We start from the raw sequence: 115343 nt of genomic DNA, 5'->3' as shown, positions 1-115343 counted from the left end.
TGGTGCCGACATTTGGCTGCGACTGTGCGGCCTGCCAACGAGCACGCTTACAGGCGCAATATCGTCGACGCCCTTGTAGCGGGGTGGTCAAATTCAACAATGCGGTGACGCTGCTGGACGCAGGGATCCCGCATCTGATGGACGACTGGCCAGCGGGCAGCTTCCAGCAGTTTCTGTTGACCCACTATCATATGGATCACGTGCAGGGGCTGTTTCCGCTGCGCTGGGGCGTGGGGGCGACTATCCCGGTGTACGGACCGCCGGATGAACAGGGTTGCGACGATCTGTTTAAGCATCCCGGTATCCTCGATTTTAGCCATACCGTCGCGCCATTCGTAGTGTTTGACCTGCAAGGATTGCAGGTCACGCCGCTACCGCTCAACCATTCAAAGCTGACGTTTGGTTATCTGCTGGAGACCGCACATAGCCGCGTGGCGTGGCTCTCCGATACCGCCGGACTTCCCGACAAGACGCTGAAGTTTCTCCACAATAACCAACCCCAAGTGATTATCATCGACTGCAGCCATGCCCCGCGCGCCGAGCCACCGCGCAATCACTGTGATTTAAATACCGTTATCGCGTTGAACGACGTTATCCGCTGTCCACGGGTGATCCTGACGCATATCAGCCATCAGTTCGACCTGTGGATGATGGAAAACCAGCTTCCCGCAGGGTTTGAGGCAGGATATGACGGAATGGAGATTATGCTGGAGTAAGGAAATTTGCCGGATGCGATGAAAACATCTTATCCGGCCGACAAGACGACAGCCAGGCGACTTTTCCATAAGCATAGAGAGATTGCAATGCATACATGCACTGTGCTCAAGTGCATGCATTGACATAAAATGGCGAGATGTTGAGCTGACAGCGAAATCCCTTACAGGGGATAAAATATTCTTACATTTAGATAGTTACAGTTAACGATCGTAATCTTCTTCCATTCTGCGTTCTTCGTCTTCTAACTGACGCCGTTCTTGATCAAGCTGGCGCTGACGGTCATCCAGTTGGCGACGTCGATCTTCAAACTGGCGGCGGCGATTGTCATATTGCCTGCGCCGGTCGTCACTCATCTGGCGCTGCCAGCTTTCATCACGGGAATCATCATAATCCCGCCCGTTGTCCGGTTTGTATGCGTCGTTTATCGCCTCCTGAATATTACCAATGGCGTCATCGATAATATCCGCCTGCGCCGATACGGTGGTCAGCATCAGCAAACTAAAAAGAAGGAATGTCGCGGAGCGTTGCATAAAACCAGCCTCATCAAGAAACTCGCCCCAAGGTAACCAAAGCGTATTTGCGCGGGTAGCGGAGGAATCTCAATTACGCGAATGCCGCAGCGCCTGCGCCAGCTCTCCCCGGGTAAAAGGCTTACGCAATAGTGCCACATCCGGCAGCGCCGGGTTATGCGCCGGGCGTAAATCCTGACCGCTCATCAGCAGGATGGACAACTGCGGATAATGTGCCTGGGCATGGTTAACCACATCCACGCCGCTTAAACCACCTGGCAGCATTAAGTCGCTGATAAAAATATCAATCTCGGATGAAGCCGCCAGCATATGCATCGCCTGTTCGCCGTTGGCGGCCTCTAACGTCAGGTAGCCCAGCAGGTGTAATTGCTCGCACAACGTCTGGCGTACATCGTCCTCATCCTCGAGCACCAACACCAGTTTTTCATCGTTGGTCGTTGTGTGTTGCGCTACCGCTTCCACTTGAGCCTGCACCGGAACAACGGCGCGAGGCAGTTGCAGCCGGACAGTCGTTCCCTGCCCGGGGGCGCTTTCAATCTCCACCCGGCCACCGGACTGGCGCACAAAACCGTAAACCATCGACAGCCCCAGCCCACTGCCGCTGCCGGTCTGTTTGGTGGTGAAAAAGGGCTCGAAGACCTGCGCTTTCACTGCCTGCGACATCCCACTTCCCTGGTCGGCTACCTCCAGCATCACCATGTCCTGCTTACGCCCATCGCTGCGCGTAACCCGTTGATTCCAGGTACGGATTTTTATCGTGCCCGCCTGCCCGTCCATGGCGTCACGGGCGTTCATCACCAGATTGATAATGGCGTTTTCCAGTTGGCTGACGTCAATCCACGCGGGCCAGGCAGGCGACTGGGCTTCAATCTCCAACGTCAACGTGGCCGGAAGAGAGTGGCGCATCAGTTCGCCCAGGTTTTCCAGCAGCGTTTTCAGCTCCACCGCATGAGGGTGCAATGACTGTTTGCGCGAAAAGGCCAGCAGCCGTTGGGTAAGCAGCGCCCCGCGCTCGGCGGCTTTTAGCGCCCGATTGACCCGTGGCGCATCGGGCGACTCCGGATTCACCAAATCCAGACTGCCAATAATCACTGCCAGCAGGTTATTGAAATCATGCGCTAATCCACCCGTCAGTTGCCCCACCGCCTTCAGCTTTTGGCTGTGCAACAGCGCTTCTTCCAGCCCCTGACGCTCGGTGCGATCGATTTCCATCTGGCTGGTTTTTTCTTTTAGCAGTCGGGTGGTGTGCTCCAGCGATGCCGTATTGCGGGCAAAGACGCTAAAGGCGCGGGCCAGCTCGCCCAGCTCATCGCGCCGCTGCAGGGCCGGGACACTGACGTCTGATTCACCGTGCGCCAGCCGGGTCATCGCCCGCGAAATGGCCGTTAGGTTGGAGCCGAGATTACGGTAGATATACCACCCGGCAAAACCGGTGATCACCACCGCCAGCAGCGCAAACACTAAAATAAACAACGCGCCGGATTGCAGTTCCTGATGGCTTTGCGCCACCCGCTGCTCAGAGATCAGCGCCACCTGCGAGGCATACTGGTTGATATCGCTGTTGAGGATCGCCACCAACGCTTTGATGTGGAACATATACCAATTGATGGCCAAATCGCTTTGCTCCAGCGCGGAAGAGAGCGGCTCCAGCTTATGCAGCTCCTGGTTGAAGTCGTTGAGGATACCGCTAATCAGCGGATTGGCATGAAGCAAGGGAAGAGCGGGCATCACCGCATCCAGTTGTTTCACCACTGAACGCGGCGTGGGCGTGTCGATGGCGGCAACAATTAAGCGGTCCATCTGCCCCAGCAGCACATCGTCCTGCGCGCCGGTGAGCTTTTGCAGATGACGTAAATAGCTTTGATTCTGATACAGTGAACTGAGCAGCGCGTTACGTTCCAGGTGCCGCCGCTGACCGCGCTGCAACATCCCTTCCACGCTGCTTTGTAGTTCATTACTGCGCTGGATAATTCGCTCGACCAGCCCCGGCTCCTGCTGCGCCAGCGGTGCGGTAGCCAGTTGTTCCAGCGACTGCTTCAGCGCCCTTTGCGTCTCCTGCAGCCGCTCCGCTTCGCCTTTGTATTCCAGCGCCCCGACTACCTGCGACAGCCGCACCGCCGCTGTCGCCACGTTCGCCGTATCCCGTGCCAGGTTCATGCTGCCGGTCATGTCGTCAACGGTTTGCTGCTGCACCTGCTCCTGGATCTGGCTTGCGTGCTGAAACCCCAGCACCGCCACGCCGCTCACCATCAGCGTGACCGCCACCACCAGCAGATTGAAGAACAGCAATCGTCCACGCGCACTGGCGAAAAAGTGACGTCCCGGTTGCGGCATATCACGCTCCGTGAAGAAAAATCGCAATATGACAAATATGAACGGCTTCTGACATTTTGCATTTACATTCCTGTGATGGACTGCTGATATCGGCCACCCCACAGGAGATCCGCCATGAGCAGGACACCGGTTCTGGAGATGCGCAACATTGCTAAAGCGTTTGGCAAATTTTACGCGCTGAAAGGGGTCGATTTAACGGTCTGGCCGGGCGAGATTCATGCCCTGATGGGCGAGAACGGTGCGGGGAAAAGCACCCTGATGAAGATCCTCGCGGGTGCCTATACCGCCACCAGCGGTGAAATCCTGATTGACGGTCAGCCGTTTCACATTCGCGGTCCCAAAGATGCGCTGAGCGCAGGCATCACGCTGATTTACCAGGAGATGCAGCTCGCGCCGAACCTGACGGTGGCAGAAAATATCTTTCTTGGCAGCGAGCTGTCGCGCGGCGGTCTGGTCCAGCGTAAAGAGATGATCATGCAGTCACAGAAAGTCATCGACCGACTCGGTGCCCAGTTTAAGGCCAGCGACCGTGTGATGACGTTGACCATCGCCGAACAGCAGCAGGTTGAAATTGCCCGTGCCCTGCACCGTAACAGCCGCATTCTGGTGATGGATGAACCCACCGCCGCCCTCTCCTCACGTGAAACCCACCGCCTGTTTGAACTGATCATGCGCCTGCGCGATGAGGGGATGGCGATTATCTACATCAGCCACCGCATGGCGGAAGTTTACGAACTCTCCGATCGCGTCAGCGTCCTGCGCGACGGGCAATATGTTGGCAGCCTGACCCGCGACAAGCTCAACGCCTCGGAGCTGGTGCGCATGATGGTGGGCCGTCCGTTGAGCGATCTGTTCAACAAAGAGCGCGATATTCCCTTAGGTAAAGCACGCCTCAACGTCCATCACCTTACCGACGGCCATAAAGTCCAGCCGTGCAGCTTGCTGGTGCGCTCCGGGGAGATCGTAGGCCTGGCCGGGTTAGTCGGCGCAGGGCGTTCTGAACTGGCGCAGCTGATTTTTGGCGTGCGCAAAGCCATCGGCGGCATGATTGAAGTGGACGGTGAACCGGTGGTGATCCACTCCCCGCGCGAAGCAATTGACCACGGCATTGGTTTTCTGACAGAGAACCGCAAAGAGCAGGGATTATTTTTAGAGCTGGCAGCGGCAGAAAACATCACCATGGCAACGCTGGAACGTGACGCGAACTGGGGCATGCTCGATCGCAAAAAGGCGCAGGCGATTTCCGATGACGCCATCAAATTGCTCAATATTCGCGTCCCGCATGCCCAGGTCCGCGCAGGAGGCTTGTCCGGCGGCAACCAGCAAAAGCTGCTGATTTCGCGCTGGGTGGCGATCGGGCCACGCATTTTGATCCTCGATGAACCGACGCGCGGCGTGGACGTCGGCGCCAAAAGCGAGATCTACCGGATCATGAACGATATGGCGCGCAAAGGCGTGGCGATCCTGATGATCTCCAGCGAACTACCGGAAGTGGTCGGGATGAGCGACCGCGTGTACGTCATGCGCGAAGGCAGTATTGCCGGCGAGCTGAACGGACAAAGTATTACCCAGGAAAATATTATGACGCTGGCAACCGGCGTGAACGACTCCCATCATCAGGCGGTGCCCCATGAATAATCCAACCACTCCCCAGCAGGTGGCGAAATCCGCCTCCGCAAAAAAAATGCTGATGAGCGATCTGATGCAAACGGTCGGTATCTTACCGATTCTCATCCTGATAGTGGCGGTGTTTGGCTTTATCGCGCCTAACTTTTTTACCGAAAGCAACCTGCTGAATATTACCCGCCAGGCGTCGATCAACATCGTGCTGGCCGCTGGCATGACCTTCATTATTTTAACCGGCGGCATCGATCTTTCGGTTGGTTCGATTCTCGGCACCACCGCCGTCGCAGCCATGGTGGTTTCTCTCATTCCTGAGTTTGCCATGCTGTCAGTCCCTGCTGCACTGTTGCTCGGCATGGTGCTGGGGTTGTTTAACGGCGCGCTGGTCGCTTTTGCCGGCCTGCCGCCGTTTATCGTCACGCTTGGAACCTATACGGCGCTGCGCGGCGCGGCCTATCTGCTGGCGGATGGCACGACGGTGATTAACTCCAACATCAGCTTTGAGTGGATCGGCAACAACTATCTCGGTCCGGTTCCGTGGCTGGTGGTCATTGCGCTGGCGGTGGTGGTGGTGTGCTGGTTCATTCTTAGGCGCACAACGCTCGGCGTTCATATCTATGCGGTTGGCGGCAATATGCAGGCCGCGCGCTTAACCGGGATCAAAGTGTGGCTGGTGCTGCTGTTCGTCTACGGCATGAGCGGTTTGCTCTCAGGTCTTGGCGGGGTGATGAGCGCCTCGCGGCTGTACAGCGCCAACGGCAACTTAGGTATGGGTTACGAACTGGACGCCATCGCGGCGGTGATCCTCGGCGGCACCAGCTTTGTTGGCGGGATCGGCACCATCACCGGCACGCTGGTGGGGGCGTTGATCATCGCCACGCTCAATAACGGCATGACGCTGATGGGCGTCTCCTATTTCTGGCAATTGGTGATCAAAGGGGCGGTGATCATCATAGCGGTGCTTATCGACAAATACCGTACCCGACACCATCAAAGTGCATAACAACAACATCTTACTTCGAGGAATACAGCATGAGATTGAAGCCCTTAGTCACCGCGCTCTGTGCTGGCGCACTGCTTGCTAGCGCTCCGTTTGTACAGGCAAAAGAACTGAAATCCATCGGTGTTACGGTGGGCGATCTGGCCAACCCGTTCTTCGTGCAGATCACCAAAGGCGCGGAGCTGGAAGCACGCAAACTGGCCGGTGATAACGTTAAAGTGACGCTGGTTTCCAGCGGCTACGATCTGGGCCAGCAGGTGTCGCAAATCGACAACTTTATTGCCGCCAAAGTCGACATGATTATCCTTAACGCCGCCGACTCCAAAGGCATCGGCCCGGCGGTAAAACGCGCGAAAGACGCCGGGATTGTGGTGGTCGCCGTTGACGTGGCGGCGGAAGGCGCAGACGCCACCATCACCTCCGATAACACCCAGGCGGGAGAAATGGCCTGTAAATATATTACCGACCGTCTGAAAGGCAAAGGCAACGTGGTCATTATCAACGGGCCACCGGTATCTGCCGTCCAGAACCGTGTGGAAGGCTGCCAGACCGAGTTTAAACGCCACCCTGACATCAAGGTGCTGTCATATAACCAAAATGCCAAAGGCAGTCGCGAAGGCGGGCTGGAGATCATGACCGCGTTGCTGGCGGCGAATCCGAAGATCGACGGCGTATTCGCCATTAACGATCCCACAGCGATCGGCGCCGATCTGGCGGCAAAACAGGCGCAGCGTAGCGAATTCTTTATTGTCGGCGTAGATGGATCCCCAGACGGTGAAGAAGCGCTGAAGCGCGAAAACTCACTATTTGTGGCGACTCCGGCACAAGATCCGCAGGTGATGGCTGCCAAAGCGGTTGAAATCGGCTATGACATATTGCAGGGGAAACCCGCCCCGAAAGAACCCGTGCTGATCCCAGTGACGATGATCGATAAAAACAACGTCGGCAGTTATAAGGGTTGGACGGTTAAATAGCCCGCCACAACAACGCCGGTTGGCGGCAAAGATGCCTTATCCGGTCTACAAGATCGCTATGAAGTTGTAGGCCGGATAAGCGAGGCGCCATCCGGCATTATATTAAGGAGGATTCTGCCGATGAAACGCTCCGCAATAAACGAGATCCTTGGCCACACGCGCCAGTTTTTCTCTCAGCACGACGTGCATCTCCCCCCTTTTGCCAGCTTCCCCCCGACCCAATGGCGCAAGCTTGATGCCGCTGCCTGGAGCGAAGTGTTCGACCTTAAGCTCGGTTGGGATGTCACTGCGTTTGGCGGCAACAATTTCGCCGCGCAAGGATTAACGCTGTTCACCCTGCGTAATGGTTCGCCGAAAGGCATGCCTTACGAGAAATGCTACGCCGAGAAAATCATGCATGTTCGCGATGCACAGGTCACGCCGATGCATTTTCACTGGCGCAAACGCGAAGACATTATCAATCGCGGCGGCGGCAATCTCATTGTAGAACTGTGGAATGCAGGGATCCGCGAGCAAACGGAAGACAGCGACGTTAGCGTGGTGATTGACGGCTGTCGGCAAACCCATGCCGCAGGCAGTCAACTGCGCCTGACGCCGGGTGAAAGCATCTGCCTGCCGCCGGGCCTGTATCACAGCTTCTGGGCGGAAGAAGGTTTTGGCGACGTGCTGGTTGGCGAGGTCTCTTCTGTTAATGACGACGACCACGACAACCATTTTCTGCAACCGATTTCCCGCTACAACGACATTGAAGAAGACGAACCGGCGATGCTGGTGCTGTGTAACGAATATCGCCTGTTCCGCTAACCAAGGAGCACATTATGCCGTTGATCTCACTCGCTGATGGCCTTGCCCATGCCCGCGAGCACCGCTATGCCTTAGGGGCGTTTAACGTTCTGGATTCACATTTCCTGCGCGCGTTGTTTGCCGCAGCAAAGCAAGAACGTTCGCCGTTTATTATCAACATTGCCGAGGTGCATTTTAAATATATCTCGCTGGATTCTCTGGTCGAAGCGGTCAAATTCGAAGCCGCGCGGCATGACATTCCGGTAGTGCTGAATCTTGACCACGGCCTGCACTTTGAGTCGGTGGTGCGAGCGTTACGCTTAGGTTTCAGCTCAGTGATGTTCGATGGCTCCACGCTGGAGTACGAAGAAAATATCCGTCAGACCCGCGAAGTGGTGAAGATGTGCCACGCCGTCGGCGTGTCGGTGGAAGCTGAGTTGGGCGCAGTCGGTGGCGATGAAGGCGGTGCGCTGTACGGTCATGCCGACGAATCACTGTTTACCGACCCAATGCTGGCGCGTGATTTCGTTGACAGAACCGGGATTGACGCGCTGGCGGTCGCCATTGGCAATGCCCACGGCAAATATAAAGGCGAACCGCTGCTCGACTTCCCGCGTCTGGACGCCATTCGCCAGCAGGCGGCAATCCCGCTGGTACTGCACGGTGGCTCCGGCATCAGCGACGACGATTTCAAGCGCGCAATTGAACTCGGCATTCACAAAATCAACTTCTATACCGGCATGTCGCAGGCGGCGCTGTCGGCAGTGGAGACGCGGATGGCGAATCGTCAGCCCTTATACGACGAATTCGCCGAACTGCTGCTCGGCATTGAGGAAGCCATTACCGATACCGTTTCAGAACAGATGCGCATTTTTGGCAGCGCGGGACGGGTCTGATGGAACGCAAAGGCGTTATCGCCGCAGGCAACATGCTGGTCGATCATGTGCATCAAATTGTGCAGTGGCCGGAACGCGGCTGGTTGGCGGAAATCACCCGTAGCGAACGCGCCACGGGCGGTGCGCCGCTTAATGTGCTACTGACGCTGGCAAAAATGCACACTGGGCTGCCGTTGCAGGCGGTGGGGTTAATCGGTCAGGACAGCGATGGCGACTACATCATGGCGATGCTGGAGCAGTATCACGTTAATCGCCAACACGTGCAGCGCACGACATTCGCGCCCACGTCGATGTCGCAGGTGATGACCGATCCCAGCGGTCAGCGCACCTTTTTCCACTCGCCGGGTGCCAACAGACTGCTGGATTTGCCCGCTTTTGAGCAACTGGATACCTCGATGAAAATCTTCCATCTTGGTTATCTGCTGCTGCTCGACAGTCTGGACATGCCGGATGAGGAGTACGGGACGCGTAGCGCAAGGCTGCTGGCGCAAATGCGCGACAACGGCTTTGAAACATCGCTGGATCTGGTCTCACGCAAGGGCGACCCGCGCTACCAGCCACTGGTGATGCCAGCCTTGCGCCATCTTGACTATCTGGTGATTAACGAGCTGGAAGCCGGAGAATTTAGCGGGCTGGAGATCCGCCAGCCCAACGGCGAACTTCACATTGCGCACATCGCCACCGCCGCACGCGAATTATTGGATGCAGGCGTACGCCAGCGGGTGGTTATTCACTGTCCGGAAGGTGCCTGGGGTGAAGCGCCGGATCTGCCGGGCACCTGGATCCCGTCACAGTACCTGGCGCAGGAGGAGATCGTCGGTAGCGTCGGGGCGGGAGATGCATTTTGCGCCGGATTTTTGTATGGCTGTCATGAGCGCTGGTCGCTGGCGGACAGCGTCAGGCTGGCGCACGCCTGCGCACGGGCCAGTTTGCTGTGCGCCAACGCGATAGACGGCGCGAAAACGCTGGCAGAGTTAAAAGCAGAAATGGTTGACGCCTGATGCGCTGCGCTTATCAGGCCTACGCGGTCGTTGTCGCTTTTGTCGGCCGGATAAGGCGTTTACGCCGCATCCGGCAACTGCACACGATCACGCCGCCTTATCGTGATGCTGCACGTCGGCGGCAAACACATAACCCAACCCACGCAGGGTTTTGATCAACATCGGTTGATGCGGGTTAATCTCTATTTTTCGCCGCAAGCGCATGATTAACACGTCAATAGTGCGGTCAAACACCTCAACGCTGTCGCTACGCGTCAGCTCCAGCAGTTGTTCCCGACTCAGCACCCGGCGGGCATTTTGGGCCAGCGCCAACAGCAGGCTGTATTCCCCCTGCGTCAACTCCACCTTCAACTGCTGGGGATTATGTAACTGGCAACCGGCGGTATCGAGATGCCAGCCATTGAAAGAAAGCCCCGTGGACTGTGGGCCGCCGCTTTCTGCCGTTAACACGCCAACGCGTCTGAGCACCGCCTTTACCCGAGCCACCAGCACCCGCGCATTGAACGGTTTACCGATATAGTCGTCAGCGCCCATTTCCAGCCCGACCACCACATCCGACTCGCTACCAAGCCCGGTCAGCATTACCACCGGTAATCCGGGCCTCATCTTTTGCACCTGCTGCAGCACCATCAGACCGTTGATGTCGGGCAACATCATATCCAGCAATACCAGCGCGATCTCCGGCTGAGTCTCAATGCAGCGCAACGCCTCCTGCCCGGTGTGACAAGCGGTCACCGCAAAGACGTGTTCGTTCAGCACATCCTGTAAAAGCGAGCAGACTGCCACGTCATCATCCACAACCAGTATGGCTGGCTTCATTGTTTTTCCCCATTTCTGGCCAACTTAAATGAGTGTGATTGATTCTGCCCAGAGTGACAGCGATAAGGCACAAGGATATGTGGGAAACATAACCTCGGTCACACTGCCGGGGCGTCACGTATTGGAGATTCGACACGTCAAATATGACGACAGCCTGTTTTTCGTCAGGGTTTTGACCAAAAATCACCCGTAATATCAGGGAATGCCCACAATAAAAAAGTGGCATAGAAGATGCATACTGAGGGCGACAGCGCGTATGCGCGATTTGATTAACTGGAGCGAGACCGATGAAAAAAGTCGTCACGGTTTGCCCATATTGCGCATCAGGTTGCAAAATCAACCTGGTGGTCGATAACGGCAAAATCGTCCGGGCTGAAGCGGCGCAGGGGAAAACCAACCAGGGTACTCTGTGTCTGAAGGGCTACTATGGCTGGGATTTTATCAACGATACCCAGATCCTGACCCCTCGTCTGAAAACCCCAATGATCCGTCGCCAGCGTGGCGGCAAACTGGAATCTGTTTCCTGGGATGAAGCGCTTGATTACGTCGCCACTCGTCTGAGCGCCATCAAAGCGAAGTATGGCCCGGACGCTATTCAGACGACCGGTTCATCTCGCGGTACGGGTAACGAAACCAACTATGTAATGCAAAAATTCGCGCGCGCCGTTATTGGTACCAATAACGTTGACTGCTGCGCTCGCGTCTGACACGGCCCATCGGTTGCAGGTCTGCACCAATCGGTCGGTAACGGCGCAATGAGTAATGCTATCAATGAAATTGATAACACAGATTTAGTGTTCATCTTCGGGTATAACCCGGCGGATTCCCACCCGATCGTGGCGAATCACGTGATTAACGCTAAACGTAACGGGGCGAAAATCATCGTCTGCGATCCGCGCAAAATTGAAACCGCGCGTATTGCCGACATGCACATCGCGTTGAAAAACGGCTCGAACATCGCGCTGCTCAACGCCATGGGTCATGTCATCATCGAAGAAAAACTGTACGACCAGGCGTTCGTCGCCTCCCGTACGGAAGGATTCGAAGAGTACAGCAAGATTGTCGAAGGCTACACGCCGGAGTCCGTCGAAGATATCACTGGCGTTAGCGCGCAGGATATTCGTCAGGCTGCACGTATGTATGCCACGGCAAAAAGCGCGGCTATCCTGTGGGGCATGGGTGTTACCCAGTTCTATCAGGGCGTGGAAACCGTGCGTTCACTGACCAGCCTCGCAATGCTGACCGGCAACCTCGGTAAGCCAAGCGTGGGCGTTAACCCGGTTCGTGGCCAGAACAACGTTCAGGGTGCATGTGACATGGGTGCGCTGCCGGATACCTATCCGGGCTATCAGTACGTTAAGTTCCCGGAAAACCGCGAGAAATTCGCTAAAGCCTGGGGCGTGGAAAGTCTGCCTGCACATACCGGTTATCGCATCAGCGAACTGCCGCACCGTGCTGCGCATGGCGAAGTACGCGCGGCGTACATCATGGGTGAAGATCCATTACAGACCGATGCTGAACTCTCCGCAGTGCGCAAAGGCTTTGAGGATCTGGAACTGGTCATCGTGCAGGATATCTTCATGACCAAAACCGCCGCTGCCGCAGACGTTATTTTACCGTCTACGTCATGGGGCGAGCATGAAGGCGTATTCTCCGCGGCTGACCGTGGCTTCCAGCGCTTCTTTAAAGCCGTTGAGCCGAAGTGGGATCTGAAAACGGACTGGCAGATTATCAGTGAAATCGCCACCCGTATGGGCTATCCGATGCACTACAACAACACCCAAGAAATCTGGGACGAGTTGCGTCATCTGTGCCCGGATTTCTACGGTGCCACTTACGAGAAAATGGGCGAACTGGGTTATATCCAGTGGCCTTGCCGCGACACCTCAGAAGCCGATCAGGGGACGTCTTATCTCTTTAAAGAGAAGTTCGACACCCCGAACGGCCTGGCGCAGTTCTTCACCTGCGACTGGGTAGCGCCAATCGACAAACTCACCCCAGAGTACCCAATGGTACTGTCTACGGTGCGTGAAGTCGGCCACTACTCTTGCCGTTCGATGACCGGTAACTGTGCGGCGCTGGCCGCGCTGGCGGATGAACCGGGCTATGCCCAGATCAACACCGCCGACGCAGAACGCCTGGGCATCCAGGACGAAGAACTGGTGTGGGTTAACTCGCGTAAAGGTCGGGTCATTACCCGTGCAGCAGTCAGCGATCGTCCAAACAAAGGCGCGATTTATATGACCTACCAGTGGTGGATTGGCGCATGTAATGAGCTGGTAACCGAGAACTTAAGCCCGATTACCAAAACGCCAGAGTATAAGTACTGTGCCGTTAACGTTGAACGCATTGCCGATCAGCGCGCTGCCGAGCAGTATGTTATTGATGAGTACAACAAGCTGAAAGCCAGTCTGCGCGAAAGCGCGATGGGTTAGTCCGTTTACGTACCTGTTCTGCAACAGCCTCCGCCCGGAGGCTGTTTTTTTATCCATACGATCTCTTTATACTGTTCATTCCGTACCCTAAATAAAACTCAAAATGAAACAACTCATTGCATTGATGTTCTTTATGACATTCTTTGCCCATGCCAGTGATACTGAGCCAGGAAGCCAGTACTTACAGGCCGCTGAGGCAGGGGACCGTCGCGCACAGTACTTTCTTGCCGATACCTGGTTCAGTTCGGGCGATTTGAGCAAAGCCGAGTATTGGGCGCAAAAAGCCGCCGACAATGGCGATGCCGACGCCTGCGCGCTCCTGGCGCAAATCAAAATTACGAATCCGGTCAGTCTGGATTACCCCCAGGCCAAAACTCTGGCGGAAAAGGCAGCCAAAGCGGGCAGTAAAGCAGGAGAACTCACCCTGGCGCGGATTCTGGTCAACACCCAGGCAGGACACACAGATTACCCCAAAGCCATTACCTTGCTGCAAAACGCCTCTGAAGATCTGGAAAATGACTCGGCCGTCGACGCGCAAATGCTGCTCGGGCTGATTTACGCCAACGGCGTGGGGATCCCCGCAGACGATGAAAAAGCGACATGGTATTTCAAACGCAGCTCCGCCATCTCCCGCACCGGTTATTCCGAGTACTGGGCCGGAATGATGTTCTTAAACGGCGAGCAGGGTTTTATCGTGAAGAATAAACAGAAGGCGCTGCACTGGCTGAATCTGAGCTGTATGGAAGGGTTCGATACCGGCTGCGAAGAGTTTGAAAAGTTAACAAACGGGTAATGGTTTGCATTGCCGGATGGCGGCATAAACGCCTTATCCGGCCTACAGTTCACCGTCTTCCGTAGGCCGGATAAGCGCAGCGCCATCCGGCAATCTTTCATTAATTAATGATTAGCGGTCTTATCAAATTTACCCAGCATCTCGCGCTCGTAAGCCAGCGCCTTCTTGCGGTCAAATTTGTGCTCCCACTTGGCGATAACCAGCACCGCCAGCGCATTCCCCACTACATTCAGCGCGGTACGCGCCATGTCGAGGATACGGTCAACACCGGCGATAAACGCCAGACCTTCCAGCGGGATCCCGACGCTGCCAAGCGTAGCCAGCAGTACCACGAAGGAGACGCCCGGCACGCCCGCAATCCCTTTCGACGTAACCATTAGCGTCAGTACTAATACGATTTCCTGCCACAGCGACAGGTCGATACCATACAGCTGCGCAATAAAGATCGCGGCAATACTCTGGTACAGCGTTGAACCATCAAGGTTGAATGAGTAGCCGGTCGGCACCACAAAGCTGGTGATTGAAGCCGGTGCGCCATAGGCTTCCATCTTCTCGATAATACGCGGCAGTACGCTCTCGGAGCTGGCGGTAGAGTAAGCCAGAATCAGCTCATCTTTCAAAATGCGGATCAGGATCCAGATGCTCAAACCGCAGATACGCGCCACAATCCCCAGCACCACCAGCGCGAAGAACAGGATGGCAAAATGCACCAACAGCACCAGTTTCGCCAGCGGCCACAGGGAGGCAAAACCGAAGTTCGCGACGGTCACAGCAATCAGCGCAAAAACACCGACTGGCGCATAACGCATCACCATGTGGGTCACTTTAAACATGGTTTCTGAAATCGAGCGGAACACGGTCACCAGCGGCTCGCGGTGGGTTGCTGGTAGTGAAGACAAGCCTAAACCAAACAGCACCGAGAAGAAGATAATCGGCAACATATCGCCTTTCGCCATCGACGCGACGATATTAGTCGGCACCAGCGACACAATCGTGCCCATCAGGCCATGCGCGTGGCTCTGCACTTCTGCGGTGGTATTTTGATATTTCGAAATATCCACGGTCGCCAGTTGCGACATATCAATCCCGGAACCCGGCTGGAAAACATTCGCCAGCGTGATGCCAAGAATAATCGCTACGGTGGTGATCACTTCGAAATAGAGAATGGTTTTGGCGCCAATACGGCCCAGCTGTTTTGCATCACCCACCCCGGCAATACCAACCACCAGCGTGGAGATAACAATCGGCACGACGATCATTTTGATCAGATGGATAAAGATATCGCCCGCCGGAGACAGCAGGTTGACCACCAGCCATTCGCGGCTGTCGCTATGGTAATGCAGGTAACTCCCTAGCAGAATGCCCAGCACCATGGCGATTAGAATCTGCCATGCCAGGCTGACTTTCAAATTTTTCATAACAACGGACTTCCTCGATGGAGCGCTATTCCACATGCGGTGTGTGGGAATAGTACATACTGAAAGGGTATGAATTGTGTTGCGTTCGTTTATGGAGTTTTTTAACGCTTATTATCATTATCATCTGCATGGCATTCCGCGCAACCCTCTAAGAACAGGGCTTTTGGCTGAATTTATGCATAAAAATGCAATTTTATCGCGGTATTGATGAATAACTTTTTGTTATAAAAGAATTTTAATATGTTCAAAAATGAAGAAGTCATAGCGTGAGTTTTTTTCGCTCACCTGTTCGTTTGCCTGTTTTTTAAACAGGCAAAATGATACAAATCACAAATAAAACAAATTTATTTTTGCCGATTCTGCAACAACTTCGCCATATTAATAGAGTCAACGAGCTGTGCCCGGTTCACCCTCGGCGAGTTTAAATCCATAACTTTTTGCCAAACTGAAATAGCCTGGGCGTAGTCTGCTTGCATAAACGCATCTGAGGCTAACAACATCAGCGCGGTGACCTCTGCCGGGTCCAGCGCCAAGGCCTTATCAATCATCTCGCGAGTGGGCGGCGCCATATGTTGTCCGGCCTGGTAATACAATACCGTTGCCATCGCTGAATAGATCTCAGCATTTTCACCGCCGACACGCAGCGCCTGCTCGTAGGCCAGCAGCGCATTATGATACGCGTTTTGCCAAAGATAGTACTCCCCGAGTTGCGCCCATTTCACGCCGTCCTGTGGATTGGCTCGAATCTGCGATTGCAGCAAAAGCAACTGTTTTTCCTGAATATTTTCATCAGAGAAAGCATGTAAAGGGTCCGCCAGTCGCGTCTGCTCCTGACGAACCGCCTGCCATTTTGGCGTCAACAGGTAGCCTCCAATGCAGGCCACAACCATCAGTACCACCGCAGCGGTCAACCGCTTCACGGGCATTGGGCGTAACAGCGGCTCGCACTGGCTCATTATTCACCTTCCTCCGTATGCTGACGTCTTCTCACTCGCCAGACCACTACACCTACCAGCAACAACAACAGGCACGGCAACGCCCACAGCAGCAGCGTTTGTTCATTCAGCGGCGGATTATAACGAACGAAGTCACCGTAACGCTCGGTCATCCAGGTGGTTATCTCGGCTTCACTTTTCCCTTCCGCCACCATGCTGTAAACCTGATGGCGCATACTGACCGCTACCGGCGCATTGGATTCCAGCAAATTTTGGTTTTGGCACTGTGGACAACGCAGTTGGCTGGCAATAGACAGCGCTTGTTCTTGCTGTTGCGGATTTTCAAAGCGCCAGGTATCCACAACCTGGGCATGCGTAGCGAAAGTAATGAAAAACAGGACGAGCGTTAAGAGTAATAACTTTCTGCCGGATGGAGCTGCGCTTATCCGGCCTACGGTTTGCGCACCTTGTAGGCCGGATAAGGCGTTTACGCCGCCATCCGGCAACGCTGTGATTAATTTACGCATCACGCTTCCTCCCTCGCCATCCGCTCAGCAGCGCGCCAAAGACCATTAATAGTCCCCCACCCCAAATCCAGCGCACGCCGGTCTGCACGTACAAGCGCATGGCATAACGGTCTGGTCCGGTTTTTTCACCCATTACCGCATACCAGTCATGCATCAGGTTCCAGCGGATCCCCGGCTCCATCATCTGTTGACGACGCGCGGCATAGAAGCGCCTTTCAGGTTGCAGGCTGCCAATGCGTTTCTCATTGTACCACAGCGTGATCTGCGCTTTTTCACTGGTGTAGTTACCTTTGGCTTCCAGGTCGAGACGCTCAAAACGGAAAATGTTACCCGCCAGTTCAACCTGCTGCCCAGGGCTCAGGTTCAGGCTTATCTCCTGACGGCTACCGCTGGAAAAGACGATCCCCGCCGCAAACACCAGCACCCCGGCATGCGCCAGCAGTGCCGGAAGTTGGATGCGGAAAGACACTTTGCGGCTTCTGACCATTGCCAGCACAATAACCAGCAGCATCAGTAGGCCAAAGGGCAGCGTAGCGCGGTTAAAGTACGGTGCGCCCACAGAAAGCCGCCCCCAGCCGAACAGCCCGTAAATCATCGGGTAGAGCGTGCCAATCAGCACAATCAGCAGCACCGCACTAAAGAGCAGCAGCGCAACCAGAATCAGCATCTCGCGTGACCAACCGCCAAAACGAGCATTCTGCCGGACTTGCTGACCCCGCCAGGCGTACAGCCCGAGCGACGCCAGACTCAACACGGTAAACAGCGCAAACAGCGGCGCGGCACGAACGTTATCCAGCGCGAAAGCATGCACCGAAACGAGAATGCCGGAACGCACAATCAGCGTCCCCAGCAGCGATAAAATCAGCGTGACGATCGCCAGCAGCAGCGACCAGTGGCGGAAGATCCCGCGCTGGCGCGTGATATACAGGCTATGCAGCAGCGCGCTGGCGGAAAGCCAGGGTAATAAGGAGGCGTTTTCTACCGGGTCCCAGAACCACCAGCCGCCCCAACCCAGCTCGCAGTAGGCCCACCAGGAGCCGAGGATAATCCCCAGCGTCAGCGCGCACCAGCCGGGCAGCGCCCAGCGCCAGCACACCCAGGCGCTCTGCGCATTAAAGTCACCGCGCAGCAGCGAGGCCAGCGCCACGCCTGCCGCCACCATTAACCCCCCGTAACCCAGGTACAGCAGCGGTGGATGGAGGATTAACCCAAGATGTTGCAGCATCGGGTTAAGGTCGCGCCCTTCAATGGCTGGCGGAAAGATACGCACGAACGGATCGGACCATACCACCACAAACAGCAGCAGCAGGGCCGTTATCATTGAAAGGACGCAGAGCGTCAGCGGAAACAGCGCGTTGGTATTACGCCGATAGCGAAGAGCAAACAGCGCGCTCCAGGCTGAAAGAAACAGCACCCACAGCAGCAGCGATCCTTCATGACCGCCCCACACCGCCGCCAGTTTTAATCCCCACGGCAGCAGGCTGTAGCTGTGCTGGGCAACGTAGACCACCGAAAAATCGCTGGTCAAAAAGCAGAATACCAGAATGGTAAAGGCCAGTAGCAGCAGGGCAAATTGCGTCCACACGCCCACGCTTGCCAGGCGCATCACCCCTTGCCAGCGCTGCCGGACACCTACCAACACGGCAAGCGGGGTCAACACGTTGACCCCGAGGCTTAATAACAGCGCCAGAAAACCGGCTTCAGGAAGGAGAACGTCCAGATATCACCTTACGCAACGGTTAGCTGACCCGCATAGAGGATAAAAAAGCGCAGCAGCAGTACGCCGGTCAGGCTGGCGCCACACACTGCCAGCACGCCATGAAGCGTCGAACTGCGGTTGGCCCAGGGTTTTAGCAGCATCGGCAGTATCAACCCAAGCCCGGCCACGCCAAGCCAGAACCACCAGGTCCAGAATCCGCCGCCCAGTGCCGCCGCCAGCGCACGCATTTTGCCGTCATCGCCCAGCGCCAGACCAACAAAGAACGCCGCCAGCAGGAAGATCTCCAGCCATACGACCGGGACTTCCATACGATGCACAAAGTGCGCTTCCGTACTGTGCGGATTGCTACGATGACGTAACGCCATGGCGATCAGCGCCACTGCCGCACCGGAGGAGATCCCGGAGAACAGAAACAGCACAGGCAGGATCGGGTTATTCAGGAACGGATAGGATTTCAGCGCCGACAGCAGGAACCCGGTATACGCCCCGAGCAGGACCGCCAGCACCAGCATCAATGTCTCCAGTGCGCGATGGAACGGCGTGATTAGCGTCAGGAGTTTTGACACAATCGTCAGTCGCGGCACGAACCGCTGTTGCAGGGCAATCACCTCTTTTTCAAAGATTTTTGCCAGCCACAACACTAACACCACCATGTACAACTGGAACAGCATGACCCCCATCGACATCACCGAGGTGAAGCTGTAGTGGAACATCAGTTTCCAGAAAGTCCATGGACGCGTCAGGTGGAACACCAGAATCAGCAAACCGAAGATAATTGCCCCCGGCCCTAACACCAGCGTGGTGCGCAGCAGCGTGCTGTCTGAACCGCCCGCCTCCGGATGGAAGCGACGCAGCAGAATCGCCAACGTGACCAGTCCGGCAGAGATACCTATCAGGAACAGATAGATGGCAATGGGCCAGTCCCACACCAGTGATTCAAAATGAAATGCAGAAGCGGATGTCATTGGCTCACCTCCCCAAATTTAAAGGGAACGCGGTAGACCTTCGGTTTTGTACCCAACGCCAGTTTGTAACGGTAGGTAGTTTTCTGCTGCAACAAACGGGATATATCACTGTTGGGATCGTCCAGATTACCAAACGTCAGCGCCTTCGTCGGGCATGACTCAACGCAGGCGGGCTGTTTGCCCGCTTTCAGGTTGGTTTTCCGGCAGAAATCGCATTTATCCGCCGTTTTGCTCACCGGATGGATAAAGCGCACGCGATAAGGACACGCGGCGATACAGTACTGGCAGCCAACGCAAAGGTCCGGGTTCACATCCACAATACCGCTGGCGGCATCGCGATACGATGCCCCCGTCGGGCAGACGTCAACGCAGGGAGCGTGGTCGCAATGCTGGCACGAGTGACGGAAGAAGCGATACTTCACATCAGGAAATGTCCCTTGCGGCTCGCTGCGAATAATCGTCAGACGCGATACGCCTTCCGGCACGTTGTTAACTTCCCGACAAGCATCCATGCAGGCCGTACAGCCAATGCATAAAGACTCATCATGAACCATACCGTAACGCACGCCATTGATGTTCAGCGTCTTCGCCACAACGCGCCCCGCCGTCCCGCTCACTGCCACCAGCGCGCCGACGCCGGTGATAAACTGGCGACGAGAGCAACTCATGGATGCTCCTTAAGCAACGGAACCGACGCCGGGTTAAAGTTCGGATTGTTACGCTGATCGCTGTGGCAATCGACGCAAATCTTGATCCGTCCTTTATCGCTCAGCGTCTGCATCGTGTCTTGCTTCGGATGCAGTGAGTGACAGCTGGCACACGCCACTTTGGTTACGTGGACATCGTGCGGCCAGAACGCTTTTTGCAACTGCTCAGGCAGGTGACAGGACATACAGACGCTGTTCTGCTGCTCCACGTTGTACATCGGCTCATTAAAGCGCATCACATCTTTCACCCCTTCGCGGTGGTTCGGTGACGGCTGGCCGTGACAATTGGTGCAGGTGACAGGCAGTTTGTTATTCGGGTTGATGGCTTCCGCATGCTTACCATGCATACCTTCGGTATCCGGCTTGTGACAGTCCAGACAGGCGGCATCCGGATTACGCTGTTGGGTAACCGTCCAGCGTTGATCCGACTCCTGCGGCGTTGGCGTGGCAGTGATTCCACTCAGGCTCCATAACAAGCCTGACGCCAGCACCCCAGCAGTTAATAACGAACGTAATACGCTCATATTCACTCCGTTGAGTTATCCGCCCCTTGCGGGGCGAAATGGGGTTATTGGCTTAACAGACCGTTTTTACGCGCCTGATCTTCCCACTGCGGAATCACCGTTTTGATGAAGTCCTGCTTCTCAGCATTGATTTGCTGCATGTTCAGACCAATCGCCGCCTGGGCTTTCTCTTTGGTAGAGATATCCGGTAACGGGATTTCATGCGTGATGCCTTTGGTCGCCAGCAGACGGACCAGTTTGGTACGTGCGTCAGCGGCTTTATCCATTGCGCTACCCAGCATCCGCAGACCTTCTTCCGGGGCATGCATGTGAATACCGTGTGAGGCGATAGACAGGTCCCAACGCCATTGCGCGTGACGGATATCTTCCAGAATCGGCTTCATTTCCGCTTCGGTCGCACCCGCATCCCATGCAGCTTTCGCTTCGAAGTGCGCACGAACAAGCTGGTCTTCAACTTTGATTTTCAGGTCATGAATGGCCTGTTTACGCTCGGCGACCACTTTTTGCAGGGACGCTTTGTCCTGGGTGTGGCAGTTCGCACAGGTCTGAGCGAAATTATCGAACGGATTACCAATCTTATGGTCGGTGTAAATCTTGCCTTCCGCGTTCTGTACTTTCGGCATGTGGCAGTCAATACAGGTCACATTGTTCTTGCCGTGAATGCCTGCGCTCCAGGTTTCATACTCCGGGTGCTGCGCTTTCAGCATCGGGGTTTTAGACAGGGAGTTGGTCCAGTCAGAGAAGGCGATGGTGTCGTAGTACTTCTCCATGTTCTCGACTTTCATGCCGTCGTCCCACGGGAACTTAACGGCTTTGTTTTTACCGTCGAAGTAATATTCCACGTGGCACTGGCCGCAGACCATGGATTGCTGGTCAAAACGACCGGCTTTCTCAAACGGTTTGCCGATTGTTTCCATCGCGCGTTCAGCATAAGGACGCGACAGCGTCAGTTCTGGCTTGCCTTTGGCAAAGTCTGGTGACGCGGTGTTATGGCAATCGCCGCAGCCAAGATTATTAACAATTTCAGGACCGCCGCGCGCCCATTTACCGTGGAAGTAGCCATCTTCACCGTCTTTCTGAATCAGACGCGCCACATCCGGGCTTTTACAGCTCCAGCAGGCCATCGGCAACGGACCATCTTCTGCCGTTTTGGGTGCGCCGGTACGTAAGGTTTCACGAACATCGGTCACTGCATACGCGTGCCCGCGCGGTTTGTTGTAATCGCGCGAGAAGGGATATCCCGCCCACAGGATCACCAGACGAGGATCTTCTGCCAGCGCATCTTCACGGGCTGATTGCTCAGACGTGGCTTTCCAGGAGAGATATTGATCGGGATGCTGAGGGGCGAAGACTTCATTCTTCGCTTCAACGGTGACGGTTTTTGCGGGTACGGGGGTTTGTTCAGCGTGAACTGCAGAGATAAATAATAAAGGTACTAACAGGCTGAAGAAACGGCGTACGCGTGATTTTATCCTTGCCATAGGGGTCTCATCCAGATGACGCCATTATCTGCAATGGCGGTTCTTTTATTGTTTTCCATAACAGCAACCACACGAATACTGTCATGACATTGCTCCACCCTATTTGTAACAAGAAACCACACTGAAAATGTTGTCTTTAATCAATTGTAAGTGTATGTAAAATACCACTTTAGAGTTAGTAACACCCTTTGATTGCTCCCTCTTTTGTCTAATTCAGATACAGATCACCTTTTCAACAATCCTTTAGATAACTACATGTTATCGCGAGATTTAGTCAATTTTGCTAGCTCCCTTCAAAATTCAGTTTGTCGCTAATTTGCACAATTCGTTTATTGCGTGATCTGCCGCGCAAATACTAAACAAAACTCTCAAAGCCCCTACATTTAACGTTTATGAGACATATTATTAACATCCTACAAGGAGAACAAAAGCCATGAGCCAAATACATAAACACGCTATTCCCGCAAACATTGCGGATCGTTGCCTGATAAATCCGGAGCAGTACGCAGAGAAATACCAGCAATCCGTTAACGAACCCGACACATTTTGGGGCGAACAGGGAAAAATTCTTGATTGGATCAAGCCGTACAGCCAGGTGAAGAACACTTCCTTCGCACCAGGAAACGTGTCGATTAAATGGTACGAAGACGGCACCCTGAATCTGGCCGCAAACTGTCTTGACCGCCACCTGCAGGCAAACGGCGATCGTACCGCCATCATCTGGGAAGGCGATGACGCAACCCAAAGCAAAAACATTACCTATCGCGAGTTGCATCGCGATGTCTGCCGTTTCGCCAATACGCTACTGGATTTAGGCATTAAAAAAGGTGACGTGGTGGCCATTTATATGCCGATGGTGCCGGAAGCTGCGGTCGCCATGCTGGCCTGCGCCCGTATTGGCGCGGTGCATTCGGTCATCTTCGGTGGTTTCTCACCGGAAGCCGTCGCCGGACGTATTATCGACTCCAATTCACGCCTGGTGATCACCGCCGACGAAGGCGTGCGCGCTGGACGCAGCATCCCGCTGAAAAAGAACGTCGATGATGCGCTGAAAAACCCGAACGTGAAGACCGTGGAGCATGTGGTCGTCCTCAAACGTACCGGTGGAAAAACGGAATGGCAGGAAGGTCGCGACCTGTGGTGGTCCGATCTTATCGAGAAGGCCAGCTCAGAACACCAGCCGGAAGAGATGAACGCGGAAGATCCGCTGTTTATCCTGTATACCTCCGGCTCAACTGGCAAGCCGAAAGGCGTACTGCACACTACCGGCGGGTATCTGGTCTACGCTGCAACTACCTTTAAGTATGTGTTTGATTACCATCAGGGCGATATCTATTGGTGTACCGCTGACGTAGGCTGGGTAACCGGGCACAGCTACTTGCTGTACGGTCCGTTGGCCTGCGGCGCAACCACGCTGATGTTCGAAGGCGTGCCAAACTGGCCTACCCCGGCGCGTATGTCGCAAGTTGTGGACAAGCATCAGGTCAATATTCTGTATACCGCACCGACCGCCATTCGCGCCCTGATGGCGGAAGGCGATAAAGCGATTGAAGGCACTGACCGTTCGTCACTGCGTATCCTGGGTTCAGTTGGCGAGCCGATCAACCCGGAAGCATGGGAGTGGTACTGGAAGAAGATCGGCAACGAAAAATGCCCGGTCGTCGATACCTGGTGGCAGACTGAAACCGGTGGATTCATGATCACCCCGCTGCCGGGCGCCACCGAACTGAAAGCCGGTTCTGCAACCCGTCCATTCTTTGGCGTACAGCCTGCGATTGTCGATAACGAAGGTAATCCGCTGGAAGGCGCGACCGAAGGCAATCTGGTGATTACCGACTCGTGGCCGGGCCAGGCGAGAACGCTGTTTGGCGATCACGAACGCTTTGAGCAAACCTACTTCTCTACCTTCAAGAATATGTACTTCAGCGGCGACGGCGCGCGCCGTGACGAAGATGGCTATTACTGGATCACCGGACGTGTGGACGATGTGCTGAACGTCTCCGGCCACCGTCTGGGAACGGCTGAAATCGAATCGGCGCTGGTGTCGCATCCGAAGATTGCCGAAGCCGCGGTGGTGGGGATTCCGCATAATATTAAAGGCCAGGCGATCTACGCTTACGTCACGCTGAATCACAGTGAAGAGCCGTCACCTGAGTTGTACGCCGAGGTTCGCAACTGGGTGCGTAAAGAAATTGGCCCGCTGGCAACGCCAGACGTGCTGCACTGGACCGACTCACTGCCGAAAACCCGCTCCGGCAAAATCATGCGCCGTATTCTGCGTAAAATCGCGGCGGGCGATACCAGCAATCTGGGCGATACCTCGACCCTCGCCGATCCTGGCGTCGTGGAGAAACTGCTCGAAGAGAAGCAGGCCATCGCGATGCCATCATAACCATAACTGTGAAATGCCCGATGGCGCGCAGCTTATCGGGCCTACAAATCCTATCCCTACCCCTCCCCTGACCGGGAGGGAAATATAAAAACCCTCCCCCAAAGGATTTCGCGTTGCAGGAAGGCGGCAAGCGAGCACATCCCCAGGAGCATAGTTCACTATGTGACTGGGGTGACAAATCTGTCCGGAACAGATTTGAACGTTACTTGTAACGGCCCCGCTGGGGCGAGGCCCAGGGATGGGTCGAGTAACGAGTGCGGCCAACGCACCTGCGGCGTGAAAAACGAAGGGGGCCTCTGGAGAACTCTGTGATGAATGACCAAATTTATCAGCGGATAGAAGACAGTGCGCGTTTCAGGGAGTTAGTAGAAAAACGGCAACGGTTTGCCACCATTCTGTCCATCATCATGCTGGCAGTTTATATCAGCTTTATTTTACTGATTGCCTTTGCGCCTGGCTGGCTGGGTACGCCGCTCCACGCGGGAACCAGCGTCACCCGGGGTATTCCGATTGGGGTCGGTGTGATCCTTATCTCCTTCATTCTGACCGGGATTTATATCTGGCGGGCAAACGGTGAATTTGATCGCCTGAACAATGCGGTTTTGCACGAGGTTAAAGCATCATGAAGAGAGTCCTGACGGCGCTTGCCGCCACGCTGCCCTTCGCCGCAAACGCGGCGGATGCTATTAGCGGTGCAGTTCAACGCCAGCCAACCAACTGGCAGGCGATTGTTATGTTCCTGATTTTCGTCATCTTTACGCTCGGCATTACCTACTGGGCGTCTAAGCGCGTACGTTCGCGTAATGACTACTACACCGCCGGCGGTAACATCACCGGTTTCCAGAACGGGCTGGCGATTGCGGGCGACTATATGTCGGCGGCATCGTTCCTTGGAATTTCCGCGCTGGTATTTACCTCCGGTTATGACGGGCTGATTTACTCACTCGGCTTCCTGGTCGGCTGGCCAATTATCCTGTTCCTGATTGCTGAGCGTTTGCGTAACCTCGGTCGTTACACCTTTGCTGACGTTGCTTCTTATCGTCTGAAACAGGGTCCAATCCGTATTCTGTCGGCCTGTGGTTCCCTGGTGGTGGTCGCGCTGTATCTGATCGCCCAGATGGTCGGCGCAGGTAAACTGATTGAGCTGCTGTTTGGTCTGAACTATCACATCGCCGTCGTACTGGTTGGCGTACTGATGATGATGTACGTTCTGTTTGGCGGCATGCTGGCAACCACCTGGGTACAGATCATTAAAGCTGTTCTGCTGCTGTTCGGCGCCAGCTTTATGGCCTTCATGGTAATGAAGCACGTCGGCTTCAGCTTCAACAACCTGTTCACCGAAGCGATGGCAGTACACCCGAAAGGCTCCGCGATTATGAGCCCGGGCGGTCTGGTAAAAGATCCGATATCCGCCCTGTCGTTAGGTCTTGGATTGATGTTCGGTACAGCAGGTTTGCCGCATATTCTGATGCGTTTCTTCACGGTCAGCGATGCCCGCGAAGCGCGTAAGAGCGTATTCTATGCCACCGGTTTTATGGGTTATTTCTACATCCTGACCTTTATCATCGGCTTTGGCGCGATCATGCTGGTAGGCGCTAATCCAGAGTACAAAGATGCTGCAGGCGCACTGATCGGTGGTAACAACATGGCGGCGGTTCACCTGGCGAATGCGGTGGGCGGTAACCTGTTCCTCGGCTTCATCTCTGCAGTGGCGTTTGCCACCATCCTGGCGGTGGTTGCCGGGCTGACGCTGGCGGGCGCTTCGGCAGTTTCTCACGACCTGTACGCCAACGTATTCCGCAAAGGCGCAACCGAACGTGAAGAGCTGAAGGTGTCAAAAATCACCGTACTGGTACTGGGTGTGATAGCCATCCTGCTCGGCGTGCTGTTTGAGAACCAGAACATCGCCTTCATGGTGGGTCTGGCGTTCGCCATCGCGGCCAGCTGCAACTTCCCGATCATCCTGCTTTCCATGTACTGGTCGCGTCTGACCACCCGTGGCGCAATGCTGGGTGGCTGGTTAGGTCTGTTAACAGCGGTAGTATTGATGATTCTCGGCCCAACCATTTGGGTCCAGATCCTCGGTCACGAAAAAGCCATTTTCCCGTATGAATATCCAGCGCTGTTCTCCATCAGCATAGCGTTCCTCGGGATCTGGTTCTTCTCTGCTACCGACAACTCAGAAGAAGGCAACCGCGAACGCGAGCAGTTCCGTGCTCAGTTCATCCGCTCCCAGACCGGGTACGGCGTAGAACAAGGTCGCGCGCACTAACATCCCTTCTCCTCCGGCTTTCGGGCCGGAGGATTACATCCTTTCTTAGAACATCAGCCTCGCGACCAACGGCGCAACCAATACCATCACCACACCGGAAAGCATCATTACCAGACTGGCAACCACGCCCTCTTGCTGACCAAGCTCATAAGAGCGCGCCGTGCCTGCCCCGTGCGATGCTGCGCCAAATCCTGCGCCTTTCGCCATTCCTTCACGAATGGAAAGGCGTAAAAACAGCACATCGCCGACCGCCATGCCGAATACGCCGGTCACCACCACGAACAAGGCCACCAGGTCCGGCTGCCCGCCCAATGGCTCTGCCGCTGCCAGCGCAAATGGCGTGGTGACGGAACGCACCGCCAGACTGCGTTGGATCTCATCAGGCAACATAAACAGACGCGCCAGCCACACGGAACTGGTGACGGCCACCAGCGTTGCCGTTATCACGCCCGCCGTCAGCGACATCCAGTGACGCTTAATCACCGCAAGGTTGTCATACACCGGAACGGCAAAGGCGATGGTCGCCGGTCCTAACAACCACAGCAACCAGTGCGATTCACCAATATAGTTTTGCCAGGAGATATGGCCGAAGACTAGCATCAGCACCAGCAGGGCCGGGGTGAGAACTAATGGCATCAGCGGTAATTTACGAAAACGGCGATACAAACGCTTATTAGCAAAGTAGATACCCAGCGTAATCACCAGACACAACATGCTTAGCTGGAAATTACTCACGGTTTAGCCTGCTCATTTCATAGCGATACACTTTATCCACCACCCACGCCGTTGCGCCGAGCACCATCAGCGTACTGATCGCAATGACGGCAAATATACGCCAGCCATCAACCAGCAACAGCTGCGTGTAGTTCACAACGGCGACCACCGCCGGGACAAAAAACAGCAGCATTTCAGCCAGTAACCAGCGAGCACCTGCGCGAATCCAGTTCAGCGGGATAACCCGGCAGACAATTAACGCCAGCATCAGCACCATCCCTACCAGGTTGGCAGGAAGCGGCAGATGCAGCCAGGAGACAAGATATTGAGCTAATACAAAGAGACCTGCGTACAACAGAACCTGAACGGGGATCTGGAGTCGATGAATAACAGCAGGCGTCACGCGGCTTATCGCCACAGCCATGAGGGTATGTCCTTAAAAAATAGAGAGCGCCAGTATAGAGAGCCCTCGTCCAGGACTGAAATGAATTAAACTCATTGCAGGCATAGTCTTAAGGAATAATCATGGATATCAGAACGCTGCGATATTTTGTTGAGGTGGTTCGTCAGCAGAGCTTTACTCGCGCAGCGGAGAAGCTTTTTGTCACCCAGCCCACCATCAGCAAGATGTTGAAGAACCTTGAAGACGAGCTTAATTGCACGTTGCTCATCCGCGACGGGCGGCGGTTGTTGTTAACCGACACCGGGCAGGTCGTTTTCGAACGCGGTCTGGCGATCCTCGCTGAGTTTCGCCAGCTTGAAGCTGAACTTAGCGACATTAATCACCTCAACAGGGGTGTGCTGCGCCTCGGTATCCCGCCGATGGTCGGTATGTTGATGGCCGGGCCTATCAGCCTGTTTCGCCAGCGCTATCCCGGCGTTGAGCTGAAGGTCTCTGAATTTGGCGGCTTAACCGTCCAGCAGGCGGTGATGAACGGCGATCTGGATGTCGCGATGACCGCGCTGCCGGTTGAAGAAGAGAGTGGTCTGGCGACCCTACCGCTTTTCAGTCATCCGCTCTGCGTGCTGGTCCCCCGCTCCGGTCAGTGGACAACATGCGAATCCATTTCCCCCGAGGCACTGGCGGAACATCCGCTACTGATCTACAACGAAGATTTCGCGTTGAGCCGCCAATTGCTTGAGCTGTTTAGCCAACACAACGTCAAGCCCCGCATCGCGGTGCGCAGCGGGCAGTGGGATTTTCTGGCTGCGATGGTACAAGCCGGAGTCGGGATTGCCATTTTACCGGAGCCGATTTGCCAGCGCCTGGATAAGCAAACGTTGCGCTGGATCCCTCTGGAGAGTGATTTACGCTGGCAATTGGGCATGATTTGGCGCGAAGGCGTGTATCTGTCGCACAGCGCCCAGGCGTGGCTCAAATGCTGTGAAGGGTTTTGGCTACCGCAAGCGTCGTAAAATGCCGGATGCAGCGCAAACGCCTTATCCGGCCTACATCGGTTTTGTAGGCCTGATAAGCGTAGCGCATCAGGCACTCTCGTTTATTGGTTCTCGATCAACAGCGCTTCCAGCAAGTCCAGATCGTGCAGCAGCTTTTGCAGCGTTTCATTGCTGATTTCCCGCGTCGCGCGCAGGTGATAAAGCTCTGCGCGTTCTGAACGCAACGCTGCCAGGCGGAAACGTCGCTCGAGGTTTTCTTCCTGCATCGAGCTTTCCACATCGTTGCGTCCGTCGGCGCGACGACGCAGGTTACCAATCACGCGGGAACTCACCTCGGTGAGTAACTGGTTATCGATGTTCTCTTCGGTGTCCGCGGCCAGTCGCTCCTCCATTTTCTGGATCGCGACAATCGCCACTTCTGCCGTAGCAGCGCGAGCAATACGTTCCTCTTTCTGCTGCTGCGAGTGGTCTGCCACTTCCAGATGTTGTAGCAGAATCGGCAACATCACCACGCCAACAAACAGCGAGAACAGAATCACGCCTGCGGCAAGGAAGATCAGCTCATATCGCGCCGGGAATCCGCTACCATCCGGTAACAACAGTGGAATGGAGAGCACACCGGCGAGGGTAATTGCTCCGCGTACACCGGCAAAGGAGGCGATCAGGATTTCACGCGTTGTCCAGGAGCCGAATTCCATTGGTTTTTTCTTCAGGAAGCGCAGACTGAATTTTTTCATCGTCCACAGCCAGCCAAAACGTACCAGCATCAGCGCCACGTAAATCAGCACGATATCGGTAAACAGCATCCAGATTTCAACGTTCGGATCGACCTCTGCCGCCGCTAAGGAAGACTCCAGAATCCCCGGTAACTGTAGCCCTAACAATAAGAAGACCATGCCGTTAAACACAAACTCCAGCATTGCCCAGGTACTGTTAGCACGTAAACGCATCGCCAGCGGTGCGCGGCGCATCACCCCGGAACGGGTGATCGTCATCCCGGCAGCGACCGCCGCGAGAATACCGGAAACGCCGATGTGTTCCGCAATCAGGTAAGACGCAAACGGCAGCAGGAACAGCAGGACGATTTGCGTTGCCGGCTCGTCACCGCCCCAGCGGCTGAGGAAGCGCAGGGAGCGCCCGTACAGCCAACTGACGACAAAACCAGCCAGGATGCCGCCAATCGCCACTTTGAAGAACTCAAGCGTTGCGCCACCAACGGTGAATACCATCGTCCCCATCGCCACGGCGACGGCAAACTTCAGAGAGACCAGACCGGAGGCGTCGTTCATCAACGCTTCGCCCTGCAGGATGCCCATGATTTTCTTCGGTATGCGCCCCTCCCCCACAATGCCGGAAAGAGCAACAGCATCGGTTGGTGAAAGGACGGCGGCCAGCGCAAAGGCTGGGATAAGCGGTATCCCCGGCACCAGCCAGTAAATCATAAATCCAATGCCGACCACCGTGACCAGCACCAGCGCCAGCGCAAGGCCGAAGATCTCTCGCCCATGCTCGAGAAACTCACGCGTTGGCGTCTTCCAGCCATCGGCAAAGAGCAGCGGCGGGATGAACAGCACCAAAAACAGCTCAGGATCGAATTCCACATGCAAACCAAACGTCGGCCACGCCAGCAAGGCGCCGATGGCGATCTGCATTAGGGGTAAAGGGAGTTGGAAGGGCAATACGCGAGTAAATACCCCCGACAGCGAGACCACAAGGGTCATGATGAGTATGGTGAAAAAGATTTCCATGCGTTCCCTGTTTGCGATGTTTCTTATGATTGGTGATGAGAGGCGTCGTGCCTCAATTCTATCTAATTGAGAGTAACGCAAAAGACAACGAGTGTGTTCTGAAAATAAAAACGGGCGGCCAAAGCCACCCGTTTTGAGGATCTTTATCGAATAAAAATCAGATAGCCCAGCCGCCCGCGTAGAAGGCCACCAGCGCGATAGCGATAACCACCGTGCCGATGTTCAGCTTGCGCCATTCACCAGAGACAAGACGGCCAATCACCAGGGTAGCAAAGCCAATCATAATGCCGGTAACGATGTTACAGGTCAGCACGATAAATACGGCCGTTACCAGACCCGCCATTGCGTCGACAAAGTCAGCAAAGTCGATTTTCGCAACGTTGCTCAGCATCAACAGGCCCACATACATCAGTGCAGGCGCCGTTGCGTATACCGGTACAAGATAAGAGAGCGGGGAGAGGAACAGGATCAGCAGGAACAGGACGCCAACGGTGATCGCCGTCAGGCCAGTTTTACCGCCTGCCGCCGTACCCGCTGCGGATTCAATGTATACCGCCGCAGGAGCAGCGCCCACCAGACCAGAGAACACGCTGCTCAGGGAGTCGGTGGTCAGCGCTTTGCCGCCGTCGATAATCTGTCCGTCTTTATCCAGCAAATTCGCCTGACCGGCTACGGCACGGATGGTGCCGGTCGCATCGAAGACGGCGGTCATTACCAGCGCCAGCACGCTCGGCAGAACGATAGGATTCAGTGCGCCCATTATATCCAGGCTGCCGATCAGCGAGTTGCCGTTTTCGTCGCTCAGAGACGGCATGGCAAAAATACCGGAGAAATGCACGGCCGGGTCGAAAATCAGGCCAACAATGGAAATACCGATAATAGTCAGCAGGATGCCGCCCGGTACTTTCAGTTTTTCGAGGCCAATAATCACCGCCAGACCAACCAGCGACATAATCACCGGGAAGGTATCGAAGTCACCCAGCGCAACCGGCAGACCGTCCAGCGGATTCTTAATCACCAGACCAACGCCGTTTGCCGCAATCAGCAGCAGGAACAGGCCGATACCGATTCCCGTACCGTGCGCAACGCCCTGCGGCAGATTGCGCAGGATCCAGCTACGAATACCCGTCGCGGAAATGATGGTAAACAGGACGCCCATCAGGAACACCGCGCCCAGCGCAACGGGCACGCTGATATGTTGCCCCAATACCAGGCTGAATGCGGTAAACGCCGTCAGAGAAATGGCGCAACCAATCGCCAGCGGCAGATTTGCCCACAGGCCCATCACAATAGAACCGATGCCCGCGACCAGACAGGTTGCCACAAATACAGCGGCAGGCGGGAATCCGGCTTTACCCAGCATCCCTGGAACCACAATAACGGAGTAAACCATGGCGAGGAACGTCGTTAATCCGGCAACGACTTCCTGACGAACGGTACTGCCGCGAAGCGAAATTTTAAACCAGGCGTCGAGTGAACCGCCGGTACGCGCTGAAGGCGTAGACATAGAAAACATCCCCTGAGAGTTTATTTTTTCGTCATTATGCGTGCTGGACAATCCACTGCCTGCTAAACGTTTTCTCCATGTGCCAGGTTTGCGTCATTAGGGGTGTCGCAAAAAAGCAAACGTTTAGCTCCGCGCATAAAAAACGGGTGGTAAAAAAAAGCAAACGATTATCCAGCGATCATACGCCGGTTTTCAACTGAACTTTGCCGCTTTTTACTCATTTCTTCTTATAACGCACAATAAACAACCAGTCGATGCGCAAACGTTATCGTCAATGCGCAATCTGGTAACAAATTTCGCCAGATTGTCGCAACAATCGTTCTTATTTTTCGCGCAAACTCGCGCAAGAAAACCGGTGAAGATGCGGTAATTTTTTTGGCTAAAAAATCATCATTTGACTGGCAAATGGAGGGAGGTAGCTTACACTTACATTATCAACACAGGCCGGAACCTCCCCTAATGTGCTCGACTGAGGGGTGTTGATGTCGGGGGAAACCCTCCCGTGAACCAGCGGGATAGAGTGAAAGACGAAGACCGGAACCAAACTAAAGCGCCCTCTGTGGCGCTTTAGTTTTATACCCGTCATATTTCACGTTGCAGGTGTGTTGGCTGCGTTTACTCACCCGAATCACTTAGTTTACTAAGCTCATCGGGATTCGTGCTCTTGCCGCCTTCCCACAACGCGAATTATTTAGGGTATATATCAGTCATATATTTAAACCAATCAATCATCTTCCAGCAGACGCGCCCCGGTTCCTTGCTCGCCCAGCTGATCGCCTGGGTTACGCAACGGGCAATCGCTGCGCGACAAGCAGCCGCAACCAATACATCCATCCAGCTCATCGCGTAGCGACACCAAAGTATGAATGCGTCGGTCCAGCTCTTCACGCCATTGCGAAGAGAGCTGTTTCCACTCTTTAGCGCTAAGTGAATGTCCTTCAGGTAATACGCCCAGCGCGTCGCCAATCGTTGCCAGCGGGATCCCAATACGTTGAGCAATCTTGATAATCGCCACGTAACGCAACACATCACGTTTGTAGCGACGCTGATTACCGCTGTTGCGCATGCTGCTGATTAACCCTTTGCTTTCATAGAAATGCAGGGTCGAAACTGCCACGCCGCTACGCTTTGCAACTTCACCTGGCGTGAGCAGCGCTTTTATTCGGGGTAATTTCTTTTCCATAAATCGCTTTACCTCAAGTTAACTTGAGGAATTATACTCGCCCACAGACAAAACGACGAATCGAATACTGAGAAAGAGGCAGCCCTATGTCCCATCAGCAGATTATTCAGACCCTTATTGAATGGATTGATGAACATATCGATCAGCCGCTGAACATTGAGGCGGTTGCGAAAAAATCAGGTTACTCGAAGTGGTATTTACAGAGAATGTTCCGCACGGTGACGCGCCAGACGCTGGGTGACTACATCCGCCAGCGACGACTTCTGCTGGCGGCGGTTGAACTGAGGACGACTGAGCGACCTATTTTCGATATCGCGATGGATCTTGGTTATGTATCGCAACAAACCTTCTCGCGCGTGTTTCGCCGCGAGTTTGATCGTACCCCCAGCGATTACCGCCACCGCCTGTAAGCTTATTGCCCGCTCTGCGTCAGTATGGCGGGCGACCGTTGTATCCAGTGCATGAACTCCTGCGACGGCAGCGCCTTCGCAAAATACCAGCCCTGACAATACTGTACGCCACGTTCAAGCAGCCATTCGATTTGTTCCTTCGTTTCCACCCCTTCCGCAATCGTCTTCAGGTGTAAGCTTTGCGCCATCTCAATAATATGTTCGGCAATCAAGTGACTGGTGCTGTTAGTGGACAACGTGCTAATAAACGATTTGTCGATCTTCAGGATATCGACATTCAGCGCTGATAAATTATGCAGATTGGAATATCCCGTGCCAAAATCATCAAACGCCACTTCATAACCCGCCTTGCGGAACGCCTGGATTACTGGGGTCATTTTATGTACATCTATGAACCCCCGCTCCGTCACTTCGACTTTAATTTGCTGGGCCGCCACGGAGTACTCACGATTTTTGTCGTTAATCAGAGCAATCAATCGGGATGAATGAAAGTCAGAAGCGGAAAGGTTAATCGAGATATAAAGCTGAGGATGCGCCGAAAGAAAATACCCCAAATCGTTGAATACCTCTTCAACGACATAATCCGTGATCCGCTCAATCATTCCCTCTTTTTCAGCCAACGGAATAAACTCCGTCGGGCTCATCACCTCACCTTTACAACCCGGCCAGCGCAGCAGAGCTTCAGCACCAACACATTGTCCATTCTTAATATCAATGATCGGCTGGTAATGCAGGCAAAGCTGACGTTTTTTGATCGCGCGTTTTAGTAAGCGCCGGGGAGATAAGTATTCCTGGCGCGTGCGCCACCACATTAGCAGTATCAGGATGCTGCAGATAATCCCGAAGGGAATGGTTAACGCCGCCTCGTGATAGAAAATCTGACTTACGCGGTTGTGTGAGGTCGACACAATGATCGCAATTGGGCGTTTTTCTGAATGCACGATGGTGTAAAAGCGATCGTCTTGTTGAAAGGTCGAGGCTTCACCGCGTACGAGAGGCGCGAATTGCGCAATATTTGCCGCTTCGCTGGCAGAGAAAAACGTATCTGTTACTGTGTCATATACGCCCCAGGACAGATCCGGATCATCTGACATGACTTCGCTGTAGGATAATGGATTTATGACTGCGACGTAGTTCCCACGTTGCATGTACGTCATTCTGTAGCCAGCGAAAAAAGGGGTATCGCGGTAGTAATAGATGGCGATATCCGGCGTACGTTTATAGTCGGCTGTCGGCATAATATAAGTAACAGTCGGCGCCATAGACGTAGAGCACAAAAAATGATCGCCCTGCGCATAAATTAGCTCACTGATATATAAACGACCGCGAATAATATTCAGCATACTTTTCTGATGTGCCGGGGTACACATCTTACCCTGATACAACTGGGCCATATCACGCGCCAAATCGGCTTGTAGGATTACCAATTCTGTTTTATTTAACACCAGTTGAGCAAAAGAGCGGAGTTGGTTATGGGTTTCGGTCATCGCCCGGATATGTGCAAACCAAATCGCCAGCACCACGGGGAACAATACCACCATGAATGTTCCCAGGAACTTCAGCATCTTGCGTCGCGCACTGTGATTCATGTCAGCCCTATTTCCCTGTTTCGTATATGCCAGAACCCATCAAGGCAGGATGCTATAAACACCGACTGATTAAGTTGCATGAATCTATCAGTATTAGCAACAGACTTCTCTATGTAAAAGTCTGATAATAGTTGATGATGATATTATTTTTCCGTAAGGCAAACTTAAAGTTATGCTTATTTCATAACGTTATTATCCCCACGGAGTAATTTTTTATGAGCATTATCCTGGCTGCGTTTAAGAAATTCATTAAAGTTTTTTAACGTTTAATTTAGGATAAATATAACAAGCAGACTAAATACATGTTTAAAACATGGTTATTTATTATCAACCCTTCATTAAATTAAACCACACAATCAGAGTGGCTTTAGGCCTACAAAAATAGCGTCCAATAGTGGTGAACAAACGAGCACTTGTGATATAGTTCACAAAAATCATGTAACAGAAACAATGTTTCATTCATGTTATTGCCCGTCGATAGCCAGAGTACTACACCCTCGGTGAACACCCCCGCGCTGTCCTGGGCATCCAGACTTTCTGAGGACGTTTTTCATGGCAACAATAACAACTGGCGTGGTTCTTCTGCGGTGGCAACTACTCAGCGCGGTACTGATGTTTTTAGCCAGTACGCTCAATATCCGTTTTCGTAAATCAGATTATATTGGCCTGGCCGTCATTAGCAGCGGTTTGGGGCTGGTGTTTGCCTGCTGGTTTGCGACTGGATTGCTCGGCATAACCCTGGTGGATATGTCCACTATCTGGCAGAACATTGAAACCGTGATGGTTGATGTGATGAGCCACACACCGCCAGACTGGCCGATGGTGTTGAACTGATAACAAAATTTCATATGGCTACCCCGGTCTTGAGGTAGCCATAATTTTCAGCGAAAAGCAGAAGGATTAGAACGGAATATCGTCGTCGAAATCCATCGGCGGTTCGTTAGACGGCGCTGCCGGAGCGGACTGCTGCGGACGAGACTGCGCACCGCCGCTGAACTGATTGCCGCCCTGCGGCTGCTGAGGCTGACCCCAACCACCCTGCTGCTGGCCACCACCTGCCGGAGCACCACCGCCCTGACGACCGCCCAGCATTTGCATGGTGCCGCCAACGTTAACAACAACTTCAGTGGTGTACTTTTCTACGCCGGACTGATCGGTCCATTTGCGGGTACGCAGCTGACCTTCGATATAGACCTGGGAACCTTTACGCAGATATTCACTGGCCACTTCCGCCAGTTTGCCAAACAGCACAACGCGGTGCCATTCAGTCTGCTCTTTCATTTCACCGGTCGCTTTATCACGCCAGGATTCGGAAGTAGCCAGCGTAATGTTGGCAACTGCGCCACCATTCGGCATATAGCGTACTTCCGGGTCCTGGCCCAGATTACCGACGAGAATCACCTTGTTTACGCCTCTGCTGGCCATGATCGTGTCTCCTGAAAAACGTTACTGAATAAGTGTAAGCGCGGGATTGTAGCATTTCCAATAGCGCTTTTACTACGTTGCGAAGTTGATTCCAGTAAACAACCCCCGCCAGACATTGTTGCACAGGAACATGCGTGTTGCATTCCAATACTGTATATCCATTCAGGTCAGGTTGTGTCATAATTAACCGTTTGTGATCGCCGGTAGCACCATGCAGCCAGGCAAAAAAGCGTTTAATCCGGGAAAGATGAATGGATAAGATCGAAGTTCGGGGCGCCCGCACCCATAATCTCAAAAACATCAACCTCGTCATCCCGCGCGACAAGCTGATTGTCGTCACCGGGCTTTCGGGCTCAGGCAAATCTTCGCTCGCTTTCGACACCTTATATGCCGAAGGGCAGCGTCGTTACGTTGAATCCCTTTCCGCGTACGCGCGTCAATTTCTGTCGCTGATGGAAAAACCGGATGTCGACCACATTGAGGGGCTCTCTCCTGCCATCTCAATTGAACAAAAATCGACGTCCCATAACCCGCGATCCACGGTAGGTACAATTACCGAAATTCACGACTATCTGCGTCTGCTGTTTGCCCGCGTTGGCGAGCCGCGCTGTCCGGATCACGACGTTCCCCTGGCAGCGCAGACCGTTAGCCAGATGGTGGACAACGTCCTGTCCCAGCCGGAAGGCAAACGTCTGATGCTGCTGGCACCGGTAATTAAGGAGCGTAAAGGCGAGCACACCAAAACGCTGGAAAACCTGGCGGGCCAGGGCTATATCCGCGCCCGTATCGACGGCGAAGTGTGTGACCTTTCCGATCCGCCCAAGCTTGAGCTGCAAAAGAAACACACTATTGAAGTGGTGATTGACCGCTTTAAAGTACGCGACGATCTCACTCAGAGACTGGCTGAATCCTTTGAAACCGCGCTGGAACTGTCCGGTGGTACGGCGGTGGTCGCCGATATGGACGACCCGAAAGCGGAAGAGCTTCTGTTCTCCGCTAACTTCGCCTGCCCTATCTGCGGCTATAGCATGCGCGAACTGGAACCTCGGCTGTTCTCGTTTAACAACCCAGCGGGCGCGTGTCCAACCTGTGACGGTCTCGGCGTGCAGCAGTATTTCGATCCTGACCGGGTAATTCAAAACCCGGAACTGTCGCTGGCCGGTGGTGCTATTCGTGGTTGGGATCGCCGTAACTTCTATTATTTCCAGATGCTTAAGTCTCTGGCTGAACACTATAAATTCGACGTTGAAGCCCCATGGGCCAGCCTGAGCCCTACCGTGCATAAAGTGGTGCTGTACGGTTCGGGTAAAGAAAATATCGAATTCAAATATATGAACGATCGCGGCGATACGTCCGTACGTCGTCACCCGTTTGAAGGTGTGCTGCACAATATGGAGCGCCGTTATAAAGAGACGGAATCCAGTGCGGTACGCGAAGAATTAGCCAAATTCATCAGTAACCGACCGTGCGCCAGCTGTGAAGGGACACGTTTACGTCGCGAGGCCCGCCACGTATTTGTTGAAAATACGCCGCTGCCTGCAATTTCTGACATGAGCATCGGTCATGCAATGGATTTCTTCAACAATCTGAAGCTTGCGGGTCAGCGGGCGAAGATTGCCGAGAAAATTCTTAAAGAGATTGGCGATCGTCTGAAGTTCCTGGTCAACGTCGGCCTCAACTATCTGACGCTATCGCGGTCGGCGGAAACGCTATCCGGCGGTGAGGCCCAGCGTATTCGTTTGGCAAGCCAGATCGGCGCGGGTCTGGTCGGTGTAATGTACGTGCTGGATGAACCGTCTATCGGTTTGCATCAGCGCGATAACGAGCGTCTGCTGGGTACGCTTATCCACCTGCGTAATCTGGGTAATACCGTCATTGTAGTCGAGCACGATGAAGATGCGATTCGCGCCGCTGACCACGTTATCGATATCGGCCCCGGCGCAGGTGTTCACGGCGGTCAGGTCGTCGCCGAAGGGACGCTCGACGACATCATGGCAGTGCCTGAGTCGCTGACCGGCCAGTACATGAGCGGTAAACGCAAGATTGAAGTGCCTAAACAGCGCGTTGCGGCTGACCCAGAGAAAGTGCTGAAGCTCACCGGCGCACGCGGCAACAACCTGAAAGATGTCACCCTGACGCTGCCGGTAGGTTTATTTACCTGCATTACCGGTGTTTCCGGTTCGGGTAAATCGACACTGATTAACGATACTCTGTTCCCTATTGCGCAGACGGCGCTGAACGGTGCGACGCTGGCTGAACCTGCGCCGTATCGCGACGTTCAGGGCCTGGAACATTTCGACAAAGTGATCGACATTGACCAAAGCCCGATTGGCCGTACGCCGCGTTCTAACCCGGCAACCTACACCGGCGTGTTTACGCCAGTGCGCGAACTGTTTGCCGGCGTGCCGGAGTCACGTGCACGCGGTTACACCCCGGGGCGTTTCAGCTTTAACGTCCGCGGCGGACGCTGTGAAGCCTGTCAGGGCGACGGCGTGATCAAAGTCGAAATGCACTTCCTGCCGGATATCTACGTGCCGTGCGATCAATGTAAAGGCAAGCGCTATAACCGCGAAACGCTGGAAATTAAGTACAAAGGCAAGACTATCCACGAAGTGTTGGATATGACGATTGAAGAAGCACGCGAGTTCTTCGATGCCGTTCCAGCGCTGGCGCGTAAGCTGCAAACACTAATGGACGTTGGCCTGACGTATATCCGACTGGGTCAGTCTGCTACCACACTCTCGGGCGGCGAGGCGCAGCGCGTGAAGCTGGCGCGCGAACTGTCAAAACGCGGTACCGGGCAAACGCTGTATATTCTCGATGAGCCGACCACCGGTCTGCATTTTGCGGATATTCAGCAACTGTTGGACGTACTGCATCAGCTCCGGGATCAGGGCAACACCATCGTGGTGATTGAGCACAATCTGGACGTGATTAAAACCGCTGACTGGATTGTCGATCTCGGTCCGGAAGGTGGCAGCGGAGGCGGCGAAATTCTTGTCTCCGGCACACCAGAAACGGTCGCTGAGTGTGAAGCCTCACACACGGCACGTTTCCTCAAACCACTGTTGTAACTACGCAACACTTATCAGGCCCACAGAACAGGCGTAAAGCTTGTAGGCCTGATAAGACGGTTGCGCCGCATCAGGCAACGGTTGTGCCTGATGGCGCTACGCTTATCAGGCCTACAAGACCGTTCAGGGCTGCGTCAGTATCCGCCGTTTATCAGCAGGCAGCGTGTTCACAGCCTGCTGATAAGAGGCGTCAACCAGATAATAAATCTGTGAATCCGGCAGCGAGCCGTCCAGATACACCGTACTCCAGTGCGCCTTATTGAGATGCCTGCTTGGCCGAACATCGCTATGCTGCTGGCGCAACAACTCTGCCAGTTCTGGGCTGGTTTTCAGAGACACCGCCGGGCGTTCTTCCACCTCTTTTACCATGGCAAAAAGCACATCTTCGACTTTGATTTGCGTGGCCTTCCAGTCACTGTGAACACTCTGTTCCGCGCCCATTTTTGCCATGCAGTATTGCAGCAACTCCGAATTCGTCATCTTTATTCCCCTTACCAGCATATTGCCTAATGAGAACATCATTTATTCAGTGTGCAGCAAGTCCGCAAAAGGTAAAAGCCAGCAATGTAAATTTGTTTAAAAAAACAGCAACCCGCGGCCAGTGTCGTCAATATTCCGAGTTGACGATCACCTCTTCACCAAACGCACCGGCCTGTGGCAGCGGCTTATAAGTGGAGTTAGAGGCGCGCAGAATGCGAATACCACGAATACCCACGTCGCGAGCGGCAGTGATGTCATTATCGGAGTCACCGTAAAACATGCGGATATTTTTATCCTGTAACCACTGCGTTTTGGTGTTCTGGCCCGGCTTATCGCCGGCAAAAATGACCGGATTCATATTGCCAGCCGGGATGTGAAAGTTATCAGACAACGTTTTCGACACCGTTTCAGTCTTCGTCTGGCTACGCCCGGTCACGAAAAAGATGCTGTCACCACGACGCACGTGCATATCAATTAGCTGGCGCGCGACTTCTTTTGGAATACTGAACTCGTCCCAGCCGTTATTCATTTTTTCCCAGAAGGCCGGATTCTTCAGGTAATCCTCACTGTCCGGAGAATACGTTTTTTTACCGCGCCAGAAACCTGGGCTGGAAAAGAGGACTGTGTCATCGATATCAAACCCGACCGCCATCGGCGGACGTCCGGTCAGGCTGTTTTCAATTTGTGCCACGGAGACCCAGTGAATGGGAGCCTGCTCAGCGAGCTTTGCAACATTGGTGCCTGGATTGAGCTGAGAGGGAGAAGAAACGAGTGCCTGGGCTGGCTGATTTAGCGTGAACAATAAACAAACGGCACTCAGTGCCAACGTAAACTTGCGCATATTTTTCCCTAAGTAGTCAGTTAGTTATCATTTTTTTATTAACAACTGGTCAAAAAACTATCTGACCTTACCCCTTAGGGGGAGGGAAAGGAAGGATTTTCTCTGGTTTTGCCCTGGAAAAGGAGCACGATCACACAGGAAAGCGTGCCTGATGGCACGACGCTTATCAGACCTACAAACGAAAATCCATATACCTTTGTAGGCCGGATAAGGCATTTACTCCGCCATCCGGCAACATACAAAGCCGGTTACATGACGGCGGCAAATGCCTTTGCCACGCGCTGCACGTTACCGTGATTCAACCCAGCTACGCACATGCGACCGCTGGCGATCAGGTACACACCGAACTCATCGCGCAGGCGATCAACCTGGGCTGCGCTAAGCCCGGTATAGCTGAACATACCGCGCTGTTGCAGCAGGTAGTCAAAGTTACGGCCCGGGATCTCTGCATTCAATACGTTAACCAGCTCCTGACGCATCGCCAGAATGCGGGTACGCATCTCTTCGACTTCCGCCAGCCAGCTGGCTTTCAGCGCGTCATCACCCAGTACCGAGGCAACTACCTGCGCACCAAAGTTTGGCGGGCTGGAGTAGTTACGACGCACCGTCGCTTTTAGCTGCCCCAGAACGCGGCTGGCGGTATCAGCATCTTCACATACTACAGACAGTCCGCCGACACGCTCGCCGTACAAGGAGAAAATCTTCGAGAATGAGTTACTGACCAGAGCGGGCAATCCGGCGCTGGCAATGGCGCGAATCGCATAGGCGTCGTCTTCTATTCCACCACCGAAGCCCTGGTAAGCAATGTCCAGGAACGGAATCAAATCGCGTGCTTTCAGGATCTCAATAACGCTATCCCACTGCGCAGGAGTTAAATCCGCGCCCGTCGGGTTATGGCAGCACGGATGCAGCAGCACGATGCTGCGCGCCGGTAAAGTATTCAGCGTTGCCAGCAGGTCGTTGAAACGCACGCCGTTAGTCGTGTCGTCATACCATGGGTAAGTGCTTACTTCGAATCCTGCCCCCTCAAAAATCGCGATATGGTTTTCCCAGGTCGGATCGCTGACCCATACGCCAGAATCAGGGAAATAGCGTTTCAGGAAGTCTGCGCCAACCTTTAACGCACCGGAGCCGCCAAGCGTTTGAATGGTTGCAACGCGTTGTTGCTGGAAAACCGGATGTTCTTCGCCAAACAGCAGCGCGGCAATAGTATGGCGATACGTGTTCAGACCTTCTATCGGCAGATACAACGAAGCATCATGCGGTTTGGCATTAAGTCGAGCTTCCGCTTCCGCCACCGCTTTAAGCTGAGGAATAATTCCGTCTTCGTTGTAATACAGGCCGATGCTGAGGTTCACTTTGTCGCTACGTGAATCTTCTTTGAAGCGCTCCATGAGCGATAAAATCGGGTCGCCGGCGTAGGCGTCAACTTTTTGAAACACGTGTGGTTCTCCAGGTTTACAGGCAAGGGTTAAGAACACAATAAACCGGAAGCGGGAGAAGATCGAGAGGATGTTGAGGGTAATATCACCGGAAGGCGGCGTAACCGCCTGTCCAGCGCATCATTCTGCTAATCGATATACTTCATCGCCACCCTTGAGGTCAGGCGTGTAATAAGTTCGTAAGCACTTACTTTCGTCATTTCAGCAATGCGTTCAACGGGCAGTCCCTCCCCCCACAGAATCACCGAATCGCCGGCTTTATCCTGCGCTTCGGGGCCTAAATCGACGCAGATCATATCCATCGCAACGCGACCGACGATCGGCACTTCACGGCCATTGACCAGTACCGGCGTCCCAGACGGCGCCGCGCGCGGATAACCATCACCATAGCCCATTGCCACCACGCCCAGACGCGTGTCGCGCTCGCTCTGCCAGGTTCCACCATAGCCAACCGGTTCGCCCGTTTTGTGCTCACGCACCGCAATCAGGCTGGAGGTCAACGACATCACCGGCTGACAGCCAAAATCGGCGCCGATAGAGTGGTTTTCCAGTGGCGACACACCATACAGAATCAGTCCCGGACGCGCCCAGTCGAAGTGAGACTGTGGCCACAGCAGAATACCGCCCGATGCGGCAATCGAACGCTGCCCAGGTTTGCCCTCGCAAAAGCTGTTGAAGATATCGAGCTGTTTTTCGGTCGCGCCGCATTCAGGTTCGTCTGCGCGCGCAAAATGGCTGACGATATTGACCGGCTGGCGCACATTTTCACATTGAGTTAGGCGCTGATAAAACGCCTCGGCCTGCTCAGGGCGTACGCCCAGGCGGTGCATACCGGTGTCGAGCTTCATCCAGACGGTAACGGGTTCAACCAGATTAGCGGCTTCCAGGGCTTCGAGCTGCTCCTGGTTATGGACGGCTGTATGCAGACGCTGCGCGGAAATAGTCGGCAGATCGGAGGCATCAAAAAATCCCTCCAGCAGCAGGATGGGCTGCGTGATCCCTCCCGCTCGCAACCGCAGGGCTTCTTCAAGACGAGCGACACCAAAAGCGTCCGCATCAGGGAGCGTTCGCGCGGTCTCTAACAGACCATGGCCGTAGGCGTTCGCTTTCACGACCGCAACCAGTTTACTGGCAGGAGCCAGTTCACGCAGACGTTGCAGGTTGTGTCGCAGAGCGCGGCGGTTAATGACTACAGTTGCCGCTTGCATTTGTATTCCTTAGAAATTACTCATCATCATATTGAGGACCGGCATAGTTGTCGAAGCGGGACCACTGTCCGTTAAACGTCAGGCGCACCGTACCGATCGGACCGTTACGCTGCTTACCAATAATAATTTCGGCGATGCCTTTTAAGTCACTGTTTTCGTGATAAACCTCATCACGATAGATAAACATGATTAAGTCGGCATCCTGTTCGATGGAGCCGGATTCACGCAGATCCGAGTTAACCGGGCGCTTGTCGGCGCGTTGTTCCAGAGAGCGGTTAAGCTGCGACAGCGCCACCACCGGCACATGCAATTCTTTCGCTAACGCTTTCAGCGAGCGGGAGATTTCTGCAATTTCCAGCGTACGGTTGTCGGAGAGCGACGGCACGCGCATCAGCTGCAGGTAGTCGATCATGATAAGTCCGATACCGCCATGTTCACGGGCGATACGACGGGCACGCGAGCGCACTTCCGTTGGCGTCAGGCCGGAGGAGTCATCAATATAGATGTTTCGTTTCTCCAGCAAAATACCCATTGTTCCGGAAATTCGTGCCCAGTCTTCATCATCCAGTTGACCGGTACGGATTTTGGTTTGGTCTACGCGTGAGAGCGAGGCCAGGGAACGCATCATGATCTGTTCCGAGGGCATTTCAAGACTAAAGATAAGAACCGGCTTATCCTGCAACATCGCTGCATTTTCGACGAGGTTCATCGCAAATGTCGTTTTACCCATCGACGGACGCGCGGCAACGATAATTAAGTCTGACGGCTGCAAACCAGCCGTCTTTTTATTGAGGTCGTCATAACCGGTGTTCACCCCGGTGACACCGTCGTGCGGCTGCTGGAACAACTGCTCGATACGCGCGACGGTGGCGTCGAGCACATCAGTAATATTTTTCGGCCCTTCGTCTTTATTTGCGCGGCTTTCCGCGATTTTAAAGACACGGGATTCAGCAAGATCCAACAGATCTTCACTGGAACGGCCTTGCGGATCAAACCCGGCTTCCGCGATTTCGTTCGCAACCGAAATCATGTCACGAACAACGGCACGTTCGCGGACGATATCCGCATAAGCGCTAATATTCGCTGCACTTGGCGTATTTTTAGATAACTCAGCCAGGTAAGCAAAACCGCCGACGCTATCCAGTTGTCCCTGAACCTCCAGCGACTCTGCCAGTGTGATCAGATCGATGGGTTTCCCCATCTCCTGCAGGCGATGCATTTCCGTGAAGATATGCCGGTGCGGCCGGGTATAAAAATCTTCCGCCACCACACGCTCGGCGACATCGTCCCAGCGTTCGTTATCCAGCATTAAACCGCCCAACACCGACTGTTCCGCTTCAATCGAGTGCGGCGGTACTTTCAGCCCGGCGACCTGGGGATCGCGCTCACGAGCATCAGTCTGTTGTTTGTTGAAGGGTTTATTTCCTGCCATAGTGAATGGAGTTACCGAGATAATGATTGGGTCGAAAGATTACCACATTTCTTTTGGAGGAAGCATGGCAACACGTATTGAATTTCACAAGCATGGTGGCCCTGATGTACTCAAGGCGGTGGAGTTTACACCCGTAGACCCGGCGGAAAACGAAATCCAGGTCGAGAACAAAGCTATTGGGATCAACTATATCGACACCTACATCCGCAGTGGTCTTTATCCGCCGCCATCTCTGCCCAGCGGCCTGGGTACCGAAGCTGCCGGCGTAGTCAGCAAAGTCGGCAGCAAAGTGACACACATTAAAGCTGGCGATCGCGTGGTGTACGCCCAGTCTGCCCTTGGTGCCTACAGCTCAGTGCATAACGTTCCGGCCGATAAAGCCGCCATCCTACCCAACGCTATCTCATTTGAACAAGCCGCAGCCTCATTCCTGAAAGGGTTAACCGTTTTTTATCTGCTGCGTAAAACCTATGAAATTCAGCCTGATGAGCCGTTTTTGTTCCATGCGGCTGCGGGCGGCGTCGGGATGATTGCCTGCCAGTGGGCAAAAGCATTGGGCGCGAAGCTGATTGGTACCGTCGGCAGTGCGCAAAAAGCGCAAATTGCGCTGCAGGCCGGCGCATGGCAGGTCATTAACTATCGTGAAGAAAGCATAGTTGAGCGAGTGAAAGAGATAACCGGCGGGAAAAAAGTGCGGGTGGTGTATGACTCGGTAGGGAAAGATACCTGGGAAGCCTCGCTGGATTGTTTGCAGCGCCGGGGACTAATGGTCAGCTTTGGTAATGCTTCCGGGCCGGTGACTGGCGTGAACTTAGGTATTCTGAACCAGAAAGGTTCGCTGTACGTGACCCGTCCTTCACTCCAGGGGTATATCACCAATCACCGCGAATTAACCGAAGCCAGCAATGAGCTATTCTCACTAATTGCCAGCGGAGTAATCAAAGTGGATGTCGCGCCTGGTCAGACGTTCGCACTGCACGATGCACAGCGTGCTCATGAAGTACTGGAAAGCCGGGCAACGCAGGGATCGAGTTTGCTAATCCCATAATGCTTCGACTTCCCCTAAATAATTCAAATTGCAGGAAGGCGGCAATTGAATGAATCCCCAGGAGCTTACTGGAGTAAGTGACTGGGGTGAATGAAAGCAGCCAACACACCTGCGGTTTGAATTATGACGGGGAAGTAAAGAATTAGGGCTTCCCGTGGGAAGCCCTTTCTTTTTTTAGTTCGGCTGTATGTAGGGTACAGCTCGATGAATTCGTTAACCTGGCAATAGTGACAGATTTGATAATCAATTCCTATTTGGTTCTAAAGGCAATGTTGCAGGTTGTGACGCACCGCTCAATACCTTAGTAAAATCGACGGTTATTGCGCTGATACTGTGGGACTTTTGGCGCTTTTATCGCCTTGATAACCCACACCACGGCAACAGCCAGTAGCAGCCAGGGCAACAGTTTAATCATCAAGGCAAATAGTCCGCCCAGAAACATCACTGCAGTGGCTACGACCAATGCGGCCAGAACGCCCAGCAAAGATACGCCGGTGACCATCAGCATGATAAAAAATCCAATCACAAAAAGTAGTTCCAGCATGGCTCTCTCCCGAAATGAAATTCTCTCCATTGTTTTACAAGAAACATGCCAAAAATAATGCATTGATTTATAAAGAAAACGCCCCGCGACAAAGCGCAGGGCGTGGTGAAATTAACTAACTTTTGGTGAAAACTTAACGCTTGTCTGCCACCAGCTTCAGCGCGTGCTCCAGTACGTTAATATCTGCCCCGGCTTTATGCGCATTTTCGCTCAGATAGCGACGCCACTGACGAGCCCCAGGGATCCCCTGAAACAGCCCCAACATATGGCGCGTCACATGTCCCAAATAGGTTCCCTTACTCAGTTCACGCTCAATGTACGGGTACATGGCGCGCACCACGGTAACCGGATCGGTATCTTCGGTGGTAGCTGCAAAAATCTCGCGGTCAACGGACGCCAGAATTCCTGGGTTTTGATAAGCTTCACGACCTACCATCACGCCATCCATATGTTGCAGATGAATTTTCGCTTCTTCCAACGATTTAATGCCGCCGTTGATCGACATCGTCAGATGCGGGAAATCACGCTTTAGCTGATAAACACGGTCATAATCCAGCGGTGGAATTTCGCGGTTTTCTTTCGGGCTTAACCCGGACAGCCAGGCCTTGCGGGCGTGAATGATAAACATCTCACATTCGCCGTTGCCAGATACCGTGTTGATGAAATCGCAGAGGAATTCGTAACTGTCCTGGTCATCAATGCCGATACGCGTTTTCACCGTTACCGGAATCGACACCACGTCGCGCATTGCTTTGACGCAATCGGCGACCAGTTGCGCATTCCCCATCAGGCAAGCGCCAAACATGCCATTCTGCACGCGGTCGGAAGGACAACCCACGTTGAGATTGATTTCGTCATAACCCCGCTGTTCAGCGAGCTTTGCGCACTGCGCCAGCGCCGCAGGATCGCTCCCGCCCAGTTGCAATGCGATCGGATGCTCTTCTTCGCTATACGCCAGATAATCGCCTTTACCATGAATGATCGCGCCGGTGGTTACCATCTCCGTATAGAGCAACGTCTGGCTGGACAGTAAGCGCAAAAAGTAGCGGCAGTGTCTGTCCGTCCAGTCGAGCATCGGCGCGATAGAAAAACGATGAGCGGGAAAAGCGGTAGACTGAGATTCAGGCAGCATGGCGAATATTCAAGCATCCGGTTAAAAAAGGGGCGCTACTATAGCATAGACCGTTACGATAGTGAGCCACATCCTCGCGGCTCACTCCCTCTGCCCCTCAACAAACGCTATTTACGCCCCGGTTTTCCGTCGTGTGATCCGAAAAACTGCGGCGGATGGTCGACCCAGCGATCCTCGCGTGTAGCGGCATAGACCGGGTTAAGCGGATAATAAATGCGGTTATATTTTTTGTTCGCCTCACCCACGACTAATAGACGCACCTCTTCGCTGGTATTATTGATAAAGGTATGGCACACGCCCGTACCTGCCGGGAAACCGACGCTGTCGCCCGGTTCTAGCTTCCATAAATACCCGTTAATCCAGGCCTCAGGATAACCTTCCAGCACATAGATAAACTCTTCCTCATCGCTTTCAGCGTGCGGGTACGACGTGCGCCGACCCGGCGGCAGGCGTTCATGATGAATGCCGAGTCGTCCTAACCCCAACTTGCGGGCAAGCGGCGCGCCAATAGCAAATAGCTCATCACTGTCGGGATAAGTGGAGTCATCAGCCCCCTCAACCTCACGCCAGTGTCGAATACAATCGGGTCTTTTCATGGTTATTTTCCAGTATTGCGATGCGTCAGGTATAGCACACCGCGGTGGATCTCGGCGTTTTAAGCAGAACATGTTAAAGTAAGGGATTAACCTTCCACGCAAATCGAGGCGCCAAATGGACAAAACCACTACGCAAGAGTTATTGGCTCAAGCTGAAAAACTCTGTGCGCAACGCAACGTGCGGCTTACGCCACAGCGTCTCGAAGTGCTGCGCCTGATGAGCCTGCAGGAAGGGGCTATCAGCGCCTATGACCTGCTCGACCTGTTGCGGGAAACCGAGCCGCAGGCCAAGCCGCCAACCGTGTATCGCGCGCTCGATTTTCTGCTGGAACAAGGGTTTGTGCATAAGGTGGAATCCACCAACAGCTATGTCCTTTGCCATCTGTTCGATCAGCCAACCCACAGTTCCGCAATGTTCATTTGCGACCGCTGTGGCGTGGTAAAAGAAGAGTGCGCAGAAGGTGTGGAAGACATCATGCATACGCTGGCGGCCAAAATGGGTTTTGCTCTGCGACATAATGTTATTGAAGCACACGGGCTGTGTCCGGCCTGTGTAGAAGTTGAGTCATGCCGCCATCCTGGCGAGTGCCAGCATGACCATACGATTCAGGTGAAGAAGAAAGTTGGGCGCTAGGTAAGCGGGAGAGCGTACATCCTTGTACTCTCAGGAGGGAGGGGTTAATTACCAGCGGTAATCATTACGTTTTTCCCAATCGTTAACTTCTTTCTCCGCCTGATCTTTCGCGTAACCGTAACGTTCCTGGACTTTACCGACCAGTTGGTCACGTTTACCTTCAATGACCGTCATATCATCATCGGTCAGTTTGCCCCATTGCTCTTTCACTTTACCTTTAAACTGCTTCCAGTTGCCGCCGACTTCGTCTTTATTCATCATCAAGTCCTCATCGTTAGGTTGTGAATAGCGAGAGTGCCATGTCCAGACACATGCTGTTTTCTCTGGACGTGAGAATAAGTTTAGTCAGGGATTCTGGGTTTTATTTACTATTCGGAATTTTTAACCATCCTGCTCAGGCGAACCAGGTTCCATTACGCCAGTGGCGTCGCCAGATAAAGGCCAGTGAAAGCCCACGCAGCGCGAGGAAAACGGTTAACGCCAGCCACAAGCCATGATTTCCCAGCCACGGTAAAGTCAGCAGCGTTAATGCGAATCCCACTGCGGCAACGGCCATACTGTTGCGCATTTCTGCCGCGCGCGTCGCGCCAATAAACATGCCGTCGAGCAGATAACACCAGACACCCACCAGCGGTAACACCACCTGCCAGAAGAGATAGCGATCGGCCAGTAGTCGGATTTGCGGCAGCGAGGTCAGTAGCGCAACAATCTGCTCGCCAAACAGGGCATAAACCAGAGAAAACAGAATAGCCACAATACCGGACTGCCGACAGGCCGCCCGCCAGACGTCCAGTAACTGGCCACCATCTCGCGCCCCATAGGCCTGGCCCGAATGCGCTTCCACGGCATAGGCAAATCCATCCAGCGCGTAGGCGGTAAAGGTTAGCAGGGTCATCAGAACGGCATTAACCGCAATAATATCGCCTCCCAGACGTGCACCCAGCACCGTGATAGCGCCAAAACAGAGCTGCAGCAGCAGCGAGCGCAACATGATGTCACGGTTAAGCGCCAACAAACGGCGGAAGTTGCCACGCCACGCCTGCTTCAGCATTGCCAGCGAAATTCCGCGCATATGCAGGACTTTGCGCACCATCATCAGACCGATCAGTAAGGTGGCATATTCAGCAATCACCGTCGCCAGTGCCGCACCTTGCACGTTCATATGCAGGCCCATCACCAGCCATAAATCGAGCACAATGTTAAGAATATTGCCAACAATCAACAGGATAACCGGCGCACGCGCATACTGAACGCCAAGCAGCCAGCCGAGCAGCACCAGATTAGCCAGCGAGGCGGGTGCGCTGAGCCAGCGGATTTCAAGGAAACGCCGGGCTTGTTCCAGTACCGCTTCACTTCCCCCGACAATATGCAGCGCTACATCGATAATCGGCATACGAAACAGTGCGATAAGCAACCCCGCGCCCAGCGCCAGCATGAGCGGCTGCACCAGTGCGCGCGCCAGCGCCTGAGGATTTTTCGCACCAAATGCCTGCGCAGTAAGACCCGTGGTGCTCATGCGCAGGAAAAGCAGCAGCATAAAGAGAAAACTGGTTGCCGTAGCACCAACCGCAACACCGCCAAGATAGACCGGACTATCCAGATGACCAATCACCGCGGTATCCACCAGTCCCAGCAGGGGAACAGTGATATTGGAGAAGATCATCGGTAAGGCGAGGTGCCAGAGTGCTTTATCAGAAGAGGTAAAGAAAGGCATACAGGAGGGCCTGAGAAGAAGTTAGACGTACTGGACAATGTGATGCAGGCCCGGCAAGCGCAGCGCTACCGGGCACATTGCCGGATGGCAACGTAATCGTCTTATCCGGCCTACAGAGATTCAGCAGAAAATCAGAGCCATTCACCGTTACGAATGACACCTACCGCCAGCCCTTCAATGGTGAAGCTTTGCTCACGCAAGTCGACAACGATAGGTTTAAATTCGCTATTTTCTGGCAGAAGTTCAACCTTGTTGCCCTGCTTTTTCAGGCGTTTAACCGTAACTTCGTCATCAATACGGGCAACAACAACCTGACCGTTACGCACGTCCTGAGTTTTATGCACAGCGAGTAAATCACCGTCCATAATACCAATATCTTTCATCGACATACCGCTAACGCGCAGCAGAAAATCGGCGTTCGGTTTAAACAGTGAAGGATCGACCTGATAATGGCCTTCGATGTGCTGCTGCGCCAGAAGTGGCTCACCTGCCGCCACGCGGCCGACAAGCGGTAATCCTTCTTCTTCTTCCTGCAGCAGTCGAATACCGCGCGATGCGCCAGATACAATTTCCAGCACACCTTTACGCGCCAGCGCTTTCAGATGTTCTTCAGCTGCGTTTGGGGAACGGAACCCCAAACGCTGCGCGATCTCCGCACGCGTCGGTGGCATACCTGTCTGGCTGATGTGATCTCTAATGAGATCAAACACCTCTTGCTGCCTGGCCGTTAACGCTTTCATTCCGCCCCCTGGGTGTATATACAGTTATGCTGTGAGTATATACAGCTAAAGGCGATTTTGGAACCGCAAACTGCACAAAAAACAGGAGATTTATAAAGATGTGGAATCCTTATCGCAAATGCGACCACAACAGGATGCCCCAGGTGATCAGAGCAACAAAAATAGACAGCAACACTGCCGCCGACCCCATATCTTTCGCCCGGCCAGAAAGTTCGTGATACTCAGAGCCAACACGGTCAACCACCGCCTCAATCGCACTGTTGAGGATTTCAACGATCATCACCAGCATCACGGAACCAATCAACAGCACGCGGGTAATCGCATCGACGTCCAGCCAGCAGGCGATGGCAACGCCCAGCAGTACGGCAACGCTTTCCTGGCGGAATGCCGCCTCATTGATCCATGCGGCGCGAAAACCTTTCCAGGAATAGCCTGCAGCTTTGATAATTCGGGTAAATCCAGTGGTATTATTGGCCATCAAAAAGAACCTTTTTACATTATTAGCGTCAATGTCATTGTAACGTTACCCCGTTTTTTTCAGGGTGTGGCAAAGCAGCGCGAAGTATGACCGGATACCACAGAAATTCACTAAACTTTCTGATATCCTTGCAGCGCATTTGCATTATTAACCAGAGGCTTTACATTGTTTATGTCCGGCTGGCCACGAATTTACTACAAATTACTGAATTTACCATTAAGCGTCCTGGTAAAAAGCAAGTCTATTCCGGCAGAACCTGCCCCGGAATTGGGACTCGATACGTCTCGTCCCATTATGTACGTCCTACCGTACAATTCAAAAGCAGACTTGCTGACGCTGCGTGCCCAATGTCTGGTGCACGACCTCCCCGATCCCCTGGAACCGCTGGAGATAGACGGGACTTTACTTCCGCGCTACGTGTTTATTCACGGCGGCCCGCGTGTGTTCACCTATTACACGCCAAAAGAAGAGTCCATCAAGCTGTTCCATAACTATCTCGACTTACATCGCAGCAATCCAGACCTGGATGTGCAGATGGTGCCGGTTTCGGTGATGTTTGGCCGTGCGCCAGGGCGTGAAAAAGGTGAAGTTAATCCGCCGTTACGTATGCTAAACGGCGTACAGAAATTCTTTGCGGTATCCTGGCTGGGTCGCGACAGTTTTGTCCGCTTCTCCCCATCGGTCTCTCTGCGTCGTATGGCGGATGAACACGGTACGGATAAGATCATTGCCCAGAAGCTGGCACGCGTGGCGCGTATGCACTTTGCTCGCCAGCGTCTGGCCGCTGTCGGCCCGCGCCTCCCTGCCCGCCAGGATCTGTTTAATAAGCTGTTAGCTTCAAAAGCGATCGCTCGCGCGGTAGAAGATGAAGCGCGCAGTAAAAAAATCTCCCACGAAAAAGCGCAGCAAAATGCCATTGCGCTGATGGAAGAGATTGCAGCCAACTTCTCCTACGAAATGATCCGTTTGACGGACCGTATTCTGGGCTTTACCTGGAACCGTCTGTATCAGGGGATTAACGTTCACAATGCTGAACGTGTACGCCAGTTGGCGCACGATGGGCATGAAATCGTGTACGTTCCGTGCCACCGCAGCCATATGGACTATATGCTGCTGTCGTACGTTCTGTACCACCAGGGTCTGGTTCCGCCGCACATCGCAGCCGGTATCAACCTGAATTTCTGGCCAGCGGGTCCGATATTCCGTCGTCTGGGCGCATTCTTTATTCGTCGTACCTTCAAGGGCAACAAGCTCTACTCCACCGTATTCCGCGAATACCTGGGCGAGTTGTTCAGCCGCGGCTACTCGGTTGAGTATTTTGTCGAGGGTGGACGTTCACGTACTGGTCGTTTGCTCGACCCGAAAACCGGCACCCTGTCGATGACTATTCAGGCGATGCTGCGCGGCGGTACGCGTCCTATTACTCTCGTACCGATCTACATCGGCTACGAGCACGTAATGGAAGTGGGCACCTACGCCAAAGAGCTGCGTGGCGCGACGAAAGAGAAAGAAAGTCTGCCACAAATGCTGCGTGGCTTAAGCAAGCTGCGTAACCTGGGTCAGGGCTACGTCAACTTTGGTGAACCAATGCCATTGATGACTTACCTCAACCAGCATGTGCCAGAATGGCGTGAATCTATTGACCCTATCGAGTCTATCCGTCCGGCCTGGCTGACGCCGACGGTGAATAACATTGCCGCCGATTTGATGGTGCGCATTAACAACGCTGGCGCGGCCAACGCCATGAACCTGTGTTGTACCGCGCTGTTGGCTTCCCGCCAGCGCTCTCTGACCCGTGAACAGTTAACCGAGCAGCTCGACTGCTACCTGAGCCTGCTGCGCAACGTGCCGTACGCGGCGGACTCAACCGTTCCTGCGCAAAGTGCCAGTGAACTGATCGACCACGCCTTGCAGATGAACAAGTTTGAGGTCGAGAAAGACACCATCGGTGACATCATTATTCTGCCGCGCGAGCAGGCGGTCTTGATGACGTACTACCGCAATAACATTGCGCATATGCTGGTTCTGCCTTCGTTGATGGCAGCCATTGTGACTCAGCATCGTCGTATTTCACGCGTCGCGCTACAGCAGCACATTGATGCGTTGTACCCGATGCTGAAAGCCGAGTTGTTCCTGCGCTGGGAGCGCGATGAGCTTGCCGGGGTGATTGACGAACTGGCCAGCGAAATGCAGCGCCAGGGGCTGATTACTCTACAGGATGGCGAGCTGCATATTAATCCTGCCCGCTCCCGTACGCTGCAGCTGTTGGCTGCGGGTGCTCGCGAGACGTTGCAACGCTACGCCATCACCTTCTGGCTACTGAGCGCTAACCCGTCCATCAACCGCGGTACGCTGGAGAAAGAGAGCCGCACCGTGGCACAACGCCTCTCAGTGCTGCACGGCATTAACGCGCCGGAATTCTTCGATAAAGCGGTGTTCAGCTCTCTGGTGCTGACGCTACGTGACGAAGGATTCATCAGCGATACCGGGGATGCCGAGCCGGAAGAGACGATGAAGATCTATCAGATGCTGGCCGAACTGGTGACGTCAGATGTGCGTCTGACCATCGAGAGCGCCACACAGGGCGAGTAAGCATAAAAAAACCGGTCGAAATGACCGGTTTTTTTTAGGCTACTGATAGTTTATTTTCAGTACAAGATCCTTGCTGAACGGTCCTAACTGTATATCACTACCCGGTTTTTTCGTCAGTTTTGCCATGTAATTATGGGTAACCGTGCTAGCACCGCCATCCGGATAGTAGGTGGCAAACGGATAGTAGGTATTCATCAGGAGGTCTTCGCCTAACGTTTCATCCCGAATTTGCATCAGCAAACCATTCCCCATATCCACACGATTGGTGTCATACAAATCGTCGGTGTTAAAGCTCATGGTGACATCAAACTGCTGAGAACAGGCTGCAGTTGCGTCGCGTATGGTTGATACGCTAAACGGCGCTTTTTGCGACAACACTTCAACGTTATTCACCTGACCAAAATTGACCACCTGGCTTTCAGGGAAGATTTGAATATCCACGCCGCAGTCGAGAAAGTGAACGTTGTTCATCCCAGTAATGTTAAAACGCAGGTTTTTCGCATTAGCCGCCAGGTTCGCCCCTCCCTTACCATCAAACTGCAGAACATTAATATTACCAAAGTCATAGACGGTATCAGGGTTATCAGGAAAGCCTTTGAGTTTTACATACAAACGAAAACGGGCTGGAAAGGTAATATTCTTCTGCACTGTGCTTCCATTACAAACAGGGTCATGCCAAAACCCATCGTAATATTGCTCGAATGTATCCAGGCACGCGCCAGTATCAATCCCCTCATCGATCCCCTCATGGTCAACACCATTATAGGTTACACCAAAGGTGAACAGAGGGTTATTCAACACATCAGCACTGTTCTTAGCCGTCAGTTTAATCCACGCAAAGATGTCCTCCGTCTGATTGCTTGTGCTCCAGCCTGTCGCACCATCGCAATACACTGTGACGTTGATATCCGAGCTTTCCCATATTTTACTGCCAAGCACCGCGTTGGACGGAACGGTAAAACTGGGTAATTCTACACCGAACGATGTTTGCCCATTCACCACATCTTTATAGCAGTTTATTGCCCAGGCAGAAGATGAACACAGTAAGAGTACGGCCCCCAGAAAGGTTAAAATCGTTTTCATCATTTACCCTTCTGCGCAGGTTCACTATGGCAAACGGGCTGGACGGATGTGCAGCTTACGCTGAACATATTTAAGCCACCGTAGTCACCGATATAGCCAATCTGAAATTTAGCCGGCAGATTTTTAATCTCTGAAGTGGCCTGCTCAAAGGGGTTGACCATAAATCCATCGGCTCCCGGTAAAAGCGTTTTGCCGTCAATGCCGATATAACCCACTGTTACGTGGTAAGGGGTATCGTTTTTAATCGTTATGCCTGAAGCCGTCCGCGAAACCTCAACTTTTTCCATCGGTACTGCCTGGCCTTCTTTCAGCACAATGGCTTTGGGTCGCCAGAATAATTTCAGGCGGCTTTGCATTGCCAGTTGCATGGTATTTTTTTGTTCCGTACGCGGCGGAATTTCACGTATGTTATAAAAAAACAACGACTCTCTGTCCGCAGGAAGCTGCTGCAACGTCGGCTGTCCCATCAGGCGAACCTGAGTTTGTTCTCCCGCTTCAAGGCGTACTAACGGTGGTAACGGCGAAATATATTCGCGCGTTTTTTGATTATTTTTATCTTCAACCCATGACTGCGCCAGGTAGGGCTGCGTTTTGCTCTGGTTCGTTAATTTAATGCTGACGCTTTTATCCGTTTCATTAAAGATAATGCGTGTTCTGTCTGGTGAGACCGTCGCGTTTGCCACAGAGCAAACGCTGAGTAAACCCAAAAGTCCTTTCACAATAAATGTTGGTTTCATCTTATTCATCCTGAATTAGTTTACTGTTTTGCAAGGTAAAATTACTGCCTGACCGTCAGTATTGCTTTGGTTAGGCGGCGTTATTTCGCAAACGTTATTCCCCCACTGGAGACGCAATTTACTGTCTTCCTGAAGCCCACTGAGGTAGACGTAACCGTCTTCAGCAATCAGGCCAACGTCCTTGCCGCTGTCAATATCCACGACGGTAACGCCCAATGGAGGGAAGCGACCATTTGCCAGTCTGACAATGCCGATGATCTGATAGCCTTTTGTGGCGTTCAGCTTCGCGTAGCCAATAGCACCTTCAGTGAGCGTAGTGCTAATTACGGAGTTATTAATATCGACGCCGTCAGGCAATTTGTTGCTGTCGACGCGTACCGCGGAGGTGGTGTAGTTACTGACCGAGTTGGTTACGGCAATCCCCATCATATTGGTTACCGTGCGCTTGTCGCTCAGCGGAACGTCAGCAACGCCGTCCGCGTCTACCATCATGCGGGCGTTGTTGCCGTAGGCGTTATCATGCAATGCCATACCGTAACGTGTAGCGGTAAATGAACCATTCCAGCCCGCCGTGATTGAACGGTATACATTAGGCTGTACGCTGCCGTTAACGCTCAGGCGACCATAAGGCGAATAGTGCTGGTAGCCCCCGCGAATAGCAGGTTCGGCCTCGCGGAAATCACTCGCATCGCCTGCCGCAGAAATGTTCCATGTGTTGTTGCGATCTGAAGAGTCATAGTAAGACATCGTCTGGGACATACTGTCGCTGCCATTTTTCTGCATGCTCCAGGAGAGGCTGCGGTTCTGCTCCAGTGGTACAGAAAACGAGAGATAGTATTGCATCTCTTCTGTGTCATCCCATGTGGAACGACCAACCGTAAACGAAGAAGAGATCCCTCTTAAGCTACCAATGTCGAAGTTTCGACTCATCGATACCGTATAGTTAGTGCTGGCAGAATCATCCCAGTAAGTGTTACGCGTCAGATTGAGATAAGTGTTGATCGCCAGCGATTCAATATACTGGTTGAAAGACAGCACATAGCTCTCTTTTTGGTTGCCGGAGGAGTCATCACCGCTGCGAGCCGTTAAATACTCGTTCATGGTGATATATTCTTTATCCGAGAAACGGTAGCCGGCAAATGTCACCTGGCTCCCTGTGGACTCAAACCGCTTGGAATAGTTCACGCGGTAGCTATAGCCACGCTGCTTGTCATTGTTCTCATCATTTTCTCCACGCAGAGTGGCTTCTGCGCGAGTCACGTCAAAAGAGAGAGAACCAAAGCTGTTCAGGTTAAAACCAATACCCGCCGTAGCCGCCTGGTAATCATCAGCCGTCAGCAGTGCCCCACCGTAAAGTGAGGTATCCCCCGTCCAGCCCCAGGAAAACTCACCGGTCCAGAACATCGGATTATTAACATCGGTACTTCCTACAGCTGTCGGTTTACCGGTAGAGGTTTTGTAGCGTACTTGTCCTTTGCGCGTCAGGAACGGTATTGAGGACGCCCCAACCTGGAAGGTGCTTTTACGCCCATCTTCTTCTTCAACCGTCACATCCAACTGCCCCTGGAAGGTATCGCCAATGTCGGTAATGTTAAACGGTCCCGGCGCGACGGTGGTTTGATAAACCATTCGTCCGTTCTGGGTTACTGTAACTTTGGCATTCGTCTGTGCGATACCGGTAATTTGCGGGGCATATCCCTGCAAATCTGGCGGCAGCATGTTGTCATCGCTCTCAAGCGAAGCACCGGTAAAATGAAATGTATCGTATATGTCTGAATTCAGATCGTACTGACCCAGCGTCAATTTCGAGGCAATAGACGGGATCGGGCGAAACAGATAGGTGCGATCCATGCTGCTGTTACTGCCAACAGATTTGCCGTCTTCGTAGGATTTGTCGTACTGGTAATCAGAACGTAAGCGCCATGCGCCAAGGTTGAAGCCAAGCGTGCCGTAGGAGCTGATACTCTGGCTCTTATCGCCCTCGTCCGGATTATACTGACTGGCATAAACGTTGTAATCGAGTATGAATCCCGCAACACCGTCATCCCAGAATTCTGGCGGCGTCCAGTTTGTTGCCTGATATTTCATCCATGCCTGAGGTGCAATGATGGTAACAACCATATCGCCCTTATCAAGCCTGACAATCAGTTCAGGTTTACTGGCGAGATCCAGACATCCTCGCTCATTGATTGAGCGCAATGACTGGATGAATTCATCAGCAAAGCCAAAAGACATTAGATCATCTTTGGTCAGACAAATTTGTGAACCGCTTTCATTATCTGCTTTAATCCACTCAAAGGACCAGACATTCGGGAGCTTCTTTTTGTTTATTTCAACACGTGTAATGTATTGTCCTGGTGGGATAAAACCTTTCTTTTCAAACTGGCTGAGGTCGATATTTTCTTTATCCTCAGCATCTATCATACCTGTGTTGAATTCAACCGCCCAAGCCGGGGTAAACATAATGGCGGTAATAATTGCAGGACGCAGAGATTGCTTAATTAAAATAGGAAGCTTTCTTAACCCGGCCTTTATAATTGTATTTTTCATAAAATCCTTTTCAGTTAAAAAAGCCTAAAAAGCCGGTGATTCCTCCACCGGCTTGATTCATACAATCATCTATATAAAAATAATTACAGGTATGCCAGAACGTAATTAACGTCAGAGGCTACGTTACCCGCTGTCGCATTAGTAGTCGGAGACTCCATACGAGCTTTGAAGTTCAGCACCTGATAAGAGTTATCAGCCATCAGAGCGAATTCAACCGCAGTTCCCATTACCACCTTTTCATTGCCTTCAGTCAGCAGGCGCACGCCTACGTGCTCAGCGCCGCCATAGTTGCCTTCAGCGGTGTTTTTCAACAGGCTATCTGCATCTGCGTTAGCAGAAGAGAATGTAACTTTTGCCTTAGTGATAGTGGTCGGCGCTTCAGTGGTACCGCCAGTCAGGGTACAATCTTGCAGGTGGATCTGAACAGGAACCGGCAGGGAGAATTTACCGCCGTTCAGAGCGGTATCAGCCACTTCACCCAGGCTAATAGTCTGGTCTTCGTCACCCGGAGCAATAGAGCAAGGCGCGGAAATTACGATACCTTCAAAAGAAATTTTACCATGCCCCTGATCAGCAGCTGATGCATTAAAAGCCATGCTGGAAAGAAGAGAAGTTGCAGCAACAGCTAACAGTGTTTTCTTAAACATTGTGTATAATCCTTTACAATAAATAAAATCAAAATACTTTTATAGAGTTAGATACTGATTTGATGATAACAAACAGAGCCGTCGATAAGATTAAAATTTAATCGAGTACTGAATGACAGGAGAGAATTTATCATGGAGGATTTTATTTATCACGTTAGATAAACTAAATTCATTTTTAGAAAATCTACATATATTCATAATAAATATATCAAAAAAGACCAAGGCTTAGCTAAAAATAAGGAAATCCTTAAACACCCCACGTTATAAAGCAGCATTTTGACGAGCAAAAACTCATCAGCATCATTGGATAGTCACGATTTTCTTAACTATTTCACCAATAAATATTTACCGACCAAATGTAACAACAAGAAACATTAGATTACAAAATAACAATAAATTTTAGATATGTTAAGCCTTAAAGATTATTACCGGTGAAACGAAAATTTACATATCCAGAGGACAAAAGACGATTCGTTTAGAATTGCTTATGTTTTATAAAATAGCTCTTTTATAGAGGGGGAAAATTGATATATCACATTATTAGCAGAAGTATTGATGCGGTGTTTTTTTCGCCAATGGCAATGACTACCTCATCACACAAAGCCGTTGAGGTGACCGTTTGAACGTTAATTAAAGCCAAATCCGCTTTCATGGGTGTTTGCATATGAAACCGATAGGGCATAAAAAAACCGGTCAACGACCGGTTTTTTGTCTCACAAAAGCGATCAAAGATGCCAGTAGCTCATCGCCAGTCCTAAAAACAGTACCAGCCCTACATAATTATTGTTCATAAACGCTTTAAAGCAGGCATCACGTTCACGGTGAACAATCAGCTTTTGTTGATACACAAACAGCGCACCCGCCACCAGCAAAGACCAGTAATAGCCTAACGCCAGTCCGTTCAGCCACCCAACCAGCGCCATCAGCACCAGTACACCGACCTGCAGAATACCAATAATGAGTTTGTCGTTCTGGCCGAACAGGATCGCGGTCGATTTAATGCCAATCTTCAGGTCATCATCCCGATCAACCATCGCATACTGTGTATCATAGGCCACCGCCCAGAGAATGTTGGCGAGGAACATTAGCCAGCAGCTCAGTGGTACAGACTCGCTCACGGCGGCAAACGCCATCGGTATAGACCAGCCAAACGCCGCGCCCAGCACCACCTGCGGCAGATGCGTGTAGCGTTTCATGAAGGGATAGACCCACGCCAGCGCTAGCGCCGCAACGGACAACAAAATGGTCATCGTGTTGAGCGTCAAAACCAGCAGGAAGGCGAGCAACACCAATACGACGAACAGCGTTCGGGCTTCTTTTTCGGTGACAGCACCGCTCGGCAGCGGTCGATTCGCGGTGCGTTTAACGTGTCCGTCAAACTTCCTGTCGGCATAATCATTTACCACACATCCAGCGGCGCGCATTAACCAAACGCCGGCGACAAATACCGCCAGGATCCACAGTTGCGGCATGCCTGGGGTCGCCACCCACAATGCCCATAGCGTTGGCCAGAGCAGCAGTAAGGCGCCGATCGGCTTATCCGTACGCATCAAGCGGTGAAACGCCAGCAGCTTATTCTGCGTCAGACTCCACTCCATCTTTATCTTCCTCTTAGTACAACGGCGATGCAGGCAGAAAAAGCTCGGTAAGCATCAGCGGCTTACCGCTCAGCCGTAGGCGGGAACGACGCCCCCATAGCGCTGCATCGCGGCCAATCTCAATAAAATCTCGGGTCAATGTCGATGACGTAAACAGGTAGCGTCCGAGCGGGGTTTTCCCCAGGTTCTGTAAGGCCAGTTCAGGGCCGCACAAGGTTGATTCAGGCACCACGGTCCGTCCGGCAAGCCAGGGTTCACCATCCGCACATAACAGGATTTCACGTAACCAATAGCGAGACTCTTTAGGCAGCAGCGTCAGTTCTTCAGCCACCTCATTTTGCCCAACGAATTCTTCGCGAATCAACGTTACGGTGACCTTTTTCCCCTGCTGCTCAAAACGTTTGGTCATGGAATCTTCCAGTAACAACCAGTCGAGCAGTTGGGGGTCCAGCGCCGGGATCGCATCAAAATAACGCAGCGCACGCAGTTGCGTTAACGCAGGGTGTGGCATGCCTTACTCTCCGATTTATAACCTGAAGGCATTGTATCGCAGAAAATGCATTACGGGGTGAGCAAACACAATTAAGTGATCGTCAGAGCAACATAAGTGTAACAATTAGCACCGAAGGATAAAAAAAGGTGCGCCAGGAGACGCACCAGTTGTTGCAAAATCAGCACTGCGGGGAGACGTTTACCCCTTGCCTTTTACACTGCTGATAAAGGTGGATCGGGCAGATTTGGATCCCAGACGTTCAGCTTCATCAAGCAGCTTCAGCGCTTTATCGACATCGCCTTTCGCCACGGCATCCTTAATGCCCTGGTTAAAATAACTTTCCGTGTCATTTAACATCGGCTCACTTTTCTTCACCGGTTGTGGCGCTGGAGCGGCAACGGCTGCCGCCGGAGCCGCATAAGTAACTGCAGGCGCTGCGGTATTACCCACCGTGACAGGGCCAGGGCCGGATGAGCCAAACAGCGGCCCTACCAGCACGCTGGAGGAGGAACTGGTTTTGACTTTCAGCTTCAGCAGACCGTCGGTGGTATGACGGGCGATCGGGTCAGGGATATCCGGAACAGCGTTACCTACCCCCTTGGCATAGGCTTTTGCCGGGTCAAGCAGGGTCGTGGTCTGCTGGAGATCTTTATCTGTGGTAAAGACCAGAACATAGAGCTTTTGCTGGCCCAGCGCTGGCGTCAAACGCATTACGCCTTCCAGACGATCGGCACTCATCACGCCGGGTTCCTGGTAGGTGAAATAGCTGCTGGGGAAGAACGCAGATGGCGTCATGTTCTGATCAAGAATTAAAACGTTTGGTGCAAATACACTGGTTTGTTTGTTGACTTCACTGGTCAGCGTCAGGGTTAACTCACCAATATTCGCGGGGACGCTGTACGCGGCGACTGGGCCAGTAATACCAGCAACATCCAGACGCTGACCCGCTGCCGCGAGTTGTGTCGCCTGGGTTTTGGATTGATCAACCGGCGTCCAGGTTAACTGTTGTAGCGCAGCAGTGGGAATAGTTGGAGCCGCGGTGGTGTTCTGCGGAACAATATTTACATCGGCCAGGCTGATGCCAGGCGCGCTGGCAAATAACCCTGCAGATAAACAAAGGGCAACGAGACTTTTCTTCATTTTCATTGTTATCACCTCAGATAGCATGGGTTCAGCGGTGGCCAGGCAATAGCGCGCTAAACCGTAATCAAGAGGGGCTGGCGCCCCTCTTTCGGTCTTTACGTCAGGTTAGTGCTGAATTACCACCAGATTTCCATCTGGGCACCGAAGGACCACTCATCGCTGTCGCCACGGCTGGTTGTGCTGATACCAGAGTTGGTTGCAGCGGCGTATTTGGTTACGTCGTTACCATTTTTAACGTAGCCCCACTCTTCATCCCATTTGGCATAGGTTGCAAAGACACGAATTGCCGGGCGGGACCAGATGCTGTCGCCAGCCTGCCACTGTTGCGCCAGGGTGATTTTGTACTGGCTGTTGCGATCGCCAGTCTGCTGAGATTTGACGTTGTCGTAACCGACTTCCAGCAGGGTGCTCATGATCGGTGTCCATTTGTACATCGGACGGATACCGACGGTGTACCATTCGGTCCCCAGGTCGTTATCCATATCGAGGTTCTGGTACATACCGACGTACATCAGATCCCATTTGTCGCCCAGGGAGATTGCACCGTGGTCAAGTACGCGGAACAGGCTACCGTTGTTATTAATAACGTTATTGGCGTAATTCGTTTTACTACCGTCTGGGTTAGTAACGGTGAAGGAGGATGAACCGTAAGACCCTTGGTTCAGACCTTTACCCTGAGTGGTCATAGAATCTGTCGCGTACTGAACAACAAACTTGTTGTAGCCCTTCAGCATGCTCTGGGTATGTTCAGCGGTGAACATCCAACCATCTTTAGATGCGCCGTCTGCCAGGTGGTAATCATCGGTGGTATTCGCACGGCCATAGTCAACGCCCAGTTCCAACATCCCATCCGGGTTAGTTGCCAACTGTGCTAAACGAACGTCAAATACGTCGTTGGCGGTGTCTTTGGTACGATCATAGATATTCTGGCTGCTGAAAGCATATGAACCACCCGCTTCCTGTGAACGGCTCGCGGCCAGAGACAGTTTACCGAAGCCCAGATCGATGTTTTCAATACCAGCACCAGGACCTGAAATATCCCAGTAGTAGAAGTCGATCATGTGAACATCATGACGCTGATAGAAGCGCTTACCTGCCCAGATAGTGGAGCCTGGCAGCCATTCAATCAGGTTTTTACCCTGCACGTTGGCTTCACGGAAGGCCGGGTCAGTCCCTTCCCAGTCATTCTGCTGTGCGACGGAATAGGCAACGTTAGTGTCGAAGTAGAAGCTCTTATCGCCCTCTTTCCACACTTCCTGACCTAATTTAATTTCCGCATAGGTTTCACATTCGTTACCAAGACGGTATTTACTTTGGGCGCCGGTTGCCTGGAAACACTGTTGTTCACCGCCGCTACCCGTCCAGCCAATACCGGAACGTGCATAGCCATGGAAATCCACAGCCATTGCCTGAACAGACATAATGCCTGCCGCCACAGCAACCGCCAGAGGGAGTTTGCGCAGAGTAATCATCGTTCTATCTCCTGAGATCATTGCTTTTCTTTAAACGCTTCACCTTGACGGTTTTGCGCTTTTTTTTAATGGGATACCTTAAACACCCGGCTCTTGATGCAACCGACGACATGCACTGCCATCCTCACGGAACAGATGGCAACGCTCTGGCGGCAGGCCGATAGCGAATGTGGCACCCTCTTCTACCAACACCACGTCGTTCTGGCGGTAAACCAGGTTTTGACGGATGGCGGGGATCTGGATATGAATTTGTGTTTCGTGACCAAGCTGCTCGACCACCTGCACTTCACCTTCGAGGGTGACATCGGCGATATCGCTGGGCAGCAGATGTTCCGGGCGGATACCTAAAGACATGTTGGCGCCAACCTGCACCGCATGGCTGTCTACCGGGAGCCATATTTGCTGGCGGTTAGGCAGTTCAACCTGCACCTGATCGATGGCCGTCCCGGTGACTTTCACCGGCAGGAAGTTCATCTTCGGCGAGCCAATAAACCCGGCAACAAAGCGGTCAGCTGGGTAGTGGTATAGCTCCAGCGGTTTACCGACCTGCGCTACGCGACCGGCATCCAGCACCACAATTTTGTCAGCCAGGGTCATCGCTTCGACCTGATCGTGGGTGACGTAAATCATCGTGCGACCAAGACGTTTATGCAGGCGGGAGATTTCAATACGCATCTGCACGCGCAGCGCGGCGTCGAGGTTTGACAGCGGTTCGTCCAGCAGGAATACTCGCGGTTCGGCGACCAGCGTACGGCCAATCGCCACACGCTGACGTTGTCCGCCGGAAAGCGCTTTTGGTTTACGCTCCAGCAGGTGCGCCAGTTGCAGAACTTCCGCAACCTGGTTCACACGCTGGTTCATCACCTCTTTTTTCGCCCCAGCCAGTTTGAGGCCGAATGACATGTTTTCCGCGACAGATAAATGGGGGTATAACGCATAGGACTGAAAGACCATGCCCACACCGCGTTCGGCGGGCGGAATGTCGTTCATCCGGGTCTCCCCGATAAACAAGTCACCACTGGTGATGGTTTCAAGCCCGGCGATCATACGCAGCAAGGTCGACTTACCGCAGCCTGACGGTCCGACAAACACCACGAATTCCCCTTCGTGAATGTCGAGATTGATATCTTTCGATACCACCACGTCACCCCAGGCTTTTGTTACATTTCGCAGCTGTACGCTCGCCATGCCCTTCTCCCTTCGTTACAACCTGTCATCGACAGCAACATTCATGATGGGCTGACTATGCGCGATCACTTGACTGCGTGAATCCTCCACCCCCCGGCTTTTTTATGGGGGAGGAGGCGGGAGGATGAGAGAGCAGCGTCTGAGACCCGGGCTACCCGCCTCAGAGGAATTTCGTGATGCAGCCTGCAAAAATCGGTGGGTTTTTATGTGCGCCAGTACGCAATACTCACATTTATGTAACACAGATCACATAAAGAGGGGGTGGGGCGTAGGGGTAAGGAGGATGGAAAGAGGTTGTCGTATAAAGAAACTAGTAACCGTTAAGCCACCTCTGCAAAATCACCAAACAGGATGGGAACTATGAAAATCAAAACTGGCGCACGCATCCTCGCATTGTCTGCATTAACGACGATGATGTTTTCCGCCTCGGCTCTCGCCAAGATTGAAGAAGGTAAGCTGGTTATCTGGATTAACGGCGACAAAGGCTATAACGGCCTCGCTGAAGTGGGCAAAAAATTCGAGAAAGACACCGGGATCAAAGTCACTATTGAGCACCCGGACAAACTGGAAGAGAAATTCCCGCAGGTTGCCGCGACCGGCGACGGCCCGGACATCATCTTCTGGGCTCATGACCGTTTTGGCGGTTACGCTCAGTCTGGCCTGCTGGCTGAAATCACGCCTGACAAAGCGTTCCAGGACAAACTCTATCCGTTCACCTGGGATGCCGTACGCTATAACGGCAAACTGATTGCCTACCCGATCGCGGTTGAAGCGCTGTCGCTGATTTACAACAAAGACCTCGTGCCAAACCCACCGAAAACCTGGGAAGAAATTCCTGCGCTGGATAAAGAGCTGAAGGCGAAAGGTAAATCCGCGCTGATGTTCAACCTGCAAGAGCCGTACTTCACCTGGCCGCTGATTGCCGCCGACGGCGGTTACGCATTCAAGTTTGAAAACGGCAAGTACGATGTGAAAGACGTGGGCGTGGATAACGCCGGCGCGAAAGAGGGTCTGACCTTCCTGGTTGACCTGATCAAGAACAAACATATGAACGCGGATACGGATTACTCCATCGCCGAAGCGGCCTTTAACAAGGGCGATACCGCGATGACCATCAACGGTCCGTGGGCGTGGTCCAACATCGACAAGAGCAAAATCAACTACGGCGTCACGCTGCTGCCAACCTTCAAAGGCAAAGCGTCTAAACCGTTTGTTGGCGTTCTGAGCGCCGGTATCAACGCCGCCAGCCCGAACAAAGAACTGGCGAAAGAGTTCCTCGAAAACTACCTGCTGACCGATCAGGGTCTGGATGAAGTGAACAAGGACAAGCCGCTGGGCGCCGTTGCGATGAAATCCTTCCAGGATCAGTTAGCAAAAGACCCACGCATCGCCGCCACCATGGATAACGCCCAGAAAGGCGAAATCATGCCGAACATCCCACAGATGTCCGCATTCTGGTATGCCGTTCGTACCGCAGTGATCAACGCAGCCAGCGGCCGTCAGACCGTCGATGCCGCGCTGAAAGATGCACAAGGTCGTATCACCAAGTAATGCTGTAGCACACGTGCCGGATGGCGGCATAAATGCCTTATCCGGCCTACAACACACCGTAGGCCTGATAAGCGCAGCGCCATCAGGCACGCTGACCAACAGGTTTTCATTGTTGTTGAGGATTGAACCCCATGGATGTCATTAAAAAGAAACACTGGTGGCAAAGCGACACGCTGAAATGGTCAGTGATGGGTCTGCTTGGGCTGCTGGTCGGTTACCTTGTTGTTTTGATGTACGCTCAGGGGGAGTACCTGTTTGCCATCATGACGCTGATTTTAAGCTCTGCTGGCCTGTATATTTTCGCTAACCGTAAAGCCTATGCCTGGCGCTATGTTTATCCGGGCGTTGCCGGTATGGGGCTGTTTGTCCTGTTTCCGCTGATTTGTACGATCGCCATTGCCTTTACCAACTACAGCAGTACCAACCAGCTGACCTTTGAACGTGCTCAGGAAGTCCTGATGGATCGTTCGTATCAGGCTGGGAAAACCTACAACTTTGGCCTGTATCCGGCGGGTGATGAGTGGCAACTGGCTCTCACCGACGGTGAAACCGGCAAGAATTATCTCTCCGACGCCTTTAAATTTGGCGGCGAACAGAAACTGCAGTTGAAAGAAGCCGAAGCGCTGCCAGCGGGCGAGCGTGCAACGCTGCGTATCATCACGCAAAATCGCCAGGCATTAACCCAATTGACCGCCATCCTGCCGGATGAAAGCAAAGTGATTATGAGTTCACTGCGCCAGTTTTCCGGCACGCAGCCACTTTATACGCTTGCTGATGACGGTACGCTCACCAACAGCCAGAGCGGCGTAAAATACCGCGCCAATAACGATATTGGTTATTATCAGGCGATTAACGCTGACGGTAGCTGGGGTAGCGAAAAACTCAGTCCAGGCTATACCGTTGCCATCGGCTGGGATAACTTCACTCGCGTGTTTACCGACGAAGGCATCCAGAAACCGTTCTTCGCCATCTTTGTCTGGACGGTGGTCTTCTCCGTTCTGACGGTGATCCTCACCGTTGCTGTGGGGATGGTGCTGGCCTGTCTCGTACAGTGGGAATCTCTCAAAGGCAAAGCGATTTACCGTGTCCTGTTGATTCTTCCGTATGCCGTACCGTCGTTTATCTCGATTCTGATTTTCAAGGGCTTATTCAACCAGAGCTTTGGTGAAATCAACATGATGCTGAGCGCACTGTTTGGTATCAAACCGGCCTGGTTCAGCGACCCAACCACCGCGCGTTCGATGATTATTATCGTCAACACCTGGCTCGGTTATCCATACATGATGATCCTGTGCATGGGTCTGCTGAAAGCGATTCCTGACGATCTGTATGAAGCCTCGGCGATGGATGGTGCAGGTCCGTTCCAGAACTTCTTTAAGATAACGCTACCGCTGCTGATTAAGCCGCTGACACCGCTGATGATCGCCAGCTTCGCCTTTAACTTTAACAACTTCGTGCTGATTCAGCTGTTGACCAACGGTGGCCCGGACCGACTCGGCACCACCACGCCAGCTGGTTATACCGACCTGCTCGTGAGCTACACCTACCGTATCGCCTTTGAAGGCGGCGGTGGTCAGGACTTCGGTCTGGCGGCGGCGATTGCCACGCTGATCTTCCTGCTGGTTGGCGCGCTGGCGATTGTGAACCTGAAAGCCACACGTATGAAGTTTGATTAAGGGAGACAACGAACATGGCTATGGTACAACCCAAATCTCAGAAACTGCGTCTCTTGACCACGCACCTGCTGCTGCTGATTTTCATCGCGGCGATCATGTTCCCGTTGCTGATGGTTATCGCTATCTCGCTGCGCGAAGGTAACTTTGCTACCGGCAGTTTGATCCCGGAAAACATCTCCTGGGAACACTGGAAACTGGCGCTGGGCTTTAGCGTTGAACACGCGGATGGCCGCGTGACGCCACCGCCGTTCCCGGTATTGTTATGGCTGTGGAACTCGGTGAAAGTGGCCAGCATTACCGCGATCGGTATCGTGACGCTTTCCACCACCTGTGCTTACGCCTTTGCCCGTATGCGTTTCCCGGGCAAAGCAACCCTGCTTAAAGGGATGCTGATTTTCCAGATGTTCCCGGCGGTGCTGTCTCTGGTCGCGTTGTATGCTTTGTTTGACCGCCTGGGCCAGTACATTCCGTTTATCGGCCTGAACACGCACGGCGGCGTGATCTTCGCCTATCTTGGCGGTATTGCGCTGCATGTATGGACGATTAAGGGTTATTTCGAAACCATCGACGGTTCGCTGGAAGAAGCGGCCGCGCTGGATGGCGCAACGCCGTGGCAGGCATTCCGCCTGGTGCTGCTACCACTTTCCGTTCCGATTCTGGCGGTCGTGTTTATTCTGTCTTTCATTGCCGCTATTACCGAAGTACCGGTCGCGTCACTGCTGCTGCGTGATGTGAACAGCTATACCCTCGCGGTAGGTATGCAGCAGTACCTCAATCCACAGAACTATTTGTGGGGCGACTTTGCCGCCGCAGCTGTACTTTCAGCCATTCCGATCACTCTGGTGTTCTTGCTGGCGCAGCGCTGGCTGGTCAACGGACTGACGGCAGGTGGTGTGAAAGGTTAAGTTTTACCGAAGTAACTGCCCGGCAACGGGCAATGCCACTGCAACCCTCAACTTATGTTATCCCAACCTGTGACTGTTATTCGGCGCTCTACGGAGCGCCCTTTTTTTATGTAAATTCCAGGCGGTTAAGCGATGTAAAACGTTTACACTCGCCGGATTATTTTTATTGACAGATAGTTAACATCTTTGTGATAAGCATCACATATGCAAATTTTCATAATGACGAAAACAAAATACAGAATAACACTTCCACCCTCGAAATATTACATTACTCTAAAGATGAAATCGGGCGAGTAACAAATATGAAAGTTTATAATTTTGATAAAGTTATTTCACGCGACGGAACCTATAGCGCTAAATATAATAACAAGGGACGTGAAATCATCCCTCTATCTGTAGCTGATATGGATATCCCGGTAGCTGATTTTATGGTTTCTGAATTATCAGTCGCAAATCAGAAAGGTATCTACGGTTATACATTATTAAGTGATGACTGGCAGCAAGTGACAGCACAGTGGTATCAACGCCATTACTCGTGGAAGGTCAACCCTGAACACATTGTTTTTTGCCCACGAGTGGTACAAGCCGTTTCATTATATATCCAGAATTTTACCCAACCGGGAGATGCTATTGTCAGCCTGGCACCAGCCTATCATCCTATTAGCCATGCAGTTGAAGTCAACCATAGAGTATTACTGGAAAGTGCGTTACTTTATCGTGACCGCTCCTATGAAATAGACTTTGCGGATCTCGAAGATAAGTTTAAAACGGCTTGTTGTTTCATTCTAATATCGCCGCATAATCCAACAGGAACAATCTGGTCAGAAGATAATCTAAGAAAAATAGCTTCATTAGCAGAGAAATACAACGTTTTTATTATTTCTGATGATGTTCATGCAGACTTCAATTTCATCAAAAAACAACATCAAACAATTTCTTCGATAAGTTCATACGTTGCACAAAACTCATTTATTTGTACATCTCCGGCAAAAACATTCAATATGGCCGGACTTGAAATCGCCAATATTGTTATTGCTAATGATAAGTGTCGAGAAAAGTTTAAATCAGCTCTTATTGCAGCAGGTATCCATAATCCTGGTTATTTCTCTGTTCCTGCATTTCTCTGTGCTTACCGCCATGGTGATTCTTGGTTAGCAGCATTAAAAGATTATTTAGCCGAAAACAGGAGCTGGGTTCAATCCTTTTGCCAGACTCATTTTCCAGACTGGGTTTTAGCCTCTGGTGGCGGAACTTACATGTTGTGGATTGACTACCGAGCGATGAACATCAGCGAAGAACAGCTACGCCATTGGTTTGTTTCGCTCGCAGGTGTTGAGATGAGTTGGGGATCAGATTTTGGCGATGAAGGACTTGGTTTTTTCCGTGTGAACATTGCCACGCCGAGAACCATTCTTAAAGAAGCATTTGAACGGATTTATCAGAGCATACCCTACACTAAAGGAGTTTCCCTCCATGAATAATAACAATACTCCAAGAACACCAACTCTGGTGGAATCAATGTTACCGATACTGGCGATGGTCTTATTGCTGGGGGTCGGTTATGCGGCTTTCGATCTACCACCTGAGCCATTAATGGTCCTTTCGACCGTCATTGCGGCACTATTGGTTAAGCGTTTGGGGTACGGCTACAACGCAATCCTTGAATCAATTTCTCAGAAAATCGCCAAAACGATGCCCGCTCTCTTAATTTTGATCAGCGTGGGCCTACTGATTGGGACATGGATGATAGGCGGTACTATTCCGCTGATGATTTATTACGGCCTTAATCTGATAAACCCTTCAATGATCTATGTGACAGCCCTGCTTGTCACTGCAGTCGTCTCTGTGTGCACAGGAACATCCTGGGGCTCAGCGGGCACAGTCGGTGTAGCGTTTATGGGCGTGGCCATCGGAATGGAGGCTAATCTGGCAGCAACTGCTGGCGCTATTGTGGCGGGAGCTTACTTCGGGGACAAACTGTCTCCCCTTTCTGGTGACACAAACCTGGCAGCGATGGCCGCCCAGATAGATCTCTATGAACATATCGCTCATTTACTTTACACAACCCTTCCTTCCTTGATCCTTTCTGCTGTTGTCATGACCCTCTATGGTATGAATGGCGATCTCGGCGGCTCAACCGTTCCCGATAAAGTTCAGTTAATTACAGAGGGATTAAAGGGAATTTACCATTTTAATTTGTTGTTACTGTTACCCATTGCTATTGTCTTGTACGGCTCGATTACCAAGAAACCAACCATTCCAATTATGTTAGTTTCGGCACTGGTTGCCATGATCAACGCCAGCGTCATTCAGGGTTTCACTCTGCACGATATTGTAAAAAGCGCCGTAGACGGATTTAACGTTTCAATGCTTGCCGATAAAGATGTTAATCCCCTATTGGGTAATTTGCTTAACCGTGGTGGCATGAACTCGATGATGAGTACGCTGCTGATTTGTTTCTGCGCCCTTTCATTTGCGGGAACATTGGCTCTGAGCGGTGCTTTAGAAGTCATTGTCCACAACCTACTTAAATTAGTTCATTCCACAGGTACCATGATTCTTGCGACTATTGCCTGTGGTTTAACAATGATTAGCGTGACCTGTAATGGTCAGATCTCAATCCTGATTCCGATTGAAATGCTACGAAGCGCTTATATTGAGCGCGGGTTACACCCAAAAAATCTGGCAAGGACAGTAGAAGACTCTGCCACCATATTCGAGCCGATTCTGCCCTGGACTGCGGCGGGAGCCTACATGGCAGGTACGCTTGGTGTTGCAACATTAAGCTATCTTCCGTGGGCTATTCTCTGCTGGAGTGGCATTTTCTTTGCGACGTTATGGGGGTTCACTGGTTTTGGCATTGCTCGCTTATCCAAAGAAAAGCAGCAACAGCTCATGATGAAAGCAGCAAATGAAAGCAAGTAGTACCAGCCTGATTAAGATATTTGCCAATTATTAACTACGTCTACACGCCGCAGCCCGATTGCGGCGTGTTGTCTTTTACTCTCGCTTCAGCCGTTTGGAATTACACAGCCACAGGGTGATCACCAGCAGCAGGATCGCTGCAGAATAGATCAGCACATCCATCGGCGCTTTATGATCGACAATGATCAACCGCACAATCGCGGTGATCCCGATATAGACAAAGTAGCGCAACGGAAAGTGAAACCCTGACTGAAAGTACTTCACAATCAACGCGATAAATTCAAAGTAGAGGAAGTAAACCACCAGCCCTTCCACCAGCTCATACTTGCTGGTTTGTTCCGGCGCGAACAGCACGTCCGCCAGATGCAGCGTTTCTTTCCCGAGGAATACAACCAGGATCAGGCCCAGACTCAGCAGTCCCAGATTCAACACGGTCTGTAAAATAGTGGAGATAAACTCCACGCGCGGACGAGATAGCGACGTCATAACTGCACCTCTTACTCAGTGGCGAGGTTCCTGTATAACGCAAAAATGTGACAGAGATCTACATTTTTTGTTTATATTTTGTGCAAGAAAGGTCAACGGAGAATGATGAATGCCACGATACATTTCACAGGATGAATTATGCAGCTAAGACAATCCGCTGTCCGCAACGTTACCTGCGGTGAGAACGTGGTGATTTATGAACCCGCCAATCTCTACGATTGCACATTGGGAGACAACGTTTTTGTCGGACCATTTGTTGAAATCCAGGGCAACACACAGATTGGCGCAGACAGCAAAATTCAGTCGCACACCTTCATCTGCGAATATGTCACCCTCGGCGCCCGCTGTTTTATCGGGCATGGCGTGATGTTCGCCAACGATATGTTCCGCGAAGGAAAACCCAACGCCGACCGCAACAGCTGGGGACGCATTACGATTGGCGACGATGTTTCGATCGGCAGTGGAGCGACCATTCTGGCGGTCACTGTCTGCGATGGCGCGGTCATCGGCGCAGGAAGCGTAGTGACCAAATCAATCACCGAGAAAGGCGTGTACGCGGGAAACCCGGCAAAATTATTGCGTCGCCTGTAACTTCCCTGATGACGGCGTAAATACCTTATCCGGCCTGCAATACAGGCACTTTGTAGTGCCGGATAAGCGTAGCGCCATCCGGCTGGCAAACGGCTCGATTACCGAAAATTCACGCTGCGATCGCTGGTCATATCGTACAGACCAAACTTACGCCCAAGCTGCTGACCGCCATCACGCGTTAACGGCGTCCAGCCAATCGCCGCACGGCTGCGGGTCGGACCAGACGAGAACAGATCCAGCGGCACGGAAACGTACACCCCTTTAGTAAAATCACCCTCGCCATACTCATCCGGCGAGGCGTTAGTGATAGTCGCATAACCACCCACCACGACACCGCTGTCGAAGCGTTTGGCGATCTCCAACGTTCCGCCCTTATCCCCGGCCAGATACTGACCCACGCTGGCTTTCACCAGCACATCCTGGGCGAAAGAAGGATTCCAGTACGCGGTCAAATGCCCGGTCTTCACGCTGTAGTCGGTGAATTTCATCATGTCCTGCGCGCTACGCCAGTCACGCTGTTTCACGTAGTTGGCATCAACACCAAACGCCCAGTTGCTGTCCAGCGGACGATACAGCACTTCTGCCCCCGCGCCGCCGTACATGGTCTCCAGATAGCCGCCGTACACCTGTCCGTAAAAGCCGTTGCCGAGTGACTGGAAGTAGTTGGCCTGCAGGTTATTCACGTAAACATCGTTTTGCACGTAGTCACGTACATGGGTACGCACACGCGGCAAATGCGAATCCTGCGGCGGGTTGGTGTAGTTAAACTTGTCATAGTTATTGGCGAGGTTGGCGAACAAACTCCCGGTGGTCAGCAGATGATCGGTCACCCACCAATCCGCCGTACCCATCACGCCCAACTGATACATATAGAAATTTTCCGGGCCACCCACCGACTGGTTTAGCACCGGATCGATATGGAAATCGAAGCGCGACTTATCGATATACCAGCCCTGCTCGGTCGTTTTCGGCACCACGGGCTCCACGCGTTTTTGCGCCAGTTGAGTCTCATGGCCCAAGGGCTCGCCTTCCAGATGGCGCTTGAGGCTGGAAACCTCTGTTTCGGTCGTCACCTGCGGCAAGTTAAGGCGATTTTCCGTAATACGGATCGTGCGGATCCCGTCAGGAAGATCGTTCATCACGATCCGGTTGGCACGCTCGATCCCCTCGCGCGAATCACGGTATTTCACCTGTTCGCCTGTTACATACAGCGTATCGCCCTGCACCTGGATTTTAGGATCCGCCAGCCCGGCATTGTATTTCAGCAGCGTTAGCTGATTCGCCACTACCGAATGTTGCAGGATCGCATCCTGCGGCTGCGGCTGATACTTCGGACGGGCGTTATCGTTATAGTTTGGTCGCAGATCGTTAAAGTTAGTCCGCAGCGTGACCCCAAACATAAAGGTGTTGCCGCGCTCATAGCTGAGGTTAACGTCGGCCCAATCGGTGACGCGATAAATAGCGCCGACGTTAAACTTGCTCTTCTGATCCAGCTTGCCCGCAAAATCCTGCTGGTAATTATTACCCTCATACTCCAGTTTCAGACGCAGCGGCTGCCAGGGTGTCTGATATTCCACGCCGCCAAACAGCGACGCCGGGCCGTGGAACATCTGGCTGCCGTCAATGGAACCCGCCTGCTTGTAACTGTTATCGCGATGACAGAATTTATCGCTGTATGAGCAAAACGGATTGCTGACGTTGCCGCTGGTCCCGAGGTATCCCCAGCCAAGACCGAGTGAAAAATCAAACGGTCCCCAGGCTTTGTTCGCCACAATATACTCCGCATCGAACAGGCCCGTTCCGCCAATATCTCGCGCGCCAACTGCCACCTGCGGCATCCAGTAGCTCTCTTCCCACAGACGTAGTTTGAGATCAAAAGCTTTATCCTTGTAAGTCTGATCGCCAGAAAACGACTCCACGCTACTGTATTTTTTGGTGCGCACATCGGTATAGCGCAGGGTCGTTTCCAGCCACGGGAAGAGCTGCACCGACGCAGAGTAATAGCGGTACTGATCGTTATCGCGGTAGTTAAGGCTCATTTCGCCCTCACGCGCCATGCGTGCGGTTGGGGTTTGCAGCAGCCCCACGCCGCCAAAATCGGACTGGGAAGGACCAATCGGCGCAGGATACGCTTCACCGTGACAGGCCGCACTGATACCCAGCGCCAACAGGCTGAGCAGATAAGTTTTTCTCATTATTCGGGTATCCGCTGGGTCAGGGTGCGAAGAATGTCGGCATTGATTTCATCCGGGGTGCTGCTCCAGACAGAGTCCGACAGCCCGACAAAAATGATGCTGCCGGGCATCGGCTCAATGTGACGTTTGTTCCAGTAGGCGACCGGTACTTTTTGTGTGCGTCCGTCGGGATAGACAACCCAGGCGTAGCTACGATCCGCGCCGCTGAGCCGATGCTGCCCATCGAGATAGCTGGCAACATCACGTCCGGGTATAAACAGCTGTTTACCCGTGTGGCTTAGCAAACCCAACAGCGTGATATCTGTGGGCTGCGGTCCGACCCACAGTGTGTAATTACCCTGCAACGGCGGGTTGCCTGGTTCACTGGTACGCACTACATCCGGGTCGAGATTAATCGTCTGTCTACCGGCCACCTTCAGCGCCTGAATTTGCTGGCGTAATGCGTTGATAGCGCTAGCATCCTCACCGCTTGCTTCAGCGCTCAACGTCGCCAGACGAGCCAGTAATGCCTGCTGCTGACGTTGTGCCTCAGTTGTTGCCCGCTCTTCGCTGATAACCGTGCCTGGCCACCAGCTATTGCTCAACCGCGGCTGTCCAACCAGGTCGAGCAGATGTTCAGCCCCGGTCAGCGTTTTTGCTTCTGTGCTACCTGTCGTAATCACTTTTACGCTGCCCGCAGCAAAAACAGATGCCGCGCACAGGCTGAATGTCAGCGCAGTAATCATTTGTTTCATCATGGTTTTGCCGCCTTAATCAGCGTGGTTTTCACCGGGAAGAAACCTGCGCCAAGATACTGTTCCGACTGGCGAATCATGCCGTCACTGTCTACCCAGTAGCGGTTATGCCAGCGCGTTTGATCGGTGGTGACCTCTTCATCAAGGATCCGTACCGGCGTGTTATCGCTGCCGACTTTGATGGTGTCTGCGCCATCCCATGTGAAAACCGAGCGCGCGGTGGCATAGCGTACCTGCTGATGTTCAGTCCAGCCCATCGTGCGGATCCACGTTGCGCCGTCGACTATCTGATTTGGCTTGATGAGCGGGTCTGTCGCCAGATTATTCACCTCGATTAGGTTGTCCCCGCCAAGGTGCGTTTTCACAATGCGCCCATGCTGCGTGACGAGAATAGCCCGATCCTGAGTCACCCATTTCTGCTGTCCGTTTTCTGCAAACGCGAGTACCACAAACAGTTGGGGACCGCCGTTGAGCTGCATGTACTGGCTGGCGTAAGGCATGTTTTGAATTTCATCGTCCGTCATCTGTACGCCGGGAGTACCAAACACGCTATCCCACAGCGAATGACCCAGCCCTTCGGTAGTGGCTGAGCACGCCTGCAGTAGCAGGCAAACCATTATGATCGCTGGTCGCTTCACGACGTTTCTCCGCTTTATTGCCGGGTGGCGCAACGCTTACCCGGCCTACAAATCCCACAGACTTTTGGCAATTCCAAAATAACCACACCGAAGTGTGGTTAGAATTAAACGTACCTTTATTACTGGGTACTGGTGGTTGTGGTGGTTGTGGTTCCGGTATTAGAACCATCGCCGCCGCCGGTCGCCGCCAGGGCAACCCCCACCGCAGAACTTACGGTGCTCACGCTGGTTGCGGAGGAACTTCCTGCCGAAACCGACGCAGCAGCCGACCCTGCAGCCTCACCCACCTGAACGGGGGCGGCATAGACAGAGGTCGCCGCAAGCGCAGATATAGCCCAAAGGCCATACAGAACTTTTTTCATCACAAATTCCCTTCATTGTATGAATGGAGATTTACCCAAAAGAATTTCGGGCGAGATCGAGTATACACAAGCGAAGTTTGTAAATTAGATCGAGAGGGAATTTAGGATAATTAGATAACGAGAGAAAATATGATTAACAACAAATAATAAAAACAACTTAATTCAAAGAGTTAAAATATAATAATAAAAACACAATACCCGGTAAATCTGAAAATATCAGAAACAGGATAACGTTGAATAAATTATTTTAGGATTAAGCTCAATTAAAGGGTGAAGTAAAAACGTAGATATCCTGGAGTAATCTTATAAAAAAGCCGATATTAATATCGGCTTTTTTATTTCATTAATGCCGGATGGCGGCGAAACGCCTTATCCGGCCTACAGGATATGTGCCTGTAGGCCGGATAAGCGCAGCGCCATTAGGCGCGCCAGGCTTTGTAACGGTTAATCAACCCATTAGTAGAAACATCATGGGAAGAAACAGTTTTATCATCGTTCAGCTCTGGCAGAATGCGGTTCGCCAGCTGTTTGCCCAGCTCAACGCCCCACTGGTCAAAGGTGAAGATGTTCAGGATCGCGCCCTGAGTGAAGATTTTGTGTTCGTACAGCGCAATCAGCGCACCCAGGCTGAACGGCGTGATTTCGCGCAGCAGAATGGAGTTCGTTGGACGGTTACCTTCGAACACTTTGAACGGCACAACGTGCTCAAGCGTAGCCGGATCTTTACCCTGGTCGCGATATTCCTGCTCAACCACTTCACGAGATTTACCAAAAGCCAGCGCTTCGGTTTGCGCGAAGAAATTAGACAGCAGTTTCGGATGGTGATCCGACAGCGGATTGTGGGTGATTGCCGGCGCGATGAAATCGCACGGCACCATTTTGGTACCCTGGTGGATCAGCTGGTAGAACGCATGCTGGCCGTTAGTACCCGGCTCACCCCAGATGATTGGGCCAGTCTGGTAATCCACCGCATTGCCGTTACGGTCAACGTATTTACCGTTGGATTCCATGTTGCCCTGCTGGAAGTAGGCCGCGAAACGGTGCATATACTGGTCATACGGCAGAATCGCTTCGGTTTCGGCACCGAAGAAGTTGTTGTACCAGATACCGATCAGCGCCAGCAGCACCGGCAGGTTTTTCTCAGCCGGGGTGGTGGAGAAGTGTTTGTCCATCGCATGCGCGCCGGAGAGCAGCTCAACAAAATTGTCGAAGCCTACGGACAGGATGATGGACAGGCCGATTGCAGACCACAGGGAGTAACGACCGCCAACCCAGTCCCAGAACTCGAACATATTGGCTGTATCAATACCAAACTCGCCAACCGCTTTACCGTTAGTGGAAAGCGCTGCGAAGTGTTTGGCTACGTGCTTGTTGTCGCCAGCGGTCGCCAGGAACCAGTCGCGCGCGCTGTGGGCGTTGGTCATGGTTTCCTGGGTGGTGAAGGTTTTGGAAGCGACCAGGAACAGCGTGGTTTCCGAGTTCACTTTTTTCAGCACTTCGGCGATGTGCGTACCATCGACGTTCGACACAAAGTGCATGTTCAGGTGATTTTTATACGGACGCAGCGCTTCGGTCACCATGAACGGGCCAAGGTCAGAACCGCCGATACCGATGTTTACTACATCAGTGATGGCTTTGCCGGTATAGCCTTTCCAGCTTCCGGAGATGATCGCTTCAGAGAAAGATTTCATCTTCTCCAGTACCGCATTCACTTCCGGCATCACATCTTTGCCGTCAACGATGATCGGCGTATTGCTACGGTTACGCAGCGCCACGTGCAGCACGGCACGGTCTTCAGTACGGTTGATTTTCTCACCGGAGAACATGGACTTGATGGCACCCGCCAAATCGGTTTCTTTCGCCAGATCCTGCAGTTTAGCCAGCGTCTCTTCAGTGATGCGGTTTTTGGAGAAATCCACCAGCATCAGATCGTCAAACGTCGCGGAAAACTTAGTGAAACGATCGCTATCTTTCGCGAAAAGATCCGCGATAGTAACGTCTTTCATTTCTTCAAAGTGTTTTTGTAGTGCCTGCCAGGCTGAGGTCTGCGTTGGATTGATGTTTTTCATTAGCAATACTCTTCTGATTTTGAGAATTGTGACTGAGATCGATTGTAACGCCAGTCACAGAAAAGTGTGATTGTTTTAATGCCATTGCCAGGGCATCCGCCAAACGTGGCTAAAAAGTATAGCGGTTATCAGCGTTGTTATTAGTACCGTTACTCAACGCAGTTGCAGCATGAAAAATCCGCATAATCCCAGCGTTGACAGTGCAAGCTACACATTTTATTTATAAATACGGTATTTGCATTTGCGCCTGCACCGGTTTTCGTTCTGCCTTATGTGCCATGGTCGCTCTATTCATTCCCTGACACGAGGTAGTTATGACTGATGTAGTTGTCTCCAAGTTTGGTGGTACCAGCGTGGCGGATTTTGATGCCATGAATCGCAGCGCTGATGTAGTGCTTTCTGATGCTAACGTCCGTGTGGTGGTACTTTCCGCTTCTGCGGGAATCACCAACCTGCTGGTCGCACTGGCTGAAGGGCTGGAGCCAACCGCGCGCTTCGAAAAACTCGATGCCATTCGTCAAATTCAGTTCAATATTCTGGAACGCCTGCGTTATCCAAACGTGATCCGTGAAGAGATCGAACGTCTGCTGGAAAACATCACCACACTGGCAGAAGCGGCGTCACTGGCGACCTCAACCGCGCTGACCGACGAACTGGTCAGCCACGGTGAACTGATGTCTACCCTGCTGTTCGTCGAGATCCTGCGTGAACGCAACGTGCAAGCGCAGTGGTTTGACGTGCGTAAAGTGATGCGCACCAACGATCGTTTTGGTCGTGCAGAACCCGACGTCACGGCGCTGGCTGAACTGGCAACGCTCCAGTTGGCCCCGCGTCTGAGCGAAGGTCTGGTGATTACTCAGGGCTTTATCGGCAGTGAAGGCAAGGGCCGCACCACCACGCTGGGACGCGGCGGCAGCGATTATACCGCCGCCTTACTGGCAGAAGCCCTACACGCAACGCGCGTTGATATCTGGACCGACGTTCCCGGCATTTACACGACCGATCCGCGCGTGGTTCCGGCTGCGCAGCGTATTGATGAAATTGCCTTTGAAGAGGCCGCGGAAATGGCGACCTTTGGCGCGAAAGTGCTGCATCCGGCAACCCTGTTGCCAGCCGTACGTAGCGATATTCCGGTGTTTGTGGGCTCCAGTAAGGATCCAAAAGCAGGCGGTACGCTGGTATGTAATAAAACCGCGAATCCACCGCTGTTCCGGGCGCTGGCATTACGCCGTAAGCAGACGCTGCTGACGCTGCATAGCCTGAATATGCTGCACTCTCGCGGCTTTTTGGCGGAAGTGTTCGGCATCCTGGCACGCCACAATATCTCGGTCGATTTAATTACCACATCCGAAGTCAGCGTCGCGCTGACGCTGGATACCACTGGTTCAACTTCCACCGGCGATACACTGTTAACACAGTCTCTGCTGATGGAACTGTCTGCCCTGTGTCGGGTTGAAGTGGAAGAAGGCCTGGCGCTGGTGGCGTTGATTGGCAATGACCTGTCCAAAGCCTGCGGCGTGGGTAAAGAGGTGTTCGGCGTACTGGAGCCATTCAACATTCGAATGATTTGCTACGGCGCGTCCAGCCATAACCTGTGCTTCCTGGTACCCGGTACTGAAGCCGAGCAGGTTGTACAGAAGCTACACCATAACTTGTTTGAATAAGTAGACGTCAACGCCCGATGGTTCTTAGGCCATCGGGCATTTTCACCGCATCACCGTTTCATATAACAATCTGTCCAGCTCCCTGACATCGCCTTCCCGGCAATCCGGCAACGCCGGTGGAATCTCTCCTCTTTCCAGCTCGGCGCGGATAAACGCATGCAACAGTGGACGACGCGGGCCGTACTCCGCTTCACCCGCACACTGCTTGCGCTCCAACAGCTCATCAATTTCATGACGCAATGGCGCATCCAGTTCACTTCCCGCCAGCAGCTCGGCAAAACGCATCGGCGGTACGCCCTTGCCCGCTTCCACCCAACGCACCGCCAACAGGGGTCGCAGAACGTAGAAGTACTTCTTCAATCGCACGTCGTCACCCTGCAAATAACCACGGAAGTTTTTCCGCGCCATAGAGTAGTAGTGCCAGCGGGCACGTAGCGGAGAAAACCATTTGGGCACCAGCGCTTTCAGCGCCGAAACGGTCACGTCATCCTGCTGATAGACCACCGGCGAATCCAGCCACTCGATAAGCGTCGGGTTTGCGCCTTTGAGTAACCCCAGCGCCTTGCGCCATTCCCAGCCGCACACGTCCAGCTCATCATCTATCGGCAGCTCAATAACATCGCGTGGCGCTTCGATCCGCAGATACCATTCAGGGGGATGAACATAGAGAAATCGCACGTCGTAGTCGCTGTCCGGCGAGGCAAATCCCCAGCCACGGCTGCCGGATTCACAGGCATACAGCACCCTGACGCCATAGCGCTGCTCAACCTCTTTTAGCTGGCGCAATACCCTTTCACGCATTGCGCCGTCCACTGTGTTGTAACTCATTATTCTTATCCTTTTATGTTCACAAGGCCGTGCAGCACCTGATCCAGGCCCCCGAACACCGAGATTTTATCGATACGCTCAGCAACTCTTTCGAGGGTTTCCAGTTCTTTTAAGCGCAGCGCTACCGGGTTGTTTTCCATCACTTTTGCCGTATTTAACAGCGATCGCGTGGCGGCCGTCTCTTCACGACGTCGGATCACGTTGGCCTGGGCGGATTTTTCCGCTTCAACCAGTTGCGATAAAATAGCCTTCATATCGCCGGGCAGGACAATATCCTTCACCCCCAGTGAAGCCACTTCGATACCAAACGGCGTCATGCGGGCTTTCACCTGCGCGCTCACCACTTCATCGATCGCCTGCTTATCTTCCAGTAATTCGTCCAGTGTGCGCGTTCCCACCGCTTCACGCAGCGCAAACTGCAACTCACGGTAAAGGTGATCCAGCGGTTTAGTCAGTTGACCAAATGCCAGCAGCACATCGCTATAACGCCAGTTCGCCGCCAGGTTTAAACGCAGGTTGACCTTATCTTTGGTCAGGATCTCCTGACCGCCAACCTCCAGCACCTGCAAACGGGTATCCACCACTTCCGCTTCAATCAGATGGTTTACCTTCCAGTATGCTGTTAACCCCGGCAGCAACAGCGCCTGAGTTTCACCATCAATTTTCAGTACACCGACGTGCCACGCCGGGACCTGCACCGTTAAGATAGCTTCGCGACCTTTCACCACACCGCTGCGACGGGGCTGTAACACCGCGTTCATCACGTCAACAGGAACCAAAACCTGACGTGTGTCCATCCGCACCAGCTTCAGTGCTTCATCAGCCTGCCAGTACAGACGGCGCGTTGCCGGTGGCAAAATTTCCTGCAAGACGCCGTTCACATACAGCGCACCTGCTTCAGTATCGGTTAAATCAGCTACCACACAGTACTGCTCCACCCATGTAGGCTGGAAGCGACGTAAATACTCCGCGAGCGCTTCCGGAATTTCGCTGCCATCGGTATTGATTACCAGAACGTCCGGAGTGTTAAACCATGGCAAACGGTGTTCACCTGCATCCAGTACCTGATAGTAATCACCCTGTCGGGATAACAGGCCAAGCTGGCCTTTACGAATAGTGATTTTTTTCATCATTTTTTATTCCTTATTGTGAGTCAGGCGCGGGTGCAGGGGCGAAGCGACAGGGGAATTCCTTTTTGCCTGTCACACGGCATCATTACCGGCAGCCTGTTCTGGAGCGTGCTAACTGCACATCACTCCGCTTTATTTCTATGATTAACAACCAGTTTTCATTCGGGGATGAAATTGGGAATCGAACCCACTGTGTGTCATCGGCTGACGGAACACTCCCGGAAAACAGCCTGTGCCGTTCCTGACGTGCCGGCGGGGTTTAACCCCCTGCGCTTTCAGCGTGATTGACGCAAGTGTTATTGCCAGAAGCGTGCCAGGAATTAAAAAAGGCATATTTAATTGTTAATTAATTGATTTTTATAATTTTAATTATTGATGCCAATAATGGCGGTTGTCTCGACGGGTTAATTTTTTTATCTTTTATTCTCTTATTTATCTTTTTGGATAAACCATGAAGAAGCGACGGGTAGTGATTGGCGTACTGGGAACGGTGCTCGATAAGCGCGGCAAGCGGGCCAATCGGTTTAAGAAGTGGCGACCCACGGTTGGGCTATGCCAACAACCCGATTTCCCTGTCGACAGGCTGGAACTCCTCCACCAGCCACGCGATGAGAGTATGGCGCAACGGTTGATTGAAGACGTCGCGCTGCTTTCGCCGCACACCCATGTTCGCCCGCATGCCGTCACCATTAACGATCCGTGGGACTTTGAAGAGGTCTACGCCGCGTTTCTCGACTTTGCCACGCATTATGAATTTGATACGGAAAACGAAGAGTATCTGGTGCACATCACCACCGGCACTCACGTGGCACAAATCTGCTGGTTTTTGCTGACGGAAGCCCGCTACCTGCCCGCCAGCCTGCTGCAAACCAGCCCGGCGCCACGCGGTTCATCAGATGAGGCCGTCGCCGCTGGCGTCTGCTCGGTTATCGATCTCGATTTAAGCCGCTACGCCACGCTCACCAGCCGTTTTCAGCGCGAACAGCAGCAGTCAGTCTCTTTTCTGAAAGCCGGGATTGATACGCACAACGCCACCTTCAATAAACTGATCGATCGCATTGAGCGGGTCGCTCTGCGTTCGACCGACCCGATCCTGCTCACCGGCCCTACCGGCGCGGGCAAATCCTTCCTCGCGAAACGCATTTTCCAGCTACGCCAGTCGCGGCATCTGGTAGCGGGAAAACTGGTGGCGGTTAACTGCGCGACCCTGCGCGGCGACAATGCGATGTCCACGCTGTTCGGTCACGTGAAGGGAGCCTTTACCGGTGCGCTCACGGCGCGTAGCGGATTACTGCGAGAGGCCGATGGCGGCGTGCTGTTTCTCGATGAGATCGCCGAATTAGGGCTGGATGAGCAGGCCATGCTGCTAAAAGCGATTGAAGAAAAAACCTTTTTCCCGTTTGGGTCAGACAAAGAAGTACGCAGCGATTTTCAGCTGATTGCCGGCACCCATCGCGACATGCGGCAATGGGTATCTGAAGGCCGTTTTCGCGAGGATCTCTACGCGCGTATCAATATGTGGAGCTTCGCTCTGCCCGGTCTGGCGCAGCGGCGGGAAGATATCGCGCCGAACGTCGAGTATGAGCTGCAACGTTTCTCCAGCAGCAAACAGACGCAAATCCGTTTCGATAAAGAAGCCCGCGCTTCCTATCTGGCATTTGCCTGCTCCCCACAGGCGCAATGGCGCGGCAACTTTCGCGAGCTAAGTTCATCCATCGCGCGCATGGCGACCCTTGCCGAACAAGGTCGCATCACCTTATCCCTTGTCGAAGAAGAGATTGCGCTGCTAAAGGAGAGTTGGCAGATAGCAACTCCGCAGCCTGAACTGAATATGGACATTGACCTGTTCGATCGCCGCCAGTTAGAAACGGTACTGGAAGTGTGCCGCCGCTGCGCGTCGCTGTCGGAAGCCGGACGCGAGCTTTTTGCCGTCTCGCGGCAGAAAAAAGCCAATCCTAACGATGCAGACCGCCTGCGCAAATATCTCGCCCGCTTCGGGCTGAGCTGGGAAAACATTCACTGCGGAACATAAACATAATTTGTTTGAATAATATTCCATCACGCGATAAACCATAACTATGGTCGGGCTCGATCCCGGCTTTTTTATAACAACACAACACATTTCAATCGCAAGGAATACAACATGCTCGCTACTCTCACGCGGCTGTTCCCGTTATGGGCGCTGCTGCTCTCTGTTATTGCGTATTACACACCCTCCACCTTTACGCCTGTCGGGCCATTCGTGCCGTCGTTACTGATGCTGATTATGTTCGGTATGGGCGTGCACCTGAAGGTGGATGACTTTAAACGCGTACTCTCACGCCCGGCCCCGGTCGCGGCGGGTATTTTCCTGCACTATCTGGTGATGCCGCTCGCCGCATGGATTTTGGCGCTGGCTTTTAATATGCCGCCGGAATTGTCCGCAGGTATGGTGCTGGTCGGTAGCGTGGCCAGCGGAACGGCATCTAACGTAATGATCTACCTGGCGAAAGGCGATGTGGCGCTCTCCGTGACGATTTCATCGGTTTCAACGCTGGTCGGTGTTGTCGCCACGCCGCTGCTCACCCGTCTTTACGTCGACGCGCATATCCAGGTGGATGTGATGGGTATGCTGCTGAGTATTCTGCAGATCGTGGTTATTCCGATTGCTTTGGGTCTGGTCATTCACCATCTGTTCCCACGCGTCGTGAAAGCCGTAGAACCGTATCTGCCCGCGTTTTCTATGGTGTGCATCCTGGCGATTATCAGCGCTGTTGTGGCAGGTTCTGCGTCGCACATAGCGTCAGTCGGCTTTGTGGTAATTATCGCCGTTATTCTGCATAACACCATTGGCCTGCTTGGCGGCTACTGGGGCGGGAAACTGTTCGGCTTTGATGAATCCACCTGCCGCACACTGGCGATTGAAGTCGGCATGCAAAACTCCGGCCTCGCCGCTGCGCTGGGCAAAATCTACTTCGGTCCGCTCGCCGCTCTGCCCGGCGCGCTATTTTCCGTCTGGCACAACCTTTCTGGTTCGCTACTGGCGGGTTACTGGTCCGGGAAGGCGATTGAAGAGAAACCGCACGCAGTAAAACAACACTGATCTCTATAAAATGGAGGAGGCATCCTCCATTTCTCCCTATCTGCATTTGAACCTCATCACAAAACAACAAACATCAACATAAAACAAAATAATTATTTAATTGTTATATTTCAATTGTATATATAAAAAATACAGTTTAAAACTCAAATAAACCCACTTCATAGATGTTGATTTGGTTTGTTTTAATTGGGAATATGCTGTCACTACAACACAGATAAACCCTTACCCTATCTTCGAGGCCGCTATGAAAAAAATTGCGATTATTGGAAGCAGTGGAGGCAACCTCTACAACCTGGGTGGCGCAGAGCCAGAGAAGTTACTCCAGGAAATCTATCAGCAGTGCGAAGCCGCAGGTGTGGAAGTTGCCGCCGTGCAGTTTATCGCGGCGGAAGCTTCGATGGATGTAGCCAAACCCCACACACCGGCATCCGTGTATGCATTAACCACAGAAAACCAACAAAAACCACAAAGGGTATTTCAGGGCAAACTTTCAGAGGTGAACGCATCGGTGGTCGAAAGCGATCGCCAGATTGCTGAGATGATCCGTAGCGGCGCGATCGACGGAATCGTTGTGATGAGCGCCGATCCGGGAAAAGCGAACCACGAAGTCTTCACCGCCGCCGTTGAAATGAAAACGCCGATCGTTGGCACCGGCGGAACGTCAATGGCGCTGGTGGCTGCAAAAGGGGCAAATATTGTCGCTACCTCTGGTACGACCGGCACCACCAGCCGAACCCGCGCAGTCTCTTTCGTGGCGTCTCTGTGTAAACACTGGGGCATTAAGTACAAGCCGCAGTTGGGTAACGCTTCACCCTCCCAGGGTGGCTCCGGAAAGAGCCTGCTCAAACGCTTTAACATTCGCAGCATTATGATCCCTGCGCTGCCTGGCTTTATCGCGATGGCGATTGTTCTCGCCCTGAGCCACATCCCGGGTCTGGAAAAACTTAACGATATTTTTGAAATCCTGCTGAAAGGCCTGCCGGTATTGGTTGCCGTGCTGGCGGCAAAACAGATTTCTGAGCTGGATGAAGTCTCAATCGTTGCCGGGGTCGTCGCTGGGGTGCTGTCCGTCGAGGGGGGCCTGATTGGCGGGATCATCGGTGGTTTGATGGCCGGGATTTTCGTTCGTTGGCTGTTTGAATTATGCCTGAACTGGCGCTTTCCGATGACCACCGTCAACATCGTTGCCGGTGGGATTTCAGGTCTTGCCGCCGGGTTGATCATGCACTATCTATTGAGTCCGCTGGCGTTGTCAGCAGGTAATTACATCAAACTGGCTATCGAAAGCACCCTGGCTTTCAGTCCTGTTCTTGCCGGACTGCTGGCAGGGCTGGTTATCTGGCCAGCCATCCTGGGCGGTGTCTATCATGCGGTCATCCTGCCGCTGGTTCTGCTGGAGATGGAAAAATCCGGCGTAAGCTTCCTCGGCGCAGTCGATATGGTGGGTCTGGTGATGGTTGCCGCAGGGATTAACCTTGCCAACGTTATCGCCCCTCGTGAAAAAAGTGAAGCCGCCGTCGCCACACCGGGGCTGCTTATAAACCTGGGTTTCGGAACCTTCGTGGAATCTGCCTACCCCTTCATGTTCGCCAACAAAATTGTCTTTGGCTCCGCCATTTTCTGGGCCGGAATGGGCGGCATGATGCTGGGCTTCTTTAACGTTAAAGGCGTGGCCTATGTTCCCGCTTTTGCCTCGCCGTTCTTGTCCAGCAATGCGCTTCAGATGGCCATCGTGATGATCACAACAATGGCGATGACCTGTATTACCACCATTATTGCTAACCGTTTTAAGGCTGTCGTACAGAGCGAACCTGCAGCGTCAGCCCGTTAATTAATGCACCAACACCAGAGGTACACCATGTTTAAAGGCGATATGAATAAAAAACGCGCCAAAGCGTTACAGAAAGTGAAAGACGCCATTGCGCTCCACGGCGGACAAACCATCCTCAGTACCGGGATCACTGGCGACGATGCGCGTCTGGCGAAAGCGGTGTGTGAGGCAGGCGTTAAGCTGCTGGAACCAAACCACCCAGCACTGGCGCTGGCGCGTGGACATAAAGGCGTGAGCAATATGCATGCAGCGGAGCAGATCCGCCATGAAATCACCAACGGGCAAATGGCTGAAGCGGTACACGGCGTGCGTAACGTGGTTCCTGACGATATTTTCATTACCGTGGGTATTGCGGGAGGTTTTACCGAAACCTTGCCCGTGCCGCTCAGTGACACTGAGATTCTGGAGATTGCCCGTGCCGGAGCCGATGGTTTGCACACGCATAAATCCGACTGGGACGATCTGCAGGATATCGTTAATCTCGCCCATCAATATGGTCTGACCGTTGACGCCTATATTGGTCACCCGGACGATCTGCATACTTTCGGTATTCCTGCGCGCACGCCGGAAGAGGTTTCCAGCGTGGCGAAGCGGATGCAGGAAATTGGCGTCGATATGATCGGCCTGATGACCGGTATGAGCTATGAAGGCGTAGCCGCAGGCGACATTCCACAGGCCATTAAAGAAAGGCTGCGAGCGCTGGTTGGCGCGGTTGATGTACCGACGCTGGCAGAAGGCGGTATTAACCTCGCCAACGCCAAAGCGTTTAAAGATACCGGGGTCAATATTCTGGTCGTCGGTACGGCAATCGACAATATGGTCTGCAACGCCGCCAAAGAGGCCGTCACGCCGTTTATTGCTCAGTAAACGCAGAGGAAAGAGAAATGTTGCTGGTGACCGATCTGGATGGAACGTTACTGACATCACAGAAAACAATCAGCCCGCGCACGCGTCAGGCGCTGGTTGAGTTCCGCCAGCGTGGCGGTCTGCTGGCAGCCTGTTCCGCCAGGCCGGTCTCCTCTATGGTGCGCCTGTTACAACAGCAACAGGTAGATAAATTGTTTGCCTGGTGCGCCGGTTTTAATGGCGGGCAAATTCTGGAGATGACGTCGCAGCATATGATTCATACTGCGACACTCTCTTGCATGGCTCTCCGGGAGATTGACCAATCTCTTTCCTGCTACCCCCATCATTTTTTTAGCGCCGATGCTATTTATCATCGTGATGACCGACTCGTGGCACCATGGACGACTTATGAGGCCAACTTATTTGAGCTACCCTTTATTTCGGCAGCGCCTGAATATATTTTTAATCAGCATGACATTTATAAGATCACATTAGTGGCAGAACAATCAAAAGTAAATGCATTATGTACGGCAATGAATAATGAATTACCCTATGGTTATATGGCGACAATCACCGGAGGGAATTATATTGACATCCAACGTACTGAAATAAACAAAGGCTATGCTATAAACATGTTAAGGCAACAGCTAAATATAGCGACCGAACAGGTTACGGCGATTGGCGATCAGCAGAACGATATCAGTATGTTTACCGCTGCGAACATCGGTATCGCCATGGGCAATGCGCCTGATGCAGTAAAACAACACGCCAGCTATGTAACGGCCTCTAATGATGATGAAGGTATTGTCTGTGCACTGGAGTGGTTGCGTTGCTTTGCGCATCCAGTTACCATGCGCCAAAGCACGACATTGGCGGAAAATAATGAACCCGATTAAAAGAAGAAAACATATTCTTGATGAATTAAATAAGTTCGGTGAAGTCACAGTCATCAAATTATCGGAAACGCTAAAAGTTACATCAGAGACCATTCGCCGTGACCTCTCGATACTGGAGTCCGAAGGACAAATTACCAAAATCCATGGCGGGGCTGTCAAAAAACAGGTCGTTCAGGAAGATGAGTTCGGCGCGCGGATTGATATACACCGTGATGAAAAAATGGCAATTGGTAAAATTGCCGCCACGATGGTTAGCGAACGCGATACGCTGTTTATTGACTCCTGTACGACTAACTTAATTCTTGCTGAACTATTACCCCCACTCGCTTATTCTGTTATTACCAACTCAGCGTTAATTGCGGATAAAATTAAAGAGCATAATCTTCAGGCCCGCGTTTACGTCTTAGGCGGTGAATATGACTACCATTTTCGCGCCAATCTCGGTGTCTCGGTTTGTCAGCAAATTAACGCCATTCACGCCGATATCTGCTTTATTGGCGCAGGTGGAATTTCGCCTCAGCATGGAGTGCTGGTAAAAAGTTTTGATGAGGCGTACGTGGCGAAGTCCATGATTGCCATGAGCAAAAAAGCGGTAATTCTCGCCGACCATACCAAATTTGGTCAGGATGGGGTGATGTGTATCGCCACGTTAAAAGAAATCGATAGCATCATCACGGATAAAGGATTCAAAACAACGGGTTATACCCAGCAGGACTTTGGCGGAAAATTGCGTATTGCCTATTGAGCGCTATCAGCCTGGCCAGGATTACCGTACACTGAGGATATCGGCTAACAGAGGGCACCCGTATGGCACTCCCCCGCATTACCCAAAAAGAGATGACCGAGCGCGAACAGCGTGAACTGAAAACGCTGCTTGACCGCGCGCGCATTGCACATGGTCGCCTGCTGACCAACGCTGAAACAAACAGCATCAAGAAAGAGTACATCGATAAACTGATGGCCTTGCGCGAAGCAGAAGCTAAAAAAGCCCGCCAATTGAAGAAAAAGCAGGCTTATAAACCGGATTCAGAGGCGTCATTTTCCTGGTCGGCGAATACACCAACGCGCGGCAGACGTTAACGTCCTTTCTTCTTACGCCCCGGTGAGATAAAACGCTTGCCGTTTGCCGCCGGGCGCGATTTCTCTTTCTCCGCCGATTTTTCAATTTTCACTACCGGGCGCTTGATGCCTGCTGTGGCGGCTTTTGGCTTCGCTTTCGCCTTCGGTTTAGCTTCTGAGGATGAATTCTCAATCAGCTTGAACAGATCGATCAGTTCGTCATCCGTCAGGTCACGCCATTCACCCAGTGGCAAGCCGGACAAACTCACGTTCATGATGCGTGTGCGCTCAAGCTTGGTAACTTCATAGCCAAAGTGTTCGCACATACGACGGATCTGACGGTTCAGCCCCTGAATCAGCGTGATGCGAAACACAAACGGCGCTTCTTTCTTCACCTTACATTTCTTGGTGACGGTACCGAGGATTGGCACACCAGCCCCCATACCACGGATAAAGTCATCAGTGACCGGCTTATCTACCGTCACCAGATACTCTTTTTCGTGATCGTTACCGGCACGCAGGATTTTATTCACCAGGTCGCCGTGGTTGGTCAGAAAGATTAGCCCCTGGGAATCTTTATCCAGACGGCCAATAGGGAACACGCGCTTACTGTGATTCACGAAATCAACAATGTTGTCGCGTTCGCTGTCTTCGGTGGTGCTGACAATTCCTACCGGCTTGTTCAGCGCGATAAAAACCAGATCTTCCGCTTCACGCGGCTCAATCAACCGACCATTCACTTTTACGACGTCGCCAGGCATCACCTGATCGCCGATGGTGGCGCGTTTACCATTCAGGAAGACATTCCCTTGTTCGATAAAGCGATCCGCCTCGCGACGCGAGCAGATTCCGCTTTCACTGATGTATTTATTTAATCGGATGGATGAGTCGGGCAGCATAATTTCTCCTGTATACACTTCATCCTTCAAGCCGTCTCTGCGTTGGCTGCCCTCACTCACCCTGGTCACATAGTTATCTATGCTCCCAGGAATTCGTTCCCTTGCCGCCTTGATACAACTTGAATGCTTTTGTGTATTAAAAGCGAAATATACCCTACCTTGCGGACGATAAAAAATAATCGTGTTCGACTGCCCACGCACTATTTGTGATCCGTCACACCTTTTGACACAAAAGTGTCAGCGATCCATCCCTGCAATTTTGTTGGGTGAAAACAAGCAGAATCAATACATTAGAGAGACAAGCACATCTGTGCCGACAGCACGCCATCACCACATCAAATGTGCAACACAATCGGTCATTACAGGGCACTGAAATAAGTGAAAATAGCTTTGAGATGGAGAACAGTTGGGGTTATATCAGATCAAGAAGACAATTTCGTGATTTGCACAAATGTGCAGGAGTCCAAAAATGGCGACGGAAAACAGCGATGATATCCGCCTAATCGTAAAGATAGCGCAGCTGTATTACGAACAGGATATGACACAAGCGCAAATCGCCCGCGAGCTGGGTATTTACCGCACCACGATCAGTCGTTTGCTAAAACGTGGACGCGAGCAGGGTATCGTCACCATCGCCATTAATTACGACTACAACGAAAATCTGTGGCTGGAACAGCAGCTAAAACAGAAATTTGGCCTGAAAGAAGCGGTGGTGGTTTCCTGCGACAGTGAACAGGAAGACGAACAACTCGCAATGATGGGTGTGCACGGCGCACAGTTGCTGGAACGCTTACTGGAACCTGGGGACATTATCGGGTTCTCATGGGGCCGCGCGGTACGGGGACTGGTGGAAGGGTTATCCCCTGCCAGCCAGTCGCGCCAGCTGATCTGCGTGCCGATTATCGGCGGACCGTCCGGCAAGCTTGAAAGCCGCTACCACGTCAATACGCTAACCTACGGCGCTGCGGCAAAGCTTAAAGGGGAATCACACCTGGCAGATTTCCCGGCACTGCTGGAAAACCCGCTGATCCGTAACGGGATCATGCAGTCACGACATTTTAAATCGATTTCCGCTTATTGGGATAATCTGGACATCGCGCTGGTCGGGATTGGATCTCCGGCAATACGTGATGGCGCCAACTGGCACGCTTTTTACGGCAGTGAAGAGAGTGATGACCTGCATGCTCGCCGGGTCGCCGGAGACATTTGCTCACGCTTTTACGATATCAACGGTGTAACCGTAGAAACCAATATGAGTGAAAAGACGCTCTCCATCGAAACCAATAAATTAAAACAGACGCGTTACTCCATTGGCATTGCAATGGGTGAAGAAAAATACAGTGGGATATTAGGCGCATTACGTGGGAATTATATTAACTGTTTAGTCACCAACAGCCATACCGCTGAATTATTGTTGAAGTAAATAAATTCTAATTGGTCCTGCCATAATTAATTTTATGTGGGATCCCCTTATCTGAAATCGGGAGTTAATTATGCAAACGTGGTTAAACTTGCAGGGCAAAGTCATTATTGTTACCGGTGGTGCATCCGGTATTGGGCTGGCGATTGTTGAAGAGTTATTAGCGCAGGGCGCTAATGTGCAAATGGCGGATATTCACGGTGGTGACGGTAAATATGAAGGCCATAATGGATATCATTTCTGGCCGACAGATATTTCCAGCGCCAAAGAAGTTAATCATACCGTTACCGAAATTATCCACCGCTATGGGCGTATCGATGGTTTGGTGAATAACGCAGGCGTTAATTTTCCGCGGCTACTGGTCGATGAAAAAGCACCCGCCGGGCAATATGAACTCAACGAAGCCGCTTTTGAAAAAATGGTGAATATCAACCAAAAAGGTGTGTTCTTAATGTCGCAAGCAGCGGCACGCCAAATGGTAAAACAGCGTAACGGCGTGATTGTGAATGTCTCTTCAGAAAGCGGGCTGGAAGGTTCAGAGGGCCAAAGTTGCTATGCCGCCACCAAAGCCGCATTGAATAGCTTTACCCGTTCCTGGTCGAAAGAGTTGGGCAAACACGGCATTCGTGTGGTGGGCATTGCACCTGGCATTCTGGAAAAAACCGGACTGCGGACCCCCGAATATGAAGAAGCGCTGGCCTGGACTCGCAACATCACTGTCGAACAGCTGCGCGAGGGTTACACCAAGAACGCGATCCCAATTGGTCGCTCAGGGCGCTTAAGCGAAGTCGCTGATTTTGTTTGTTATCTTTTGTCTGAGCGCGCCAGTTACATAACCGGAGTAACCACTAACATTGCTGGCGGAAAAACGCGCGGCTAAGGAGGTTTTATGGTCAATGCAATCTTCTGTGCTCACGGCAAACTGGCCTGCGCCATGCTGGAATCGGTACAGATGGTCTACGGTGATGCCAACGTTGAAGCCGTGGCATTTGTCCCCGGAGAGAACGCCAGCGACATCGTGGAAAAGCTGAAAAAGTTAGTAAGTATTCACACTGGCGATGAATGGCTGATTGCCGTCGATTTGCAGTGTGGCAGTCCCTGGAATGCTGCCGCGACGCTGGCAATGCACAATCCGGCGATACGGGTCATTAGCGGGTTATCACTGCCGTTGGCGCTGGAGCTGGTAGACAACCAAAGCAGCATGAATGTGGATGAACTGTGCGAACACCTGACGACCATTACTCAACAAACCTGTGTCGTCTGGAAACATCTGGAAACGGCCGAAGAGGATTTCTGATGAACATTACCCTTGCTCGTATTGATGACCGCCTGATCCACGGTCAGGTCACCACCGTCTGGTCGAAGGTGGCAAATGCCCAACGGATTATTATCTGTAATGACGACGTTTATAACGATGAAGTACGTCGTACATTATTACGTCAGGCCGCCCCGCCGGGAATGAAAGTGAACGTTGTTAATATCGAAAAGGCGGTCGCAGTTTACCATAATCCGCAATACCAGAACGAAACCGTTTTTTATCTATTTACCCGCCCGCAGGATGCATTAGCAATGGTAAAACAAGGGGTAAAAATCACCACATTAAATATTGGCGGCATGGCCTGGCGACCAGGTAAAAAACAATTAACCAAAGCCGTTTCTTTAGATAACGACGATATTCATGCGTTTCGTGAGTTAGATAAACTGGGTGTCACGCTGGATTTACGCGTCGTCGCATCCGATCCATCTATTAATATTCTCGAAAAAATAGAAGAACAATCGTTCGCTGAATAAATAAAAATGCCTGTGTACTTATGCTTTAACAGGCAGGGATGATCACATTCACAAGGTGACATATTATGGAAATAAGTACCCTACAAATTATCGCCATATTTCTATTTTCCTGTATTGCCGGAATGGGTAGCGTGCTGGATGAGTTCCAGACCCACCGTCCGCTAATTGCTTGTACCGTTATCGGCCTGATCCTCGGTGATTTAAAAACCGGGATTATGCTCGGCGGCACGCTGGAGTTAATCGCTCTGGGTTGGATGAACGTCGGCGCAGCGCAGTCTCCCGATTCGGCGCTCGCCAGTATTATCTCTGCCATTCTGGTTATCGTCGGTCAGCAAAGCATTGCTACCGGTATCGCCATCGCCCTGCCGGTGGCGGCGGCAGGTCAGGTACTGACGGTATTCGCCCGTACCATCACCGTGGTGTTCCAGCACGCGGCGGATAAAGCCGCCGAAGACGCCCGCTTTCGTACCATCGACATGCTGCACGTTTCCGCTCTCGGTGTACAGGCGCTGCGCGTTGCCATTCCTGCATTAATCGTCTCGCTGTTTGTCAGCGCCGATATGGTCAGCAATATGCTCAATGCCATTCCGGAATTCGTCACCCGCGGATTGCAGATTGCCGGTGGCTTTATCGTGGTGGTCGGCTACGCCATGGTGCTGCGCATGATGGGGGTGAAGTACCTGATGCCCTTCTTCTTCCTCGGGTTTATCGCTGGGGGTTATCTCGATTTGAGCCTGCTGGCTTTCGGTGGGGTTGGCGTGATTATCGCGCTGGTCTACATCCAGTTGAACCCACAGTGGCGTAAAGCCGAACCGCAGGCGCAACCCGCCTCTTCTCAAGCTATCGATCAGCTTGATGACTAATGGAGCCAGCCATGGAACAGAAAAAACTGACCAAATCCGACCTGTTTAGCATGTTCGTTCGCTCCAACCTGCAACAGGCGTCATTCAACTTTGAACGCATTCATGGGTTGGGCTTTTGCTACGACATGATCCCTGCCATCAAGCGCCTGTATCCGCTGAAAGAAGACCAGGTTGCAGCACTCAAACGGCACCTGGTGTTCTTCAATACCACACCTGCCGTTTGCGGCCCGGTGATTGGCGTGACCGCCGCGATGGAAGAAGCTCGCGCCAACGGTGCGGAAATTGACGACGGTGCCATCAACGGTATCAAAGTTGGGCTGATGGGTCCGCTGGCCGGCGTCGGCGATCCGCTGGTATGGGGAACGCTGCGCCCGATTACCGCCGCGCTCGGCGCATCGCTGGCGCTGTCCGGCAACATTCTCGGCCCACTATTGTTCTTCTTTATTTTCAATGCAGTACGTCTGGCAATGAAGTGGTACGGCTTACAGCTTGGCTTTCGTAAAGGGGTCAACATCGTCAGCGACATGGGCGGCAACCTGCTACAGAAACTGACCGAAGGCGCATCGATTCTCGGCCTGTTTGTGATGGGAGTATTGGTCACCAAATGGACCAGCATCAACGTGCCGCTGGTGGTATCGCAAACGCCTGGCGCAGACGGCACCACCGTCACCATGACCGTGCAGAACATTCTCGACCAACTCTGCCCCGGCCTGCTGGCGTTGGGTCTGACGCTGCTGATGGTGCGTCTGCTCAACAAGAAAATTAATCCGGTATGGCTAATCTTCGCCCTGTTTGCGCTGGGAATTATCGGTAACGCACTGGGCTTCCTGTCCTGATTTTTTCGCTCCGGCAATGCCGGGGCAACTTCAACAAATGTCCTCGAAAGAGGAAGAGGTGGTAACAATGCAAACAACAACAGCTTTACGCCTTTATGGTAAACGCGATCTGCGCCTGGAAACCTTCGACCTTCCTGAAATGCAGGATGACGAAATTCTGGCCTCAGTCGTAACCGACAGCCTGTGCCTTTCTTCCTGGAAAGAGGCTAACCAGGGCGAGAACCACAAAAAGGTGCCGGACGATGTGGCCACCAACCCGATCATCATCGGTCATGAGTTTTGCGGCGACATTATTGCCGTAGGCAAAAAATGGCAGCATAAGTTTCAGCCCGGCCAGCGCTATGTCATTCAGGCTAACCTGCAACTGCCGGATCGCCCGGACTGTCCCGGCTACTCCTTCCCGTGGGTGGGCGGTGAAGCCACGCACGTCATCATTCCTGATGAAGTCATGGAGCAGGACTGCCTGTTGGCCTACGAAGGTGAAACCTATTTTGAAGGTTCGCTGGTTGAGCCGCTATCCTGCGTGATTGGCGCATTCAACGCCAACTATCACCTGCAGGAAGGCTCTTATAACCATAAGATGGGCATTCGTCCGCAGGGACATACACTGATACTCGGCGGCACCGGTCCGATGGGACTACTGGCGATCGACTATGCACTGCATGGCCCGGTTAACCCGGCGCTGCTGGTGGTAACCGACACCAATAACGACAAGTTGAGCTACGCCCGCAAGCACTATCCATCAGAACCACAAACGTTGATCCATTATCTCCACGCCCAGGATGCGAGTTATGACACCTTGATGGCGCTGAGCGGCGGGCACGGGTTTGATGACATCTTTGTGTTTGTGCCCAACGAACAGCTGGTTACGCTGGCCTCTTCCCTGCTGGCTGCCGATGGTTGCATGAACTTCTTTGCTGGTCCGCAGGATAAGCAGTTTAGCGCGCCGATTAACTTCTACGACGTACACTACGCCTTCACCCATTATGTTGGGACGTCTGGCGGCAATACCGACGACATGCGCGCGGCGGTAAAACTGATCGAAGAGAAGAAAGTTCAGGCGGCAAAAGTGGTGACGCACATTCTGGGGTTAAATGCGGCAGGTGAAACAACGCTGGAACTGCCAAAAATCGGCGGCGGGAAAAAACTGGTTTACACCGGCAAAGCCTTACCATTAACCGCGCTCACTCAGATTGATGATCCAGCCTTGCGCGATATCCTGGAGCGTCATCAGGGGGTCTGGTCGCAGGAAGCCGAACAGTACATATTGTCTCACGCCGAGGAAATTTAACATGATTAACCGCGACACCCAGTTGTGCATGTCGCTTGCCGGTCGCCCTGGCAACTTTGGCACTCGCTTTCACAACTATCTGTATGAAAAATTAGGGTTAAATTTTATCTACAAAGCCTTTACCACGCAGGATATTGAGGCCGCAGTGAAAGGCGTTCGCGCGCTGGGTATCCGCGGTTGCGCGGTCTCAATGCCGTTTAAAGAGAGCTGCATGCCGTTTCTGGATGCCATCGCTCCTTCCGCAAGCGTCATTGATTCCGTCAACACCATCGTCAATGACAACGGTACGCTGACAGGATTTAACACCGACTATATCGCGGTAAAAAGCCTGATTGCCAGCCACCAGCTCGATAGCAGCGCACGCGTGATGATTCGCGGCAGCGGCGGCATGGGCAAAGCGGTGATTGCCGCCTTTCGCGATGCGGGGTTTACGGATGTAATCATTGCCGCACGTAATCGAGAGAGCGGCACTACGCTGGCAAAACAGTACGGTTTCCAGTGGCAGCCGCAGCCGGATGGAATTGCCTGCGATATTCTGGTCAACGTGACGCCCGTCGGCATGGCGGGCGGGAAAGAGTGTGATGAACTGGCCTACAGCGAAGCGATGGTTGCGACCGCCAGCATAGTGTTTGACGTGGTCGCTCTGCCGCCGGAAACGCCGGTGATTAAGCTGGCACAGCAGTTGGGTAAAAAGACCATCAGCGGCGCAGAGGTGATTGCCTTACAGGCCGTAGAGCAATTCGCCATGTACACCGACGTGCGCCCGGATGACGCGCTGATTGCCGAAGCAGCAGAATTTGCGCGGGCGGGGTAAAGGAGCAGGAACAGAGCGCCGGGGATGGGCGCTCTTTTTTAAGTTCTACGCAACAGCAAGCAGCGTCTGATCGGCTTTCGCTTCCAACCGCGCCAGCGCGGGAATCAACTGGCTGATGTTTACCAGACTGTGTCCTAACTGGCATACGCTCTCATGGGAAAAATGTCCCTGACTTTCACCTGACATAGTCAGCAGGCTTTCGCCCATAAAATTCAGCGTCTGGTACAACCCTGCCAGCACCTCTTCACAGCCAAACGATAGCGCCAGATTTTCTTCGGTGGTGAGATGGCGACAATCAAGATGGCGAAACGCCTCGGCGAGTGGAGAATAAAACAGATCGGCTTGCGGTATGAGAGAAGAAGACGCAAAACAGGCGATGCAACGTACATTGCAAAAGCGTTGGGCGTGGTGGCACGCGCTAAAGGAATGGCGAACATCGCGGCAGAAACGGGATTATCTCGCGAACAACTCTACCGCTCGTTTAGTGAGAAAGGAAACCCGACGCTGAAAACCACGCTGGCGGTGATGAAGGCGCTCGGTATTGGATTGACAGTTAAGGTTTGAAATTGGATATCAGCCAAATTTCACTTTCAGCTTTCCTGACATATTGCCCTCTTTCCCAACAACAATCTCTACATCACGACCCAGTCTCACCAGGCATTCGAGCATCTTTACTTCACTGATACCGCGAAACTGGCCGCGTAGCAGATTGGAAAGTTTAGGCTGTGTCATTCCCAGTAACTGCGCGGCCTGCTGCTGCGTTAACCCTTTGCGTTGCAAAATCTCACCAATCACCATTGCCAGCTGCGCTTTCAACTGCATCTGTTCTGCGTCATACGCACCTAAATCGGCGTAAACATTACCGCTACTGGTTTCGACATCATGTGACATATCCACTCTCCTGCGCATGGCGCTGTGCAGCCTTGAGCCGCTGATAAATCAGGTCAATTTCAGGTTTCGGGGTTACTTTCCCGGAAACGGACTTCTTCTGAAAAACATGGAGAACATAAACCGCATTTTTCAACTGGATGGTGTAAACCGCCCGCCAGGCGTTGCCGTGATAATCCTCAACGACTTCCAGAACCCCCGCTCCACCAAATCCTTTTAATGGTTTAGTCTGTGAATGCTGTTTACCCTGCTGCGCAAGCCAAAGAGCAAACCCAAACGTATCCCGAACGTGTTCTGGCATTGCAATCAGGTCTTTTCTGGCCTGCCCAACCCAGTAAAGTGGTTTCGTCATCCTCCCCCCTTAATTATATCCATTTAGGTATAAAATGCCATTGCCCACCAGAAGAATAAATCAACAATCTCCCTTTCAGCCGAAATAAAACGCCAGTCTGCGAGGCGCTTTCCAGAACCTCACTTCCAACATCGTGAGCCATATCAGTAAGGCGTCAGGCTGATAGTGGTAGCATTAGCGCGGTTTGTAATTTTCTGATTACATGGAGAAATGATGGAACTGCTTTTATTGAGTAACTCGACGCTGCCGGGCAAAGGCTGGATGGAACATGCGCTGCCGCTGATCGCAGAGCAACTGAATGGTCGCCGTACGGCAGTGTTTATTCCGTTCGCCGGCGTGACGCAAACCTGGGATGAGTACACGGCGAAAACGGCAGCCATCTTTGCGCCAATGGGCGTTAACGTTACCGGTATTCATACCGTTGCCGATCCAATTGCAGCCATTGAAAACGCCGAGCTGGTGATTGTCGGCGGCGGGAATACCTTCCAGTTGCTGAAAGAGAGTCGTGAGCGCGGGTTGCTGGCGCCGATCGTGGATGTCGTCAAACGCGGTGCGCTGTACATCGGCTGGAGCGCGGGTTCCAACCTTGCCTGCCAGACCATCCGCACCACCAACGACATGCCGATTGTCGATCCCAAAGGCTTTGATGCGCTGGGTCTGTTCCCGCTGCAGATTAACCCACATTTCACCAACGCGCTGCCGGAAGGCCACAAAGGCGAAACGCGTGAACAGCGTATCCGCGAACTGCTGGTTGTGGCACCGGAGCTGACGGTGATTGGCTTGCCGGAAGGTAACTGGATCAAGGTGAGTAACGGTAAGTCCGTGCTCGGCGGCCCGAACACCACGTATATCTTTAAAGCGGGTGAAGAGGCGGTTGCTGTTGAAGCAGGCCACTGCTTTTAGTTGATTTGTTGTCTGATGCCGGATGGCGGCATAAATGCCTTATCCGGCCTACCGCTTCACCTCACTCAATAATCATCCCGCTCATCGTCTTCATCCGGCTGTTCCAGCACGCTGTAGGCCACGGAGCAAAACAGCGAGTTCAGACGCTGCATATCGCCCAACAGCGCCAGGTGCAGGGAACTGGTCTCGATGCTTTGCACGTTCTGCTGATGCAGACGGTCAACGTGCGCGTGCGAATAACGACGGTTGAGAATACGGAAACGGTGCTTGCTGCGGCGTAGACGACGGGCACTGGTCACATCGCCCGAGAAGAACACCGACATCGCCAGCTGCAGATTGCTGAGCAGCTGATCGTAAAGTGCATCCAGCTCTTTCAGCCCTTCTACCGAGAATGCCCGACGGGCGGCCAGCGACTTATCGGCAATCTCGCTGCCCATACGTTCAACGATATCGGAAGCCTGTTCGAGGTTGAGCGACATTTCGATAATCTCCGCCCAACGGCGTGATTCCTCTTCCGCCAGTTCATCCTTTGGCATCCGCGCCAGATAGAGCTTAATCGCCGTGTACAGCACGTTGATGTCATCCGCCATCCTGCGCAACTCTTTCTCTTCGCGCGGCTCGCCGTGCATCACCTTCTTCAACCCGTCCATCATCTGCTCCATTGCGTCGCCAATACGCAGCGCTTCACGAGCGGCATTAGCCAGAGCGAGCGTCGGCGTATCCAGCGCACTGACGTCCAGATGTTTGGGCTTCAGATGTGCATCCAGCTCCGGCTCATCGCGGATGATGCGCTTACAAAAACGCGCCATCGGTTCGGCGAACGGCACCATCGCCACGCAGCGCACCAGGTTGTAGAAGACGTGGAAGTAGATAACCAGTTCAGATTTCGGCAGTGGCAGTTCATCCATCAGATTGGCCAGCGGATGAACAAACGGCAGGATAATCAGGCTGCCCACCAGCTTAAACAGCAGGCTGCCGAGCGCCACACGACGGGCAGCAGCATTCGCAGCACTGTTGTTGAGCATCGCCAACAGACCAGAGCCGAGGTTGGCGCCAATCACCAGACACAACGCTACCGGGAACGAGATAATGCCCGCCGCGGTCAGCGTTGCCGTCAGCAGTACCGCCGCCAGGCTGGAGTAACTGATAATCGCAAACATGGCGCCAATCAGCGCATCCAGCATGATATCGCCGGTAAGTGAGGCGAAAATAACCTGTACGCCATTAGCCTGAGTGATCGGCGTTACTGCCTGCACAATCAGCTCCAGCGCCAGTAAAATCAGCCCCAGTCCAATACCGACCCGCCCCAGTTGCCCCACGCGGGACTGCTTACGGCCGAGAAAGAAGATCACGCCGATAAAAATCAGCAGTGGCGACAGCCAGGAGAGATCGAAGGTCAGGATACGCGCCATCAGCGCGGTCCCCACATCGGCACCGAGCACAATCACCAGCGCAGGAGTCAGCGCCACGAGATCTTGTGCAACAAACGAGGTCACCAGCATGGTGGTGGCGTTGCTGCTTTGCACCAGCGCAGTCACGCCGATACCCGCACAAAAGGCGAGCGGCTTCTTTTCAACGCTACGGCTGAGCACGGTACGCAAGCGGGCGCCGAAGACGCGCATCACGCCGGTACGCACAATATGCGTACCCCAAACCAGCATCGCGACGGCAGAAAGCAGGTGTAACAGAGTTAACACGGAATCAAGTACTCCTTATCGTTATATGTTCCTGGGCTCGGCGCAGATAGCGTGCCTGATGGCGCTGCGCTTATCAGGCCTACAGAATGTCCCTTGTAGGCCGGATAAGGCGTTTACGCCGCCAGCCGGCAAATAGCGCTCGCGAACCTTCTTTCAGTATAAGGGTTTAAACGTAATAAAGAGACAGGGCACTCATTGAGCGCCCTGTTTGTTGTAAAGAAAGATGACAGTTTTGTGAATCAGTCGGCGTCGTAGCCGAGGTTCGGCGCTAACCAGCGTTCCACTTCTGCCACGCTCATCCCTTTACGGAAGGCATAATCTTCAACCTGATCGCGCTGGATTTGCGCCACAGCGTAGTACTTGCTGTCCGGATGACTGAAATACCAGCCGGAAACCGACGCACCTGGCCACATGGCGAAGGATTCGGTGAGCTTCATCCCGGTATGCGCCTCCACGTCCAGCAGTTCCCAAATGGTGGCTTTTTCGGTGTGTTCCGGACACGCCGGATAGCCCGGTGCCGGGCGAATCCCCTGGTAGTTTTCGCGGATCAGCTCCTCGTTACTGAGATTCTCATTCGCCGCATAGCCCCAGTAGACTTTACGCACGCGCTCATGCAGATATTCTGCAAACGCTTCCGCCAGACGGTCAGCGATCGCTTTCACCATGATCTTGTTGTAGTCGTCATGTTGCGCTTCAAAAGCATCTGCCAGCGCGTCTTCTTCCAAACCACCAGTGACCGCAAAAGCACCGATGTAATCCGCTTTACCGCTCAGTTTCGGCGCAACAAAGTCAGACAAGCAGTAGTTGGCGAAACCGACTTTTTCCGTCTGCTGGCGCAGGTGATGACTCACGTTGATGACGTGCGTACGCGTCTCGTCACGGTAAATCTCGATGTCGTCACCCACGCGGTTGGCCGGGAATAAACCCACCACGCCACGCGGATTCAGCGTCTTCTCAGCGCTGAGTTTATCCAGCATGTCGTTGGCATCTTTGAACAGGCGCTTCGCCTCTTCGCCCACTACTTCATCTTCGAGGATTCGCGGATATTTCCCGGCCAACGACCAGGTCATAAAGAACGGCGTCCAGTCGATGTAGTTGCGCAGGGTTTCGATGCTGGCTTCCACTTCCTGTACGCCAAGACGGTGCGCCACCGGCGGGGTGTAGTTTTCCCAGTCAAAGGCCAGATCGTTGTCGCGGGCAGCCTGTAACGTTACGGGCGGAGTACGCGGTTTCTTACGCGCATGCTGGATACGCACGGTTTCATACTCTTTACGCGTACGGGCGACAAAGTCATCACGCTGGGTGTCAGAGAGCAGCGCAGCGACGACGCCAACGGTACGCGAGGCGTTCTGCACGTACACCGTCGGGCCGCTGTAGTTCTGCTCAATTTTCACCGCGGTGTGCGCTTTCGAGGTGGTGGCGCCGCCAATCAGCAGCGGAATAGTGAAGCCCTGACGCTCCATCTCTTTCGCCACGTTGACCATTTCGTCCAGCGATGGGGTAATCAGCCCGGAAAGGCCAATCAGATCGGCATTCACTTCACGCGCCGTTCTGAGGATTTTCTCCGCGGGCACCATCACGCCAAGATCGACGATTTCGTAGTTGTTACATTGCAGCACCACGCCGACGATATTTTTACCGATATCGTGCACGTCGCCCTTCACGGTTGCGATGACCATTTTGCCGTTGCTGGAACCTTTCTCTTTGCTGGCCTCAATGTACGGTTCAAGGTATGCCACCGCCTGCTTCATCACGCGGGCGGATTTCACCACCTGCGGCAGGAACATTTTGCCCTCGCCGAACAGGTCGCCAACCACGTTCATGCCGTCCATCAGCGGTCCTTCAATAACCTCGATCGGGCGCGCGGCCTGCTGGCGAGCTTCTTCGGTATCCAGCTCAATAAACTCGGTTATGCCTTTCACCAGCGAGTATTCGAGGCGCTTTTTCACGTCCCAACTGCGCCACTCCGCCATCTGGGCATTCGCCGTGTCGTCGGTTTTACTGCCGCGATACTTCTCAGCAAGCTCCAGCAGTCGTTCGGTGCCATCGTCACGGCGGTTGAGGATCACATTTTCAACGGCATCGCGCAGCTCGGCGGGCAGGTCGTCGTAAATTGCCAGTTGTCCGGCGTTGACGATCCCCATGTCCATACCGTTGCGAATGGCGTAGTAGAGGAATACTGCGTGAATGGCTTCACGTACTGGGTCGTTGCCACGGAACGAGAATGAAACGTTAGAAACGCCGCCGGAGATCAGCGCGTGCGGCAGTTCGCGTTTGATGTCTTCACAGGCCCCGATAAAGTCCTGCGCGTAGTTGTTGTGTTCATCAATCCCGGTCGCGACGGCAAAGATGTTCGGGTCAAAGATAATATCTTCCGGCGGGAAGCCCACCTCTTCGGTAAGAATCTTGTACGCCCGACGGCAGATCTCAATTTTGCGCGCGCGGGTGTCGGCCTGGCCCTGCTCGTCAAAGGCCATCACCACCACTGCAGCACCGTAGCGACGCAGCAGCTTCGCGTGATGGATAAAGGTCTCAACCCCCTCTTTCATCGAGATGGAGTTAACGATGCCTTTACCCTGAATGCACTTCAGCCCTTTTTCGATTACTTCCCATTTCGAGGAGTCGATCATAATCGGCACGCGGGCGATATCCGGTTCACCGGCAATCAGGTTGAGGAAACGAACCATCGCCGCTTCGGCGTCGAGCATCCCCTCATCCATGTTGATATCGATGATCTGCGCGCCGCTTTCCACCTGCTGACGGGCGACATCCAGCGCTTCGCTGTATTTCTCTTCTTTGATCAGGCGTTTAAACTTCGCCGAACCGGTAACGTTGGTACGCTCGCCGACGTTCACAAACAGGCTGTCGTCGCCGATGTTCAGCGGCTCAAGGCCGGAAAGGCGGCAGGCAACCGGGATTTCCGGCAAGCGGCGTGGCGGCAGTCCGTCCACTGCGCGACTCATGGCGGCGATGTGTTCCGGCGTGGTGCCGCAGCAGCCGCCAACAATATTCAGGAAGCCCGCCTCGGCCCATTCGCGGATTTGCGCCGCCATGGTGTCGGCATCGAGATCGTACTCACCAAAGGCGTTCGGCAGACCGGCGTTCGGGTGTGCGGTAACGTAGCATTCGGCAATACGCGACAGTTCCTGCACGTACTGGCGCAGTTCGTCCGGGCCTAAGGCACAGTTCAGACCAAAAGTCAGCGCATCGGCGTGGCGCAGGGAGTTGTAGAATGCTTCGGTGGTCTGGCCGGAGAGCGTACGCCCGGAAGCGTCGGTGATGGTGCCGGAGAGCATAATCGGCAGCTCAACGCCCAGCGCTTCGAATTCAGTTTTAACCGCGAAAATAGCGGCTTTGGCGTTGAGGGTATCGAAAACGGTTTCAATCAGGATCAGGTCACTGCCGCCTTCCACCAGCGCTTTGGTGGATTCGCGGTAGGCGGCCACCAGCTGATCAAAGGTAATATTGCGGTAAGCCGGGTCGTTGACGTCGGGCGAGATAGACGCCGTACGGTTGGTTGGGCCAAGCACGCCCGCGACGTAGCGCGGTTTGTTCGGCGTGCGTGCCGTCCATTCATCTGCCGCCGCGCGCGCCAGTTTGGCTGCCGCAAAGTTGATTTCCGCCGACAGGGATTCCATCTGGTAATCCGCCATGGCGATAGTCGTGGAGTTAAAGGTGTTGGTTTCGATGATGTCCGCGCCCGCCTCGAAGTAGGCGTTGTGAATCGCGGCGATCACCTCCGGTTTGCTGAGCACCAACAGGTCGTTGTTGCCTTTCAGATCGCACGGCCATTCGGCAAAGCGTTCGCCGCGGAAATCCTCTTCGCTCAGACGATATCCCTGGATCATGGTGCCCATACCGCCGTCCAGCACCAGAATACGTTCATTTAACTGCTGACGTAATTGTTCTACTTTGCTGCTCACACTCGCTCCCGACAACGCTCAACCAGACCGAAAAAACTCAACAGGTCATACTGGCACAAACCTGAGAGGCGGAAAAGAGAACAACGGCTAACATGAGACATGTTCAGCTTCACTCATCCGATCAGTACAGGAATTCTTGCATTATAATTGAATAAAACGAAAATGATTTCCACGATACAGAAAAGGAGTCTGCCATGGTTGCCCCCGTTCCCGCGAAACGCGGTAGAAAACCCGCCGCTACTACTGCGCCCGCAACCGGGCAGGTTCAGTCCCTGACGCGCGGCCTGAAGCTACTGGAGTGGATTGCGGAATCCAACGGCAGCGTGGCGCTGACCGAGCTGGCGCAGCAGGCCGGCCTGCCAAACTCCACGACTCACCGATTATTGACCACCATGCAGCAGCAGGGATTTGTTCGCCAGGTCGGTGAATTAGGGCATTGGGCCGTGGGCGCACATGCGTTTATCGTCGGCAGCAGCTTTTTGCAAAGTCGTAATCTGCTGGCGATTGTGCATCCGATCCTGCGCAAGCTGATGGAAGACTCCGGTGAGACGGTCAACCTCGCCGTGCTGGATCAAAGCGATCATCAGGCCATTATTATCGACCAGGTGCAGTGCACCCAACTGATGCGCATGTCCGCGCCTATCGGCGGCAAACTGCCGATGCACGCCTCCGGGGCGGGCAAAGCGTTTTTATCCCAACTGAGCGAAGAACAGGTGACAGGGTTGCTGCACCGCAAAGGACTACACGCTTATACCCACGCCACGCTGGTGTCGCCAGTGCATCTGAAAGAGGATTTGGCCCAGACGCGCAAGCGCGGCTATTCCTTTGATGATGAGGAACATGCGCTGGGTCTGCGCTGCGTGGCGTCGTGCATTTATGACGAGCACCGCGAGCCGTTCGCCGCGATTTCCATCTCCGGACCCATTTCGCGTATTACCGACGATCGCGTGACCGAGTTCGGCGCCATGGCGATCAAAGCGGCGAAAGAAGTGACGCTGGCGTACGGCGGATTTCGTTAAGCCGCTTTCTGCGCCACGCTCTCACAGGTAGTTTTGAGGATCTTGTTTTTCGTGCAGCACCGCCAGCACGATTATGCCTGTGGGTGCTTCACGGTAATAGATAATGTGGCTTTCTACAGGGAAACTACGTACGTCAGGAAAAAGATCGCCACTGCGATCACGGCCAGGAGAAGGATGTTTATCAAGCACATCCACCATCACCGTGCGCAGCACGGAAGCATAGGCTTCTGCGACTTCTTCTCCCCAGCGACGCGCAGAATAAACGCGGATTGCGCGAACATGTTCTTTGGCTTTTGTCGTAAACCTGACACTCATCCCTTCGCCTTACCTCTGCCTTCCATATTATTTATCAGATGTCAGCGGGCCAAAAACATCATCAATACTGTGCAGCTCACCGTTATCAGCCTGAGTGATAGATTCCGTCAACACAGCCTTTAGTCTCTGGAGTTTTAGCTGCTTAAACTGGTCATATTCCTCGGGGGAAATCACCACGGCCACACGCTTGCCATGTTTGCTTATTTCCACCGGTTCACGCTGAACTTTCATCAGTAAATCACCGAACTGGTTTTTCGCTTGTTGTGCGGGCATGACCTGCATATCCCCTCCTTCCGACCAAAATGGCTTGAATGTCCAATATGGACATAATAGACAGAAGAGGCCAATATCGCCAACGAAATTGTTGGATGGGTTTAGCTCAAGCCTCCGGTCACAGTACAGTCATTGGTGAGCTATCACCAGCGTTGGGATCTGTTGTTGGAAAGCTGCTCGCAAAAGCCGCAAACCGTACGCTAAACCGCTGCCGACGTCGGTAAGCGTAAACATCTTCCACATGCCCGTTTTTAATCCGCGTTTGCAGACCACGCCAGTAGTCGGCGCTGAACAACTCAGCGTGCATCTCTTCAAATAGCGGCCCGATACGCGGGTCGGCACATAGCCAGTGGCGAAACTCTTCCGGGAAGACATCTCCAGGCGATACGCTGTACCACGGCTCAGCGCTCATCTCATCTTCCGGGTAGCGTGGCGGCGGGATATGACGGAAATTAACCTCCGTCATGTAGCAGATTTCATCGTAGTCGTAGAACACCACGCGCCCGTGACGGGTGACGCCGAAGTTCTTAAACAGCATATCGCCGGGGAAAATATTGGCGGCGGCCAGCTGACGAATCGCGTTGCCGTACTCTTCAATTGCATCGCGCAGTTGTTGACCTTCGACCTGCTCCAGCCAGATATTCAGCGGCACCATCCGTCGTTCGATATACAGATGGCGAATGACAATCTGATCGCCAAGATCGGTAATTTTTTCCGGGGCTTCCTGCAATAACAGCGCCATCAGCGCCGGATCGATTTGCCGTTTATCCAGCACAAAATTCTCGAACTCCTGGGTGTCAGCCATCCGCCCCACACGATCGTGCTCTTTGACCAGTTGATAACAGGCGCGGACGTGGGCGGCAGACATCTCTTTTTGCGGCGCAAATTTGTCTTTAATGATTTTAAACACCCGGTCAAAGCCCGGCAGGGTAAACACCAGCATCACCATACCGCGGATCCCCGGCGCTTCAATAAACTGCTCATCACAGTTGACCAGGTAGAGCAGATACTCCCGATAACTTTCCGTTTTTGCATGCTTCTGACAGCCAATCGCCATATACAATTCAGCGGTGGTTTTACCGGGCAGGATCTCGCGCAACCACTCCACCAGTGCCGCGGGCAGCGGGGCATACACCATAAAGTAGGAGCGGGCGAAGCCAAACACAATGCTCGCCTCCGCCGTCGTGGTCAGGCAGGTATCGACAAACAATTCGCCTTCTTCTGTCCGGTGGATTGGCAGTAAAAACGGCAGCGTTCCAGAAGGGGTAATCAGCTTACCGACCAGCCAGGCGGCCTTGTTACGATAAAACAGTTCATTCGCTACCTGTAAATGGCAGCCTGGCAATACATCCGTTCCCAGGGTTTCGGTCAGGTGTTCGATGATGTAGTGGATATCACGATGTTTATTCTGCCATGGAAGACGTAGGGGAAGATCGCTAAGGACGCGAGTTAGCAGCCACTCCCAGCCGGTATCAGGAAAAAAGTCTTTCGCCAACGGGCGTGGGATCGTGCGGAAACGACGCTCTGGCTGAGAACTGAAAATAAACAGCCGCTCGGGAGTCAGCGAGCGGTGGTCAAATAACCGACAGTAAACGGAGTTAAAAAAGCTCTCCGCAATCTCGAAGCGCGGGTAATCCGGCAGTAGCCGGGTGTAATGCTCTTTCACGCGAAGTAAAAAATCCGCGTCGGTACTTTTGCCGTCTGTAATGCAGCGCAACTGCTCCACCACCAGACCTACGTGATGATCGTAAAGGTGAATACGGCTTTTCATCGCCTGCTGAACCGCATGCCAGTCGGCATGTTCAAAACGCTGCTGCGCGCCGGAGGTGACTTCCAGAAAACGCCCGTACTGGGCGTCGAAACCTTGCAAAATCGTCTGAGCAATCAGTAATTCCAGGCCACGCGTCATCGACTTCTCCCATCCGGCACAACGTCATGCCGGATGGCGCGTTCGCTTATCCGGCCTACATCCCTTCGTAGGCCCGGTAAGCACAGCGCCACCGGGCATTAATCAAAACTGCGATTCTTCGGTCGAGCCGGTCAGCGCGGTCACCGAGGAAGCGCCGCCCTGAATGATAGTAGTTACTTTGTCGAAGTAGCCTGTACCCACTTCCTGCTGATGGGACACGAAGGTGTAACCGTCTTTAGCCGCCGCAAATTCTGGCTGCTGAACCTTCTCAACATAGTGGCGCATGCCTTCACCCTGCGCATAGGAGTGTGCGAGGTCGAACATGTTGAACCACATGCTGTGGATGCCCGCCAGGGTAATGAACTGGTATTTGTAACCCATATCCGACAGTTGCTGCTGGAAGCTGGCAATAGTTTTGTCGTCCAGGTTTTTCTGCCAGTTAAATGACGGCGAACAGTTGTAGGCCAGCAGTTTGCCGGGGAATTTCGCGTGAATCGCATCGGCAAAGCGCTTCGCCAGTTCGAGATCCGGCGTGGAGGTTTCACACCACACCAGATCCGCATAAGGTGCATAGGCCAGACCACGGCTGATCGCCTGCTCAATACCCGCATGCGTACGGTAGAACCCTTCGCTGGTACGTTCGCCGGTGATGAACTCGCTGTCGTATGGGTCGCAGTCAGACGTTATCAGATCGGCTGCGTCAGCATCAGTACGCGCAATAACCAGCGTCGGAACACCCATGACGTCGGCTGCCAGACGGGCGGCCACCAGTTTCTGGATAGCTTCCTGAGTCGGCACCAGAACTTTGCCGCCCATGTGACCACATTTTTTTACCGATGCGAGCTGATCTTCGAAGTGAACGGCCGCTGCACCAGCCTCAATCATCGATTTCATCAGTTCAAACGCGTTCAGTACGCCGCCAAAACCCGCTTCCGCATCGGCAACGATCGGCAGGAAGTAATCCACATAGCGCGGATCGTTCGGTTCAATACCGGTTGACCATTGGATCTGATCGGCGCGACGGAATGTGTTGTTGATCCGATCCACCACTGCCGGGACGGAGTTCGCCGGATACAGCGATTGGTCCGGGTACATGCTGGATGCCAGGTTGGCATCTGCCGCCACCTGCCAGCCTGAAAGGTAGACCGCTTCAATACCGGCTTTCGCCTGCTGCAGCGCCTGACCGCCAGTCAGCGCGCCGAGGCTGTTGATATAACCTTTCTTCGATTCGCCGTGCAGCAGACGCCACATTTTCGCCGCGCCAAGCTGAGCCAGCGTGCATTCCGGGTTGACCGAGCCACGTAATTTCACCACTTCCTCCGCGCTATATGGACGGGTGATGCCTTCCCAGCGCGGTTGAGTCCATTCTTTCTGTAATTCTTCGATTTGTTGAGTACGGGTTTTCATGTGCAGATGCTCCATATTGTTATGTGGTGGATTACGCCAGCAGGCGGTAGCCTGGCAGGGTCAAGAAATCGATCAATTCATCAGAGGTAGTGATTTGCTCCATCAGGCGCGCGGCATCGTCAAAACGTCCGCTGCTGTAGCGGTGTTCGCCCAGCTCGTCCTGAATCACCAGCATCTCTTCGGCCAGCATCTGACGGAACAGCGGTTTGGTAACCGGCTTGCCGTTGCTGAGCGTCTTCTGGTGGTGGATCCACTGCCAGATGGAGGTACGGGAGATTTCGGCAGTGGCCGCATCTTCCATCAGACCGTAAATCGGTACGCAGCCGTTACCGGAGATCCACGCTTCGATGTACTGCACCGCAACACGAATGTTGGCGCGCATGCCTTCTTCAGTACGCTCACCTTCACAAGGCGCCAGCAGTTGTTCTGCAGTAATCGGCGCATCTTCTTCACGGGTCACGAACAGCTGATTTTTGTTTTCACCGAGCACGTCGTTGAACACCGCCATTGCGGTATCTGCCAGTCCCGGATGGGCAATCCATGTGCCGTCATGACCGTTATTGGCTTCCAGCGCTTTGTCCGCTTTTACCTTGGTCAGAACCTGGTTGTTACGTTCCGCATCTTTGCTGGGAATGAACGCTGCCATGCCGCCCATCGCGAATGCGCCACGTTTATGACAGGTTTTAATCAGCAGACGCGAATAGGCGCTGAGGAATGGCTTATCCATCGTCACCACCTGACGGTCCGGCAGCACGCGATCCGGATGGTTCTTCAGCGTTTTGATATAGCTGAAAATGTAGTCCCAGCGACCGCAGTTCAGACCGACAATATGGTCACGCAGGGCGTGCAGAATTTCGTCCATCTGGAAGACGGCCGGCAGCGTTTCAATCAGCAGAGTCGCTTTGATGGTGCCGCGCGGCAGATTAAAGCGATCTTCTGCATAGCTGAACACTTCGCTCCACCATGCTGCTTCTTGCCAGGCCTGCGTTTTTGGCAGGTAGAAGTAAGGGCCGCTGCCTTTTGCCAGCAACGTTTTGTAGTTGTGGAAGAAATAGAGGGCAAAATCGAACAGGCTGCCCGGGATGGATTCGCCACGCCAGGTGACGTGTTTTTCCGGCAGATGCAGACCACGAACGCGGCATACCAACAGAGCCGGATTAGGTTTGAGCTGGTAAATTTTACCCGCTTCATTGGTATAGCTAATGGTGCCATTGACCGCATCGCGCAGGTTTATCTGCCCGTCGATAACTTTGCTCCACTCAGGAGCCAGCGAATCTTCAAAATCAGCCATAAAGACTTTGACGTTCGCGTTGAGCGCGTTGATAACCATCTTGCGCTCAACGGGTCCGGTTATCTCTACGCGGCGATCCAGTAAATCATCAGGAATACCGCGAATCTTCCAGTCACCCTCACGAATGGAAGCTGTTTCCGAAATAAAATCAGGCAACTTACCGTCATCAATATCCTGCTGCTGCTGAATACGTGCAGCCAGAAGTTTATTGCGTTTTGGCGTAAATCTTGTCACCAGTTCAGTCAGAAACTCTACTGCTTCAGCGGTCAGAATTTGTTGCTCCTGTTCGCCACGCGCCCTGGTGAAGACCAGTTCATCGGTTGTCGTTGCCTGTTGATTCATTGCGTAGTTCCTCGTCATTGATCCAAACACATCCCCAATGCGAACGAAGGATCGTTGTGCGCTTTTCGTTCAGCACAACTAAGACTACTCATTTAAATTTCAAAATCAAAAACAATTTCCATTTTTAATTTAATTATCAATTAACCTATTGATAACAATATAAATAAAATTTAATTACACCGTGAGGTGCGTTTCGGAAATAAAAAAGGCACCCGAAGGTGCCTGATTCAATATGCTGAAACGCTTAAGGATCGTCTGCTACAGAAGATTAATCCAGCGTTGGATTCATGTGACGCAGATCATATGGCGTGATCTGGTAGACGTAATAGTTGAGCCAGTTGGTAAACAACAGATTACCGTGGCTACGCCAGGTTGCCCGCGGTTTGTTTTGCGGGTCATCTTTCGGGAAGTAGTTATAGGGCACTTCCGGCGTTAGGCCCGCTTCGACGTCACGAAAATACTCACTGCCGAGCGTATGGGCATCATATTCCGGATGGCCCGTCACAAAGGCAATTCGTTTATCTTTGCTGGCAAAGAGGTAGGCATCTCCCTCTTCGGTTTCAGCAAAAATCTCGAGATCGGTGTAGTCGCGAATAATCGCAGCAGGAAAATCGGCATAGCGCGAATGCGGAGCCAGGAACGCATCATCGAATCCACGCGTCAGTAGCGCATGAGGATGCAGAATATGGTGCTCATAGACGCCTGAGAGTTTGTCCGTACGGGTTTGCTTAGGAATTCCGTACAGGATATTCAGCGCGGCCTGCACCGCCCAACAAACAAATAGCGTTGAGGTAACGTGATCTTTCGCCCATTCAAGCACTTGTTGAATCTGCGGCCAGTAAGCCACGTCATTAAATTCAACCAGACCCAACGGCGCGCCGGTCACGATCAGTCCGTCAAAGTTCTGCTCGCAGATATCCTCGAAATTACAGTAAAAGTTATTCAGATGCTCCGTAGGGGTGTTACGTGACTCGCGAGCATCGATGCGCAATAGCTGAACATCTACCTGTAGCGGTGAGTTAGACAGTAAGCGCAGGAACTGGTTTTCCGTTTCAATCTTCTTGGGCATCAGGTTGAGGATGAGCACCTTCAGTGGTCGAATTTCCTGACCGGAAGCGCGGGATGTCGTCATCACAAAGACGTTTTCCTCACGCAAGAAATTGACGGCGGGTAGCTCGTCCTGCACGCGAATTGGCATAACCTGATAACCTCACTACATACGTTTAAACGTTTAGACATCCAGATAGCTGAAGATACCCAGGAATCATGCGAATGTCGAGCCTGCATCCTCAAGTTGAGAAAGTTTCACGGCCCTTGCTGTAGAATAGTGCAGTAAAGATAAAAGGAGAATGCTATGCCCTTTACCATTCGTCGTTCGCGTAAGGACGAAGGTGATAAGCTCATATCTATTTGGTGTCGTTCTGTCGATGCGACGCACCGTTTCCTCTCTGCGGAGTATCGGATTGAGCTGGAAGAGCTGGTAAGTTCATTTTTACCAGAAGCTCTGCTATGGGTTGCAGTGACAGAACAAGATGAGCCTGTCGCCTTTATGCTTCTGAGCGATCAGCATATGGATGCGTTGTTTGTCGATCCGGATGTGCGTGGTAGTGGCGTTGGTAAACTGCTAATTGAACATGCTTTATCAATGAGTTCAACGCTGACAACCAACGTTAATGAACAGAATGAGCAGGCAGTTGGATTCTATAAGAAGATGGGATTTACTGTGACGGGACGTACAGAGGTGGACGATCTCGGACGAGCATACCCGTTACTCAACCTCGTACACGGGTAGCCGTACTTATTGCCTGATGCGCTGCACTTATCAGGCCTGCACAATACGTTCAGCCCGGCGGTTTTACCCCGCACACACGCAAAGAAGCCCATCCGTCAGGATGGGCTTCTTCACTTTATTTGATGCCTGCCAGTTTATGGCGGGCGTCCTGCCCGCCACCCTCC

The 115343-nt window shown here is 52.9% G+C and carries 102 protein-coding genes and 1 pseudogene (1 of these 103 running past the window's edge); 45 read left to right on the top strand and 58 right to left on the bottom strand.

The window, feature by feature from the left end; translation table 11 throughout:
- On the top strand, window positions 1-716 hold the 3' portion of the coding sequence (phnP, locus tag OGV74_RS00515; protein ID WP_003844762.1) for a phosphonate metabolism protein PhnP. Its footprint begins 43 nt before the window's first position; 716 of the gene's 759 nt are visible here — the last part of the coding sequence; its start codon lies beyond the left edge, outside the window; the stop codon is at window positions 714-716.
- A gap of 201 nt (window positions 717-917) precedes the next feature.
- On the opposite strand, the gene yjdP is transcribed toward phnP, so the two are convergent.
- The gene (gene yjdP / locus OGV74_RS00510) at window positions 918-1247 is read right to left on the bottom strand and encodes a DDRRRQL repeat protein YjdP (protein WP_086504814.1); all 330 of its coding nucleotides are present in this window, start codon (window positions 1245-1247) and stop codon (window positions 918-920) included.
- 69 nt (window positions 1248-1316) lie between these two features.
- On the bottom strand, window positions 1317-3581 hold the full coding sequence (locus tag OGV74_RS00505) for a hybrid sensor histidine kinase/response regulator (protein WP_086504813.1): 2265 nt from the start codon (window positions 3579-3581) through the stop codon (window positions 1317-1319).
- Window positions 3582-3695: 114 nt separating this feature from the next.
- Here OGV74_RS00505 and OGV74_RS00500 point away from each other — a divergent pair, with 114 nt between their 5' ends.
- From OGV74_RS00500 to OGV74_RS00475, 6 genes are all read left to right on the top strand, one after another.
- Window positions 3696-5219, top strand: coding sequence for a sugar ABC transporter ATP-binding protein (locus tag OGV74_RS00500; protein ID WP_032948336.1), 1524 nt, complete (start codon window positions 3696-3698; stop codon window positions 5217-5219).
- Entirely contained in the window at window positions 5212-6207 is a 996-nt protein-coding gene (locus OGV74_RS00495) for an ABC transporter permease subunit (protein ID WP_003031803.1), read from the top strand. The genes OGV74_RS00500 and OGV74_RS00495 overlap by 8 nt, the downstream gene beginning before the upstream one ends.
- Window positions 6208-6236: 29 nt before the next feature.
- Window positions 6237-7178 carry an ABC transporter substrate-binding protein gene (locus tag OGV74_RS00490; RefSeq protein ID WP_048213896.1) on the top strand — a complete coding sequence of 314 codons (942 nt, stop codon included), beginning with the start codon at window positions 6237-6239 and terminating at the stop codon, window positions 7176-7178.
- Between the two features lie 120 nt (window positions 7179-7298).
- Window positions 7299-7982 carry a D-lyxose/D-mannose isomerase gene (locus OGV74_RS00485; RefSeq protein ID WP_046671373.1) on the top strand — a complete coding sequence of 228 codons (684 nt, stop codon included), beginning with the start codon at window positions 7299-7301 and terminating at the stop codon, window positions 7980-7982.
- 14 nt (window positions 7983-7996) lie between these two features.
- On the top strand, window positions 7997-8857 hold the full coding sequence (locus tag OGV74_RS00480) for a ketose 1,6-bisphosphate aldolase (RefSeq protein WP_003031787.1): 861 nt from the start codon (window positions 7997-7999) through the stop codon (window positions 8855-8857).
- On the top strand, window positions 8854-9858 hold the full coding sequence (locus OGV74_RS00475) for a carbohydrate kinase family protein (RefSeq protein ID WP_086504812.1): 1005 nt from the start codon (window positions 8854-8856) through the stop codon (window positions 9856-9858). The genes OGV74_RS00480 and OGV74_RS00475 overlap by 4 nt, the downstream gene beginning before the upstream one ends.
- 87 nt (window positions 9859-9945) lie before the next feature.
- Here the strand turns inward: OGV74_RS00475 and OGV74_RS00470 are convergent, their stop codons facing one another.
- The gene (locus OGV74_RS00470) at window positions 9946-10677 is read right to left on the bottom strand and encodes a response regulator (RefSeq protein WP_086504811.1); all 732 of its coding nucleotides are present in this window, start codon (window positions 10675-10677) and stop codon (window positions 9946-9948) included.
- Window positions 10678-10964: 287 nt separating this feature from the next.
- Between OGV74_RS00470 and fdhF the strand changes: the two genes are divergently transcribed.
- The gene (gene fdhF, locus OGV74_RS00465; protein WP_080602221.1) at window positions 10965-13112 is read left to right on the top strand and encodes a formate dehydrogenase subunit alpha; all 2148 of its coding nucleotides are present in this window, start codon (window positions 10965-10967) and stop codon (window positions 13110-13112) included.
- Between the two features lie 103 nt (window positions 13113-13215).
- Window positions 13216-13905 carry a Sel1 family TPR-like repeat protein YjcO gene (gene yjcO, locus OGV74_RS00460; protein ID WP_003031775.1) on the top strand — a complete coding sequence of 230 codons (690 nt, stop codon included), beginning with the start codon at window positions 13216-13218 and terminating at the stop codon, window positions 13903-13905.
- A 104-nt stretch (window positions 13906-14009) separates the two neighbouring features.
- Here the strand turns inward: yjcO and gltP are convergent, their stop codons facing one another.
- The 7 genes and pseudogenes from gltP to nrfA all read right to left on the bottom strand — a co-directional run bounded on the left by gltP (window position 14010) and on the right by nrfA (window position 22182).
- Window positions 14010-15323 carry a glutamate/aspartate:proton symporter GltP gene (gene gltP / locus OGV74_RS00455; protein ID WP_003031773.1) on the bottom strand — a complete coding sequence of 438 codons (1314 nt, stop codon included), beginning with the start codon at window positions 15321-15323 and terminating at the stop codon, window positions 14010-14012.
- A gap of 344 nt (window positions 15324-15667) precedes the next feature.
- A complete protein-coding gene (nrfG, locus tag OGV74_RS00450) occupies window positions 15668-16279 on the bottom strand; it encodes a heme lyase NrfEFG subunit NrfG (RefSeq protein ID WP_003031771.1) in 612 nt (203 codons plus the stop codon).
- Window positions 16279-18505: pseudogene (gene nrfF, locus OGV74_RS00445) on the bottom strand (heme lyase NrfEFG subunit NrfF). The gene nrfG and the pseudogene nrfF overlap by 1 nt, the downstream one beginning before the upstream one ends.
- Before the next feature lie 8 nt (window positions 18506-18513).
- On the bottom strand, window positions 18514-19470 hold the full coding sequence (gene nrfD / locus OGV74_RS00440; RefSeq protein WP_048241783.1) for a cytochrome c nitrite reductase subunit NrfD: 957 nt from the start codon (window positions 19468-19470) through the stop codon (window positions 18514-18516).
- On the bottom strand, window positions 19467-20138 hold the full coding sequence (gene nrfC / locus OGV74_RS00435; protein WP_003031761.1) for a cytochrome c nitrite reductase Fe-S protein: 672 nt from the start codon (window positions 20136-20138) through the stop codon (window positions 19467-19469). The genes nrfD and nrfC overlap by 4 nt, the downstream gene beginning before the upstream one ends.
- Window positions 20135-20701 carry a cytochrome c nitrite reductase pentaheme subunit gene (gene nrfB, locus OGV74_RS00430; protein ID WP_003031758.1) on the bottom strand — a complete coding sequence of 189 codons (567 nt, stop codon included), beginning with the start codon at window positions 20699-20701 and terminating at the stop codon, window positions 20135-20137. Before nrfB ends, nrfC begins: the two co-directional genes overlap by 4 nt.
- Window positions 20702-20745: 44 nt before the next feature.
- The gene (gene nrfA, locus OGV74_RS00425) at window positions 20746-22182 is read right to left on the bottom strand and encodes an ammonia-forming nitrite reductase cytochrome c552 subunit (protein WP_003844735.1); all 1437 of its coding nucleotides are present in this window, start codon (window positions 22180-22182) and stop codon (window positions 20746-20748) included.
- A gap of 433 nt (window positions 22183-22615) precedes the next feature.
- On the opposite strand from nrfA, the gene acs reads away from it, so the two are divergent.
- From acs to actP, 3 genes are all read left to right on the top strand, one after another.
- Window positions 22616-24574 (top strand): acetate--CoA ligase, encoded by a 1959-nt coding sequence (acs, locus tag OGV74_RS00420; protein WP_086504809.1) that lies wholly within the window; start codon window positions 22616-22618, stop codon window positions 24572-24574.
- A gap of 311 nt (window positions 24575-24885) precedes the next feature.
- Window positions 24886-25200, top strand: a complete 315-nt coding sequence (locus tag OGV74_RS00415) for a DUF485 domain-containing protein (protein ID WP_003031750.1) — start codon at window positions 24886-24888, stop codon at window positions 25198-25200.
- Window positions 25197-26846 carry a cation/acetate symporter ActP gene (gene actP, locus OGV74_RS00410; protein WP_003031747.1) on the top strand — a complete coding sequence of 550 codons (1650 nt, stop codon included), beginning with the start codon at window positions 25197-25199 and terminating at the stop codon, window positions 26844-26846. The genes OGV74_RS00415 and actP overlap by 4 nt, the downstream gene beginning before the upstream one ends.
- Before the next feature lie 45 nt (window positions 26847-26891).
- On the opposite strand, the gene OGV74_RS00405 is transcribed toward actP, so the two are convergent.
- Complete coding sequence (locus OGV74_RS00405) at window positions 26892-27581, bottom strand: LrgB family protein (protein ID WP_086504808.1); 690 nt, start codon at window positions 27579-27581, stop codon at window positions 26892-26894.
- A complete protein-coding gene (locus tag OGV74_RS00400; protein WP_044715240.1) occupies window positions 27574-27984 on the bottom strand; it encodes a CidA/LrgA family protein in 411 nt (136 codons plus the stop codon). The genes OGV74_RS00405 and OGV74_RS00400 overlap by 8 nt, the downstream gene beginning before the upstream one ends.
- Window positions 27985-28085: 101 nt before the next feature.
- On the opposite strand from OGV74_RS00400, the gene OGV74_RS00395 reads away from it, so the two are divergent.
- The gene (locus OGV74_RS00395) at window positions 28086-28976 is read left to right on the top strand and encodes a LysR family transcriptional regulator (RefSeq protein WP_003844732.1); all 891 of its coding nucleotides are present in this window, start codon (window positions 28086-28088) and stop codon (window positions 28974-28976) included.
- 83 nt (window positions 28977-29059) lie between these two features.
- Here OGV74_RS00395 and OGV74_RS00390 read toward each other — a convergent pair whose 3' ends face one another.
- From OGV74_RS00390 to soxR, 3 genes are all read right to left on the bottom strand, one after another.
- Window positions 29060-30706 carry a Na+/H+ antiporter gene (locus OGV74_RS00390; protein ID WP_003031737.1) on the bottom strand — a complete coding sequence of 549 codons (1647 nt, stop codon included), beginning with the start codon at window positions 30704-30706 and terminating at the stop codon, window positions 29060-29062.
- Window positions 30707-30863: 157 nt separating this feature from the next.
- Window positions 30864-32213, bottom strand: a complete 1350-nt coding sequence (ghxP, locus tag OGV74_RS00385; protein WP_044715246.1) for a guanine/hypoxanthine transporter GhxP — start codon at window positions 32211-32213, stop codon at window positions 30864-30866.
- Window positions 32214-32937: 724 nt separating this feature from the next.
- Window positions 32938-33396, bottom strand: coding sequence for a redox-sensitive transcriptional activator SoxR (gene soxR, locus OGV74_RS00380; RefSeq protein WP_003031733.1), 459 nt, complete (start codon window positions 33394-33396; stop codon window positions 32938-32940).
- An 86-nt stretch (window positions 33397-33482) separates the two neighbouring features.
- Here soxR and soxS point away from each other — a divergent pair, with 86 nt between their 5' ends.
- Complete coding sequence (gene soxS / locus OGV74_RS00375; RefSeq protein ID WP_003031731.1) at window positions 33483-33806, top strand: superoxide response transcriptional regulator SoxS; 324 nt, start codon at window positions 33483-33485, stop codon at window positions 33804-33806.
- 2 nt (window positions 33807-33808) lie between these two features.
- Here the strand turns inward: soxS and pdeC are convergent, their stop codons facing one another.
- Window positions 33809-35395, bottom strand: coding sequence for a cyclic di-3',5'-guanosine monophosphate phosphodiesterase PdeC (gene pdeC, locus OGV74_RS00370; protein WP_086504807.1), 1587 nt, complete (start codon window positions 35393-35395; stop codon window positions 33809-33811).
- A gap of 552 nt (window positions 35396-35947) precedes the next feature.
- On the opposite strand from pdeC, the gene OGV74_RS00365 reads away from it, so the two are divergent.
- Window positions 35948-36229 carry a YjcB family protein gene (locus OGV74_RS00365; protein WP_044715249.1) on the top strand — a complete coding sequence of 94 codons (282 nt, stop codon included), beginning with the start codon at window positions 35948-35950 and terminating at the stop codon, window positions 36227-36229.
- A gap of 66 nt (window positions 36230-36295) precedes the next feature.
- Here OGV74_RS00365 and ssb1 read toward each other — a convergent pair whose 3' ends face one another.
- Window positions 36296-36820, bottom strand: coding sequence for a single-stranded DNA-binding protein SSB1 (gene ssb1 / locus OGV74_RS00360; RefSeq protein ID WP_003826621.1), 525 nt, complete (start codon window positions 36818-36820; stop codon window positions 36296-36298).
- 251 nt (window positions 36821-37071) lie between these two features.
- Between ssb1 and uvrA the strand changes: the two genes are divergently transcribed.
- Complete coding sequence (gene uvrA / locus OGV74_RS00355) at window positions 37072-39894, top strand: excinuclease ABC subunit UvrA (protein ID WP_003031720.1); 2823 nt, start codon at window positions 37072-37074, stop codon at window positions 39892-39894.
- Window positions 39895-40017: 123 nt separating this feature from the next.
- Here uvrA and OGV74_RS00350 read toward each other — a convergent pair whose 3' ends face one another.
- From OGV74_RS00350 to dnaB, 5 genes are all read right to left on the bottom strand, one after another.
- The gene (locus OGV74_RS00350; RefSeq protein ID WP_003031719.1) at window positions 40018-40374 is read right to left on the bottom strand and encodes an MmcQ/YjbR family DNA-binding protein; all 357 of its coding nucleotides are present in this window, start codon (window positions 40372-40374) and stop codon (window positions 40018-40020) included.
- A gap of 127 nt (window positions 40375-40501) precedes the next feature.
- Window positions 40502-41215 carry an acid phosphatase AphA gene (gene aphA, locus OGV74_RS00345; RefSeq protein WP_003826615.1) on the bottom strand — a complete coding sequence of 238 codons (714 nt, stop codon included), beginning with the start codon at window positions 41213-41215 and terminating at the stop codon, window positions 40502-40504.
- Between the two features lie 248 nt (window positions 41216-41463).
- Window positions 41464-42657 (bottom strand): aromatic amino acid transaminase, encoded by a 1194-nt coding sequence (gene tyrB / locus OGV74_RS00340; RefSeq protein WP_071696322.1) that lies wholly within the window; start codon window positions 42655-42657, stop codon window positions 41464-41466.
- Between the two features lie 128 nt (window positions 42658-42785).
- Window positions 42786-43865: an alanine racemase gene (alr, locus tag OGV74_RS00335; protein WP_071696323.1), complete on the bottom strand. Its 1080-nt coding sequence runs from the start codon at window positions 43863-43865 to the stop codon at window positions 42786-42788.
- 16 nt (window positions 43866-43881) lie between these two features.
- Window positions 43882-45297: a replicative DNA helicase gene (dnaB, locus tag OGV74_RS00330; RefSeq protein ID WP_003826610.1), complete on the bottom strand. Its 1416-nt coding sequence runs from the start codon at window positions 45295-45297 to the stop codon at window positions 43882-43884.
- A 64-nt stretch (window positions 45298-45361) separates the two neighbouring features.
- Here dnaB and OGV74_RS00325 point away from each other — a divergent pair, with 64 nt between their 5' ends.
- Window positions 45362-46345, top strand: a complete 984-nt coding sequence (locus OGV74_RS00325) for a quinone oxidoreductase (RefSeq protein ID WP_003841359.1) — start codon at window positions 45362-45364, stop codon at window positions 46343-46345.
- A gap of 301 nt (window positions 46346-46646) precedes the next feature.
- Here the strand turns inward: OGV74_RS00325 and pspG are convergent, their stop codons facing one another.
- The 3 genes from pspG to OGV74_RS00310 all read right to left on the bottom strand — a co-directional run bounded on the left by pspG (window position 46647) and on the right by OGV74_RS00310 (window position 48617).
- Window positions 46647-46889 carry an envelope stress response protein PspG gene (gene pspG, locus OGV74_RS00320; protein ID WP_003031713.1) on the bottom strand — a complete coding sequence of 81 codons (243 nt, stop codon included), beginning with the start codon at window positions 46887-46889 and terminating at the stop codon, window positions 46647-46649.
- A 133-nt stretch (window positions 46890-47022) separates the two neighbouring features.
- Window positions 47023-48021 (bottom strand): tRNA dihydrouridine(20/20a) synthase DusA, encoded by a 999-nt coding sequence (gene dusA, locus OGV74_RS00315; RefSeq protein ID WP_286520092.1) that lies wholly within the window; start codon window positions 48019-48021, stop codon window positions 47023-47025.
- Between the two features lie 107 nt (window positions 48022-48128).
- Window positions 48129-48617 carry a cupin domain-containing protein gene (locus OGV74_RS00310; RefSeq protein WP_003031710.1) on the bottom strand — a complete coding sequence of 163 codons (489 nt, stop codon included), beginning with the start codon at window positions 48615-48617 and terminating at the stop codon, window positions 48129-48131.
- Between the two features lie 115 nt (window positions 48618-48732).
- Here OGV74_RS00310 and zur point away from each other — a divergent pair, with 115 nt between their 5' ends.
- A complete protein-coding gene (gene zur, locus OGV74_RS00305; protein ID WP_003031709.1) occupies window positions 48733-49251 on the top strand; it encodes a zinc uptake transcriptional repressor Zur in 519 nt (172 codons plus the stop codon).
- A 48-nt stretch (window positions 49252-49299) separates the two neighbouring features.
- Here zur and OGV74_RS00300 read toward each other — a convergent pair whose 3' ends face one another.
- The 4 genes from OGV74_RS00300 to OGV74_RS00285 form a co-directional block, all read right to left on the bottom strand.
- Window positions 49300-49509, bottom strand: a complete 210-nt coding sequence (locus OGV74_RS00300) for a CsbD family protein (protein ID WP_003031706.1) — start codon at window positions 49507-49509, stop codon at window positions 49300-49302.
- Window positions 49510-49645: 136 nt separating this feature from the next.
- The gene (gene dinF, locus OGV74_RS00295; protein ID WP_086504768.1) at window positions 49646-50965 is read right to left on the bottom strand and encodes an MATE family efflux transporter DinF; all 1320 of its coding nucleotides are present in this window, start codon (window positions 50963-50965) and stop codon (window positions 49646-49648) included.
- 131 nt (window positions 50966-51096) lie between these two features.
- Window positions 51097-51705 (bottom strand): transcriptional repressor LexA, encoded by a 609-nt coding sequence (lexA, locus tag OGV74_RS00290; protein WP_003031703.1) that lies wholly within the window; start codon window positions 51703-51705, stop codon window positions 51097-51099.
- A 109-nt stretch (window positions 51706-51814) separates the two neighbouring features.
- The gene (locus OGV74_RS00285; protein ID WP_003031701.1) at window positions 51815-52183 is read right to left on the bottom strand and encodes a diacylglycerol kinase; all 369 of its coding nucleotides are present in this window, start codon (window positions 52181-52183) and stop codon (window positions 51815-51817) included.
- Between the two features lie 171 nt (window positions 52184-52354).
- Between OGV74_RS00285 and plsB the strand changes: the two genes are divergently transcribed.
- Window positions 52355-54775, top strand: a complete 2421-nt coding sequence (plsB, locus tag OGV74_RS00280; RefSeq protein WP_003841366.1) for a glycerol-3-phosphate 1-O-acyltransferase PlsB — start codon at window positions 52355-52357, stop codon at window positions 54773-54775.
- Window positions 54776-54814: 39 nt separating this feature from the next.
- Here the strand turns inward: plsB and OGV74_RS00275 are convergent, their stop codons facing one another.
- From OGV74_RS00275 to malK, 9 genes are all read right to left on the bottom strand, one after another.
- Window positions 54815-55858, bottom strand: coding sequence for a fimbrial protein (locus OGV74_RS00275; RefSeq protein ID WP_003031697.1), 1044 nt, complete (start codon window positions 55856-55858; stop codon window positions 54815-54817).
- A complete protein-coding gene (locus OGV74_RS00270; RefSeq protein ID WP_008324293.1) occupies window positions 55858-56595 on the bottom strand; it encodes a fimbrial biogenesis chaperone in 738 nt (245 codons plus the stop codon). The genes OGV74_RS00275 and OGV74_RS00270 overlap by 1 nt, the downstream gene beginning before the upstream one ends.
- A gap of 15 nt (window positions 56596-56610) precedes the next feature.
- A complete protein-coding gene (locus OGV74_RS00265) occupies window positions 56611-59145 on the bottom strand; it encodes a fimbria/pilus outer membrane usher protein (RefSeq protein WP_096878833.1) in 2535 nt (844 codons plus the stop codon).
- 83 nt (window positions 59146-59228) lie between these two features.
- On the bottom strand, window positions 59229-59792 hold the full coding sequence (locus tag OGV74_RS00260; protein WP_003031691.1) for a fimbrial-like protein: 564 nt from the start codon (window positions 59790-59792) through the stop codon (window positions 59229-59231).
- A gap of 725 nt (window positions 59793-60517) precedes the next feature.
- Entirely contained in the window at window positions 60518-61390 is an 873-nt protein-coding gene (ubiA, locus tag OGV74_RS00255; RefSeq protein WP_003031690.1) for a 4-hydroxybenzoate octaprenyltransferase, read from the bottom strand.
- A 13-nt stretch (window positions 61391-61403) separates the two neighbouring features.
- On the bottom strand, window positions 61404-61901 hold the full coding sequence (gene ubiC, locus OGV74_RS00250; protein WP_003031688.1) for a chorismate lyase: 498 nt from the start codon (window positions 61899-61901) through the stop codon (window positions 61404-61406).
- Between the two features lie 180 nt (window positions 61902-62081).
- Window positions 62082-63029 (bottom strand): maltose operon protein MalM, encoded by a 948-nt coding sequence (gene malM / locus OGV74_RS00245; RefSeq protein ID WP_032948312.1) that lies wholly within the window; start codon window positions 63027-63029, stop codon window positions 62082-62084.
- A 113-nt stretch (window positions 63030-63142) separates the two neighbouring features.
- Window positions 63143-64498 (bottom strand): maltoporin, encoded by a 1356-nt coding sequence (locus OGV74_RS00240; RefSeq protein WP_003031683.1) that lies wholly within the window; start codon window positions 64496-64498, stop codon window positions 63143-63145.
- Between the two features lie 78 nt (window positions 64499-64576).
- Complete coding sequence (gene malK, locus OGV74_RS00235; protein ID WP_003031682.1) at window positions 64577-65686, bottom strand: maltose/maltodextrin ABC transporter ATP-binding protein MalK; 1110 nt, start codon at window positions 65684-65686, stop codon at window positions 64577-64579.
- A gap of 360 nt (window positions 65687-66046) precedes the next feature.
- Between malK and malE the strand changes: the two genes are divergently transcribed.
- From malE to nhaC, 5 genes are all read left to right on the top strand, one after another.
- Window positions 66047-67237, top strand: a complete 1191-nt coding sequence (gene malE / locus OGV74_RS00230) for a maltose/maltodextrin ABC transporter substrate-binding protein MalE (RefSeq protein WP_286520089.1) — start codon at window positions 66047-66049, stop codon at window positions 67235-67237.
- A 131-nt stretch (window positions 67238-67368) separates the two neighbouring features.
- Entirely contained in the window at window positions 67369-68913 is a 1545-nt protein-coding gene (gene malF / locus OGV74_RS00225; RefSeq protein WP_003031679.1) for a maltose ABC transporter permease MalF, read from the top strand.
- 14 nt (window positions 68914-68927) lie between these two features.
- Window positions 68928-69818 carry a maltose ABC transporter permease MalG gene (gene malG / locus OGV74_RS00220; protein ID WP_003031677.1) on the top strand — a complete coding sequence of 297 codons (891 nt, stop codon included), beginning with the start codon at window positions 68928-68930 and terminating at the stop codon, window positions 69816-69818.
- A 302-nt stretch (window positions 69819-70120) separates the two neighbouring features.
- Window positions 70121-71299, top strand: coding sequence for a MalY/PatB family protein (locus OGV74_RS00215; protein WP_032948311.1), 1179 nt, complete (start codon window positions 70121-70123; stop codon window positions 71297-71299).
- The gene (gene nhaC / locus OGV74_RS00210) at window positions 71292-72743 is read left to right on the top strand and encodes a Na+/H+ antiporter NhaC (RefSeq protein WP_047389614.1); all 1452 of its coding nucleotides are present in this window, start codon (window positions 71292-71294) and stop codon (window positions 72741-72743) included. Before OGV74_RS00215 ends, nhaC begins: the two co-directional genes overlap by 8 nt.
- 75 nt (window positions 72744-72818) lie before the next feature.
- On the opposite strand, the gene psiE is transcribed toward nhaC, so the two are convergent.
- Window positions 72819-73229, bottom strand: a complete 411-nt coding sequence (psiE, locus tag OGV74_RS00205; RefSeq protein ID WP_003031674.1) for a phosphate-starvation-inducible protein PsiE — start codon at window positions 73227-73229, stop codon at window positions 72819-72821.
- 138 nt (window positions 73230-73367) lie between these two features.
- Here psiE and OGV74_RS00200 point away from each other — a divergent pair, with 138 nt between their 5' ends.
- A complete protein-coding gene (locus tag OGV74_RS00200; RefSeq protein ID WP_003031673.1) occupies window positions 73368-73820 on the top strand; it encodes an acyltransferase in 453 nt (150 codons plus the stop codon).
- A gap of 98 nt (window positions 73821-73918) precedes the next feature.
- Here OGV74_RS00200 and OGV74_RS00195 read toward each other — a convergent pair whose 3' ends face one another.
- The 5 genes from OGV74_RS00195 to pgi form a co-directional block, all read right to left on the bottom strand.
- A complete protein-coding gene (locus OGV74_RS00195) occupies window positions 73919-76015 on the bottom strand; it encodes a YjbH domain-containing protein (RefSeq protein ID WP_086504766.1) in 2097 nt (698 codons plus the stop codon).
- Window positions 76015-76752, bottom strand: coding sequence for a capsule biosynthesis GfcC family protein (locus tag OGV74_RS00190; protein WP_086504765.1), 738 nt, complete (start codon window positions 76750-76752; stop codon window positions 76015-76017). Before OGV74_RS00190 ends, OGV74_RS00195 begins: the two co-directional genes overlap by 1 nt.
- On the bottom strand, window positions 76749-77387 hold the full coding sequence (locus OGV74_RS00185) for a YjbF family lipoprotein (protein WP_048220017.1): 639 nt from the start codon (window positions 77385-77387) through the stop codon (window positions 76749-76751). The genes OGV74_RS00190 and OGV74_RS00185 overlap by 4 nt, the downstream gene beginning before the upstream one ends.
- 119 nt (window positions 77388-77506) lie before the next feature.
- On the bottom strand, window positions 77507-77749 hold the full coding sequence (yjbE, locus tag OGV74_RS00180) for an exopolysaccharide production protein YjbE (RefSeq protein WP_003826562.1): 243 nt from the start codon (window positions 77747-77749) through the stop codon (window positions 77507-77509).
- Between the two features lie 419 nt (window positions 77750-78168).
- Entirely contained in the window at window positions 78169-79818 is a 1650-nt protein-coding gene (gene pgi, locus OGV74_RS00175; RefSeq protein WP_086504764.1) for a glucose-6-phosphate isomerase, read from the bottom strand.
- A 314-nt stretch (window positions 79819-80132) separates the two neighbouring features.
- Here pgi and lysC point away from each other — a divergent pair, with 314 nt between their 5' ends.
- Window positions 80133-81482 carry a lysine-sensitive aspartokinase 3 gene (gene lysC, locus OGV74_RS00170; RefSeq protein WP_003031667.1) on the top strand — a complete coding sequence of 450 codons (1350 nt, stop codon included), beginning with the start codon at window positions 80133-80135 and terminating at the stop codon, window positions 81480-81482.
- Window positions 81483-81524: 42 nt separating this feature from the next.
- Here lysC and OGV74_RS00165 read toward each other — a convergent pair whose 3' ends face one another.
- Window positions 81525-82310: a nucleotidyltransferase domain-containing protein gene (locus tag OGV74_RS00165; RefSeq protein ID WP_086504763.1), complete on the bottom strand. Its 786-nt coding sequence runs from the start codon at window positions 82308-82310 to the stop codon at window positions 81525-81527.
- Window positions 82311-82315: 5 nt separating this feature from the next.
- The gene (locus OGV74_RS00160) at window positions 82316-83443 is read right to left on the bottom strand and encodes a slipin family protein (RefSeq protein WP_049016177.1); all 1128 of its coding nucleotides are present in this window, start codon (window positions 83441-83443) and stop codon (window positions 82316-82318) included.
- Between the two features lie 448 nt (window positions 83444-83891).
- On the opposite strand from OGV74_RS00160, the gene rtcR reads away from it, so the two are divergent.
- The 7 genes from rtcR (at window position 83892) to OGV74_RS00125 (ending at window position 91175) form a co-directional block, all read left to right on the top strand.
- Window positions 83892-85472, top strand: a complete 1581-nt coding sequence (rtcR, locus tag OGV74_RS00155; protein WP_086504762.1) for an RNA repair transcriptional activator RtcR — start codon at window positions 83892-83894, stop codon at window positions 85470-85472.
- 111 nt (window positions 85473-85583) lie between these two features.
- Window positions 85584-86522, top strand: a complete 939-nt coding sequence (panS, locus tag OGV74_RS00150; protein ID WP_044702276.1) for a ketopantoate/pantoate/pantothenate transporter PanS — start codon at window positions 85584-85586, stop codon at window positions 86520-86522.
- Window positions 86523-86766: 244 nt separating this feature from the next.
- On the top strand, window positions 86767-88353 hold the full coding sequence (locus OGV74_RS00145) for a PTS sugar transporter (RefSeq protein ID WP_199880198.1): 1587 nt from the start codon (window positions 86767-86769) through the stop codon (window positions 88351-88353).
- Window positions 88354-88380: 27 nt separating this feature from the next.
- Window positions 88381-89220 (top strand): beta/alpha barrel domain-containing protein, encoded by an 840-nt coding sequence (locus tag OGV74_RS00140; RefSeq protein ID WP_044702272.1) that lies wholly within the window; start codon window positions 88381-88383, stop codon window positions 89218-89220.
- Window positions 89221-89237: 17 nt separating this feature from the next.
- Window positions 89238-90095 carry a Cof-type HAD-IIB family hydrolase gene (locus OGV74_RS00135; RefSeq protein WP_044702271.1) on the top strand — a complete coding sequence of 286 codons (858 nt, stop codon included), beginning with the start codon at window positions 89238-89240 and terminating at the stop codon, window positions 90093-90095.
- Window positions 90082-90840, top strand: a complete 759-nt coding sequence (locus OGV74_RS00130; protein ID WP_005132777.1) for a DeoR/GlpR family DNA-binding transcription regulator — start codon at window positions 90082-90084, stop codon at window positions 90838-90840. The genes OGV74_RS00135 and OGV74_RS00130 overlap by 14 nt, the downstream gene beginning before the upstream one ends.
- Window positions 90841-90902: 62 nt before the next feature.
- Entirely contained in the window at window positions 90903-91175 is a 273-nt protein-coding gene (locus OGV74_RS00125) for a YjbD family protein (RefSeq protein ID WP_003031655.1), read from the top strand.
- Here OGV74_RS00125 and rluF read toward each other — a convergent pair.
- On the bottom strand, window positions 91172-92053 hold the full coding sequence (gene rluF / locus OGV74_RS00120) for a 23S rRNA pseudouridine(2604) synthase RluF (protein WP_003031653.1): 882 nt from the start codon (window positions 92051-92053) through the stop codon (window positions 91172-91174). The two genes, OGV74_RS00125 and rluF, sit on opposite strands and share 4 nt — an antisense overlap.
- 469 nt (window positions 92054-92522) lie before the next feature.
- Here rluF and OGV74_RS00115 point away from each other — a divergent pair, with 469 nt between their 5' ends.
- The 8 genes from OGV74_RS00115 (at window position 92523) to OGV74_RS00080 (ending at window position 99068) form a co-directional block, all read left to right on the top strand.
- Complete coding sequence (locus OGV74_RS00115) at window positions 92523-93476, top strand: sugar-binding transcriptional regulator (RefSeq protein ID WP_071696333.1); 954 nt, start codon at window positions 92523-92525, stop codon at window positions 93474-93476.
- A gap of 70 nt (window positions 93477-93546) precedes the next feature.
- A complete protein-coding gene (locus tag OGV74_RS00110) occupies window positions 93547-94353 on the top strand; it encodes an SDR family oxidoreductase (protein ID WP_003031649.1) in 807 nt (268 codons plus the stop codon).
- 9 nt (window positions 94354-94362) lie between these two features.
- Window positions 94363-94770: a mannose/fructose/sorbose PTS transporter subunit IIA gene (locus OGV74_RS00105; RefSeq protein WP_086504759.1), complete on the top strand. Its 408-nt coding sequence runs from the start codon at window positions 94363-94365 to the stop codon at window positions 94768-94770.
- Entirely contained in the window at window positions 94770-95264 is a 495-nt protein-coding gene (locus OGV74_RS00100) for a PTS sugar transporter subunit IIB (RefSeq protein WP_003031646.1), read from the top strand. Before OGV74_RS00105 ends, OGV74_RS00100 begins: the two co-directional genes overlap by 1 nt.
- Before the next feature lie 65 nt (window positions 95265-95329).
- Window positions 95330-96127: a PTS mannose/fructose/sorbose transporter subunit IIC gene (locus tag OGV74_RS00095; protein ID WP_003841402.1), complete on the top strand. Its 798-nt coding sequence runs from the start codon at window positions 95330-95332 to the stop codon at window positions 96125-96127.
- Window positions 96128-96138: 11 nt separating this feature from the next.
- Window positions 96139-96963 (top strand): PTS system mannose/fructose/sorbose family transporter subunit IID, encoded by an 825-nt coding sequence (locus OGV74_RS00090; RefSeq protein WP_003031641.1) that lies wholly within the window; start codon window positions 96139-96141, stop codon window positions 96961-96963.
- A gap of 67 nt (window positions 96964-97030) precedes the next feature.
- Entirely contained in the window at window positions 97031-98254 is a 1224-nt protein-coding gene (gene sorE / locus OGV74_RS00085; RefSeq protein ID WP_086504758.1) for an L-sorbose 1-phosphate reductase, read from the top strand.
- A 1-nt stretch (window position 98255) separates the two neighbouring features.
- Window positions 98256-99068, top strand: a complete 813-nt coding sequence (locus tag OGV74_RS00080) for a shikimate 5-dehydrogenase (protein WP_086504757.1) — start codon at window positions 98256-98258, stop codon at window positions 99066-99068.
- Between the two features lie 45 nt (window positions 99069-99113).
- Here OGV74_RS00080 and OGV74_RS00075 read toward each other — a convergent pair whose 3' ends face one another.
- Window positions 99114-99296, bottom strand: a complete 183-nt coding sequence (locus OGV74_RS00075) for a hypothetical protein (RefSeq protein ID WP_234400788.1) — start codon at window positions 99294-99296, stop codon at window positions 99114-99116.
- A gap of 57 nt (window positions 99297-99353) precedes the next feature.
- On the opposite strand from OGV74_RS00075, the gene OGV74_RS00070 reads away from it, so the two are divergent.
- Window positions 99354-99632, top strand: coding sequence for an addiction module antidote protein (locus tag OGV74_RS00070; protein WP_008324306.1), 279 nt, complete (start codon window positions 99354-99356; stop codon window positions 99630-99632).
- Window positions 99633-99641: 9 nt separating this feature from the next.
- On the opposite strand, the gene OGV74_RS00065 is transcribed toward OGV74_RS00070, so the two are convergent.
- Both OGV74_RS00065 and OGV74_RS00060 read right to left on the bottom strand, forming a co-directional pair.
- Entirely contained in the window at window positions 99642-99959 is a 318-nt protein-coding gene (locus OGV74_RS00065; RefSeq protein ID WP_086504756.1) for a helix-turn-helix domain-containing protein, read from the bottom strand.
- Window positions 99949-100308 (bottom strand): type II toxin-antitoxin system RelE/ParE family toxin, encoded by a 360-nt coding sequence (locus tag OGV74_RS00060; RefSeq protein ID WP_286520071.1) that lies wholly within the window; start codon window positions 100306-100308, stop codon window positions 99949-99951. Before OGV74_RS00060 ends, OGV74_RS00065 begins: the two co-directional genes overlap by 11 nt.
- A gap of 213 nt (window positions 100309-100521) precedes the next feature.
- Between OGV74_RS00060 and pepE the strand changes: the two genes are divergently transcribed.
- Window positions 100522-101211, top strand: a complete 690-nt coding sequence (gene pepE / locus OGV74_RS00055; protein WP_003841421.1) for a dipeptidase PepE — start codon at window positions 100522-100524, stop codon at window positions 101209-101211.
- Window positions 101212-101276: 65 nt separating this feature from the next.
- Here the strand turns inward: pepE and OGV74_RS00050 are convergent, their stop codons facing one another.
- Window positions 101277-102908, bottom strand: coding sequence for a Na/Pi cotransporter family protein (locus OGV74_RS00050; protein WP_003031618.1), 1632 nt, complete (start codon window positions 102906-102908; stop codon window positions 101277-101279).
- Window positions 102909-103147: 239 nt separating this feature from the next.
- Window positions 103148-106831 carry a methionine synthase gene (metH, locus tag OGV74_RS00045; RefSeq protein ID WP_286520068.1) on the bottom strand — a complete coding sequence of 1228 codons (3684 nt, stop codon included), beginning with the start codon at window positions 106829-106831 and terminating at the stop codon, window positions 103148-103150.
- Between the two features lie 194 nt (window positions 106832-107025).
- Between metH and iclR the strand changes: the two genes are divergently transcribed.
- Window positions 107026-107850, top strand: coding sequence for a glyoxylate bypass operon transcriptional repressor IclR (iclR, locus tag OGV74_RS00040; protein ID WP_003844677.1), 825 nt, complete (start codon window positions 107026-107028; stop codon window positions 107848-107850).
- A 21-nt stretch (window positions 107851-107871) separates the two neighbouring features.
- Here iclR and OGV74_RS00035 read toward each other — a convergent pair whose 3' ends face one another.
- The 6 genes from OGV74_RS00035 to metA all read right to left on the bottom strand — a co-directional run bounded on the left by OGV74_RS00035 (window position 107872) and on the right by metA (window position 114585).
- The gene (locus OGV74_RS00035) at window positions 107872-108165 is read right to left on the bottom strand and encodes a type II toxin-antitoxin system RelE/ParE family toxin (RefSeq protein WP_032948290.1); all 294 of its coding nucleotides are present in this window, start codon (window positions 108163-108165) and stop codon (window positions 107872-107874) included.
- Window positions 108166-108192: 27 nt separating this feature from the next.
- Complete coding sequence (locus tag OGV74_RS00030) at window positions 108193-108447, bottom strand: type II toxin-antitoxin system Phd/YefM family antitoxin (protein WP_016149383.1); 255 nt, start codon at window positions 108445-108447, stop codon at window positions 108193-108195.
- A gap of 109 nt (window positions 108448-108556) precedes the next feature.
- Window positions 108557-110347: a bifunctional isocitrate dehydrogenase kinase/phosphatase gene (gene aceK, locus OGV74_RS00025; RefSeq protein ID WP_086504755.1), complete on the bottom strand. Its 1791-nt coding sequence runs from the start codon at window positions 110345-110347 to the stop codon at window positions 108557-108559.
- A 102-nt stretch (window positions 110348-110449) separates the two neighbouring features.
- The gene (aceA, locus tag OGV74_RS00020; RefSeq protein WP_003031609.1) at window positions 110450-111754 is read right to left on the bottom strand and encodes an isocitrate lyase; all 1305 of its coding nucleotides are present in this window, start codon (window positions 111752-111754) and stop codon (window positions 110450-110452) included.
- A 31-nt stretch (window positions 111755-111785) separates the two neighbouring features.
- Window positions 111786-113387, bottom strand: a complete 1602-nt coding sequence (gene aceB / locus OGV74_RS00015; protein ID WP_086504754.1) for a malate synthase A — start codon at window positions 113385-113387, stop codon at window positions 111786-111788.
- Between the two features lie 268 nt (window positions 113388-113655).
- Window positions 113656-114585, bottom strand: a complete 930-nt coding sequence (gene metA / locus OGV74_RS00010; protein WP_086504753.1) for a homoserine O-acetyltransferase MetA — start codon at window positions 114583-114585, stop codon at window positions 113656-113658.
- Between the two features lie 156 nt (window positions 114586-114741).
- On the opposite strand from metA, the gene OGV74_RS00005 reads away from it, so the two are divergent.
- Window positions 114742-115179, top strand: a complete 438-nt coding sequence (locus OGV74_RS00005; RefSeq protein ID WP_086504752.1) for an acetyltransferase — start codon at window positions 114742-114744, stop codon at window positions 115177-115179.
- The last annotated feature ends 164 nt before the right edge of the window (window positions 115180-115343 follow it).

This window comes from Citrobacter sp. Cf116 (genome assembly GCF_030336505.1).
GTDB lineage: Bacteria > Pseudomonadota > Gammaproteobacteria > Enterobacterales > Enterobacteriaceae > Citrobacter > Citrobacter freundii.
The sequence above is the reverse complement of the archived record's forward strand: the minus strand, read 5'-3'. Positions and strand labels throughout refer to the sequence as shown.

Excerpts from the sequence above, each read along its gene's own strand:
- OGV74_RS00005 (WP_086504752.1), top strand. The coding sequence starts at position 114,742 with ATGCCCTTTACCATTCGTCGTTCGCGTAAGGACGAAGGTGATAAGCTC.
- OGV74_RS00165 (WP_086504763.1), bottom strand. The coding sequence starts at position 82,310 with ATGAGTTACAACACAGTGGACGGCGCAATGCGTGAAAGGGTATTGCGC.
- iclR (WP_003844677.1), top strand. The coding sequence starts at position 107,026 with ATGGTTGCCCCCGTTCCCGCGAAACGCGGTAGAAAACCCGCCGCTACT.
- OGV74_RS00135 (WP_044702271.1), top strand. The coding sequence starts at position 89,238 with ATGTTGCTGGTGACCGATCTGGATGGAACGTTACTGACATCACAGAAA.
- alr (WP_071696323.1), bottom strand. The coding sequence starts at position 43,865 with ATGCAAGCGGCAACTGTAGTCATTAACCGCCGCGCTCTGCGACACAAC.
- aceB (WP_086504754.1), bottom strand. The coding sequence starts at position 113,387 with ATGAATCAACAGGCAACGACAACCGATGAACTGGTCTTCACCAGGGCG.
- aceK (WP_086504755.1), bottom strand. The coding sequence starts at position 110,347 with ATGACGCGTGGCCTGGAATTACTGATTGCTCAGACGATTTTGCAAGGT.
- OGV74_RS00215 (WP_032948311.1), top strand. The coding sequence starts at position 70,121 with ATGAAAGTTTATAATTTTGATAAAGTTATTTCACGCGACGGAACCTAT.
- rluF (WP_003031653.1), bottom strand. The coding sequence starts at position 92,053 with ATGCTGCCCGACTCATCCATCCGATTAAATAAATACATCAGTGAAAGC.
- OGV74_RS00100 (WP_003031646.1), top strand. The coding sequence starts at position 94,770 with ATGAACATTACCCTTGCTCGTATTGATGACCGCCTGATCCACGGTCAG.
- ubiC (WP_003031688.1), bottom strand. The coding sequence starts at position 61,901 with ATGCCACACCCTGCGTTAACGCAACTGCGTGCGCTGCGTTATTTTGAT.
- malK (WP_003031682.1), bottom strand. The coding sequence starts at position 65,686 with ATGGCGAGCGTACAGCTGCGAAATGTAACAAAAGCCTGGGGTGACGTG.
- OGV74_RS00470 (WP_086504811.1), bottom strand. The coding sequence starts at position 10,677 with ATGAAGCCAGCCATACTGGTTGTGGATGATGACGTGGCAGTCTGCTCG.
- OGV74_RS00325 (WP_003841359.1), top strand. The coding sequence starts at position 45,362 with ATGGCAACACGTATTGAATTTCACAAGCATGGTGGCCCTGATGTACTC.
- OGV74_RS00240 (WP_003031683.1), bottom strand. The coding sequence starts at position 64,498 with ATGATTACTCTGCGCAAACTCCCTCTGGCGGTTGCTGTGGCGGCAGGC.
- lysC (WP_003031667.1), top strand. The coding sequence starts at position 80,133 with ATGACTGATGTAGTTGTCTCCAAGTTTGGTGGTACCAGCGTGGCGGAT.
- OGV74_RS00115 (WP_071696333.1), top strand. The coding sequence starts at position 92,523 with ATGGCGACGGAAAACAGCGATGATATCCGCCTAATCGTAAAGATAGCG.
- OGV74_RS00485 (WP_046671373.1), top strand. The coding sequence starts at position 7,299 with ATGAAACGCTCCGCAATAAACGAGATCCTTGGCCACACGCGCCAGTTT.
- OGV74_RS00070 (WP_008324306.1), top strand. The coding sequence starts at position 99,354 with ATGGCGACAATCAAGATGGCGAAACGCCTCGGCGAGTGGAGAATAAAA.
- uvrA (WP_003031720.1), top strand. The coding sequence starts at position 37,072 with ATGGATAAGATCGAAGTTCGGGGCGCCCGCACCCATAATCTCAAAAAC.
- dnaB (WP_003826610.1), bottom strand. The coding sequence starts at position 45,297 with ATGGCAGGAAATAAACCCTTCAACAAACAACAGACTGATGCTCGTGAG.
- nrfC (WP_003031761.1), bottom strand. The coding sequence starts at position 20,138 with ATGAGTTGCTCTCGTCGCCAGTTTATCACCGGCGTCGGCGCGCTGGTG.
- pdeC (WP_086504807.1), bottom strand. The coding sequence starts at position 35,395 with ATGAATCACAGTGCGCGACGCAAGATGCTGAAGTTCCTGGGAACATTC.
- OGV74_RS00125 (WP_003031655.1), top strand. The coding sequence starts at position 90,903 with ATGGCACTCCCCCGCATTACCCAAAAAGAGATGACCGAGCGCGAACAG.
- OGV74_RS00400 (WP_044715240.1), bottom strand. The coding sequence starts at position 27,984 with ATGGCTGTGGCGATAAGCCGCGTGACGCCTGCTGTTATTCATCGACTC.
- OGV74_RS00260 (WP_003031691.1), bottom strand. The coding sequence starts at position 59,792 with ATGTTTAAGAAAACACTGTTAGCTGTTGCTGCAACTTCTCTTCTTTCC.
- OGV74_RS00030 (WP_016149383.1), bottom strand. The coding sequence starts at position 108,447 with ATGCAGGTCATGCCCGCACAACAAGCGAAAAACCAGTTCGGTGATTTA.
- soxS (WP_003031731.1), top strand. The coding sequence starts at position 33,483 with ATGTCCCATCAGCAGATTATTCAGACCCTTATTGAATGGATTGATGAA.
- nrfA (WP_003844735.1), bottom strand. The coding sequence starts at position 22,182 with ATGGCAAGGATAAAATCACGCGTACGCCGTTTCTTCAGCCTGTTAGTA.
- OGV74_RS00490 (WP_048213896.1), top strand. The coding sequence starts at position 6,237 with ATGAGATTGAAGCCCTTAGTCACCGCGCTCTGTGCTGGCGCACTGCTT.
- OGV74_RS00065 (WP_086504756.1), bottom strand. The coding sequence starts at position 99,959 with ATGTCACATGATGTCGAAACCAGTAGCGGTAATGTTTACGCCGATTTA.
- aceA (WP_003031609.1), bottom strand. The coding sequence starts at position 111,754 with ATGAAAACCCGTACTCAACAAATCGAAGAATTACAGAAAGAATGGACT.
- dusA (WP_286520092.1), bottom strand. The coding sequence starts at position 48,021 with ATGCTGCCTGAATCTCAGTCTACCGCTTTTCCCGCTCATCGTTTTTCT.
- pspG (WP_003031713.1), bottom strand. The coding sequence starts at position 46,889 with ATGCTGGAACTACTTTTTGTGATTGGATTTTTTATCATGCTGATGGTC.
- OGV74_RS00415 (WP_003031750.1), top strand. The coding sequence starts at position 24,886 with ATGAATGACCAAATTTATCAGCGGATAGAAGACAGTGCGCGTTTCAGG.
- OGV74_RS00080 (WP_086504757.1), top strand. The coding sequence starts at position 98,256 with ATGATTAACCGCGACACCCAGTTGTGCATGTCGCTTGCCGGTCGCCCT.
- zur (WP_003031709.1), top strand. The coding sequence starts at position 48,733 with ATGGACAAAACCACTACGCAAGAGTTATTGGCTCAAGCTGAAAAACTC.
- pepE (WP_003841421.1), top strand. The coding sequence starts at position 100,522 with ATGGAACTGCTTTTATTGAGTAACTCGACGCTGCCGGGCAAAGGCTGG.
- ubiA (WP_003031690.1), bottom strand. The coding sequence starts at position 61,390 with ATGGAGTGGAGTCTGACGCAGAATAAGCTGCTGGCGTTTCACCGCTTG.
- acs (WP_086504809.1), top strand. The coding sequence starts at position 22,616 with ATGAGCCAAATACATAAACACGCTATTCCCGCAAACATTGCGGATCGT.
- dinF (WP_086504768.1), bottom strand. The coding sequence starts at position 50,965 with ATGCCTTTCTTTACCTCTTCTGATAAAGCACTCTGGCACCTCGCCTTA.
- OGV74_RS00140 (WP_044702272.1), top strand. The coding sequence starts at position 88,381 with ATGTTTAAAGGCGATATGAATAAAAAACGCGCCAAAGCGTTACAGAAA.
- plsB (WP_003841366.1), top strand. The coding sequence starts at position 52,355 with ATGTCCGGCTGGCCACGAATTTACTACAAATTACTGAATTTACCATTA.
- nrfB (WP_003031758.1), bottom strand. The coding sequence starts at position 20,701 with ATGAGCGTATTACGTTCGTTATTAACTGCTGGGGTGCTGGCGTCAGGC.
- rtcR (WP_086504762.1), top strand. The coding sequence starts at position 83,892 with ATGAAGAAGCGACGGGTAGTGATTGGCGTACTGGGAACGGTGCTCGAT.
- OGV74_RS00060 (WP_286520071.1), bottom strand. The coding sequence starts at position 100,308 with ATGACGAAACCACTTTACTGGGTTGGGCAGGCCAGAAAAGACCTGATT.
- OGV74_RS00505 (WP_086504813.1), bottom strand. The coding sequence starts at position 3,581 with ATGCCGCAACCGGGACGTCACTTTTTCGCCAGTGCGCGTGGACGATTG.
- pgi (WP_086504764.1), bottom strand. The coding sequence starts at position 79,818 with ATGAAAAACATCAATCCAACGCAGACCTCAGCCTGGCAGGCACTACAA.
- OGV74_RS00395 (WP_003844732.1), top strand. The coding sequence starts at position 28,086 with ATGGATATCAGAACGCTGCGATATTTTGTTGAGGTGGTTCGTCAGCAG.
- yjcO (WP_003031775.1), top strand. The coding sequence starts at position 13,216 with ATGAAACAACTCATTGCATTGATGTTCTTTATGACATTCTTTGCCCAT.
- OGV74_RS00110 (WP_003031649.1), top strand. The coding sequence starts at position 93,547 with ATGCAAACGTGGTTAAACTTGCAGGGCAAAGTCATTATTGTTACCGGT.
- OGV74_RS00090 (WP_003031641.1), top strand. The coding sequence starts at position 96,139 with ATGGAACAGAAAAAACTGACCAAATCCGACCTGTTTAGCATGTTCGTT.
- OGV74_RS00095 (WP_003841402.1), top strand. The coding sequence starts at position 95,330 with ATGGAAATAAGTACCCTACAAATTATCGCCATATTTCTATTTTCCTGT.
- ghxP (WP_044715246.1), bottom strand. The coding sequence starts at position 32,213 with ATGTCTACGCCTTCAGCGCGTACCGGCGGTTCACTCGACGCCTGGTTT.
- yjdP (WP_086504814.1), bottom strand. The coding sequence starts at position 1,247 with ATGCAACGCTCCGCGACATTCCTTCTTTTTAGTTTGCTGATGCTGACC.
- OGV74_RS00270 (WP_008324293.1), bottom strand. The coding sequence starts at position 56,595 with ATGAAACCAACATTTATTGTGAAAGGACTTTTGGGTTTACTCAGCGTT.
- soxR (WP_003031733.1), bottom strand. The coding sequence starts at position 33,396 with ATGGAAAAGAAATTACCCCGAATAAAAGCGCTGCTCACGCCAGGTGAA.
- malG (WP_003031677.1), top strand. The coding sequence starts at position 68,928 with ATGGCTATGGTACAACCCAAATCTCAGAAACTGCGTCTCTTGACCACG.
- OGV74_RS00310 (WP_003031710.1), bottom strand. The coding sequence starts at position 48,617 with ATGAAAAGACCCGATTGTATTCGACACTGGCGTGAGGTTGAGGGGGCT.
- nrfG (WP_003031771.1), bottom strand. The coding sequence starts at position 16,279 with ATGAGCCAGTGCGAGCCGCTGTTACGCCCAATGCCCGTGAAGCGGTTG.
- OGV74_RS00160 (WP_049016177.1), bottom strand. The coding sequence starts at position 83,443 with ATGATGAAAAAAATCACTATTCGTAAAGGCCAGCTTGGCCTGTTATCC.
- OGV74_RS00390 (WP_003031737.1), bottom strand. The coding sequence starts at position 30,706 with ATGGAAATCTTTTTCACCATACTCATCATGACCCTTGTGGTCTCGCTG.
- OGV74_RS00500 (WP_032948336.1), top strand. The coding sequence starts at position 3,696 with ATGAGCAGGACACCGGTTCTGGAGATGCGCAACATTGCTAAAGCGTTT.
- OGV74_RS00275 (WP_003031697.1), bottom strand. The coding sequence starts at position 55,858 with ATGAAAACGATTTTAACCTTTCTGGGGGCCGTACTCTTACTGTGTTCA.
- OGV74_RS00265 (WP_096878833.1), bottom strand. The coding sequence starts at position 59,145 with ATGAAAAATACAATTATAAAGGCCGGGTTAAGAAAGCTTCCTATTTTA.
- OGV74_RS00350 (WP_003031719.1), bottom strand. The coding sequence starts at position 40,374 with ATGACGAATTCGGAGTTGCTGCAATACTGCATGGCAAAAATGGGCGCG.
- OGV74_RS00145 (WP_199880198.1), top strand. The coding sequence starts at position 86,767 with ATGAAAAAAATTGCGATTATTGGAAGCAGTGGAGGCAACCTCTACAAC.
- OGV74_RS00365 (WP_044715249.1), top strand. The coding sequence starts at position 35,948 with ATGGCAACAATAACAACTGGCGTGGTTCTTCTGCGGTGGCAACTACTC.
- OGV74_RS00285 (WP_003031701.1), bottom strand. The coding sequence starts at position 52,183 with ATGGCCAATAATACCACTGGATTTACCCGAATTATCAAAGCTGCAGGC.
- ssb1 (WP_003826621.1), bottom strand. The coding sequence starts at position 36,820 with ATGGCCAGCAGAGGCGTAAACAAGGTGATTCTCGTCGGTAATCTGGGC.
- psiE (WP_003031674.1), bottom strand. The coding sequence starts at position 73,229 with ATGACGTCGCTATCTCGTCCGCGCGTGGAGTTTATCTCCACTATTTTA.
- malE (WP_286520089.1), top strand. The coding sequence starts at position 66,047 with ATGAAAATCAAAACTGGCGCACGCATCCTCGCATTGTCTGCATTAACG.
- OGV74_RS00495 (WP_003031803.1), top strand. The coding sequence starts at position 5,212 with ATGAATAATCCAACCACTCCCCAGCAGGTGGCGAAATCCGCCTCCGCA.
- lexA (WP_003031703.1), bottom strand. The coding sequence starts at position 51,705 with ATGAAAGCGTTAACGGCCAGGCAGCAAGAGGTGTTTGATCTCATTAGA.
- metA (WP_086504753.1), bottom strand. The coding sequence starts at position 114,585 with ATGCCAATTCGCGTGCAGGACGAGCTACCCGCCGTCAATTTCTTGCGT.
- OGV74_RS00195 (WP_086504766.1), bottom strand. The coding sequence starts at position 76,015 with ATGAGAAAAACTTATCTGCTCAGCCTGTTGGCGCTGGGTATCAGTGCG.
- sorE (WP_086504758.1), top strand. The coding sequence starts at position 97,031 with ATGCAAACAACAACAGCTTTACGCCTTTATGGTAAACGCGATCTGCGC.
- OGV74_RS00130 (WP_005132777.1), top strand. The coding sequence starts at position 90,082 with ATGAACCCGATTAAAAGAAGAAAACATATTCTTGATGAATTAAATAAG.
- OGV74_RS00105 (WP_086504759.1), top strand. The coding sequence starts at position 94,363 with ATGGTCAATGCAATCTTCTGTGCTCACGGCAAACTGGCCTGCGCCATG.
- nhaC (WP_047389614.1), top strand. The coding sequence starts at position 71,292 with ATGAATAATAACAATACTCCAAGAACACCAACTCTGGTGGAATCAATG.
- OGV74_RS00190 (WP_086504765.1), bottom strand. The coding sequence starts at position 76,752 with ATGATGAAACAAATGATTACTGCGCTGACATTCAGCCTGTGCGCGGCA.
- OGV74_RS00300 (WP_003031706.1), bottom strand. The coding sequence starts at position 49,509 with ATGAATAAAGACGAAGTCGGCGGCAACTGGAAGCAGTTTAAAGGTAAA.
- yjbE (WP_003826562.1), bottom strand. The coding sequence starts at position 77,749 with ATGAAAAAAGTTCTGTATGGCCTTTGGGCTATATCTGCGCTTGCGGCG.
- OGV74_RS00480 (WP_003031787.1), top strand. The coding sequence starts at position 7,997 with ATGCCGTTGATCTCACTCGCTGATGGCCTTGCCCATGCCCGCGAGCAC.
- OGV74_RS00200 (WP_003031673.1), top strand. The coding sequence starts at position 73,368 with ATGCAGCTAAGACAATCCGCTGTCCGCAACGTTACCTGCGGTGAGAAC.
- malM (WP_032948312.1), bottom strand. The coding sequence starts at position 63,029 with ATGAAAATGAAGAAAAGTCTCGTTGCCCTTTGTTTATCTGCAGGGTTA.
- gltP (WP_003031773.1), bottom strand. The coding sequence starts at position 15,323 with ATGAAAAATTTGAAAGTCAGCCTGGCATGGCAGATTCTAATCGCCATG.
- aphA (WP_003826615.1), bottom strand. The coding sequence starts at position 41,215 with ATGCGCAAGTTTACGTTGGCACTGAGTGCCGTTTGTTTATTGTTCACG.
- actP (WP_003031747.1), top strand. The coding sequence starts at position 25,197 with ATGAAGAGAGTCCTGACGGCGCTTGCCGCCACGCTGCCCTTCGCCGCA.
- malF (WP_003031679.1), top strand. The coding sequence starts at position 67,369 with ATGGATGTCATTAAAAAGAAACACTGGTGGCAAAGCGACACGCTGAAA.
- panS (WP_044702276.1), top strand. The coding sequence starts at position 85,584 with ATGCTCGCTACTCTCACGCGGCTGTTCCCGTTATGGGCGCTGCTGCTC.
- nrfD (WP_048241783.1), bottom strand. The coding sequence starts at position 19,470 with ATGACATCCGCTTCTGCATTTCATTTTGAATCACTGGTGTGGGACTGG.
- OGV74_RS00035 (WP_032948290.1), bottom strand. The coding sequence starts at position 108,165 with ATGAGTGTCAGGTTTACGACAAAAGCCAAAGAACATGTTCGCGCAATC.